The organism is Qipengyuania sp. S6317L1 (assembly GCF_023015615.1).
Lineage (GTDB): Bacteria > Pseudomonadota > Alphaproteobacteria > Sphingomonadales > Sphingomonadaceae > Erythrobacter.
In genome coordinates this window covers 1,192,145-1,307,487 of sequence record NZ_JALKAJ010000002.1, presented here as the reverse complement: position 1 = coordinate 1,307,487, position 115,343 = coordinate 1,192,145, and the positions used below count along the sequence as shown (strand labels likewise).

Here is a 115,343-nt window from a genome sequence, read left to right as displayed (position 1 = left end):
TTCCAAGACCTTCACGGTCGCGCCGACCGTCAATTTCGACAACAATGCCTCGAACCACTTTACTGTGATCGAGGTCACCGCGAGGGACCGCCCAGCGCTTCTCAACCGCCTCGCGCATTCGCTTTTCCGGTGCAACCTGATTGTCCAATCGGCCCACATTACTGCCTATGGAGAAAGCGCAGCGGATACGTTTTACGTGACCGACCTCACCGGCGGCAAGGTGACGCAGACTGACCGATTGGCGGAGATCGAGGCAATGCTGCTCGAAGCGGCGAGCGATGAACGGCAACTGGAGCTTGAACAGGCCTAGCAATCACTCCGATTGCGTTACAACGTGTTGCAAAACTTCACCGGGTCACAAAATTCGTCGCTTTCTGAGCGTTTTTCATCGGCACGGGCTTGTAAAAACCGCCGTCTGCCTAAATAGGTCCCGCAAATTGAACCTATTTGGGAGAGAAATAAATGCGTTCATTTACCTCGCTGCGTGCGTTGGCGCTTCTTGGCGCCGGCATGGTGCTTGCCCCTCAAGCTGCCTTCGCGCAAGAAACTGCCACACCCGATCAAGAAGAACAGGAGCGTACAAGCTCTCTTGATGCGATCGGCAACATCGTTGTCACCGGCACAAAAACACAAGACCCCGAGAACGTGCAGGACGTGCCTCTCGCGATTACGGCTTTCAACGCCGATACGCTCGACGCCTTCAAGGTGCGCGACGTTCAAGGTCTGACCTTCCAGGCGCCAAACGTCTCGCTCGACCAAGTCGGGACCAGCCGCGGCACCGCAAACTTCTCGATCCGTGGTCTTGGCATCAACTCGTCCATCCCCTCGATCGACCCGACTGTCGGCGTGTTCGTGGACGGGGTTTACCTCGGCATCAATGGCGGCGTCGTATTCGACATCTTCGACCTTGAAAGCGTTGAAATCCTGCGCGGACCACAAGGCGTTCTGTTCGGCCGCAACGTGACGGGCGGCGCGGTTGTCCTCAACACCAGCAGCCCGACCGAAGAGCTGAGCGGCAAGTTCCGCGTCGCTGTTGACGGACCTGTCGATGGTGGTCGTGGCGGTGAAAACTACACCGCATCAGGCGTGCTTTCGGGTCCGATCATCGAAGACACTCTGCTTTTCAAAGTGGCTGGTTATTACAACAACGACCGCGGCTACTTCAAAAACCTGTTCGACAACTCAAACTTCAGCCAGGCGGAAACCTATATCCTTCGCGGCGCTCTTGAGGCGCGGCTTGGCGACCTGACGCTGACGGGTAAGGTCGACTATTTCGATTCCAATGGCGATGGTCCAAACGGCCAGAACCGCGGTATCTTTGATCGCAACAGCTTCGATTTCGCGATCGACAATGCCGGTTTCTACGACACCGAGATCCTTACGACCTCGCTGACCGCAGAATGGGACATTGGTCCGGGCACGCTGACCAATATCTTCGGCTATCGCGATTACAGCGCGGCAACCGATGCAGATATCGATGCGACCACCGCTCCGCTGTTCCATTCGGACACGATCACCGATCAGGATCAGATTTCAAACGAACTGCGCTATGCAGTTTCGACTAGCGCGTTTGATCTGACTGTTGGTGGTTTCTACTTCGATCAGACGCTTGCCTATGACGAATCGCGTCGCATCATCAATGCGCCGCAATTCTTCGGTGGTGGCCGTCAGGATCACGAAGTGCTCGGCGTTTTTGCCAATGGCCAATTCTTCGTGACCGACGCACTTTCGATCATCGCCGGCCTTCGCTGGAGCCAGGAAACAAAAGACGCCGCAGTGACTTATGTGCGTCCGCGTCCTGAATGCTCGGTAGTTGGCGAAACCTGCCCAACGACAGGCGCCAACCCGTTCATTCCGACCGAAGGCAACGGTTTCACCGACAGCGTTCGCTTCCGCAACCTGTCACCCAAACTCGGCCTTCAGTATGAGTTCAATGACAGCCAGGTTTATGGTCACTGGACCCGTGGTTTCCGTTCGGGCGGTTACAACTTCCGCATCACGAACGTACCCGTGTTCGACCGCGCTGTTGCGGCGACCGGCACCTTGTTCTTCGACGAAGAGCAGGTCGATAACTTCGAAATCGGCGGTAAATTCCAGACCGCTGACCGCGCGCTCACACTGAACGTTGCCGGTTACGTCACCAAGATTAAGGATATGCAGCGCGAAGTGAACCTCGCTGACCCTGGCTCTGGTGTTGTACAGAACATCCTCAACACCGCGGATGCGACCATCCTCGGGGTCGAGGGCGAAGCGCAGATGCGGCTTGACGACAATCTGATCGTGACGGCCAATGTCGGCATCATCGACGCAAGCTACGACGAAGTGCTCTTCGACATTTCGAGCGATGGCGTCATCAACGATGCAGACCTTGACCTTGCCCTGCCACGTGTCCCCGAATTCACCTGGGGTGTGGGCTTCATCCACGAACTGTTCCTCGGCAACAGCGACATCGTAACCCGCGTGAACTTCCAGTATCGCGACGAGTTTGCTTACACCGACAACAACTTCGGTTTTGTTCAGGACACCAGCAACCTCGAAGCCAACATCACCTGGAACACACCAGTCGATGGCTTCAGCCTGTCGGTCTATGGCCGCAACCTGCTTGACGAAGTGCAAGTGGGCGGTGACACCCAGCTGCCATTTGGCGGTCCGTTGAGCACCGGCACGCCTCGTCCGTTTGCCGATCGCCCTGCTGGCGGCACGTTCTCGCCGCTGCAACGTGGTCGCAACGTCGGGGTTGAGGCTCTTTTCGAGTTCTAAGCTTTACTCGATAAACCAAACGCAAAAGGGGCGCTCGTCGGCAACGGCGGCGCCCTTTTTCTTTGTCTTTCGAAAGTAAATCCAGGTGCTAGTCAGCAAGGAGCAATAGGACGCTCAGCTTGTCGTCAAACCCGACGAACCCCCACTCGGTCGATCCGCCGGCGATAGGGTTCCACAGGCCGTCATAACGATTGGAGACAAGCGTCATCGTGGCGGTGTCGAACAAGCCGAAAAAGCCTTCTGCACATTCACGCGCTTGCGGCTCGCTCAGCCAGGGCTGGCTTGGGTTGGCAAGATTCTGAGTAAGCGCTTTCATCAACTCGCCCATGCCAGAGCGAGGTTCGCCTTCCGGGGCGTTCGGGTCGAGAAGCTCCCAATTGAAACCGATCTGTTTCAGGCCAAGCGTGGCGACAAGCCGGTCTGCCATCTCGCAATGGTTGCCAGTCATCGATGCGCGCGGGCCGTAAGCGAATTTGACGAGCGCGCCGCTTTCAAGGACCGGGCGCCAGCGATCTATGAAGGCTTGCGCGCCCTCACTCATCCGCGCGTACCAAACAATGCCGTGCCCACCCGCACATGGGTTGCGCCCAGTTGAACCGCGGTTTCATAATCGCCGCTCATGCCCATCGAGAGGCCCTCTACCCCGTTATCCTTCGCAAGCTTTGCGAGAAACGCAAAGAAGGGCGCTGCCTCAATATCGGAAGGCGGCAGGCACATCAGGCCGGCAACGGGAATGTCGGCGCCGCGCACTTTTTCGAGGAACTGTGGGACCTCTGCAATCGGGCACCCGCCCTTCTGCTCTTCATCCCCGATGTTGACTTGCACAAAGCACGGCACGCGCCTGCCCGTCTTTTCCATCGCTTTCGCCAGAGCCTTCAACAGGCTGGGTCGATCAAGCGAGTGGATATAATCGAACAACTCCACCGCCTCTTCCGCCTTGTTCGACTGAAGCTGTCCGATCAGGTGCAGCTCCACATCACGGTATTCTTCTCGCAATCGGGGCCACTTTCCAGCCGCTTCCTGCACCCGGTTTTCGCCAAAGACGCGGTGTCCGGCTTCCAGCAGCGGCGTGATGCATTCAGCAGGATGCGTCTTGCTGACCGCGATCAGGGTCACATCCTCGGGCTTGCGCCGCGCAGGCTTGCACATGCGGGCAATGTTGGCGCGAACACTTTCGAGTTTATCGGCTGCACTTTCCATGGGAGTGCCGCTATAGCTTGGCTGTGCGAAACTCAACTCTTCCCTTGATCTGGCTGATCTCTGACGAGCGGAATGATGACACGCTTGAGGCTTCGCTGGCCAGCCTGCCGCGACAAAGCGGGTTTATCTATCGCCACTATCACCTGCCCGGTCCGGCGCGTTGGGAGCGATTTTGCAAACTTCGCCATGCAGCGCGAGGCTTCGGTCATACGGTGATCCTTTCTGACAGCGCGATCACGGCGAAAGAATGGGGAGCGGACGGTATTTACGGGAGCCCGCGCTCGCTCTGGCCCCGGCGCGATGGCTTGCTTCACCTCGCCACCGCGCACGATATGCAAGAGCTTGGCCTTGCAAACCGGCTTGGGGCCGACGCGGTGCTTATCTCTCCGGTGTTCGCCACCAATTCCCACCCGGGAAGCGAGACGCTCGGCCCTGCGCGCTTTCGCCTGCTCGCCCGGCATTCGCTTGCACCCGTTATTGCACTTGGCGGAATGACTGCGGCGCGCGCCCGCTCGCTCCAATGGCCGCGTTGGGCCGCGATTGACGGGCTCAGCTAAACGGCCCGCAGGGCCGCAAGGGCGCCACGAATGACAGGCGCACCGCCCGCAGCAAAGCGAGGATAGCCAAATGAGCGGATGCGAATGCCGGCGCTTGAGGCCTTCCAAATAACGCTCTTGGGTTGACCGGAGTCCCGGGAGGATTCATGGTGTGTTCTCATTAATTCCCAGACAATGGAGCGCCCAATGGCGACCCGAGCAGTGAGCACCCGCAAGCCTACACAAGCAGACTGGCGCATTGGCCTTCGTCGCAGCATTCGCCGCTCGCTTCAGATGACGGGCGCCGGTGTGCTTTTGCTTGGCATGGCGTTTCTGGCGCTTGCCCTTGCCAGCTACACGCAAACCGACCCCAGCCCATCGACCGCCGCCGACCCTTCGCAGGTGAGCAACTGGATGGGAAGCTGGGGTGCATGGGCAGCGGACCGCGTGCTGTTTGCGTTTGGGCTTCCGGGCGTATTGCTCCTGCCCCTGCTTTATATTTCGGCGCGAAAATTGTGGCGCGCGGTGGAACTCGACACCGAAGAGGGAGAGCGCACCCGCTGGTGGCTTCCCACTGGGCTTTTGCTGATCGCGATGGTGCTGTTGGGCACAGTCATGGCGCTTGCCTTTGAGACATCAGCGGGATCGCTTCCGGCGCAATTGGGCGGTGTCTCGGGTTTGCTGGGTGCAGGCGCGATTGAGGCGGTGGCCTCGCGCTTTGGCGAAAGCGCATCGGGCTGGGTCACACTTGTCGCAGCGTTGCTATGCCTGGCAGGCGGCACAATCTTGTTGACCCGTATTTTCGCCATCGACTGGCGCGCGCTCATGACCCTGCCCGATTTCGTCGGAAACTCCTCTGTCGCAGGTGCAATCATGGCGCGCTTGCCCTTTGGCGGGGCGAAAGAGCCCGCACTTGCATTTGTCGATGAAGACGATGCCATCGCAGCGCCTGCGTCCAAGTCGCGTCGTCAATCCAAGGTCGAACCCAAGGACGAGCCGGCCCCGCGCCGATCGCCCGAAATCAGCGACCCGTCTGCTCCGCCCAAGCGCGCCAATCCGGCAACCAAGAAGAACCAGCGCGATATGTTCGCAAACTTCGAATTGCCGAGCCTTGATCTTCTCGCCGACGCGCCGGAGGACAACGCACCCAAGCTCGACAAGCTTGCGCTTGAACGCAACGCGCGGCTTCTCGAAAATGTGCTCGACGATTTCAACGTGAAGGGTGAAATCACCGCGGTTCGCACCGGCCCGGTGGTCACCATGTACGAATTGGAACCAGCGCCCGGCATCAAGGCGAGCCGCGTCATTGGCCTTGCCGAAGACATCGCCCGCAATATGAGCGCGATTTCCGCACGCGTGTCGCCTATTCCCGGCAAGACGGTCATGGGTATCGAGCTTCCCAACAAGGATCGCCAGATGGTGGCCCTGAAAGAACTCGCCGCCTGCGCCGACTTTGCCGATAGCAAGGGCGCGCTGCCGATCATTCTGGGCAAGGATATCGCGGGCGAGCCGATCGTCGCGGACCTTGCCGCCATGCCTCACCTGCTCGTCGCAGGGACAACCGGTTCGGGTAAATCGGTCGGCCTCAACTGTATTCTCATGTCGCTGCTCTACCGCTTCACGCCGGAGGAATGCCGCCTCATCCTGATCGATCCCAAGGTGCTCGAACTCAAAACCTACGATGATATCCCGCACCTCCTTTCGCCCGTGGTGACAGAGCCGCACAAATCGGTGCGGGCTCTCAAATGGGCGGTCGAGGAGATGGAGCGCCGGTATCGGATGATGAGCTCGATCAACTCCAGAAACCTGTCGGGCTTCAACGAAAAGGTCCGCGCCGCAGCCGCCAAGGGCAAACCGCTGGGCCGCCGTGTGCAGACCGGGTTCGACCCGGACACGGGCGAGCAGCTCTACGAAGAAGAACAGCTCGATTACGAGCCCCTGCCCCAGATCGTCCTCATCGTGGACGAGCTTGCCGACCTTATGGTCACCGTGGGCAAGGAGATCGAGATCCTGATCCAGCGCCTTTCCCAAAAATCGCGCGCGGCCGGCATCCACCTCATCATGGCAACGCAGCGACCATCGGTTGATGTCATCACCGGCGTTATCAAGGCCAACCTGCCCACCCGCATCAGCTTCAAGGTGACGAGCCGCATCGACAGCCGCACCATTCTGGGTGAGCAGGGTTCGGAACAGCTGCTTGGCAAGGGCGATATGCTCTACAAGCCTAACACCGGCGCCACGGTGCGCGTGCACGGGCCATTTGTCAGCGATGACGAGGTCGAGGCGGTGGCCGATTTCTGGCGGGCGCAAGGCGCGCCGGAATATGTCGATGCCGTCACCGAAGAGCCCGAAGATGGAGGCGGCCTCAATTTCGAGGACGATTTCACCGCATCCGACAATCCGGATGAGCGCAAATATCGCCAAGCCTGCCAGATCGTGATCGAAAACCAGAAAGCGTCCGGTTCATGGCTGCAACGTCAGATGGGCGTTGGTTACAACACGGCTGCCAAATGGATCGAGCGCATGGAGAGCGAGGGGCTGGTGGGTCCTGCCAACCACGTGGGCCGCCGCGAGATTTTCCGCGACCAAGACGGAAATCCGATCTAAAGGGCTTTATCTATGCCCGATTCCGTAACGTCGCCTGCGCTCCTAGCCTATGCCAATTGGGTGGCCCTCGCCCCGCGCGATTGGCCCGAGGATGCGCTGCATATCGCAAGGCGTTCGTTGATCGACACGGTCGCCTGCATGGTGCCGGGAGCTGCGGACAGCGCGCCATCGAAGCTTTGGCCGGTGGTGAGAAACTGGGGGAGTGGCCGTGCAACAGCGGTGGCCCAAGCGCAGACACTGTCCGCGCCCACCGCGGCCCTTTTCAACGGCGCTTGCGCCCACGCGCTCGACTTCGATGATAATTTCGACCCTGCAAAAGCCCATGCGTCGGCTGTGCTTATTCCGGCATTGCTCGCGCTGGCCGAGGCGGAAGATGCGAGCCTTGGCGATGTGTTTGACGGTTATATCGTCGGCCTGCAAATCATGGGCCTAGTGGGTCAAGCGGTGAACCCGTTTCACCGCAGCCGGGGCTGGCATGCAACCGGCACGTTGGGCGCGATTGGCGCTGCTGCCGGATGCGCGCGGCTCCTTCGTCTTGATGCGCAAAAAGCAGCCCACGCAATCTCGCTTTCCACCAGTCTAGCGGGCGGTTTTATGAGCCAGTTTGGCTCCGACACCAAGCCCATTCATGCAGGGTTCGCTGCAAGCGGCGGGGTGCAGGCTGCACTTATGGCGCAGGGCGGTGTGACCGCTGGAAGTGACACGCTCGAAGGGCCCACGGGGCTTCGCACGCTCATGGTGGGACAGGACGTCGAAGACCTCGCCGCCGCGATGCAAGGCAAGGCTGAACACGGCCAGACCATGCGGTTTGACACAGCCAGTGTGGGGGAGCCGCTGCACATCCTTGAACACGGCCTCAAGATCAAACGCTTCCCCAACTGCGGGAGCCTGCACCGCGCGCTCGACGGTGTCATCGGGTTGATGAAAGAGCACAGCGTCACAGCCGAAATGGTCGAAGGTGTGCACATTCGCGCGCCTGCCGCGCACCTGCGCAATCTGATGCACGAGAACCCGCAAACCCCCGCCGAGGCGAAGTTCAGCCTTGAATACAGTCTCGCCGCAGCACTTCATTCCGGCGATGTCGGTCTTGGCGATTACGAGCACGAAGCGATCCAGCGCGCCGAGGTGCGTGCCCTTATGCCCTTGATCACCAAGGATTACGTCGAAAAGCTCGAAAGCGAATTTCCCACACAGGTGCACATGAAACTAAAGGACGGGCGTTCGTTTGAAAGTCACCACGAAATGCCCGTGGGAAGCAAGGCGCATCCCATGTCCGATGCGCAATTGTGGCAGAAGCTTGAAACGTGTCTTGCATCGGCATGCCAATCGAAAGGGGGCTTTGCACCGGAGAGTTTGCTTGCACAGCTCACAAACCTTGACCCCACCAAGCCAGCGCGCCAATTGATGCGCTCGGTGCAATCCCAGTCCTTGTCAGCAGGTAAAAAATGACCGCCACTTCCGACCAAAGCCCTTCTGGCCAGGGGAAAGTCACCGCTCTCATCCTCGCCGCAAGCCGCGCGGGGCCACAGGACGCGGTCGCCAGGCTTCAGAATGTAAGCCACAAATGCCTCGTCGAACTCGATGGCGAAGTGATGCTTGCGCGGGTCGTGCGCGAGATTGCCGAAAGTGCCCATGCAGGCAACATCTACGTCTCGATCGAAAGCGAAGATTTGATGCGCAGCGTGCCTTATCTCGATGCGATGATGGAAGAAGGCCGCCTTAAATTCGTGCCTGCGGGCGAAAACCTGTTTGCCAGCATCGAAACCGCTGCAAACAGCATACCCGACGCCTATCCGCTGGTTGTTTCAACCGGCGACAATGCGCTTCACACCTCGGAAATGTTCGACCATTTCTGCGCCGAAACGCTTGGCTCTGGCGCTCAGGTTGCGGTCGCGATGACACCTGCATCGACCATTCTCGAAGCCTATCCGGACGGAAAACGCGCTTTCCATGAATTGAAAGACGGCGGGTGGTCGAGCTGCAATCTCTACGCCGCCACTTCCGCCGATGCGGTTGCCGCTGCCAAGGTGTTCGAGACAGGCGGCCAGTTCGGAAAGCAGCCTCGGCGCATCCTGAAAGCTTTCGGGCTTCGCTTCATGCTGATGTATAAATTCGCCCTCGCGACGATTGACGGCATGGCCGCGCATCTCGCCAAACGCTGGGGCGTTAAGGTGAAGGTGGTGCGCATGCCATTTGCCGATGCGCCGATTGATGTCGACAATCCTGGCGACTTTGCCCGCACCGAGGCGATCCTGAAGAAACGGCGCGAGGCGGACACGAAGCAGTAATTAGTCTGGTCAACTAATCCCGTCCGGGCTTGTAAATATTACACTGTTTTACTTTTAGGCATAGCCTGTCTGAATCCTATTATTTCTACTTAAGAGCCTAGTAACTAGTGCTCGGCTATAGCAAGCCCATGCAATGGGGACATTTTTTCAATCCAGTCGGCCTGGCAACTGCCTTGCTGGTTAATGGATTTCTGGCCTTTCCCGCACAGGCAAAGGCCAGCTTGGGGGGACCGGCGACTTCTGCGACGTCGCCGCAGTTTTATTTTATTCTCATCACTCTGCTTGCGATTGGCGTTATGGTGGCAGTCGCCTGGCGGCTTTGGGCGGTGCACCGTGAACGCGATGCTGTTCGCGACAAGGTCGCTGGGATGGAAGTCTCATCCGAACGCGATGCGCTCACCGGGCTTTTGAACCGCCATGTGGTTGAAGAGCGTTTCGAGACCTTGCGCGCGCAAGGGTTCGAGACTTTCGCGCTTATCGATCTCGACAATTTCAAGGCGGTCAACGACCGGCACGGTCGTGAGGTCGGTGACGAAGTGCTGGCCGCTTGCGGCCATGCGCTCAAGGGCGGCGAAGGGCGCGACTATCTGACCATCCGACATGGCGCGGAGGAATTCGTCGTCCTGCTTAGCGGGGTCGATGCCTATTACCGCGCAGAAGCCTTGCGAAAGAAACTGCCCATGAAAATTGCGCGCGCCGTTCCAGCCCTGGAGGAGCCGGTGACCGCGAGCATGGGGCTTATCGAATTTCCGGACGTGGGCTTTGAAGCGTCCAGCTTCGAAGAGCTTTATGAACGCGCCGCTCAGTTGCTTCGAAATGCCAAGGCCGCGGGCCGGGATCGCACCTGTTTTGAGCGGCTGACAATGTTAGGCGGGGAACCGGCGCCAGCCGAACAGAACAGCGCAAGCAGGGGCCACGTGGCTGCCTAAGCTGGCGCTTTTGCCAGACCGTTTGGCCTGGCGCTTTTCCAACCGGGGTGTTCGATTTTGAACAGCGCGGCGGCTCAATCGCCTTGACGAAAGGGTGCAAGCACTTCGGGCCGCACGCGAGCAAGACGTCCGCTTTCCCTGTCGAGCATCGCCCATGTGGTTTTTGCGCTCACCAACTGCTTTCCTTGCGCATCGGTAAACTCGACCACGCGCACCGACTTTGCGCCCTTGGCATCGTCCGGAATACAGGTCGTGCCCGTCGCGCTTTCGCCTTCTGCAATATTGCCGCGATAGTCGATCTCGTGGCGGATCACGACCCAGAAGTATTGTTCTTGGTGGAGCGGATCAGCGACCGCAGACCAATGCGAGGTCGCCATATCCTGTACCCACTGAACCCAGACCGAATTGTTCACATGGCCGAGCTCATCAATGTGATGAGGCTCGGCTGTGAAGGTTTTGGTGAAGCGGTGGGTCATCGAAGCTCTTCCGATAGATCAATCGTGTGCAGTCGCCAAGAAAACCCCTCGCGTCGGAAATGATAGCTATGCCCGCCATCGCTATCCGCTGGACGCGCAATGAACGCAGAATAACCTTGCCGATCAATATTCCAGCTTGATGTGGTGTCAAGGATCCGCGGCATGGAGGGGTCATCGTGTTCATCCCAACCCATTTGTCGCTTGATTTCGGGGTCAAGACCATCAGCGGCTGCAAATTGCCATTCGCCATAGGGTTCGATCACCAAAAGCCGGACCGCCTCTGGAGCGACGAGGGCGTCAAGAATGCTATCCGCTGTAAGAGGCGGAGGCAGCGCCCCGAACTCCGGTCCTGTCTGACGCTCAAATCCTTTGCGCAGGTCCTTGCGATCATACAGTTCTTTGATGCCTTGGAGGTCATCTTTTGATCTGTCGAATTGCGCAAGCGCATAATAGGGAGAGCCAAAATACCAGGTGACCCCTGCAAGCAATGCCAGCACGCTCGCAAATAATGCCAAGCTCTTTGTCTTGTGAACCATTGTGCGGCCGGTCGATTTTCTATTTTGCGCCGTCGGTCATTCCCATCTGCCAAAGGATAAAGGCGTATTCTTCGGCCGTTTCCTTCAAGGCATTCCACCGGCCCGACTGACCGCCGTGGCCTGCACCCATGTTGGTCTTCATGAGCAGCAGATTGTCATCGGTCTTGGTGTCGCGCAGCTTGGCGACCCACTTGGCAGGTTCCCAATAGGTGACGCGCGGATCGTTGAGACCGGCGGTGACCAGCATGGGCGGGTAATCCTGTGCCTTCACCTGATCGTATGGCGAATAGGAAAGGATATAGGCAAAGCTCTCTTTGCTCGTGATCGGATTGCCCCATTCCTGCCATTCGCCTGGCGTGAGCGGCAGGTCTTCGTTGAGCATGGTGTTCAGCACATCGACGAAGGGCACATGGCTCACGATTGCGCCATATTGCGCAGGGTCCTGATTGATGATCGCGCCCATCAATTCGCCGCCTGCCGAACCGCCGGAAGCTGTGACCATCCCCTCGGCGGTGTAGCCTTTGGCGATCAGTCCGCGCCCTGCATCGACGAAGTCGTTGAAAGTGTTGGTGCGCTCGAACATCTTGCCAGCCAAATACCAGCGCCGCCCCAAATCATCACCGCCTCTGATATGTGCAATGGCATAGGCAAAGCCGCGATCCACGAGCGAAAGGCGCGTGGTCGAAAAGCCCGGCGGCACGGCATAGCCATAAGCGCCGTAAGCATAGAGATGCAGCGGCCCGGGACCCTCGATGCCGGCCTTCGCGAGAATTTCCTCGCGGTCCTTGCGCATCACAATGCTGACCGGAACCATGGTGCCATCGCGCGCTTCCACTTCGACACGCTCAGTGGTGTAGAGGTCGGCGTCATAGCCGCTCGGGATTTCCTGGGTCTTCAGCGTGGTGAGCGTCTTTGCCGCCACATCGTAGTCATAGACCGTATCGGGCGTGACCATGCTTTCATAGGAAAGACGCAGCACCGTCTGGTCATATTCGGGGTTGTAGGCGAGGCCTGCATCATAGCTTGCCTCGGGAAAGCTGATCGGCTCGATCTCCAGCGGCGCGTCATAACGGCGGATCTGCACCTGATCGAGGCCGTTCAAACGCCCTTCGGTGACCAGGAAGCCTTCGAACAGCTCGAAATCGGTGAGGTAAAAATCGTTCGAGCCCGCAATGACCGTCTCCCATGTCGCAGGCGATGCAAGATCAGCTTTGGCGAGGCGAAAATTGATATGGTCGTCATTGGTCCATACCCACAGTTCGCCCTCACGGATATCGACATTGTATTCGACACCCTTTTCGCGCGGTTTGATAAGCGTCAGTTCACCGGTGGGGTTGTCGGCAGAAACAAAGCGCACCTCGCTTGTCTCATTGTCGCCGCTCGCAATGATGAGATAGTCTTTTTGTGCGCTGAGCCCTGCGCCAACGCTGAAGCTCTGGTCCTCTTCAAGGTAGAGCGTCACATCGCTTGTCGTTGGCTCGCCAATGGTGTGCAGCTTGATTTCAAGGCTGCGCCATTCTTCGGTGGAAGGCGTGTAAACCAGCCCCGTGTCATTCGCGACCCAGGTGATCCCGCCGCGCAACTCGGTAAGCTCGTCATCGAGATGGTCGCCCGTCTCCAGATCCTTGATCCGCGCGGTGTAACGCTCCGACCCGTTGGTGTCGGTCGAATAGGCTAGATAGCGCCCGTTCCGGCTGACGCTCATTGCGCCAAGGCGGAAATACTCGAGCCCTTCAGCCAGTTCGTTCTGGTCAAGGATCAGCTGCGGTTCGGCGTCCTCGGGCGCATCCACTGGTTTGCGATAGTGCTTGCGATATTGGGAGCCCTCTTCGAACTCGGACCAGTAAAGATAGTCGCCGTTGCGCTGCGGGACGGTGGAATCGTCCTCTTTGATCCGGCCACGCATTTCGGTGAAGAGCGCCTCGGTCAGATCCTTCTGCCCCGCCATCTTCGCCTCGAAATAGGCGTTTTCGGCTTTCACATAATCGAGCACGTCCTCGTCATCGATGGTGGGATAGGATTTGTCATAGAGCCAGTCATAGGGGTCTGAAATCGTGATCCCGTGATGGGTGTATGTGTGCTCGCGTTTTTCGGCGACGGGGGGAGTGGCAGCTGTGTTTTCTGGCACTGAGCGCTCATCCTTGTGTGTGTTGGCAAAGGCAGGACCCGCGGCGACTAGGGCGCAGGCCGCAGCGGATGTAAGGACTGTTCGCAGGGATTGCGACATGGGGTTCTCCAAGTGACGGCGAAGGCTTCGCTGGAAAGCGGCGGGCCTCGGGCCTATGTAGGACGCTTGTAATGAGACACCAGTGCGGAACAAGACCCCGCCGACCGAACAGGAGCCGACCCCATGCTGATGCAGACCCACGAAGCGCGCCTCAAAGCCCTGCGTGAGGAATTGAAACGGCGCAAGCTTGATGGCTTCGTCATTCCGATCTCCGATGAACATATGAGTGAATATGTGGGCGATTACGCGCAGCGCCTTAAATGGCTCACCGGCTTTGGCGGATCGGCCGGTTTTGCCTGCGTAACGCTTACCCATGCAGCGATATTCGTCGACGGGCGCTACACCGTGCAAGTGCGCGATCAGGTGGACGGCAACCTGTTCGAATATCGTTCTGTTCCCGGCGACAGCTTGAGCGATTGGCTTGGCAGCGTGTGTGAGGACGGTGCAAATATCGCTTACGATCCGTGGCTTCATACATGGGGCTGGGTTGAGGCGCAGGAAGACGCGCTTGAGGGTTCAGGGGTCACCATGGTTCCTGCCGACAGCAACCCACTCGATGCAGTATGGTCGGACCAGCCCGCCCCTTCCGACGCCGCTGCGATTATCCAGCCTGACGAATTGACCGGACGCGGCTCAGCCGAAAAACGCGCAGAGGTCGCTGACTGGTTGAGCGCAAAGGGGCTGGAAGCAACCGTCATTACCGCGCTCGATTCGATTGCATGGCTGCTCAATATCCGCGGGTCTGATGTCAGCAACACGCCCGTCGCGCTCTCCTATGTGATCGCGCATAAGGACGGAACCGCAGAGCTTTTCATCGCGCCCGAAAAAGTGACACCTGAACTGACCCAGCATTTGGGCAATGCCGTCACCATCCGCGACCGCTCCGAATTTACGAACGCATTGGGCGAATTTTCAGGCAAGCGCGTCAGCCTTGACCCCGATTATGGCGTGGTCGGCATTGCGCAAGGGTTACGGGCAGGCGGGGCCAATTTCACATTCCGCCAGGACCCAACGATCCTGCCCAAGGCGATCAAGAACCCGGTCGAGGTGCAGGGCCACCGCGATGCACAGGCCCGCGATGGCGCGGCGGTTGCGCGCTTCTTGCACTGGATGGAAGTCACCGCCCCCAAGGGCACGGTCGATGAACTGTCCGCTGCGGCGAAACTCGAAAGCTTCCGGCGCGAGGCAGGCCCATTGCGCGACCTTTCATTCCCCAGCATCTCTGCTGCCGCAGGGCACGCGGCGCTTCCCCACTACAAGGTGGACGAAGACAGCAACATCCCCGTGCCCCCCGGCTCGATCTATCTGGTGGATTCCGGCGGTCAGTATGAAGACGGCACCACCGACATCACCCGCACGATCTGGATCGACACGCCGGAAGGAAGCGCCCCGACCGCAGAAATGCGCGACCGTTTCACCCGCGTTCTCAAGGGCCACATCCAAATCGATCGCGCGGTCTTCCCGCAAGGCACAAACGGCGGCCAACTGGATGTGCTTGCGCGGCAATATCTGTGGGAAGCGGGCGTCGATTACGCCCACGGCACAGGCCACGGCGTTGGCAGTTTCCTCTCCGTCCACGAAGGGCCACAGCGCATCGCCAAGCCTTCCGGCGGACAAGCCGGCACCTCTCAGGAAATTCACGCTGGCATGATCTTCTCGAACGAACCGGGCTATTACAAGCCGGACGCTTTCGGCATCCGTATCGAGAACCTTGTCCTGACCTTAGAGCGCGAGATCGAGGGCGCAGAAGGACGCTATCTCGGCTTTGACTGCCTCACGTGGGTCCCGCTCGACCGCCGTTTGATTGACAAGGATCTTCTGACAAAAAGCGAGATCGCATGGGTCGATGACTATCACGCAAAGGTCCGCGCACTGCTCGCGCCGCAGCTTGATGGCGAGGATCTGGCATGGGTCGAGCGCGAGACGCAGCCGCTTTGAACCTAATTGCGCAAATACTGATGTTCCACTAATGTTCCACCTGTTCCGAGTCGCAATTCGCGGCTCACGGTTAAGGGAGAACGCACATGATCGGCTATGTAACACTGGGCACAAACGACTTGCCGCGCGCGGCTGGCTTTTACGACAAGGTGGCAGGCGCGATGGGTTATGGCCGCATGATGGAAGAGGGCGAGTTTATCGCCTGGGGCAGCTTTGAAGACGGCACCGCCGGCATTGCTGCGACCAAGCCGTTCGACGGCGAAGCGGCGAGCGTTGGCAATGGCACGATGGTCGCTTTGATGGTGGACAGCCCCGAAAAGGTGAAGGCGGTGTACGAGGTTGCCATGGAAAATGGCGCGAAGGACGAGGGCGAGCCGGGCCCGCGCGGCGAAGACGGCTTTTACGCCGGTTACTTCCGCGATCTCGATGGCAACAAGTTGAACGTCTTCTGCATGACGCCGCCCCAATCATGAGGAGGGCCCAATGAGCGCGCCCAAACTGGCCGAAACATTCCTTCATCTGGGGCTCGGCGCGACCGCCGTGCCCCAGCCGCCTTTTGACGGAATAGAGTGGTACGAGGGTTATGGCATGCGTCATGGCGGGGATGGCGCAGAAGGCCGCCTCGTCTCACAGCACACCTTCACCGAAAGTTGGCCCAGCTGGGAAATGCACCCCAAGGGGGAAGAGGTCGTGATCTGCACGGCCGGTGCGATGGATTTAACGCAGGAGTTTCCTGACGGAACCCGCAAGACAGTGACGCTTGGACCGGGTGAATTTGCAATCAATCCGCGCGGCGTGTGGCACATTGCCGATGTCGAAGAGAGCGCGACCGCGATCTTTATTACCGCAGGCGAAGGCACCGCGCATCGTCCGCGATAGGGGCAATTTTTGCGTTAATCTTGCAGCTGTGTGAACGCAGGCGCCTGCCTGATACAAACTGCGACAAAGTGCCAGTCCTTCGGCATACTCCTGCGACATGCATGCCCTAGAAAGGGTCTCGTGAGTTGCGGCAAAGCTCTTGAGCCAAGGGCCGGCCATCAACCCCCAACGACCCCGCGATTGCCATGCTCTTTCGGCGTCTTTGCTGCAATTCACGCTAGAAGAATAGACCTCCTGAAAGGACCCCTCATGCGTAAGTTCACACTCTCTCTCACCGCTGCCGCAACCGCTGTCGCCCTTGGCAGTGCAGGCTTCGCCTATGCCCAATCGGGCGAGCGCGGTTTTGGCAAAGCCGACACCAATGGCGATGGCGAAATCACCCTGGCAGAGGCCAAAGCGCAAGCCAGCGAACGCTTTGCCCGCATGGACGCCAATGGCGACGGCCAATTGACCCAAGATGATCGCAAGGCACGCGGCCAAGCCCGCTTTGCCGAAACCGATGCCAATGGCGATGGCGAAGTGACCGTGGCCGAAATGACTGCGGCGCGCGAAGCCCGCGCTGTTGAGCGCAAAGCCCGCTCTGCAGAGCGTCAGGCGCGTATGTTCGAACGCCTCGACACCGATGGCAGCGGCGGCCTTTCCGAGGCTGAAATGCTCGCTGGCCGTGAGGCGCGGCAGGAACGCCGGGCTGAGCGCGGCGAAATGCGACGCGGCAAAGCCGGACAGGCTGGACACCGGGGCAAACGCGGTGACCGCATGGCCCGTATGCTGCAACGCGCTGACACCAATGGCGATCAAATGATCAGCAAGGCTGAATTTGACGCAGGCGTGGAGGCCCGTTTTGCCCGGATCGACACCGACGGCAATGGCACAATCAGCCAGGCCGAACGCGAAGCGGCCAAGGCCGAGCGCAAGGAACGTCGCGAAGAGCGCCGCTCACAGCGTTCTTCACTTTAACGCCAACCAAGCCCAACGTGGTCTGGCCGTGCAGGGTCCCCCCTCTCCCTGACCCAAGCTGCCAGATCACACCACCGGCCCGGTGACGCACCCTCCCAAGAGGCTTGCGCACCGGGCCCACTCCTTTCATGCTTCCAGAACCACTATGAGCGAACCACACACCCACATTCTCCTCGTCGATGACGAAGCCAGCTTGCGCGAGCCATTGGCGGAGTATCTCGTTGGCCAGGGTTTTGCCGTGACCGAAGCGCAAAGCGCGGCCGCTGCGCGCTCAGAACTCACGAGCCTGCAACCCGATATTGTCCTTCTCGACATTATGATGCCGGGTGAGGACGGCCTTTCGCTATGCCGACACCTGGTCGAAGCGCGCGGGATCCCCGTCATTTTTCTGACCGCCAAAACAGAAGCGATGGACCGCATCATCGGGCTGGAGCTTGGTGCGGATGATTACGTTCTCAAACCCTTCGAGCCGCGCGAACTCGTCGCACGTATTCGCACCGTTCTGCGCCGGGTTGAGCGTAACGCCACCCCGACCGAGCAGATGGAAAACTGGCTTTACGAATTTGAAGGGTGGCTGCTCGATCCGCTCAAGCGCAAATTGACCGATCCCGACGGTGTCACCGTACCGATCTCAACGGCAGAATATCGCCTTTTGCGCTCCTTTCTCGATGCCCCGCGCAAGGTTCTGGACCGCGACCTCCTGCTGGACCTCGTGCAAGGGCGCGAGGCGCAATTGTTTGACCGCGCCGTCGATAATCAGGTCAGCCGCCTGCGCCGCAAGATCGAAGCTGATACAAGCGATCCGCGGCTCATTATAACGGTGCGCGGCGGCGGATACCAATTTGCCGCCAACGTCAAACGCATTCCTCCACCCCAGCAGTCCGCCATTTCGTGAGAAGGCTTCTCCCCTCAAGCCTGTTCGGGCAAGTCATGTTCAGCGTGGCGCTCGCACTTCTGGTGGCGCAGGCGATATCCGTCGCGCTTCTGGTTCGCGCCAGCGAAGACCGGCGCGAAGCGGCCGCGGTCACCACTCTCGCCTTTCGCCTGATCAATGGCGCAGAACGCGGGGTGCGGGCAGATGACAGTTTTGATCGGCGCGATGACAGACAGCGATTTCGCGACCAACGCCGCGCTTTGCGCGAAGCGGGCGGGCCGGAAGCAGAGCAATTTGCACGTGATCGCCTGCCCAGGGCGCTGCGCTACGATATCACGCAGGACCGCCCGTTGGCATCAGTCGACATGGCGATCCGCGATGATCTGACAGAACGCCTTGGCGAAGTGTTGGCGAACGAGGGAATTGTGCCCAATGCACTTTCACTCGTGATGATCGAGGCCGGGGATGATCCGCTGCTTGCGCGCATTGCCGAACGCCGCCCGCGCCTTGCTGCCAGTCAGGAATGGCGTGAACGCAAATTGCTCATCGCCAGCATTCAGCGCGAGGAAGGCGCTCAATGGGAAAGCGCGCGGCTCCTGATGCCACCGCGCGCGCAAGGGGCGCTGGGCGTGGTCGCTGTGCCAGCGCTTGTCACCTTCGCGCTGCTGCTTGTTGTCCTCTTCTTTGTGCTGAGGCGGATCACCGGCCCGCTGGCCATGCTCAGGGGCCGGGTTGAGGAATTTGCACGCGATCCGGAAAATGTCGTCGAACTGCCTGAAAAAGGCCCCAAGGACACGCGCCAATTGATCGCGGCCCACAACGCAATGGAAGCGCGCATTGCGGCTTTGCTCGATGAAAAGGACGTTATGCTGGGTGCGATCGGCCATGATCTCAAAACGCCGCTCGCCGCGCTGCGGGTGCGCATTGAAAGCGTTTCGGACGATGCACAGAGAGCAAAGATGGCAGCCTCGATCGAGGACATCACCGCAACGCTTGACGACATTCTCACTCTTGCAAGGCTGGGCCGCAAAAACGCGCTTGAAACCGAGCCGGTCGACCTTGGCGCTCTGGCAAGCGGAGTGGTCGAAGAGTTTGAGGATATGGGCGAAACCGTCACCATAACAGCGCCCCAGCGCCTCGTTGCCAATGTCCAGATCACATGGATCAAGCGCGCGCTGCGCAACCTTGTTAGCAATAGTCTGCGCTATGCAGGGCCCGCGAAAGTGTCGGTAGTGCGCGGCGAAACCCATGCGATTTTGCGGGTGGAAGACGATGGGCCGGGCATTCCCGAGGGGGAGCTTGGCGCAATGCTGGAGCCATTTGCGCGCGGCGAGGCTTCGCGCAACCGATCAACGGGGGGCGCGGGGCTGGGCCTTACTTTGGCACAGGCAATTGCCAAGGCGCATGGCGGCCAGCTTGTTCTGGCCAACCGCGCCGAGGGAAACCCCGAAAGCTCAGGACTGCGCGCCGAAATCCGCTTACCGCTCAGCAATTAACGCCTGAGCGCGCGCGATAAGCGCGATCTCCCTTTCGTCAAATCCACCCTCGTCCTCTGCGCTTTGACGCGGTGGAACGGCAGATGTGAAATAGGCGATGCCCGTCCCGCCTTGAGGGTCAAACCACAGGCCGGAGCGAAGGCCGTAAGCCTCGCCCGCATGGCCATAGCGGGTGATACCATCCTTGAAGAGCGCGTCCGCGCATGTTCGCCCCGGCGTCTCGATCGCTTGAAGATGAAGGCCGTAGCCGCAGAAAAACTCCTGCCCTTCGATCCGCGGGGCGGCGGAGGCTAACATGGCTTGAAGTGATGCTCGCGAAACAAGCCCGTCACTCTCATCCAGAAGGGCCTGTCCGATCCTTGCCAGGTCCATCATGCCGATGCGCACGCCGCCTTGCGGGCTGAAAACGCTCGCATTGGAGCCGGGCACGTAAGTTTCGAGCGAACATTCGACCTTTTGCGTGACGGGGATCGTGCAGTTGGGCGGCAGGTCGGCTGCATCATCGCGCGCGACCTCTCCTGTATCGCGGTAAAGCGTGACCGCACGCGCCGCCATTTCAGCCGAGCAACCAATCCAATTGGCACATCCTTGCACCCCCAATGGCGCAAACACCAACCGTTCGAGCAGCGCGTCAAAATGCTCGCCAATGGCTGCCTCGATCACGCTGGCGACGACAGGTGAGCCCAAATTGGAGTAGGCGAAAGGCGCCCTTCCGGGAGGGGCGTCGGCATACCAACTGGCCGGATCCCGAAGCTTGTCTTCAAGGTTTTCGCCAAGTGGTATCACATAGCCGGCGCTATCCCTCAGACCGGAACGATGCCCGAGCAGTTGCCGCAGCGTGACAGGTGTGTCGGGAAAGCCGGGGGAGCGCACCTTATGGCCGAGATATTGCGACACGTCGGCATCGAGATCGACCACACCCTCTTCAGCAAGACGCATGGTGGCAAGCGCCATGACAAGCTTGGAAATGCTGGCGATGCGCACCGGATCATTGGCTTCTACCTTGCGGCCCGTGGAACGGTCGGCGAGGCCTTCGACGATCAGCGGGGTGATGTTCTCGCTGTCAAAGGCGACCACGACCGTCGCAGGCGTTATGGGCATCGCGGGAGTTGTGGCAGTTGCGGGGCTAACGAGCTGGCGCGCCTCGCCGCTGGTTCCCGCCGCCGAACACGCGGCAAGGACAAGCATCGCGAGGCTGGCAAGCGCCCGCCTCACCGCATCAAACCACCAATGAGATTGCGCACAAATCGTCCGGCAATCGGTCCTGCAAGATCTGTTGCGAGAGAGCCTGCCGCCGAGGTTATTCCCGAAGCCACCGGATTGGCGCGCGATTTCTTGCCAAGAATGGTGGAGGCTGCAACGCCAGCGACACCGCCTGCTGCAACCTTGGCGCCGCGCGATATGGCTTTTTCCCAGATGGACGTGCTCTTGCGCGAGCGTTTGGCGACCTCTTTCTCGCCCTTTTCCTCGACCTCTTTGGCCGTTTCCACCGCATCCGCTGCCTTTTGCGCGAGGACTTCTTCGGCGCTCTCGCGGTCGACAATATTGTCATACTTGCCGTCGAACGGGCTCACCGACTGGATAATGGCGCGCTCTTTTGCAGTGACCGGACCAAGGCGAGAGCGCGGCGGTTTGATAAGCGTGCGCTGGACAATCGTGGGCGCGCCCTCTTCGTCGAGGGTCGAGACAAGCGCCTCGCCCACTTTCAGCTCAGTGATCGCCTCTTCCACATCAAGATCGGGGTTGATGCGGAAGGTTTCCGCCGCCGCCTTGATCGCGCGCTGGTCGCGTTTCGTGAAAGCGCGCAAAGCGTGCTGTACGCGGTTGCCCAATTGCCCTGCAACTTCTTCAGGGATGTCGATCGGGTTCTGGGTAACGAAATAAACGCCGACGCCTTTCGACCGGATGAGGCGCACGACCTGCTCGATTTTGTCCTGCAGGGCCTTGGGCGCGTCATCGAAAAGAAGGTGCGCTTCATCGAAGAAAAAGACGAGCGTGGGTTTCTCAGGATCGCCCACCTCGGGAAGGCTCTCGAACAATTCTGCCAAAAGCCACAGGAGGAAGGTCGCATAAAGCTTTGGCGAACGCATCAGCTGATCGGCGGCGAGCACATTAACATAGCCGCGCCCGTTTTCATCCTTCTTGAGAAAGTCGTCGATCTCAAGAGCAGGTTCGCCGAAGAAATAGTCTGCGCCCTGGGATTCAAAAGAAAGCAGTTGCCGCTGGATCGCGCCCACTGACTGCTTCGACACATTGCCATATCCTGCGCCCGAGAGTTCTTTGGCGTTCTCGTTTGCCCATTGGAGCAGGCTTTGCAGATCGCCGAAGTCAAGCAGCAGCAACCCATTGTCATCGGCATAGCGGAAGACGATCTGAAGCACGCCTTCCTGCGTGTCGTTAAGGTCGAGCAGCCGCGCAAGAAGCAGCGGGCCCATCTCGGTAATAGTGGTGCGGATCGGGTGGCCTTGTTTGCCGTAAAGGTCCCAGAAAATGACCGGATTGTCCGAATACCCATAGTCATCCATGCCAAGTTCCTTGGCACGGCCTTCAAGCTTGTCGGCATGTTTGAAGGTAGGGCTTCCGGGCATGGCAATGCCGGACAGATCGCCCTTCACATCGGCGACAAAGACCGGGACACCGTCGGCAGAAAAGCTTTCAGCGAGCCCCTGAAGCGTGACCGTCTTACCCGTGCCGGTCGCGCCCGCGACAAGCCCGTGGCGGTTTGCCCGCGACAATGCGAGGCTCTGATTTTCGCCATTTGCCCCAAGCCCAAGAAAAATATCGCTCATCGCGCGTCAAACCCTTACAAATTTTGCCTTGGCAAAACTCTGGCCGCGCAAGGCCGTGGGGTCAACCACCGCGCGTCATTGCAGGCGGACCGGCTTACAGTTGCTTACAAAATCGCGCTATCGACTTGGGGTGTGGAGCGGCCTAAAGCGGGAAGCGATGGGTCAATCGCCGCACAATGAAAGCTTCGTCCTGCTCGACGATGCCCGCGCGCCAGATGAAGGCGGCAGCGGGCCAGCCGATGCGCTGCTGTATTCGGCCCCGCGCGAAGTGTTCGTTGCCTATCACAGTGATGAAGTTGTCCCCGCTCTCGAAGCGGCAGAGGCCGCGCGGCAAAAGGGTGGCGAGCTTGCAGGGCTGATCGCTTATGAAGCGGGCCTCGCGCTTGAAGGCAGGCTTGAACCCCTGGCCGATGCGCGCACCGGTGCAAATGGCCCGCTGGTGTGGCTTGGCGTGTTCGATGAACCAGAGCGGATTGCCGCGAAGGACGTGCCCGCCTGGCTCGCCGCAAGAGCACAAGGCGAGGCGAAGCTTGGCCCGCTCGAACCTGCGCTTTCGCCTGCGGGATACAGCAGCGCCTTTGCTGCATTGCGTGAGGCGATCCATGATGGCGACATCTATCAGGCGAACCTCACCTATCCGCTGACCGGTTCTTATCGCGGCGATCCGCTCGCGCTCTACGCGCAGCTTCGCAGCTCGGCGAATGCCGGGTATGGCGGCGTGATCTACGACGGTTCACATTGGCTGTTGAGCTTCTCACCCGAACTTTTCGTGGCGCTGGACCCGCAAGGCAATGCCAAGGCAAAGCCGATGAAAGGCACCCGTCCACGCGGCAGTGACGAGGCAAGCGACAGGGCGCTTGCCGAAGAACTCAGCACCTCGGTCAAGGACCGCGCGGAAAACCTGATGATCGTCGATCTTATCCGCAATGACCTATCCCGCGTCGCTGAAGCGGGAAGCGTGCAGGTCGATGCGCCTTTCGCGATCGAGAGTTATCCAACAGTTCATCAGATGGTCTCAAGCGTTCGCGCCAGCCTTGCCGAGGGGAAATCCGCAAGCGATCTGGTGCGCGCGATGTTCCCCTGCGGCTCGATTACGGGCGCGCCCAAGATACGCGCTATGGAACTCATCCAAAGCCACGAACGCGATGCGCGCGGGGCCTATTGCGGAAGCATCGGGCGCATCGGCGCCGACGGCACGGCCGCGTTCAATGTCGCGATCCGCACCCTTCGCCTGACACCGATCGAGAACGGGCAAGGTCACGCCGTGCTTGGCGTGGGTTCAGCCATCGTCGCTGACAGCGACCCGCTTGCCGAAAGGCGCGAGTGCGAGGTCAAGGCAGGCTTTGCGCGTGGGTCCGGCGCTGGTGGTTTTGACCTGATCGAGACGATGGCTTTTGACCCTGAAACAGGCATTGCGCTTCTTGAATTGCATCTGGCGCGCATGAAAAAGAGCGCGGCCAAATTCGGTTTTGAATTCGACCGACACGCTCTGCGCAATCAGATACACGGCATGGTGTTCGAGCTTTCAGAGCCAACCAAAGTGCGGCTGGTGGTTTCAAAAAGCGGGGCGAGCGTGATCGAGACAGGGCCGATGCCCGAAAGCTTTGCGGACACAGCCAACGTGGTCGCACTGCCCTGCCCGCTTGATTCGTCGGACTGGCGGCTGGCAAACAAGACGAGCGACCGGGGCTTTTACGAAGACGCGCTTCGTGCCGCCCACGGCTTTGACGCGGTCGAGGCGATTCTTGTGCGCGAAGACGGGCTTGTGACCGAAGGAAGCTTCACCAACATCTTCGTCGAGGCCGATGGCGTGTTTCTTACCCCGCCCGCTTCGCTCGGCCTTTTGCCGGGGGTTCTTCGCGAATACCTTATCGAAAAAGGCCAGGCGCGCGAGGCGGAACTGACGCTTGATGACCTCAAGGATGGTTTTCAGCTTGGAAACGCCGTAAGGGGCCTGTTCGCAGCCAGATTGATCTAGAAAACCCGCTCGCGGTGAGCATGTTTCAAAGCTCGGGCGCGCGCACGGAGTGATATTAATGGCCCCCACAATCCTCTTCGAAGACGGCGAAGCGCTGGTGATCGACAAACCTGCGGGGCTTCCCGTTGATCGGCCAAAACGCGGGGGGCCGTGCCTCGAAGATCATCTCGATGATCTGAAGCTCGGCTTTCAGCGCCGCCCTGTTGCGGTGCACAGGCTTGATACCGACACCTCGGGTTGTCTGCTGCTTGCCCGCAATCCCAAGGCATTGAAACGCTTCAACAAGGCGTTCGAAGACCGGCTCGTGGCCAAGACTTACCTCGCAGTGATCGATTTCAAGCCCGCTGAAACCTCGGGCACGATTGCGCTGTCATTGTCAAAGATCAGCTCGGCGGAAAAAGGCTGGCGGATGATTGCAGCAAAGAAGGGCAAACCAGCGGTTTCGCATTGGGAATTGCTCGAAACCATCGGAGAGGGAGATCGCGTACGCTCGCTTATCCGTTTCCGCCCGGAAACAGGCCGCACCCACCAATTGCGCGTTCACGCTCTTCAAGGGCTCGGCGCACCACTTCTGGGCGATCCGGTCTATGGTCCGGTGAGAGGCCAGAACAAGGGCGCGCCGCGCACCATGCTCCATGCCGAAACCCTCGGGGTAGAGCGTGCGGGCAAGGATGCCATTACCGCGCACTCTCCCTTCCCCGAGGACTTTGTGCGCGCCGGGCTGACCGCTCCGCCGCCACCGATAATGCCGCCCGCAACCGAGAAGGACGATGGATAACACACTTCTCGATCGCGCTCACGCATTGGCGGAAGAAAGCTTCCTTGCAGGCTCTGGCCCCGGGGGACAAAACGCCAATAAAGTCGCGACCGAGGTGCAGCTGCGCGTCAATATCTATGCCCTGCGCCTGCCCCCTCCCGTTTTTGCACGGCTGCGCGAGGCGGCGGGGTCAAAGCTTACCGCTTCAGGTGACCTCCTCATCACCGCGCGCCAGCACCGCACGCAGGAAGCGAATCGGCAACTCGCCAGATCGCGGCTCGAGGAAATGCTTAAAGCTGCGCACCGTGCGCCAAAGAAACGCGCCAAGACCCGCGTGAACCGCGTGGGCAAGACCCAGCGATTGAAGGCGAAGAAAGCACGCGGTGAGGTCAAGGCCAAGCGGGGCAAGGTGTCGCGCTCGGATTGGTGACCCAAACGCAGCGACTCTTCTTGACTTTTCCCCGTGAATCGCCCAGAGGCGCGCGTCTGTAAGGCGGCGATCCCTAAACCAGCAATGGTAACGGTCCAGCGCCGCTGTTTGTTTTTACGGCCATTTGGCCTCATCATACCGTTTAGGAAACCGCCATGGCGAAGCCAGCAACCGTGAAAATCCGTCTCGTGTCCACCGCTGACACCGGCTTTTTCTACGTGACCAAAAAGAACCCGCGCAACATCACCGAGAAGATGACTTTCCGTAAGTACGATCCGGTTGTGCGCAAGCACGTTGAATTCAAGGAAGCCAAGATCAAGTAAGGTCTTGGGACCGTTGGATCTGAACCAATTGGTCGCTTCAAATTCATCGACAGTTCAACGCTTCACGCGTAACTGTGCGTCCATGAAAACACTCAAACTTCTTCGCCCGCGCGTTGCCATCGCAGCGCTTGCGGGCGCAGTCATGCTTGGAACCGGGCTTGGCGCCCCAACCGGCCCGTTCACCCCCGCCGAGGCGAGCGCGCAGACGCGCAGCGCGGACCTCAATCGCGCGGTCACTGCGCTGCGGTCAATCGGGACGATGAAGGCAAGCTTCGAGCAGATCGACCGCTCCGGCAATGTCGCGCGCGGGACGATGACATTGAAGCGGCCGGGCAAGATCCGCTTCGACTATGGCAAGAATGCCGACCTGCTGGTCGTCTCCAACGGCAAATCGCTTTACATGGTCGATTACGAGGTGCGCCAGGTCGAACGCTGGCCGATCAAAAACTCGCCCTTGGGCGCGCTTCTCGATCCTGAACGCGATGTGGCGCAATACGGCACTCTTGTCCCAACGGGCAGTTCCGATGTGATCAGCATCGACGTGCGCGATCCAGACCGCCCCGAGTTTGGCCGCATCAATCTTATCTTCGTGCGCAATGGAAATGCGCCCGGCGGATTGCAACTTACCCACTGGGTGGCCCTCGACGCACAGAATCACCGCACCACGGTTCGGCTGTCGTCTCACCGCTATGGAATTGCTGTTCCTGATTCGACGTTCAGCTTCGACGATCCGCGCCGCTCGTCTCGTCGGCCGGGGTGAACGTCTCACCCGCCAAAAGTTGTAATTTTGCGACAAAACTAGGTGGGCGTTCATATACGTGAAAGCCGGACAATCGTAAAAAGACTTCACAAGACGCCCGGAGGACGAGGTTTCCCCCCTGTTGTCTCTCCTCTTTAACGGGGTGTCTTGTCCAAGCGTGACGAACGCTGACTTTAAAGCCTCAGTGCCATCGCCCCCGGCACTGAGGCTTTTTTATTGCCGGTTTTTGTTTCGGTCCGGCCTTCTCTCTCCTGCCCGCTATTCCCAACCAAATCCGCTGCGAATGATGTCGTAAATGACATTTTGTTCGATCACGCCGCGCGCCTTTTGTGCGCCGGGTCCTTGAGCGTAGAGGGCAACATCCTCGCCGGCGTGCGTTTCACTGGACAAGGGGATAGTCGCCTGCTGGCGCGCGCTCACGCCCGTTTCGGGAAGAGGGCGCGGGTCCATTCCTGCGATTGCGCCCGGGCCGTTGGCATAACCAAGCGTCGTATAAGGCTTGCCATCATTCGCGGGCAGCGGCTCTTCGGTGTTGCTGATGTCGCCTGCCGGCGGCACGACCAGCCCGAGAATGTCGTTTCCGCGCCGCGGATATCCGGCGATTGTGAAAACGTGGCTGTGATCGGCGGTGACCATGATCAGGGTTTCATTGGGATCGGTGTTGTCGATTGCATGTTGGATCGCGCGGGCAAATTCGACCGTTTCTTCCAAGGCAACCCCTGCGCGCCCGTCGTGGTGTGCGTGATCGATCCGGCCCGATTCGACCATGAGGTAAAACCCGTCCGGATCGGTCTTGAGCCGCGCAATAGCCTGCGCTGTCATATCGGTGAGTGTCGGCTCTGCATTATCTGCCCCGCGTTCGGCGGTGTAGGTCATGTGGCTCTGAGAGAAAAGGCCGAGCACAGGGGCATCCATTGGCGCCTTTCCAAGCTCTTCTGCGTTTGTCACATAGCTTCCGCCCGTCCGGCTCACCCAGCTTGCGGCAAGGTTTGCAGATGGAGAGGTGCGCCGCCCATCGGCCTCGCTTCCAAAGAAATTATAGCGTCCCCCGCCAAGAGCCACATCCCAGTCAGCCTCGATGAGTTGCTGTGCGATGTCTTTGCAACCGGCCTCGTCCTGGCCGCTTTCCGGGTCGATAAAGCCTTCCCAATTGCGATCCGCGCTTCTGGCATAGACACTCGCCGGGGTTGCGTGCGTGATGCGAGCGGTTGAGACGATGCCAAGAGCAAGGCCGCGTTGCTTCACTTCTTCACCAAGCAGCGGAAGCGGGTGCGCCAGCGCATCGGCGCATGATCCGCGCGTCGCCTGTGGACCGATGCCGACAACGCCGATGCGGGTCTTGGACCCTGAATGCATGGCGGTCGCTGTGCCCGCACTATCGGGCACTTGGGCATTGGTGTTGTATGTCTTGACCAAGGCGACATTGTCGAATGTCTCGAAGGGAAGAACGTTTTCCTCCCCGCTGGCCCCGCGTTTTTGCCCGGCGTAAATGCGCGCAGCGGTGATGGTGGAGATGCCCATTCCATCGCCGATAAACAGGATCACATTCTTCGCACTCGGGGCTTCGCTCTCGGCAGGCTGCGATGCGCTAGCCACGGATGGCGCGCCCTGATCGGCGGTGCAGGCGCCAAGCGACAGGGCGCTGGCGGTGAGAAGGGCGGCAAGGTTGCGTTTCATATGCGGGTCTCCGTTTGGCAGCACTGCTATCGCCTTGAAGCATGGCGGGAAAGTGAAAGGTGGCGTTTTTGCGATCCGCATCCTAAATCCGCTCCCATGCTTAGTGTCGCCACATGGAACATCAATTCTGCGCGTTTGCGCTTGCCGATCATCGAGAGATATCTGGGCGATCATGCGCCCGATATTTTGTGCCTTCAGGAAATCAAATGTCAGGAGCATCAATTCCCGGCAGAGGCTCTGGCAAAACTTGGATATGAGCATCAGGCGGTTTGCGGGCAGAAGGGCTATCACGGCGTTGCCACCGTCAGCCGCGTGCCGATCCGCGAATATTCGCGCCACGACTGGCAGGCCAATGGCGAGGCGCGCCATGTCGGGGTTGAGGTCGTAGGCGCTGAAGTCGACGGAAAACCGGTGCGCGTCGACAATGTCTATGTTCCCGCAGGCGGCGATGAACCCGACCGCGAAAAGAACCCGAAATTCGGGCAAAAGCTCGATTTTCTGGCCCGCATGACCGATTGGGCAAAGGCGATTGAAGCGCCGACGCTGATCGTTGGCGATTTCAATATCGCTCCGATGGAAAGCGATGTCTGGAACCACAAACAGCTTCTCAAAGTGGTCAGCCACACGCCTATCGAGGTTGAAACGCTCCAGGGTTTCAAAGACGCGCATGGCTGGGTCGATCTGGGACGCGAATTCATCCGCGATCCGGACCGGTATTATTCCTGGTGGTCTTATCGCAGCAAAGATTGGCGTGTGAACGATCGCGGGCGCAGATTGGACCATATGTGGGCCTCGCCCGCGCTGGCGGCCAAGGCAACAGGGCACCGCCTGCTCGAAGATGCGCGCAATTGGGAAAAGCCTTCCGATCACATCCCGCTGGTGACAGAGTTCGATTTGTGAGCGAAGCCGAGCGCCTTGTCCCTCCCTCGCCGGAGCGGCGCGCGGCCCAGGCGGTCGATGCGCTGCGCCATGGCTGGGCGCTGGATTTTGCAGGCGGGCCGGTGCTGCTGCCGGTTGAAACCGCGATTGCAAGCGGAGCGACTTCGGGCCACCTCCTGATATCGGCTGCGCGTGCAGCGACGTTGAAGCTCATCAATCAGCTCGAGGCGGCGCGCAATGACCTGCCGCACACGCCCATTCTGATCCGTTCGGGCGAGGCGATCACGCTCGATGTTGCGCGCCCGATTGCCGATCCTTCGCTTGATCTTGGCAACCCGCTCAAAGGCCCGTTCAAGGCCGAGCCAATCGGCTGGCCTGACGAAGCGGTTGCGGCGATGGAATACGCGCGCATCGCCGGTATCCTGCCTGCCTTCATGGTCGACCCGGTCGCAGGGGGCGAGCCACATCCGCTTATCGCAAGCGACCTTGCCGCCTACACCGATGCGGGACGGCTCGACATCATCACCAGAGCGCGGCTTCCGGTGAAAGCCAATGAGGATGCCCAGATCATCGCCTTTCGCTCAACCGCGGATACGCGCGAGCATGTGGCGCTGATCATCGGCGAGCAATCGGGCGACCGCGAACCGCTGGTGCGGCTGCATTCCGAATGTCTTACCGGTGATGTTCTGGGCAGTCTCAAGTGCGATTGCGGCCCGCAACTCGATGCCGCTTTGGAAGCCATGTCCGAGCACGCCCGTAATGACGGCGGATGGGGCATCATGCTTTACATGAGGCAAGAAGGGCGCGGGATTGGCCTCATCAATAAACTGCGCGCCTACCGCTTGCAGGATCAGGGGTTCGACACGGTTGAGGCAAACGAGCGCCTTGGCCTTCCCGATGAGGCGCGCGATTTTCCCGTCGCCGCGCGAATGCTGGAGCTTATCGGTGCGAAATCCATTCGCCTTCTCACCAATAATCCGGCGAAGGTCAAAAGCCTCGAGGCGACCGGCATCCGTGTGAGCGAGCGGGTGCACCACCAGTTGCCGGACAATCCCCACAACGCGCATTATCTCGCCACCAAGCGCGACAGATCGGGGCATTTGCTCAAATGAAGGGCCCTGCAATCCCCATCACCATCCGCCCTGAAGAATCAGGCGATGAGGCGACAATCCACGCGCTCACCAAGGCTGCGTTCAAGGATATGCCCTTTAGCGAAGGAGACGAGCAGCGCGTGGTCGACGCCTTGCGCAAAGACGGTGATCTGACGCTTTCACTCGTGGCGGAAGATGAGGCACGCATTGTCGGCCATATCGCCTTTTCACCCGTCACGATCAGCGACGGCGCAATGGGCTGGTATGGCCTTGGCCCGGTCTCGGTCTGGCCCGAGCTTCACCATCAGGGCATTGGCGGAACTCTTGTCACAAGGGGCATCGCCGATATGCGCGCGCTTGGCGCGAAGGGCATCGTTCTATTGGGAAGCAATGAATACTATCCGCGCTTCGGCTTCAGGCACTTTGCGCAATTGACCTACCCCGGCCCGCCGCCCGAGTATTTTCAGGCGCTGCTTCTGGATGGCGATATGCCGAGTGGCGAAGTGACCTACGCGCCCGGGTTTTACCCCTAACGAAGCTCGTATTTCGTAAGGCCCCTTGCGAGCTTATTGCCGCTCATTACCACGCGCGAATTGGTCCAGTCGGCGAGGAACACACTCGCCCGGTTAAGCCCCGGCACGAAGCGCGCGGTGTTGTCCTTGACCACCAGACCATCGGGATCGTGAAGCAGCGTTTCTGCGCCCAGAGCGATAAAGGCGGAGTAATTCTCCTTGTCGCGGCCTTGCACGAACCAATTATTGGCAATCGTCCCTTTGCTGCCAGCGGGCAGGTCGATCATGTAGTTGGTGCCCATGCCATTCGCGTCGTCGAAGCTGTTATCCTCTAGGACGACATTGGCCGTGCGCGCTTTGACATAGTGGCCGCCGCGGCCCTTTTCAAAGCGGCTTTCCTTGACCGTCAGCGATCCATAGTTGCCGATGTAGATAGAATGTGCGCAGCCTGCGGAATGCTCGCAAGTGCCAAGCCCCGAGAAAGTCGAGCGCAGGATATAGATGCGCCCCTGCGGATTGTCGGCGGTCAGAATGCCCTGCTGAGAATTCAAAAACTTCGAATAGGCGACGTTCAGAACGCCTTTTTCCAGCCGGATGCCAGCGCCATTGCCATCGCCCACCGCCATATTGGTAAAGGTGAGCCCGCGCACTTCCGCGCCAAGCCCGCGCAAAACCAGAGCCGCCTTCCCCTCGCATGAACGGCGGTCGAAAGTGACAGTGCCATATTCGCGCGCAGCGTAAATCACCACGCCAGCCGTCTGGACCGCGCATTGGCGATAGGTGCCGGGCGCAATTTCAATCGTCCCGCGCCTGTCACCGATGGCGTTCACCGCGTCCTGGAGACTATCAAAACTGCGCCCGTTTTCCTTGATCACGAAAGCGGGTGCACTTTGCGCATTGGCAGGCGTGCCCACAAAAAGCGCTGCGCAAAGCAGCATCAGGCCAAAGGCGAACAGATGGTCGATGCGCGCAACTAGGCGTTGCCATAGAGCAGGGGCGGGAGGATTTCTAAACCGTGTCATGCCGCGCGATATACCCCAACCGGGCGCGCGCGGGGACTGCTCTCATTCATGCTGTACCGTTTCGAGCCATCGGACCTTGGACCGGTTAATCACATGATTAGCGTGTCCCGACCCGAATTGGGGCTTGGCTTACCGCCCGAGAGACCGCTACACGAATTCAGAAGATCAGGTATGGGACCGCGAGGAGGAGACCCGCAATGAAGAAACTTGCAATTGTAGCTGCCCTTGGCAGCCTTGGACTGGCCGCGTGCAACAGCGCTGATGATGCCTCGACCGAGGCGATGCCCGATACGGTTGAAATGCCCGCAGACGAGGCGCTCGAACCGGTCGCGGAAGAGCCTGTCGAAGACCCAGCGGCAATGGAGCCAGCCGATCCGGTCGATAGAGCGCCAAGCCTTGAGAGCACAGAAGCGGCAGCCGACGCCGCCGCACAGGTTGCAGCAGACGCGGCCGCCGCCGCGGAAGCCGCAGAAGCCGCCTCCGCAATTGATGTGAACAGCTTTGGCGGCGAAGACATTCCCGAAGACCCGCCGGAATAAATCATGCGAACAATCGTCTCGCTTGTCGCGGCAAGCCTGTCGCTTGCCGCCTGTGGCGGCGGTGCGCCTGACAGTGCCGGACCGGTAAGCGAGGATGAAGCGCAGGCCTTGAACAAGGCGGCCGAAATACTGGATGACCCGCGCGATGATAAACGCAGCGAGGCTCCGCAAACCGACACGACCAAAGGCGATGAGAGAGAGGGCCTTTAACCAATGAATGCACCCCAAGCAGTCGGGACCCCTGAAACGGGCGCAAACCCCGGCATGGACAGCGATGTTTTTGAACAGTTCGCCGAGCAATTGACGCGCTATGTGCGCGAGCGCCTGATCCCGGCAGAACCGCAAGTGATCGAGAACGACGCGATTCCGCCCGAGATCGTCGATGAAATGCGCGAAATGGGCCTGTTCGGCCTGACCGTGCCAGAGGAATACGGCGGCGCTGGCCTCAATATGAGCCAATATGCGCGTATCGTGAATATCATGGCCTATGCCGCGCCCGCTTATCGTTCGATCTTCTCGATCAACGTTGGCATGTTCGCAAGCGCGCTCAAGAACGGCGCGACCGAAGCGCAGCGCGAAGAGTGGTTTCCAAAGCTAGTTGAAGGCAAGATCGCCTGTTTCGGTCTGACAGAGCCGGGATCCGGCTCGGACAGTGCCGGCCTTCAAACCACCGCCCGGCCAAGCGCGGATGGCAATGGCTGGGTCCTGAACGGCACCAAACGCTACATCACCAATGCGCCGCACGCCGATGTCGGCCTTATCATGGCCCGCACCGAGAAGGAGAACCTCCCCAAGAACGCCCACGTCAGCGCGTTTCTGGTGCCGATGGACGCAAAAGGTGTCTCCACCGGATCGCCGGACAAGAAAATGGGCCAGTCGGGCAGCCATATCTCCGACATCATGCTCGATGATGTTGAGGTATCAGGCGATGCGCTTTTGGGCGGAGAGACCGGCAAGGGCTTCCGTTTTGCCATGCAGAGCCTCGATAACGGGCGCATTTCGGTGGGCGCAACGGCGGCGGGCTATGCGCGGCGCGCTCTCGACAGCGCAATCCGCTACGCCAATGAGCGCAAGGCGTTTGGCGAACCCATCGCCAACTTCCAGCTGATCCAGCAGATGCTCGCCGACAGCGAAATGGAAATCTATGCCGCCGAGGCGATGATGAAGGACGTGACCGAGCGGGCCGATCGCGGGGAGAACATTCTCGTGAAGGCGGCTGCGTTCAAAGTGTTCTCATCGGAAATGTGCGGGCGCGTGGTTGACCGCGTGGTTCAGGTCTATGGCGGTGCAGGATACCTTGCCGAATACGACGCCGAACGCTTTTATCGCGATGCGCGCATCTACCGCATTTACGAGGGCACAACGCAGATCCTCCAGCTTCAAATCGCCAAGCATATGTTGCGCGAATGGCAGGCAGCGAACGGATAACCAACCCGTCATTTCCGCGCCGCAAACGCCGGGCGCGGGAAACCAGATAACCTACATCAGGGGGTCCATGAGAAGCAGGGCCCCCGCCTTTACGGGGATCACGATTGTATAAACTCCTCAACGACCTCTCGATCATCGAAGTCTCCAGCTTCGTCGCCTCACCGACAGCGGGGCTTTACTGCGCGCAAATGGGCGCGGAGGTCATTCGCGTCGATCACAAGGCAGGCGGGCTTGATTACGACCGATATATGCTGACCAAGGAAGGCCGCTCGCTTTCGTGGGAGAATTTGAACCGCGCGAAGAAGTCGGTCGCCCTCGACCTGCGCAGTGGAGAGGGGCGCGAACTATGCGTGGAGCTGGCCGCCAAGACAGGACAGTGCATCACCAATCTGCCTGAGAAAAGCTTCCTCAGCCATGCAGCCATGCGAGCAAAACGTGATGATATGGTGAGCGTGCGGATCATGGGCTGGCACGACGGGCGCCAGGCGATGGATTTCACCGTCAATGCCGCCGCCGGCTATCCCCTTATGACGGGACCTGAAGAGTGGGACGCGCAAACCGCACCTCCGGTTAGCCAGCCACTTCCCGCATGGGATTTCATCACCGGCGCATACAGCGCCTTTGCCCTGATGACGGCCCTGCACAATCGCGCCGCCACCGGCGAGGGGTCAGAGATGCGCGTGCCTTTGGGCGATGTTGCGATTGGGACGATGGCAAATTCGGGCACCATGGCCGAAATGCTCTATCGCGGGTCCGATCGTCAGCGGTTGGGCAATGCTATCTGGGGCGCGTTCGGGCGCGATTTTCAGGCCAGTTGCGGAACCCGTTTCATGGTCGCAGCGCTTACGGCAAAACAATGGACCGGCCTTGTCGCTGCCTTCGATGTGGCCGATGAGATCGCAACGCTCGAAAAAGAGCTTGGCGTGGATTTCGATGCCGGTGACCGCCCGCGTTTCGAAAACCGCCACCGCCTCTTCGACCTCTTCCAGACGGCCGCAGACAGCTTCGACTATGACACGCTTTCAGGCCGCATGGCGGATCAGGGCTGTACCTTCGAAAAATACCGCTCGCATCACGAGGCATCGACCGATCCGGTGCTTGTCGATAACAATCCGCTGTTCGGACCATCGCCTGCAAACCCGTCGGGCTTTGACTATCCTGCCACGCGCAGCTTCGCCAATATGCCTGAGCGCGAGGCCGGAGACCCTGCGCCCGCGCCTTTCCTCGGGCAACATTCCGAAGAAGTGTTGGCCGACAGGTTGGGCCTTTCTTCCGGTGCCATCGCCAAGCTGATTGATGCTGGCACCGTTTCGCTATCCGATGAAAACGCCGATTACAGGAACCGCTAATGTCAAACCCCGTCTCCCGGCGCGCAGCCATTGTTTCGCCCCTTCGCACCCCCGTCGGCAAATTCCTCGGCGGGCTTTCCAGCCTGAATGCGGGCGAGCTTGGCGCGGTTATCCTGAAAGCACTGGTGGAGCGTTCTGGCATCGACCCGGAACGCGTCGACGATGTGGTTTTCTCCCAAGGCTACGGCAATGGAGAGGCCCCTGCGATTGGCCACTGGTCATGGCTTGCTGCTGGCCTGCCATTGGAAGTGCCCGGATACCAGCTCGACCGCCGCTGCGGCTCCGGCCTGCAAGCGGTCGCCAATGCGGCGATGATGGTTGAAACGGGTATGGCGGACGTCGTGGTCGCTGGCGGGTGCGAGAGCATGTCCAATGTCGAGCACTACACTTTGCAAGGTCGCGGGGGACAGCGCATGGGCGATATTACGCTTTATGACCGCTTGTCGCGGGGCCGACTGATGAGCCAGCCGATTGAGCGGTTTGGCGTGATAACCGGCATGATCGAGACGGCCGACAATCTTGCAAAAGATTACAACATCACCCGCGAGGAAGCGGACGCCTATGCCGTGCGCTCGCACAGACAAGCCGCAGCGGCCTGGGAAGCGGGCAAGTTTGACGACCACCTTGTCACCGTCGATGTTCCTCAACGGCGCGGCGATCCGGTGACTTTCGCGAAGGATGAAGGTTTCCGCACGGACGCCTCGATGGAAACGCTCGGCAAACTTCGCGCCATCGACGGCAAGCGCGACCCGCAAGCCATCGTTACCGCAGGCAATGCCAGCCAGCAGAACGATGCCGCCGCCGCCTGCCTTGTGGTGGCAGAAGACAAGCTCGAAGAGCTGGGCCTTACCCCATCGCTCTGGTTCGGCGGCTGGGCAGCGGCAGGGTGCGATCCATCGCGCATGGGCATCGGACCCGTGCCCGCGACCCAGAGGCTCTTCGAACGGCGCGGTTACAGCTGGGACGATATCGACCTTGTCGAATTGAACGAAGCCTTTGCCCCACAAGTCCTCGCCGTTCTCAAAGGCTGGGGCTGGAGCGATGATGATTCGCGCCGCGATATCCTCAACGTCAACGGTTCCGGCATCTCGCTGGGCCACCCGATTGGCGCAACCGGCGGGCGTATCCTTGCCGATATGGCAGCCGAAATGCACCGTAGGGGCGCGCGCTATGGCCTTGAAACCATGTGCATTGGCGGGGGCCAGGGTATCGCCGCCGTCTTTGAGCGCGCACAATGAGGACAGGACAATGAGCTTCGAGACGTGGATCGGGCGCGAGCAGGAGGCGCATGACACGCTCACCCCGCAAACGGCGGCGCAGTGGTGCGCGACCCTCGACATTCCCATGCCAGAACGCTGGATCATGCCGCAGGGGATCCATTTCGTCCTGTGCACGCCCGATGCCCCTACCTCGGCGCTTGGTGAAGACGGCCACCCTGCGCGCGATGAAAGCCCCGACAGCTTCTTCCCGCCCTTCCCCCTGCCCCGCCGTATGTGGGCCTCAAGCGATATCCGGTTCATTGCGCCCATTGCGGTGGGCGCAGTCGTCAAGCGCACCAGCCGCATCGCCTCGATAGCCGAGAAAGAGGGCGCGTCGGGCAAGCTGGCCTTTGTCAATGTCGAGCATGAAACGGTCGCGAACGGCACGCTTTCAGTGAGCGAGACACAAACGCTCGTTTACCGCGATGCCGCGGCCCCTGATGCGCCGCTCAGCCCGCCGGAGCCGGGCGATGGCGCATTTGATCCAAGCGAATGGGATGCGCACCGTCTCGTCACTCCCGATGAGCGGCTGTTGTTCCGCTATTCGGCGCTCACCTTCAACACCCACCGCATCCATTATGACGCTCCCTATGCGAGCGATGTCGAACGATATCGCGGACTTGTCGTGCACGGGCCGCTCACCGCCTCAATGCTTTTGCAGATGGCGGCAGGCGAACTTGGCGAAAACCGGCTGCGGCATTTTGCCTTCCGGGGGGTCTCGCCGGCGATTGCAGGCGATGCGCTCAACCTTGTGATGCGCAAAAGCGAGGATGGATTTGAACTCGGCGCCTTTGCCAGCGACGGGCGACAGATCACCAGGGCGAGCGCCAGCTTCTAGTCAATCGGATAAGGCTCAAGCGGCTCGATCACGCCATAGCTTTCCTCGAATGGCTCGTGCCCTAGGTCTGGAAATTCGATCGCAGGCGGCTCGATGTGCATATCGGGCAGGCGGTCGAGCAGGTCGCGGATGAGCGTCAGCCGCCCGCGCTTCTGATCGTTGAAATCAATCAGCGTCCACGGCGCATGGCGCGTGTGCGTCGCCTTCAACATCGCCTCACGCGCATCGGTATAAGCCTGGTATTTCTCGCGCGCGGCAAGGTCGACGGGCGAAAGTTTCCAACGTTTGAGCGGGTCTTCGCCGCGCTCCTTCAACCGCTCTTCCTGCCGCTCCTGATCGGTGGTCAGCCAGTATTTGAACAGCAATATGCCATCATCGGTGAGCATCTTTTCAAACGCCGGCGTCACTTCAAGAAACGCCTCAGCCTCTTCTTCCGAGCAATAGCCCATAACCCGTTCCACCCCGGCGCGGTTGTACCACGAGCGGTCGAACAGGACGATTTCGCCAGCATGGGGCAGGTGGCAGATATAACGCTGGAAATACCACTGGGTCTGCTCTTCTTCGCTCGGCTTGGAAAGCGCGACGGTGCGGCACTGGCGCGGGTTCAGCTTGTCGCGAACCGCCCTGATCGCACCGCCCTTGCCCGCCGTATCGCGCCCCTCGAAGATCACCACGATCCGCGCGCCCGTCGCCTTGGCCCAGCGCGCCATGCCGACCAGCTCCTCGGTCAGCGGCTCCAAAAATTCGCGGTATTCCTTACCCTTCAGCGCCATGTGGTGCCCCCTATTGTACTTGCAGACGCGGGCGAGTGGTATCATATGATACTATATGGCTACGCCCGAAAACACGTCGCATCACACTGACACCGATTTCACCGCACTTCCAGAGCTGGGGGATGAGGTGTTCACCGCCCCGCTCGCGCGGCCTGAGCACGTGGGCGAGGATTGGGTCGAACCTGCGCAAACCAACTACACTTCCGAAGACCATAGCGTGTGGAACGCCCTCTTCGCGCGCCAGATGGAAGTGCTGCCCGGTCGCGCGGCGAGTGCGTTTATGGCTGGGCTTGATAAATTGGACCTGTCGCGCGGCGGCATCCCCGAATTTGGCGAATTGTCGGAAGAACTGGACAAGCTGACGGGGTGGAGCGTCATTCCTGTGCCGATGCTGATCCCCGATCACGTATTTTTCTGGCACCTTGCCAACCGCCGCTTTCCGGCCGGCAATTTTATCCGCACGCGCGAGACATTTGACTATATTCAGGAGCCCGACGTCTTCCACGACGTGTTCGGCCATGTGCCGATGCTTACCGATCCGGTCTTTGCCGATTATATGCAGGAGTATGGCCGCGCCGGGTGGAAGGCGATGCGCTACAACCGGCTGAAGGCTTTGGGCGCGCTTTACTGGTACACGGTCGAATTCGGTCTGATCGAAGAGGCGGAAGGAATTCGAGCCTATGGCGCGGGCATCCTTTCAGGGCCAACAGAGGCGAAATTTGCGGTCGAGGCGCAAAGCCCCAACCGCATCATGCTCAATGTCGACCGCGTGATGCGCACCGATTACGTGATCAGCGATCTGCAGCCGACCTACTTCGTGATCGAGAGTTTTGACGATCTTTATCGCCAGACGGTGGAGCGCGATTTTGACCGGCTATACCGTAATCTTGCGCCCGGCTTCACCTATGCCAATTCGGCGGTGATCGACGTCGATAATGTCGTGAACCGCGGGACACAGGAATATCACCTTCGCGGGGGCAATGGCTCGGGCGCTGCCCCGATTTAAACGTCGCGTGTTACGAAGGCGTAGTAACCGACGATTGCTGGCAGTGTCGCCCCCACTGCTGCGCCAAATCCCAGCCAGCTGAGCGACCCCAGAACGGTCCCGCTGTTGCCGACGAGTCCCGCCACAAGGCTGGTCAGCATGGCGATGAGGATCATGCGCAGCACCGCGCCCGGAGCATCCAGCCGCAAGATGATGGAGCCAAGCCAGCCGAGCAACGCGCCAATGTTGATGAGAATAATCAGTGCCATGATTAGAAGAAATAGAGCAGCCCTGCGCCCATAGCCACCCGGTAGATGACAAAAACCAGCATGGAGGCGCGTTTGAGGAAGTTCATCAGGAAATACATGGTGGCAAAGGCTGAAAGGAACGTCAGCACCCCTGCGATAAGCGCATCGATTGCAAGCGCCATGCCTGCCTCGAATATCTCGGGCACGATCAGCACGCCCGCACCGGCGACAGCCGGGATCGACAAGAGGAAGGAGAAGCGCGCGGCCTCGACCCGCTTGTAACCGAGGAAGCGCGCCGCGGTCATGGTGACGCCCGAACGCGATGTGCCGGGAATAATTGCCAGCGCCTGAGCAATGCCGACGATCAGCCCGTCGCGCCAACTCATATCCTCGAACGCCTTGACCTCCCGGCCCACCGTGTCTGCAAGACCCAGAAGGATACCGTAGAAGATAAGGTTGAAGGCGATGAGATCGGTGAACCGGATCGAGCTCATCAGATCATCATCGACTATGGTAATGTTGAACCAAGTTTCGGCGATGGAATTGAACGCCCCGAGCTTAATCGCGAGCCCAAAGGCAACCGCCGGAATAGTGCCCAGCACGATCCACCAGAACAATTTGCGTTCAGCGGGCGCATTGGGGGCCGATGTGCCCACCCCAATGCTCGCAAATCCGCCGCGCGCCAGCACCAGCACGTCCTTGAAAAAGTAGACGATGATCGCAAGCAGCGAGCCCACGTGCACCGCCACATCAATCAGCGGGCCCTGATCCTGAAAGTCGGTGAAGACCGAGATCAGAATAAGGTGTCCCGACGATGAAATCGGCAGAAATTCGGTGATGCCCTGCACCACAGCGATAATAAGAAGCTGCAAAAACGACATAGGCCCAACTCCATGAATGAAGCCGGGCCCATGTCAATTTCAAAGACGCAAAACGTCCGCGTTTTTTACCAGATCTTCACGCGCTTTTCCGGCGGAAGATAGAGTTCGTGCTCTTCGGTGACGTTAAACGCTTCGTACCACGCGTCATTGTGACGCACGGCATTGTTCAGGCGGAATTCGCCGGGAGGGTGGTTTGCGGTCATCACGCGGTTGCGCAAGCTCTCCTCACGCTCCATCCCGCGCCAGATCTGCGCAAAGCCAAGGAAGAAGCGTTGATCGCCGGTAAGGCCGTCGATCACTGGCGCCTCTTCGCCGTTCAGCGAGAGTTTGTAGGCGCGGTAGGCCATTTGCAGGCCGACCACATCGCCCAGCGTCTCACCCATGGATTGGCCGGGGCGAAGGCACTCGGGACCGTTTGACCCCTCGACAGGGCAGTAGGCTTTGATGAATTCGCCCATCTGGTCGGTGAAGGCGACGAAACCCTCGCGATCTTCGGGTTGCCACCAATTGCGCAAAGTGCCCGAGGCATCGAATTGCGAGCCCTGGTCGTCATAACCGTGTCCGATCTCGTGCCCGATCACAGCGCCAATGCCGCCATAATTGACCGCCGGATCAGCGCTCGCGTTGAAGAATGGCGGTTGCAGGATCGCAGCGGGGAATACGATGCGGTTGGTGAGCGGCGAGTAATACGCATTCACCGTTTGCGGCGTCATGCCCCATTCGGTCGGATCGACCTTCTCATCGAGGCGCGAGCGCATCTCTGCATCCCACCACGATGCCACCGAAAACGCATTGGCGAGCGGGTTGTCGGCGGTGATTTCCATGCCGTCATAGGTCTTGAACTCGTCCGGATAGCCGATCATCGGCACAAAACCATTCAACTTGGCGCGCGCCTCTTCGATGGTTGCCTCGGTCATCCATTCATTGCGGTCGAGCGCCTCGTTCATCGACTTGGTGAGGTTGGCAACGAGCTCGTCCATGCGCGCCTTGCTTTCTGGCGGGAAATACTCCGCCACATAAAGCGCGCCCAATTGCTCACCGATGGCGCTTTCGACCGCGCCGATCGCGCGTTTCCAGCGTTCCTGCTGCTCTTCCTGCCCGTTGATCGCGCGGCCATATAGGTCGAAGCTTGCGTCATCCAGATCGCTCGACAGAACGGCTGCGTATTCGTTGAGCATCGATTTTGCCATATAGGCCTTGATCGTTGCCAGCGGGGTTTCGCTGATGAGCTGCATCATGGCCGGCAAGCCGCCGCCGATCATGTCAAGCTGCGCCTCGGTAAGGCCCAGCGTCTCGATCTCTTCGTCCGTCGGAGGAAGCTGGCGGGCGAGGTAACGGCTCTGGCCTGCAAGCTGCGATGCCTCAAGAACGCCTGCAATCGGGAAGTCGCCTGCCATTTCGCTGAGTTCTTCCGGGGTCAGCACATTATAGGTGAGCTGCGGCATACGAAGAACAGGGCGCGACCATTCGAGTTCGGCCACTTTCTTTTCAAACGCATACACCGCTTGCGCTGCACCGGCTGCATCACCGTAGCCTGCTGCATCGAACATGGTGGTGAGGAAGGCTTTGTATTTCTCGCGGATCTCGAGATTGCTCTCAGAATCGACAAGGTAATAGTCGCGGTCCGGAAGCCCCATGCCATCAAAGCCGATGCCGACCACATAGTCGGTCGGATTGCGCGCATCGATGGTGACGTTTGCGCTCACCAATGACGGAAAGCCGGGCTGTGCCGATACGCGCATCAGGGCATCAAGGTCCGAGGCGCCGAAAATCTGCGACAGGTAAGGCTGCACCGGTGCAAGGCCGCTCGCATTAATCGCATCGACATCCATGTAGGAGGCATAGGCATCGACGATGCGGCGGGCCTGTGTGCCGGGCGCCGGATCAGAGGCGACGAGCCCCTCCACCAGGGATTTCACATCCTGCGTCGCGCCTTCGCGCAGCATGTCGAATGCACCATAACGCTGGCGGTCGGCCGGAATTTCGTTGGCGGCAATCCACATGCCGTTGACATAGGCGTTGAAGTCATCGCCCGGTTCGACACTTGCGTCGATTGTGCCGAGCCCTACACCCCAGTCACCGAAATCCATTGTCGGTGCGGTCGCTTCGCTGCCGGTTTCGGCGTGATCGTCGAGATGGTCTGTGAGGCCATGTGGCTGGTGCTGGCCGTGGTCGTGGTGGCTGTCTTGTGCCAACGCGCCCGTCGACAGCGCGAGGGCGGCGGTTCCTGCAAGGAGAAACTTGGTGGTGCGGATCATACAATGGGTCCCCGATTGAAATGGTTTGAGACGTTGCTCTGCATGCTGGCCTAGCGCAGTCGCGCAAACAAGGTTGCAATTTGTCGCCTGAAGGGCGCTGTTCGTCGAAACGAGCGCTTTTTTCGCGCCCGCGCTGCTGGCTGGATCAGGCCGCTTCGGTGGCCGCAAATTGCAGCTTGGCAAGCCGGGCATACAGGCCGCCGCCCGCTGAAAGCTCGGCGTGTGTGCCTTGCTCCACCGCCTCGCCTTCGCTGAGCACGATGATGCGGTCGGCCGCGCGCACGGTGGCAAGACGGTGCGCAATTACCAGAGTGGTGCGGTCCTTCATCAGCTCATCGAGCGCGGATTGCACCAATTGTTCGCTTTCAGCATCCAATGCACTCGTCGCCTCGTCGAGGAGCAGGATCGGCGCATCACGAAGGAGCGCGCGGGCGATTGCCACACGCTGGCGCTGACCGCCGGACAATTGCGTGCCGCCTTCGCCCAGATAGGTGTCGAGCCCCTGGGGAAGCGCTCGCAAGAATTGTTCGGCATTGGCCGCACGCGCAGCTTCCCAGATTTCTTCGTCCGACGCATTCCAGCGCCCGTAGCGCAGGTTGTCGCGGGCGTTGGCGCTGAACAAAACGCCCTCTTGCGGGACAAAGGCGATGCGTTCGCGAATGTCGGCGGGGTCCGCCTTGGGCAGGGGCACGCCGTCCAGGCGAATGGTGCCTTCTTGCGGGTCATAAAAACGCTCGACCAGCTGAAAGATCGTTGATTTGCCTGCACCCGATGGACCAACGATGGCGATGGTTTCGCCCGGCTCGATCTCAAGGTTAAAATTCTTGAGCGCGGTTTCCTCGGGCCTTGCAGGATAGCGGAAGCTGACATTTCTGAAGGAAAGCGAACCGCGCGCGGGGCTGGGCAATTGTTCAGGGCGCGCCGGACGGGCAATCTCGGGCTCTGTTTCAAGCAGTTCTGCCAACCGGCTCGCCGCGCCCGCGCCGCGAAGAAGGTCGCCATAAACTTCGGTAAGAGCGCCAAATGCACCAGCCACCAACATCGCACCCACGAGAAACGCAAGCAGCGTGCCCGAGGTGATATCACCAACAGCCACCGCAGCAGCGCCGCGCCAGAGTAGGAACACGATTGAGCCGAACAGCGCAAAAATGATGATAGAAGTCATGATCGCGCGCAAAACGATCCTTTTGCGCGCCGTGTTGAAGGTGTTCTCCACCGCTTCGCCGAAACGGCCCGTCTCGCGGTTTTCCTGACCGAAGCTTTGAACCACCTTCATCGCAGAGAGCACTTCGGTGACCATCGCGCCCACGTCCGCCACGCGGTCCTGGCTGTCGCGCGAAATCGACCGGATGCGCCGCCCGAACACGACAATCGGCAAGACCATCACAGGGATCCCAACCACCAGCCAGATGGTGAAATTCGGCAGCAGATAAAACAGGTAAATCGTGCCCCCGATGCCGAGGAAAACATTGCGCAGGGCGACCGAGACCGTCGTGCCCACGACCGTTTCGATGATCGCCGTGTCCGATGTCATCCGGCTCGAAATTTCCTTGGGCGAGTTTTCTTCATAGAAAGCAGGCGACAACCGCATCAGATTGCGGTGCACCTTGGCGCGGATGTCAGCGACGACGCGTTCCCCGATCCAGCTGACGAAATAGAACCGCGCCGCTGTGCCCAGCGCGATCACCACCACGATCAGCCCGAGATACCGGAACCAGCGCGCGATTTCGACTTCGCCCTGCCCTGCGCCAAACCCGCGGTCCACGATCAGCTGCACCGCCGCGGGTATGGCGAGCGTCCCCGCCGCAGTTACCGTGAGGGCGATCAGGGCAAAGATAACCTCGCGCGGATATTTCGCCGCCTCGCGAAACACCATCCTCAATGGCGCGAGCGAGCGCGACTTTGGCGCATCCTCGTTCAGGTCATCCGACTGCGAGACAGGCGGCGCGCCTGGCTGAGTGCCCGGCTGAGTGCCTGGCCGCGTGGAGGCATCCCCACCCGCGTCGATCACCTTTCCATCTTTGGATTGAAAGTCTTTGGCTTGCCCACTCATATTGGCTTTCACCTAGTCGCGAACGCCACAAATTACACCTGCAAATGCCACAAAAATTGCCCAAAGTGCCCATTTCAGCCGATTGTGCATTGCACAATTTGCTCTCATCGCCCACATTGAACACGAAAATCGCGCCGCGTATGGGGGCCGCGCGCCCAGATAAAGAACGGGGCTGACATGCTTTACAAATCCTATGAACTCCAGCGCAGCTGGCTCAATTCAGTGAGCACCGTTGCCTCGCTGAGCGCAGAATTGCTGAGCAATCCCTCCAATCCCTGGAGCAAGACCTCCATCGGAGCGATGACGGCCAATGCCTTCGATGTGCTCGCACATTCGACCGCGTCTTATGGAAAGCCCGCTTTCGGCATCACCGAGATTGATGTCGAAGGCACGACCTATCCGGTGATCGAAGCGACAGTCATCAATCGCCCGTTTGGCGATTTGAAGCGTTTCCGCCTCGACGGAGTGGACGATGACCGGCCCAAGATGCTGATCGTTGCACCGATGAGCGGCCACTACGCCACCCTGCTTCGCGGCACGGTAGAGCGGATGCTGCAAAAGTTCGAGGTGTACATCACCGATTGGGCCGATGCGAAAACCGTGCCCATGCACGAAGGGTCGTTCGACCTTGATGATTACATCGACTATCTGATGGAATTTCTTGAGTATATCGAGCAACTCAATCCCGGCCAGCGTCCGCATATGCTTGCCGTATGCCAACCATCCGTGCCCGCCTTTGCGGCGACCGCGCTTTTGAACCAGCACAAATCGCCAGCCGCTCCTGCGACGCTGACCATGATGGGCGGGCCGATCGATACGCGTGAAAGCCCCACCACGGTCAACGACCACGCGATGAACCGCCCGATCGAATGGTTCCGCAATTCGGTGATTGCCACCGTCCCGATGCAATATCGCGGCGCGGGCCGTAAGGTTTATCCCGGCTTCATGCAGCTTTCTGCCTTTATGAGCATGAACCTGCAAAACCACATGATGAGCCATTACGAGATGTTCAAACACCTCACCACGGGCGATGATGCATCCGCGCAGGCGACCAAGGATTTCTACGACGAATACCGCGCGGTGTGCGATATGACCGCCGAATTCTATCTCCAGACGGTCGAGGAAGTGTTCCAGAAACACTCGATCCCCAATGGCACCTTCCGCCACAAGGGCGAGATTGTCGACCTGCACCAGATCACACAGACCGCTTTGCTCGCAATCGAAGGCGAGCGCGACGATATCTCCGGGCTTGGCCAGACCAAGGCGGCCTTGAAGCTTGCAGATCGCCTCAGCGACGACAAGAAACGCTATTACATGGCGGAAGGCGCGGGCCACTATGGCATCTTCAACGGCAGCCGCTGGCGCACCAAGGTCGCGCCGGTGGTCGAGGAATTTGTCGCGGCGCATTCGTAATGGCGATTTTCGATGACAATCGCTTTTGCAAACGCTTCGGCCTCACCACGCCGATTGCGCTTGCTCCTATGGCGTTTGCAAGCGGATCGGAGCTGACCGCTGCCTGTGCCAGAGCGGGCGCGCTCGGGCTGCTCGGCGGTGGTTATGGCGATGCGCAGTGGACCGCGCGCGAATACTCCATCGCATCGCAGATGCTTTCGGCTGACAATCAAGCGCACGCACGACTGGGCTGCGGGTTCATCACCTGGCGCATGGCAGAAAACCGCGAGGCGCTCGATCTTCTGCTTGAGCGGGAGCAGGCGCCCGCTGCGCTGATGCTTTCCTTTGGCGATCCCACTCCGTTTGCCAAAGACATCACCGATCGCGGCATACCCCTGATCTGCCAGATCCAGTCGATGGATCAGCTTCCCCAGGCCGTGGATGCAGGCGCCAGCGTCATTGTCGCACAAGGCGTCGAAGGCGGCGGGCACGGGTATAGCGCAAATGAAGGGCGCAGCACCTTTACCTTCGTGCCCGAAATTGCCGACTGGCTTTCGCAAAATGCGCCCGAGGTGATGCTGCTGGCTGCTGGCGGTGTCGCCGATGGCCGGGGGCTTGCCGCCGCGCTGATGCTGGGCGCTGACGGTGTGCTGCTGGGCTCACGGCTTTGGGCGACCAGAGAATCGCTCGCCGCGGATCAGGCTATCGAAGCGGCCGTGCAGGCAAGCGGCGACGATACGGCGCGATCACTCGTGTTCGATGTCCTGCGTGAGAAACAATGGCCGCCAGAATACCACGCGCGCTGTCTTCGCAATGCAATCCACCGCGCATGGGAAGATCGTTTCGACGAACTCAAGCAGGCTCCCGAAGACGCGCGCGCCGCCTATCGCGAAGGCGTCGAAACCCACGATTACTCGCGCGCTCATGTGACGGTTGGCCAGGGCGTCGGTCTTATCAACAGCAATGCGAAGGCCGAAGATATCATCGCCGAAATCGACGCAGAGGCGCGTGCGCTTTTGCGATGATGGTTACCCGGCCTTAACCATACCGCCAAATCCCAAGGTAAAACCTAGGGGTTATCCCCATGGCTGCAATCAAGATTGAGTCATGGGGGCAAGAATGATCCGGATTTCCAAAGCTGTCTTTGTAGCCGCAGCCTTTTGTATGGGCAGCGGCGCGCTTGCCGAAAACTCGGGCTGGAGCATTTCGGAAGCGGATGGACAGGTCTCTGTCATTCGCGGGGACAAATCGCTTTATGGTGCACGCGGGACCGCGCTTGAAGTGGGAGATGTCGTCAAAACAAGCGGGGCGGCCAATGCGGTTCTGGTGCGCGGCGATGAATTCGTTGTCGTGGAATCGGGCAAGGCGGTGCGGATCAAACCGGCCGAGGATCAGGGCATGGTCGGCCAGATGGTCGAGTTTGTGACCGGCCTTCTTGCCCCGCGCGATGACAAGACGCGGCTCAACCGTCCGATGCAGGCGGCTGTGGTCAAAGGGCTTGATGGCGATATGATCGCAGGCAGCGCCCGCCCTGATCGCGGCGAGGAAAAGCCCGAAGGCTGATCCAGCCTAGGCCGCTTTCCTTTTCGCTTTGGGTTTCTTGGCCTTGTGCGCGGCAGGCGTCACCTGCAACCGGTTCCACAGGTCGAGCGCGGCAACTTTGTATCCTTCGGCGAGGGTCGGATAGTTGAAGCTGTTCTCGACGAAGTAGTCGATTGTCCCGCCAAGGTTCAAAACCGCCTGTCCGATATGGACCAGCTCGCTGGCGCCCTCACCCACGACGTGCACACCGATAAGCTTGCGCGTTTCGCGGTGACAGATGAGCTTCAGGATACCCGCCTCAAGCCCCATGATGTGCCCGCGCGATGTCTCCTTGAACCGCGCAATACCGCATTCATAAGGGATGCCCGCTTTACGCGCATCATCCTCCGTCATACCGACGCTGGAAAGTTCGGGCACGGCATAAACGCCATAGGGCGGCTTTTGATCGTCAGCCGCGATTGCATCGCCAAAAGCATGGCACGCAACCGCGCGGCCCTGCTCCATCGAGGTCGACGCAAGGCTGGGGAAGCCGATCACATCGCCGGCGGCGTAGATATGCGGGACGGACGTTTGGAAGGTGGTGCGGTCCACCTCGAGCCGTCCGCGCGCCTCGGGTTTCACGTCGAGCCCGGCGGCTTCGAGGTTGAGGCCTGAAGTCGATCCCTCGCGCCCCGCAGCAAACAGCACCATCTTCGAGCCGATGAGCCGTCCGTCGGCAAGCTGGCAGATGGGATCGCCGCTCTCGCTGAAATGGACATGGGAAAGCGAGCATCCCAGCCGCAGGTTCATGCCGCGCTCGCGCATGGACTGCACGAGGTGATCGACGATTTCCCGGTCCATGAAGGGCAGCAATTGCTCGTTGGGTTCGATCAGCGTCACCGGAATATCGAGCGCGCTGAAGATCGTCGCATATTCAAGCCCGATCACGCCCCCGCCCACGACCGTCAGGCTCGATGGCATTTGCGGCTGGAGGATGAAGCTGTCGCTGTCGAAAACATTGGTGGAGTTGAACGGGATGTGCGCGGGGCGGTAGGGCCGTGTGCCCACCGAGATGAGAATCTTCTCGCCCTCGATCACCTCCTCCACCTGCGACCCGCCAATCTCGCGCACAATCGCGATTTCGTGTGCGCTCTTGAAAATCCCATGCCCGGTAATGGTCTGCACTCCGTTGCGCGCAAACTGGTGTTCGAGCACAGCGACTTCATAATCGAAGGTCTTGCCGATGCGTTGATCGAGGTCATCGGAGCAAATGGTCGAGCGGGTGCGATACCCTTGCCCGTAGAACGCGCGCTCGCGCCAGCCTGAAAGGTTCAATGCCGTCTCGCGCAGGGTTTTGGAGGGGATCGTGCCTGTGTGAACCGACACCCCGCCGACCTTGGCCCGCTCGTCGACCACCACCACCGATTTGCCTAGCTTCGCCGCCTGAATGGCCGCGCGTCGCCCGGCAGGACCGGCCCCGAGAACAATGAAATCGTAACGCGCCATGTGACCTCCAATACAAGGTCGAAAACGGTCGCGAGCGCGGTGAATTAACCCTCGGGTATTTGCTTAGGACTGCGGAAGAACAGGCGGCTTATGACGCGCTTTGCCATCCACAAAAGGCCGATGACGATGATCAGCAGCACCGCCGCCACTCCCGCAGCGGCAACGGGGTATTCATAGGCAAACCATAACAATCCGACGGTCGCGACATCCTCTGCGGTGGAGACAGCGACATTGCTGACCGGTTCGGGCGAAGTGTTCACGACGGCGCGCGCCGATGCCTTGCCTCCGTGGGCAAGGAAACTGGCCCCGCCACCAAGAAGAAACGCGATGACCTGGGTCGCAGGGTCTGACGGGTCGACAATCGCCAGCGCCAGAAGCGCGCCGCCGACAGGCCGCACCAGCGTGTGCACCGTGTCCCACGCGCTATCGAGCCACATGACCTTGTCGGCAAGGAACTCCGCGAGCGCTCCGACCGCGGCGATGCCCATGACCCACGGGTTTTCAAGAACGCCAAGGCTGGCGAGATGTTCGGGCACAGGCAGCGCCTCCAACCGCATGGCGAGGCCGGTGGCAAAGATGCACAGATAGAGGCGCCAGCCCGACAAAAGGCTCACGCTTCCTGCGATCCCGATGATTTCGATAATCCCCATAGGCCATCAAGATGCGCCAGTGCGTCTTCACTGGCAAGCCCTGTGGCTTCATCGCGCCCGCCCGCTGCCGTTCGTCATGGAACGATGATGCCGACTTCTTGTTGGTCAGGAGAATCGTATGAATAAAAAGAGGAAGGCACCCATGCCAAAATTTGCAACCCGCGACGGAACGAACATCCGCTACAAGGAACTGGGCGAAGGTCGCCCCATCATCCTTATTCACGGCTGGCCCTTATCGGGCGATAGCTGGGATCCGGTGATGATGGAGCTTGCCGATAACGGCATGCGCGCGATCGCTTATGACCGTCGCGGTTTCGGCCGGTCCGATCACGCTTCTGACGGTTACGATTACGATACTTTCAGCGATGATCTGGCGGATCTGATCGATCACTTGGGGCTGACCGAAAATATCGGCCTCGCCGGATTTTCGATGGGTGGCGGAGAGATCGCGCGCTATATGAGCCGGCATGGCGCAAAGGGCGTAAGCGCCGCCGCTCTCATCAGCTCGGTTGTGCCTTATATGTTGAAGACCGACGACAATCCCGATGGTGTCCCGGACGAGACGTTTCAGGAAATGACCAAGGGCATGACAGGCGATTTCCGCGCTTTCTTCACTGATTTCTTCAAGGATTTCTATGGTGTCGGTGGTCCCGGTACGCAAGTGAGCGAGGAAGAACGACATTGGGCATGGCTGACCGCAATGAAGAGCGCGCAATATGCGACGCTCAAATCCGCCGCAGCCTTCGCCTACACCGATTTCAGGCCCGACCTTAAGCACATCAACGTGCCAACGCTCGTCATCCACGGGACCGAAGATAAAACGGTGCCGATCGAGGCCACGGGTCGCCAGGTGGCAGAGAAAGTCGAGAGCGCCACGCTGATCGAATACGAGAACGAGCCGCACGCGGTGTTCGCGACCGTCACCGACCGGCTTGCAGCGGACCTGGTCGAGTTCTTCCAGAAGAACTGATTTCTTCAGGCGTTAGAAAAGAAAAGGCGCGCGGCGGGATACCCCTGCCGCGCGCCTTTTTTATTGTTTCAAGCTGGTAGAGCTTAGAAGACCTCGAAGAGGCCCGCTGCGCCCATGCCGCCGCCGACACACATGGTAACGACAACATATTTCGCGCCGCGACGCTTGCCTTCGATAAGAGCGTGGCCGGTGCAACGTGCGCCGGTCATGCCGTATGGGTGACCGATCGAGATCGAGCCGCCGTTGACGTTGAGAATGTCATTGTCGATGCCGAGCTTGTCGCGGCAGTAAAGAACCTGCACGGCAAACGCTTCGTTCAGTTCCCAAAGGCCGATGTCGTCCATCTTGAGGCCGGTTTGCTTGAGAAGCTTTGGAATGGCGAAAACAGGACCGATGCCCATTTCGTCAGGCTCTGTGCCCGCAACCGCCATGCCGACATAACGGCCAAGCGGCTGAAGACCTTTTTGTTCGGCGAGCTTGGCTTCCATCAGGACGCTGGCCGAAGAACCGTCGGAAAGCTGCGAGGCGTTACCTGCGGTGATCGTCTTGTCCGGACCCATCACAGGCTGGAGCGACTGGAGGCCTTCCAGAGTGGTCGAAGGACGGTTGCCTTCATCCTTGGTGATGGTGGTTTCGACCTGGCTGATCTCGCCGGTTTCCTTGTCTTTCACCATCATGGTGGTGGTGACAGGCACGATTTCGTCGTCGAACTTGCCCGCTTCCTGACCTGCGGCAGTGCGCTGTTGCGATTGCAGAGCGTATTCGTCCATCGCATCGCGGCTGACGTTGTAACGCGCAGCGACCGTCTCGGCGGTGCCGAGCATGGGCATGTACACATCCTTGTGCATCGCGATCAGCGAGGGGTCTGGCGCAACGCGCATCTCGGGGGTTTGAACCATCGAGATCGAATCCTGACCACCGCCAACGACAACGTCCATGTTGTCGACGATGATCTGCTTGGCAGCCGTTGCGATAGCCATGAGGCCCGATGAACACTGGCGGTCGATGGTTTGTGCAGCCACGGTGACCGGCGCGCCACCGCGAAGGGCGACCTGACGACCGATGTTGCCTGCTTGCGTGCCTTGCGTGAGGACTGCGCCCCACACCACATCGTCGACTTCGCCGCCTTCGATGCCGGCGCGCTCAACAGCGGCCTTGTAAGAGAACGAACCAAGCGTTGCGCCCGGAGTTGCGTTAAAGCCGCCTTTGTATGCGCGCCCGATGGGGGTTCTGGCGGTTGAGACGATGACTGCGTCACGTGACATATTGAGGGTGTCCTTTTCTTAAGGTCGGCCCCCGCAACGGGCGGGGACGTTTTGATACCTGATGAAATTGAAGGGGAGGTCCCCGTCTTGCGCGGGGACTCACCGAAAGGCTTAAACGAACAGCATGGTGATCCATTCGCAGATCAGGGCAGGCTTGTCCTCGCCCTCGATCTCGATCGTGATTTCGGCGGTTTGCTGCCACTGACCGGGGCGCTTTTCGACCATTTCGAGAAGCTTCCAGTGGCCGCGAATACGCTTGCCTACGCGAACCGGCGCGATGAAGCGGGTTTTGTTGCCGCCATAGTTCACGCCCATCTTCACGCCTTCGATCTTCGGCGTGTCGCTGTTCGCACCAAGGTAGGGGATCATCGACAGGGTCATGAAGCCGTGAACGATGGTGCCGCCGAACGGGGTCATCTTGGCTTTTTCTTCGTCGATATGGATGAACTGGTGGTCGCCGGTTGCATCGGCGAACATGTTCACTTTCTCCTGGGTCATCTCGACCCATTCCGAAGTGCCGATGTTTTCGCCAACCTTGGCGGCCAGATCTTGTGGTGTGGTCATGTGCTGGGCTCCCTTCCCAAGACGCGGCGCACCGATGAGACACGCTCGCGTGGTTTACGTTTACGTTAAGTTGGGAGCCTAATGACAGGCGCGCGGGCCAAACGCAACGATAAAGCGCCCGAACGGGTAAGCGGTGCGAGGCGCTTTACACCGTGCCGTTACGGCATCGCCAAATCCGGGCCAGAGTTGGTTGCTGCCGCGCGGCGGGATGCGCCCTTGTTCGGGCGTCTTGCCACGCGATCGGCAACCAGAAAACGCTTCGCCGAGTCGAGCCGCTGCACATAGGAATAAAGCCCGATCTGCAGGCCGACGATCATCAACATCACCGGTTGATAGCCGATCCCCTGGAAGGTCGCGCCCACCAGATAGATCAGGCTTCCGATCTGAAGGGCGGCGGCGAGCGGCGATATCCACGCCTCGCTCTCATCGGTCTTGCCCTTCCAGCGGCGGTAGGTTTTTTCCATCTGCCACACGCCGAGACCATGCAGCAGCAGCCACAGGATGAGGCCGGGATAACCCTGCTCGCCCAGAAGCTCGAAGAAGGAAGAGTGGAACGCGCGGCCTTCGTCAGTGATCTCGCGATATTCGGTGGTCGTAGTGTTGCCATCCTCATTCGTGGTGCGCACCGGCATGGTGTAGGTGAACGAATTGGAGCGATAGCTGTCGAACCCGCCGCCAAGCGGTTTGTTTGCCGCATAATCGAGCGTCCACGCCCACACCTGCATCCGGGTCGAGGCGCTTTCGTCCCCGCCGGGCTGGGCTATGGTGGCCATGCGGTCATAATAACTTTGCGGCAAAAACGGCAGCGCCATCAGCGCAAGCACAGGCGCTGCTGCAATGAACATAAGCCGCCTTTCGGTGTAGCGCAGGAGGAACACGCCAAGCGCTGCGATACATAACAGGCCCGTACGCGCCTCTGTCCCGATGGGGATCATCAGGCAGGCAAAGCACAGCGCCCCGGCAAACACGGTGACGGTCCAATGCGGCTTGATGATCGTGCCAAAGCGGGTGAACCACATGATCACCGGGATAAGCCCGATTGCAACCGTTGCGAGCGTCGAGCTTTCGTAGATCCCGCTGTTGTCCTTCACGAAGAATTTGAGAGAGCCATAGCCGCCCCCGCCCAGCACCGTCTTCATACCGGTCGAGATCACGATCATGCCCACGGTCAGCACCATCGTCAGAGCCAGCGCTTCGATCCTCTCTCTTGTGGTGATCGTGAACGGCAGGAAGATCGCGAACACCATCGCCTTCCACACCCAGTCCCATTTGGTCGCCGCTTCCTCCGGGAAATCGGCAAATTGCAGCGTGATGAAACACCAGATCAGAAGCGCCAGAATCAGGCCCTGACGCAGCGAAAAGCGCGCGCCCTCTTTCTTGTCGAACATGATCCAGCCGACAAAAGCTGCGCCAAAAGCGATGAGGGAGACAGGCACGCTTTGAATGATGCCATAGCCGATGTTCTGGGGGGCCAGAATGTCGATATAGACATAGAGCAGCACCCAGAAATACGGCCGCTTGAAGCCGAGCGCCAGGATGAAGCCGATGAAGGCGAGGAAGACGAAATCGATCATCGGCGCGCTTTGCCGTCCTGCGCCGAATCGCGATGCGGCTCGGAAGGTTTGCGCGAATTGCGCCGCTCGGCCTTATTAGGGTGGCTGGTCTTGGCTGCTTGCTCAAGATCGCTGATCGCCGGATCGGTATCGAGACTGTCGCGCGTCACCAGCCGCACAAATGCGAGCACGAGCAGGCCATGCCCTAAAGCGAGAGCGAAATAGTCAATCATTGCCTGGTGCCTTACGCGAAGGCGGTTGACGGTGCGTTAAGCACAATCGGGTAAACCGCATTCCCATGACACGGATTTTGCACGTTCTCGATCATTCGCTCCCGCTGCACAGCGGTTACACCTTCCGCACGCGCGCCATTTTGAAGGCGCAGGAAGCCGCAGGCGTCGAGGTGCGCGGCATTACCTCGCAGCGGCATAATAACGAGGCGGACTGGTCCGAGACGATGGAAGTTTTCGACGGACTTACCTTTCACCGCACGCCCGGCACACCCAGCGGACCTGCCGGGGTGAGCGAATTTCGCGAGATGGCGGCGCTGATGGACGCGATCCTCGAGCTTGCAGAAGAATGGCGCCCCGATGTGATCCACGCGCATTCGCCTGCGCTGTGCGGAGGCGGTGCCATGCGGGCGGCGCGAAAGCTCGGCGTGCCGTTTGTCTATGAAATCCGCGCCTTCTGGGAAGATGCCGCCGTCGGCAATCTGACGGGAACCGAAGGGTCGCTCAAATACCGTCTCACCCGCAGCCTCGAGACACAGATCGCCAAGGCCGCTGACGCGGTGTTCACGATCTGCAACGGCCTTCGCGATGATTTGATCGGGCGCGGTATTCCCGGCGGCAAGATCGGGGTGATGCCCAATGGCGTCGACCTTACCCTGTTCGGCGAGCCTCAGCCGCGCGACGCAGCCCTCGCCGCCGAGCTTGGCATTGAGCCGGGCACGCCCGTCATCGGCTACATCGGCAGCTTTTACGATTACGAAGGCGTCGATGATCTTATCGCCGCCATGCCGCACTTGCGCGAAAAACAGCCCGGCGCGCGCCTCCTTCTCGTCGGCGCAGGGCCGATGGACGAAAAGTGGCGCCGCCTTGCCTCGGCGTTGCCCGAACCCGATGTCGTCACCTTCACAGGCCGCGTCCCCCATACCGAGGTTGAGCGGTATTATTCGCTGATCGATGTGCTTGCCTACCCGCGCAAACATTCGCGCCTCACCGACCTTGTGACACCGCTCAAACCATTGGAAGCGATGGCACAGCAGCGCCTTGTCGCTGCATCAAACGTCGGCGGGCACCGCGAGCTTGTCACCAATGGCGATACGGGCTTCCTGTTCGAGCCGGATAATCCGGCGGCCTGCGCGAACGCGCTCCACGAACTCTTCACCCGGCGCGAGGAATGGGATGCGATCCGCAAACGCGGGCCTGATCACGTCAAAACGCACCACGATTGGCACGAAAATGCCCAACGTTATCTTAGTGTTTACCATATCCTTCTAGCTCAAACCTTAAGCGCCTCCCCGTCCCGCGGGGAAAGGCGCGAACAGGGGTTATCGGCCTGAAGCGTGGTTCGACGCTGGAACGGTCCAATGAAGGCATAAAAGCGCAATGCAATCGAGCAAGCACATCGGGACTATCGTGAGAAACCACGCAAAGGCTGTCGAGAACGGCAAGGCCTCGGCCCGCCCGCGCAAGGCCAAGACGTCGGCTTCGTCATTTTCCACCGTGCCTAGACACCGCGCCTTTGTGCCCATGGTGACGATCTGGGCCGGTGTGTTCATGGCGCTTATCATGGCAGTGATGCCCGAATATGCGATTGCGCGCAGCTCTGCTCTGACCGGTATTTATCTGCCCCTGATTGCGGTGCGGATAATCCTTGCAATCGGTGTTGGCTGTGCTGGCGCTCTGCTTGGCTATATCGTGTCGAGCGCGCTTGCGAATTACGTCAAGAAGAATGACGTCGACAACGGCCTTGTCAGCAAGGCGTTTCGCTCTCGCGATCTTGAACCGATCAACCCGGTCGTGGAACTGGGCAGCGAAAGCCTCGATGCGCCAATCCTCGAAGAATTTGAAGAACCCGCGCTCGAAACTGCCGAAAGCGCACCGCGCGATGAAGCTGAGAGCGAGATTGAAAGCAGCGATGATGGTGCCGACAACGGGGCCGGATGGGCTTTCACCCGCAAGCATTTCAAGCATGCACTGATCGAATCATGCGAGGGTGCGACGTGCGAACCCGCGACGTGCGAACCCGCGACGTGCGAACCCGCACCGGGCGAGGAACCGGTCCAGCCACAAGACGTGCAGACACAGGTCAACGAAACCGCCGATGCAGAGTTTGCCTCGCTCAGCGCAGAACAAATCAACGCGCCGCGAAGGCCGGTAACCCAGATGCGCGATGCGCTCGATCTTGCCGGTTTCTCTTCGCTGCCCGAAGATCCGCAAGAAGCGCAAACCCCTCGCGAGGAAGCGGCAACCGACATTCCGGCACCAGCTCCCACGACAGGTCTGGAAGCTTTGCGCCAGAAGCCGGCAGAAGACCTCAGCCTTGTCGAGATGGTCGAACGCTTTGCCGCCGCGCTGCATGATCGCCAGACGCAGGAACGCGCCCGCTTTGAAAGGGGCCAGAAAAACCGCGAGGCGGCGCTCGCCGACGCGCTCAAGGCCCTTACCCTTTTCACCGAAAACGGGTTCGATCAGGGCCAAGCCCCAAGTCGTAACGCAACCCCTGTCTCTGAGCACATCGACCCGACCGAGGACGAACTGCGCAGCGCCCTTACCCGTTTGCAGGGCCTTCGCGGGGCCGCTTGAATAGGCGAAAAGCTGTGAGAAGGCGCGTATTTTGCAACCGCACTTGCGCAAAACAATTATAAATTGAGCCTCCGTGAAATAAAATTTCACTGTTCGCGGTTGCAATATCGATATTCCATCTGCAATAGGGATGCGAGACGGATACATCGCCCACGGGCGTGCGTATCTGCTTGACCTCGCCACTGCCTCGCGCACAACGCGCACAACGCCAAGAGCGGTGGCATCTGACAGATTGGAACTCGCTATGGGATACCCCGATTCCCAGGGTCTCTATGACCCGGTAAATGAACATGACGCCTGCGGAGTAGGCATGGTCGCCCACATCAAGGGTGAGAAAAGTCATGCCATTATCGAGCAGGCGCTCCAGATTCTGGAACGGATCGACCACCGCGGCGCGGTCGGCGCTGACCCGCTGCTGGGCGATGGTGCGGGCCTGCTTATGCAGATTCCCGATCCGATCTATCGAAAGTGGGCGGGCAAGCACGATGTGAACCTGCCGCAGCCCGGCGAATACGGCGTTGCGATGTGTTTCATGCCGCAGGACGAGGCGGCGCGCTCCTTTGTCACTGAACAGTTTGAAAAGTTTACCGCCAAAGAAGGTCAGGTCTTCCTTGGCTGGCGCGATGTGCCGACAACGATGGATGGCCTTGGCAAGGCAGTGATCGATTCGATGCCTGTCATCCAGCAAGCGATCATCGGCAAAGGCGCAAATTGCGAAGATCAGGACGCCTTCGAGCGCAAGCTGATCGTCATCCGCAAGCAGGTGCAAAACCCGCTCGCGAAACTGGCAGAAAAGCACGACCTTCCCGGCCTTACCGACCTGTATGTGCCGAGCTTTTCCAGCCGCACGATCGTGTACAAGGGCCTTCTGCTGTGTGAGCAGGTGCGCAGCTTCTACGACGATCTGCGCGATCCGGATTGCGTTTCGGCGCTTGGTCTTGTGCACCAGCGTTTCTCGACCAACACCTTCCCCAGCTGGCGTCTGGCCCATCCTTTCCGAATGATCGCCCACAATGGTGAAATCAACACCAATCGCGGCAATGTGAACTGGATGAATGCGCGCCGTCGCACGATGGAAAGCGATCTTCTCGGGCCGGACCTCGACAAGATGTGGCCGATCATCCCGCACGGGCAATCGGACACGGCATGCCTTGATAACGCTCTGGAATTGCTGCTCGCGGGCGGATATTCGCTCGCCCATGCGATGATGATGCTGATCCCGGAAGCCTGGGCCAAGAACACCCAGATGGACCCGGCCCGCCGCGCATTTTACGAATATCACGCTGCGTTGATGGAGCCGTGGGACGGCCCGGCGGCGGTATGCTTTACCGATGGTCGCCAGATCGGCGCGACCCTCGACCGCAACGGCCTTCGCCCGGCGCGTTTCTGCGTCACCAAGGACGACATCGTGTGTCTCGCCTCGGAAAGCGGCGTTTTGCCCTTTGCCGAAGAAGACATCACCCGCAAATGGCGGTTGCAGCCGGGCAAGATGCTGCTCATCGACCTTGAAGAAGGGCGCATCGTCGAGGACGAAGAGCTCAAGGCCGACCTCGCCAATGCAGAGCCGTATTCGGACTGGCTCAAGCAAGCGCAATACAAGCTTGCCGATATCAAGGAAATCGAGCCTGAGCTTTCCGAAGTTCCGGTAGCGGACACGACCTTGCTGCAACGCCAGCAGGCGTTTGGATACACTCAGGAAGATGTAAGCAAATTCCTTGAGCCAATGGCGGTAAATGGTGACGATCCCATCGGGTCGATGGGCACCGATACGCCAATTGCCGTGCTGTCGAACAAGGCGCGGCTGCTTTACGATTACTTCAAGCAGAACTTTGCGCAAGTTACCAACCCGCCGATCGATCCGATCCGTGAAGAACTTGTGATGAGCCTTTTGTCGATGATCGGCCCGCGCCCGAACCTGCTTGGCCGCGATGCCGGTACGCACAAGCGTCTGGAAGTCGAACAGCCCATCCTCACCAATGATGACCTTGCAAAAATCCGCTCGGTCGAGGCGGTGCTTGATGGCGCATTCCGTTGCACAACGGTCGACATGACCTGGGATGCCAGCACCGGGGCCGAGGGCCTCGAGATGGCGATCAAGGAAATGTGCTGGGCCGCAACCGAGGCGGTGCTGCAGGACCAGAATATCCTAGTGCTTTCCGACCGCGCGCAAAGCGAGGACCGCATCCCCATGCCAGCGCTTCTGGCAACCGCGGCGGTGCACCACCACCTCGTGCGTCAGGGTCTTCGCATGCAGACCGGTCTTGTCGTCGAAACCGGCGAAGCGCGCGAAGTGCACCATTTCTGCGTGCTCGCAGGCTACGGCGCAGAGGCGATCAACCCTTATGTCGCCTTCGAAACGCTCGAAGACATTCGCGTCCGGAAACACTCCGAGCTGTCCGCCGACGAAGTCCAGCAAAACTACATCAAGGCGGTCGGCAAAGGCATCCGCAAGGTCATGTCCAAAATGGGCATCTCGACCTATCAATCCTATTGCGGCGCGCAGATTTTTGACGCTGTCGGCCTTTCCTCCGAATTCATCGCCAAATATTTCACCGGCACCGCGACCACCATCGAAGGCGTCGGCCTTGAACAGGTGGCCGAAGAGAGCATTCGCCGTCACGCGCAAGCTTATGGCGACAATCCGCTCTACAAGGGGATGCTCGATGTGGGCGGGATCTACCAATACCGTCTGCGCGGCGAAGAACACGCATGGACGCCCGAAAACGTCGCGCAATTGCAGCACGCCGTGCGCGGTAACGATTGGTCGAATTACGAAGAATTCGCAAAGAGCGTAAACGATCAGAACGAGCGTTTGCTCTCGATCCGCGGCCTCATGGAATTTAAAAAAGCGCAAGAACCGCTCGACATTGATGAGGTTGAACCCGCGGCTGAAATCGTCAAACGCTTTTCAACCGGCGCGATGAGCTTCGGCTCGATCAGTCACGAAGCGCACTCGACACTCGCCATTGCGATGAACCGCATCGGCGGGCGTTCGAACACCGGCGAAGGGGGCGAGGAACCGTTCCGTTTCAAACCGATGGATAATGGCGACTCCATGCGCAGCCGCATCAAGCAGGTGGCCTCGGGCCGCTTTGGTGTGACGGCGGAATATCTCGCCAATTCCGACGACATCCAGATCAAGATGGCGCAAGGAGCGAAACCGGGCGAAGGCGGTCAGCTGCCCGGTCACAAGGTCGACAAGCGCATTGGCGCGGTGCGTCACTCGACACCGGGCGTGGGCCTCATCTCCCCGCCGCCGCACCACGACATCTATTCGATCGAAGACCTCGCTCAGCTGATCCACGACCTCAAGAACGTGCAGCCATCGGCGCGCATTTCGGTCAAGCTTGTGTCCGAAGTGGGCGTTGGCACGGTTGCCGCTGGCGTATCGAAATCCAAGGCCGATCACCTCACGATTTCGGGCTATGACGGGGGCACGGGCGCATCGCCTCTGACCTCGCTCACGCACGCGGGCTCCCCATGGGAAATCGGCCTTGCCGAGACACAGCAAACGCTGCTTCTCAACGATTTGCGCAGCCGCATTGCGGTGCAGGTCGATGGCGGGCTTCGCACAGGGCGCGATGTTGCCATCGGTGCGCTTCTGGGCGCGGACGAGTTCGGCTTTGCCACCGCGCCTCTGATCGCGGCTGGCTGTATCATGATGCGCAAATGCCACCTCAACACCTGCCCCGTGGGCGTCGCGACACAGGACCCTGTGCTGCGCGCGCGCTTCACCGGACAGCCTGAGCACGTGGTCAACTACATGTTCTTCGTCGCCGAGGAATTGCGCGCGATCATGGCCGAAATGGGCTTCCGCACGGTTGATGAAATGGTGGGCCGGGTCGACCGTCTCGACATGACCCGCATGCACCGCCATTGGAAGGCGCAAGGGATCAATCTGGACCGCCTGCTGTTTGCTCCTGCTCTTGAAGAGGGCGCATCGCTCAACCACACCCAGGTGCAGGACCACGGCCTTGCCGCCGCGCTCGACAACCACTTCATCACCGACGCGCGCGAGGCGATTGATACAAAATCGCCGGTCGAGCTCAATTACGAGATCCGCAACGTCAACCGGACCGCTGGCACCATGCTTTCGGGCGAAATTGCCAAGCTGCACGGGCACGAAGGGCTTCCGGTCGATACCATCCGGATCAATCTGACCGGGGTTGCCGGGCAAAGCTTTGGCGCATGGCTTGCCCATGGTGTGACACTCGACCTTGTCGGCGATGCCAATGACTATGTCGGCAAGGGCCTGTCGGGCGGTCGCATTGTCGTTCGTCCACCTGAAAACGCCCCGCGCGCGGCCAATGAAAACATCATCGTTGGCAACACCGTGCTCTATGGCGCGATTTCGGGCGAAGCATACTTCTCCGGCGTTGGCGGAGAGCGTTTCGCGGTTCGCAACTCGGGCGCGATTGCCGTTGTCGAGGGCACAGGCGATCACACCTGCGAATACATGACCGGCGGCGTTGTCGTCGTGCTCGGCAAGACGGGCCGCAACTTTGCTGCAGGAATGAGCGGCGGTGTCGCCTATGTCTATGATGCGGACGGCAATTTCTCCGACCTTGTCAATCACGCACAGGTCGAGCTTGAGCCGCTCTCATCCGAAGCGGACGAGGACGAGGGGACGGGCCGTCCAAGCCAGCGCACCCGCAGCGTCAATGACCTTGGTATGGGCGATATGCTGCGTCACGATGCAGAGCGTCTTCGCATCCTGATCGAACGTCACCAGCTTCACACCGGCAGCAAGGTCGCCTCCGATCTTCTGGCCGACTGGGACAATGCGCTGACCAAATTCGTGAAGGTCATGCCAACCGATTACAAACGCGCCCTCGAAGCGCTTGAGGCAGAACGCCTCGAGGCGACAAGCGTGGCAGCGGAATAAGGGTAAGACAGATGGGTAAAGACACAGGCTTCCTTGAACTCGACCGCCGCGAGCGCGATTATATCGATCCGGCAGAGCGGCTTAAGAACTATCGCGAATTCGTGGTTCAGCCCGATGACGAGACGCTGAAAAGCCAGGCCTCGCGCTGTATGGATTGCGGCATTCCGTATTGTCACAACGGGTGTCCGGTGAACAACATGATCCCGGACTGGAACCACCTCGTTTACGAAAACGACTGGAAGAACGCGCTCGACGTCCTGCATTCAACCAATAATTTCCCCGAATTTACGGGCCGCATCTGCCCTGCTCCGTGTGAGGCATCGTGCACGCTCAACATCGTTGACCAGCCGGTTACGATCAAGTCGATCGAATGTGCGATCATCGACCGGGGATGGAAAGAAGGCTGGGTCACGCCGCAGATCCCGGAAAAGAAGACCGGCAAATCGGTTGCCGTGGTGGGTTCAGGCCCCGCTGGTATGGCGGCTGCGCAGCAATTGGCGCGCGCTGGCCACTCCGTGACGCTGTTCGAAAAGAATGACCGGATCGGCGGGCTGCTTCGCTACGGTATTCCTGATTTCAAGATGGAAAAGCACCTCATCAACCGGCGCTGTCAGCAGATGGAAGCCGAAGGGGTGTCTTTCAAAACCAGCAAGGAAGTGGGCGTCGATATCTCGTTCCAGTCCTTGCAGGAAAACTTCGACGCGGTCGTCCTTTCCGGCGGCGCAGAGAATGCGCGTGCGCTCGATATTCCGGGTGCAGAATTGAACGGCGTGCGCCTCGCGATGGAATTCCTGACACAGCAGAACAAGCGCAATGCAGGCGATGAGGAAAGCCGTGCGGCCCCTCGCGGAACCCTGAAAGCCACGGGCAAGCACGTCATCGTCATTGGTGGCGGTGATACCGGTTCCGACTGTGTTGGCACATCCAACCGTCAGGGCGCGGCCTCCGTGACCCAGCTTGAAATCATGCCCAAGCCTCCTGAAAAAGAGGACAAGGCGATGACCTGGCCCAACTGGCCGCTCAAACTGCGCACTTCGTCGAGCCACGAAGAGGGGGCGAACCGCGACTGGGCCGTCCTTACCAAACGGGTGGTCGGCGATGGCGAGAAAGTCACCGGCCTTGAGTGCGTGCGCGTTGAATGGGTCAAGGACGAAAACGGCCAGCACCAGATGCGCGAGATCGTGGGCAGCGAATTCACCCTTCAGGCCGACCTGATCTTCCTTGCCATGGGCTTTGTCGGGCCGATCAAGGCTGGGCTCCTCGATCAGGCTGGCGTCGAATTGACCGATCGCGGCAATGTGTCGGCCGATACGCAAAGCTACGCCACGAACATCGAGAATGTCTTTGCCTGCGGTGACATGCGCCGGGGGCAGAGCCTTGTGGTGTGGGCAATTCGCGAAGGCCGCCAATGCGCACGTGCTGTTGATGAGGCGCTGATGGGCGCAAGTGAACTTCCGCGCTAATCCCGCTATAGTTATTTTGCCCTAGTACACAAAAGACACTTAAATCCTGAAATAGGACCCAATTGCGAAAGCCAGCTTGATTTCATCTATACTATTGCTTCATCCCTTTCATTTCATGGGGAAATAAAGGCGCACGCAAGATGCGTCTATTGGGAATGGGAAGAGTATCTGGATGGATATCGGCCGTCATTGCGCAGGCGTGGCGCGCGGCATCGCTGCGCTTTGTATTGGACTTGCTGCGACCGGTGCGCTCGCGCAATCGGACACCTCGTCGTCGGGACCCGCCCCTGCGATTGAAAACGATGAACCTGCGGTTGTCCTGGCGGCGCCCGGCACCGCCCCTTCCGGCCCCGATGATTTCGAAGTCGAGGTGCTCGCCTCGCAATTCCTCGAAGCCCCCGTCTCCGGTGATGCGCGCAAAGTCGTGCAGTACGGGGGCCGCGTGGACGGCTATTTCAGAATGCGCGCTTCGGCGCTTGGCGGCTCGCCCAACCTTTCCTTGAAAGTGCGCCCGGAATATCGCTGGGGCGAGGATACGATTGGCGAAATTGGCCTTATTCCCAACAACTCCCTGATGTTCCGGCCCGGCGACCGCGGCAGGTTCGATGTCAGCGCAAGCCTTGAATACCAATGGGATAGCGGGGCCGCGCTTGAAGTGGGCAAGCTCAACCTGCTCGAACAGACCCGAAAAATCCCGATTATTCAAAGCAATGGCCACATCGGCTTTCAGAACATCGGTTTCGTCCTTCCTCCGTCGGGTATCGCGCCCAACACGGTGACGGGGGCGATGCTCAACGTCCCCACCAAGAAGGTGATTTACCGGTTGTGGGTGTTCGACGTCGCTTCGCAATACCAGCGCAGCGGGCTGGAAGACCCGTTCGAAAACGGCGCGATGTTTCTCGCCGGCGCGACATTCATGCCAACGGTCGGCGGCAAACCGGGTTTCTACACCGCCGTTCTTTTGGGCTCCAACCGCGACGATTTTGCCCGCGACATCCTGCCCGCCGCGCTCACACCGCCTGCGAACGGATCATTCGGTGATGAAAGCGGCGAACTTGCGGTGCAGCTGTCCGGCTATCAATTCATCGAAACCTACCCCGAGGCGCCTGGCAAGGGATGGGGCATCATGGCGCGGTTTCAGGCATCGGCAGGCGACCCGACCTTCCTTGATTATTCCGGCTATCTCGGAGTTTCAGGAAACCCGCGTTTCCGCCCGCAAGACCGCTTTGGCATCGCAGCCTTCAGCTATTCGCTCACCAATGAGCTGGCCGATGATATCGCCTTTCGTCTGGGGATCGAGGACGAAGTCGGCCTCGAGGCGTTCTACACCTATCAGTTCCACAAGCAGTTCGGGATCAGCGCGAATGTCCAGATCGTCGACAGCGCGGTCGAAGCGCGGTCGACCGGCGTGATTGTGGGCGCACGGCTGACGAGCCAGTTTTGAGGCGAATCGCCCGCCTTCTCGCGGCGCTTTTGCTAGCCTTTCCGGTCGCTGCCGCTGCGCGGGAAACCTCTAAGGACACGGAGCAGATGGCTGGCGAACAATCGCCCTTTGTGGGCCGCTATGACGGCAGCAGTTTCGAAACGGCAATGGGCATGGTTGTCCGCCCGGACGGAACCTTTCAATGGGGCATTTCGGTCGGCTCGCTCGACCTGCGGGCAAAGGGCACATGGCGCGAAAATGGCGACTTCATCGTCTTTGAAAGCGATCCAAAGCCCGTCTCCCCCGAGTTCATCTGGAAAGGCACCCAGCCGCGCGCGCAAGACGGGCCTTTCCTACGCGTCGTCTGGGCAGGCAGCGGCAGACCCTTTGACTATGCCGATGTGCGCGGGCTGTGCGCCAATGGCGAGCTTATCCGCTCATCGGTCAGCGATCAGGGCTGGTCGCCGCAAGAGACGTGCGACAGGCCAGCGACGATCCAGCTGTTCATGGAGAGCTATCAAGTGCTCTCGCCCGTTTTCGAGCTTTCAGGCGAGCATGCGATTGCATCAGATGAAACCGTCACCTTTGAATTTCACCGCAACGATCTGGGCCTGCTCGATTTCGACGGCGTTACTGCGCGGTTGGAGGACGGGACGCTTCGCATGGAAAGCCCCGTTGGCGCGATGACATTGCGCAAGGTGGAAACGCCTGCCGGGTAAAGCCCGCAGCGCGCCATTGGCACGACCCTACTGGCCCCGCCCGCGTTCCTGAACGCCTTTGCGCACCGATTCGACCTGTTCGGGGGCGACCTTGGAATTGGCCGCCGACGAGCGTTCGGCCTCGATCGCCATGCCTTCGCCAAAACTCACCGCAAAACCATCGTCGATCAGCCTTTTATAGCTTTGCACAAAACCGGTATCGATGCCGGCCACATCTTCGGCCAGTTTGAGCGCGGTCGGCAGCAGGTCTTCTGGTTCCACCACGTGATTGACAAGACCCCATTGCAGCGCGGTTTCAGCGCCGAGGAAGTTACCCGTAAAGGCAAGCTCCTTGGCACGGCCAATCCCGATCATGCGTGACAGTTTCTGCGACAGCCCCCACCCCGGCACGATCCCGACGCGCGCATGGGTGTCGGCAAAACGCGCATTGGTCGCCGCGATCAGGAAGTCGCAGGCCAGTGCCACTTCGAACCCGCCGGTGATAGCCACTCCGTTGACAGCGCCAATGACCGGCTTGCGGCACACCTCGATCGCTTTGACCGGATTGTTCGCCGGGTTCACATCGTTGGCCGCGCCAAGCGCGCCTTCCTCGCTGCCGAGTTCTTTCAGATCAAGACCCGCGGTAAACGCGCGCGTTCCGGCTCCTGTCAAAACCACCGCGTGCACCGTGTCGTCCCTGTCTGCGGCGCGCATGACCTCGTAAAGGCGGAGGCGCAGCGCCTTATTGATCGCGTTCATCGCCTCGGGCCGGTTCAGCGTGACGAGGGCAATCTTGTCGCGCACCTCGTAAAGGACGGTTTGCGCGGGGTCTGTCTGTGTCATAATGCCCAGTCTATAGCTTTACAGCCCTGCGCCTCAAGGAAGGCATTGGTCTGGCTGAACGGCTTGGATCCAAAAAAGCCACGGTGCGCGGAAAGTGGCGATGGGTGCGGGGATTTGATGATGCAGTGGTGCTGGCCGGCGCCAAGCCCCCTCACCCGGCCCGCTTTTTTCGCGGCATGGCTGCCCCACAGGATAAAGACGCTTGGGAGCCCCTGCTCCACCACCGCCGCAACGCACGCGTCGGTGATCGCATCCCAGCCGCGCCCGGCATGGCTGCCCGCCTGCCCCTCTTCGACCGTGAGCGTGTTGTTCAACAAAAGCACGCCCTGCCGTGCCCAAGGCGTGAGATTGCCCGTTTGCGGGCGCGCAATTCCAAGGTCATTCTCCAGTTCCTTGAAGATATTGACCAGCGACGGGGGCTGTTTCACCGCGTCCTGCACCGAAAAGCTGAGGCCGTGGGCCTGCCCTGCCCCGTGATAGGGGTCCTGTCCGAGGATCACCACGCGCACATCGGGAAGGGGCGTTGCTTCCAATGCGGCGAGCCTTTGCCCGCGCGGCGGAAAAATCGTCTTGCCCGCCGCCTCCTGTGCCACCAGCCACCCGCCAAGTTTGCGCGCCTCGGGCGTGCCAAGCGCGGGTTCGAGCGCCGCGCGCCAGCTTTCAGGGATGTGATCGCTTGTCATCGGGCCCATGCTACACAAGGGAAGGCACCCGATGCGAGCCGGTGAAATCGCTCTATCCCCCTCTTTAAGGCGCCCTCTTTCCCTTGCCTGCAATGTGGCGTAATGGCGTTGCCCATATGGCTGTATATTTTCATGAAGAAGACCTGCCCGATGGCGTGCTTGAGGGCACAAGCGACCTTGCGGTCGATACCGAGACCATGGGGCTTATCACTCACCGCGACAGGCTGTGCGTGGTGCAAATCTCCGATGGTTCGGGCGATGAGCACCTTGTGCGCTTTTCGCCGGGCAGCGACTATGAAGCGCCGAATCTCACGCGCATTCTCGCCGACCCGAACCGGGTGAAGCTTTACCACTTTGGCCGCTTCGATCTGGCTGCAATCCAGTATTACCTCGGCGTTGAAGCGGGGCCGGTTTTCTGCACCAAGATCGCAAGCAAGCTGGTGCGCACCTACACCGATCGCCATGGGCTTAAGAACCTCACCGATGAACTGCTGAACGAAAGCATGTCCAAGCAACAGCAGTCCTCCGACTGGGGCGGGCCCGACCTGAACGAAGCGCAGCGCGATTATGCTGCGTCCGATGTGCGTTTCCTCCACCGTCTGCGCGATGAATTGGTGGTGCGCCTCAAGCGCGAAGGCCGCATGGAAATCGCCCAGGCGTGTTTCGACTTTCTGCCAACGCGCGCCGCGCTCGATATCGCTGGCTGGGACGGGCGCGACATATTCAGCCACAATGAAGGTTTCTACCGCTAAAGCGGCCCGACCATGGTCATCAAACGCCGCATCGAAACCAACCGCGCGAAGGAACTGCGCAACAAGCGACAGGACTTCGCTGCACCCGGCGGCAGCCACGACAAGCTTGTTGCCTTCCTTGCGCGCGCGCTTCCGATGGGTGTGGGGGTCATTGCCGCCTTTATGGTTGTCACGCCCCTGTCGCCGCGCGGCGAGGTGAGCTTCCTGCTCGACCGCAACACCGTTGCGGTGATCGACGAACGGCTCAGCGTCGATAATGCGATGTATCGGGGCCGCGACAATATGGGCCGCCCCTTCTCGATTACTGCAGGCGAAGCGGTCCAACGTTCCAGCGCGGAAGGCAAGGTGCGCATGGATGATCTGCTCGCCCAGCTGCTGCTGGAGGATGGCCCGGCGCAACTCTCGGCCGTTGGCGGGGTCTATGACATCGACAGCGATGTGGTCGACGTCGAAGGAACCATGCGCGTGCGCACCGCCGATGGCTATGCAATCCAGGCGAGCGGGGTTCAGTTCAATCTGGAAACGCGCACGATGACCGGCTCTGACGGCGTTGAAGGTGCGGTGCCGATGGGCACATTTTCCGCCAATTCCATGCGCGGCGATCTCGACGCGCGCACGATCTCGCTTGATGGCAAAGCCCGGCTCACTATGGTGCCAGGCAAGCTCAACAGCGTCGGCACACTCGGACAAAGGATGCCATAAATGGCCCGCAGATTTCCATCACACCTTGGCAAGATCGCCCTTGGCTGGGCAGCGGGCGGCGCTGTCATGGGGGGCGTGATGGCGCTTGGCATGAACGCGAGCGCGCAGGCCATTGCCTCACACAACACCAATGCACCGGTGTCGTTTGATGCGGGCAGCATCGATTTCGACGACCGCGCCAACCGTGTCGTCCTGAGCGGCAATGTCGTTGTCAATCAGGCAGGGCTCAGCGTGCGCTCCAACCGGATGCTGGCAAGCTACACCGACGACGGCTCTCTGGATGTTCAACGCATCACCGCCAATGGCGGCGTGGTCGTGACCCGCGCGAATGAACGCGCAAGCGGCGATGTCGCGGTCTATGACTTTGGCAAGCGTATCATCACCATGGCGGGCAACGTATCGCTCAGCCGGGGCGCGGATACCTTGCGCGGAGAGCGTCTGGTGATCAATCTTGCGACAGGATTGTCGAGCGTCGACGGCCGCGCATCAGGCGGCATCGTAACAGAGCCCGGCGCAGATGGCCGGGTCACCGGCACGTTCAACGTCAGGGGTGAATGAAGGATAGACGCAAGGACGGTTCCAAAGGAACCGCAAGGCCAAGTGGCCGCCCGCAGCGTGTCCGCAAGGAGCGCAGCGAATGCAGGACGTCTAGCGAGGACGCGCGCCCGGATGGGCGTGCGCAAAACTAATACGCGTTATCGTGCCGCAGCACGAGCAGTGTCTTGAACACGATCTCGATATCGCGCCTCAACGACCAGCCAGCGATATACTCAAGGTCCGATTGAAGGCGGTCGGTGAGATCGCTTTCCTTTTCCGTCGCACCGCGGTGTCCGCGCACTTGCGCCAGACCCGTCAGCCCCGGTTTAAGGCAATGACGCCTCCAGTATTGCGCGTCGACTTCCCAGAAAAACTTGTTGTTCGCCCGGCTCCCCAGAGCATGCGGACGCGGACCGACAATCGACATATCGCCCTTGAGCACATTTATCAGCTGCGGCAGCTCGTCGATGCTAGTCTTGCGGATGAACGCGCCAATGCGGGTGATCCGGTCATCCTCGCGCCCCGTCGAACGCGCGCCCTCGGCATCGTTCTTGTCGACCTTCATCGAACGGAATTTGAACATGTTGAAGAAGGTGTTGCCCCGGCCCATGCGGCGCTGAACAAAGAAGACGGGGCCGCCATCCTCAAGCTTGATGAGCATGGCCACAAGCAGCAACAGCGGTGACAGCACCAGCAGAGCAGCACCAACAATCGCTGTATCGAACAGGCGTTTGGAAATGCGCGAGCGCAGCTTGAGCGGGCCGTTGGATACGATCAGAGTCGTGCGATCCTGCGCGTCGTAGTGGTGAACGCCCATAGCGCCCAGATCATGCGCAGGCTGGCTCACGATCTCGCCATGCACACCGGCCGATTTCAGCAGGAACGCCCAATGCTCGCGCCGTTCTCGCGGGGTGCTGACCACGACCTTGTCCTGGTTCTGCAACAGCTTGCCCAGACGGTCGAACATGAAGGGATCGTGGCTGGTGGGATCGAGCGCATAGTCGCTGGCCGCAATCGTCTCGCCCCGCTCGGTGGCAAAGCTTGGTCCGCCATCGTCGATCACCAGTTCGTTGGTGGTGCGCCCGTTCCAGAAACGGTCGATGAAGATCATCAGGACCCGCCGGAAGGCGACAATGGCAATGGCCGACAGGATCAGGCCCAACGTCACGGAAACACGCGAAAACTCGGCGTTGGACTTGGTGTAAAAGGCGAGAAAATTGATCAGAGCGGTTGATACCAGCAGCGCGGTCAAAGCGCGCTTTGATGCGAAGATCCAATCGCCCAGCGCCTTTCCGCCGTAGCTTCCATTGTAAAGCGCGATGGTAAAGAAGACCGGCAGCAAGGTCTGCGCCGCCAGCATGTTATTGGCCGAGGCCCAGACACCAAGGTAAATGAGGCTGGCAGACGCAAAGGCGAGATGCAGAAGCGCAGCATCGATCACCATCATCACGGCAAAGCTGCGCAAACGCCGCTTTTCCAGCGACGGCGCGATTGGCCTTGCTATCTTCTCGGATTGGGCCGCATCAGGGAGCAGCCCGGTCTGTTCATTCATGCCTTAACGCCTAACCCGTAGATACCCTTAGCGTATGATTACTAGGGAACCTTTACTGGATTCTACGTAAAAGGGAATTTTTTGCAGGTGCGAAAAGTCACACCTGTCACAAAATGTTACCGCTTGGCCGCAAATCTTGCGATCTGGGTGAGGTCCTGGGCGAGCAGCAATTCTGCGGACTGACTGTTGGAAAGCAGGGTTTGATGCAGGGCGGTGAGACGCGGGATGAGGCGATCGAGCTTGGCCTGTGACCAGCGGCCAAGTTGTTGGCGAATCTCGCGTTCTTCCTTCCAGAAGATGCCGAGCTGCGCCTTTTCCCCTTTGCCCAGCGAATCGAAATTCCCGCGCGCACCCAGCTTTGCGGTGATCTGCGTCAATTGGCCCGCACGCCGTTCAAGCGCCAGAAGAAGCCCGACAGGATTGATCCCGAGCTCCTTCATCCGTTTGAGTTCACCCGGCAATTTGCCAAGTTCACCGGAAAGCACCGCGTTAACCAGAGGCGCAAAACCGTCATCCTCTGTCGGAGCGCCGATTTCAGCGAGATCATCAGGGGTCGCGTTTTTCGGGGTCTGGCTGGACGCGTCGAGATAAAGCGCGAGCTTGTCGACCTCGGATTGCGCAAGCCGCACATCAAGGCTTGCCGCGCGCGCGATCCGTTCGGCCAGATCGCCGCCCAGCCGCAATCCCGCAGCATCCGCCATCGCCCGCACCGCCCCTGCAACACTGGGAAGATCGGGCGGATAGAACATGGTGACGAGCGCATCGGGCCGCTTTTCGAGCAGTTTGGCGGTGCGCGATTTGTCGGTGGCCGAGGTCGCGACGATCAACACCGGCGCGGCATCGCCTGCGCCCGCATCGCCCGTTTCGATCAGGGCCTTTAACGCATCGTGCGCCTCATCGCCGCTCACGCGCGCAAAGATATGGCGCTTGTCTCCGAAGAGCGAGCCCGAGCGCGCTTCGTCGCCGAGAAGTGCGGGATCACGTTTGAGATCGCCGCCCGACAGCTCGATCCTTTCGCCTGCATCGGGGAGCGAGGCGATGATCTTGCTGGCAGCGGCAGAAGCGCCCGCTTCGTCGGGTCCGCAAAAGAAGAAGATCGAAGCCTGGCTCGCGGCGCGCGGCACGCCTCTTGCAAATTCGCCGTGCTTAGCCTTCATCGGCCTTCACTCTGCGCCAGCGCGCTCACGCTCGCGCAGCGTCAGCGCCACGCGCGTGACCATGCGGCTCGCGACTTCCTCGGCCAGATTTTCAAGCGCGCGCTGTTCGGCGGCGATGGTGGCGTATTCGCTGGAGACAACGTCGATCCCCGCATCAGAGCCTGCGGTGGCATCGAGCAGGATCTGTCCGGTCGAAATGTCCACCAATTGATAGCGCGAGCGCAGGATGCGCAATTCGCGGCTGATCGTGTCATCGTTGAGCACGCCCAGCGCTTCGAGATCATCATCGAGCCGCACATCGAGGCGATAGCGAAAACCGCCCTGATCGCCCGCTGCGCCCAGACGATCACGCAAGGCGTTGCGTACGAGCCAGCCATCGCGGCCCGGAATGGCGGGCACGTCAATCGCGGCAAGCCCTTGTGCGACCGGGCTCGACGCGCCGCCTGCATACATGGGCTGAAGCCCGCACGCAGAAAGAGGCACGCAAAGAGCCAGAGCCATCAAGGTGGTGCGAAGTGTCATCAGGTGACGATATTAACCAGCCTGTCGGGGACGACAATAACTTTGCGAATTTCTGCACCGTCCAATGACCGCTGCACCTTCTCGGATGCGAGCGCCATGGCTTCGAGATCCTCTTTGGATGCGCCCTTGGGCGCGGTCAGCGTGTCGCGCAGCTTGCCCTTGTGCTGAACCGCGATGGTGACCTCGTCCTCGACCAGCATGGCTTCGTCATGCGCGGGCCATGCGGCGTCTGCGATGAGGGTGTCAGCGCCCATCTTCGCGTGCGCCTCTTCGGCCAGATGCGGCATCATCGGGCTGACCATATGGAGCAGCGCGCGGATCGCGAAATTGCGGCTCTCGCTCGGCTTTGCCTTTTCAGCAGCGCCAGTGAGTTCGTAAATGCGCGCGACCGCTTTGTTGAAGCTCAGTGCTTCGATGTCTTCGGCCACCGCAACGATAGTCTGGTGCGCACGGCGGGCGAGGGCTTTGTCTTCACCGGTGGCGGTTTCATCGAGCTGATCGAACAGGCGCCACAGGCGTTGGACAAAGCGATAGCAACCCTCGATCCCCGCCTCGGACCACGGAAGGTCGCGTTCGGGCGGCGAGTCTGAAAGCATGAACCAGCGCACTGCGTCGGCGCCATAGTCGCGGATGATGTTGTCAGGGTCGACAACGTTCTTCTTCGACTTCGACATCTTGATAACGCGGCCAGCGGTGACGGGTTGACCGCCTTCGACGGTCACCCAATCTGCGCCATCCTTGCGCACTTCGTCAGGGCTGAGCCAGCTGCCATCGCCAAGGCTGTAGGTTTCGTGCGTCACCATGCCTTGCGTAAACAGCGAGGCAAAAGGTTCTTTCACATCAAACTTGCCGATGTGGGCCAGCGCCCGTGTCCAGAAGCGTGCGTAGAGCAGGTGGAGGATCGCGTGCTCGATCCCGCCGATGTAATGCTCGACCGGCATCCACTTGGCGATCTCCTCTGCATCGAACGGCTTGTCCGATGGCTGCGAGGCAAAGCGCAGGAAATACCATGAGGAGTTGGTGAAGGTGTCGAGCGTGTCGGTTTCGCGCTGCGCCTCGCCGCCGCATTCGGGGCAGGACGTGTGCTTCCAAGTCGCGTGGCGCTCAAGCGGGTTGCCCGGCGTTTCAAAGTCGACATCCTCGGGCAGCTTCACGGGAAGCTGGTCCTTGGGAACAGGCACAATCCCGCATGTATCACAGTGGATGAAGGGAATGGGCGTGCCCCAATAACGCTGGCGCGAAATGCCCCAATCGCGCAGGCGCCAGACGGTCGTGCCCTCTCCCCAGCCGCCGTCTTCGGCGCGGCTGATGACCTCGGCTTTGGCGTGTTCGACGCTAAGGCCGTTGAGAAAGTCGGAATTGACGATCACGCCATCGCCTGCTTCCGCTTCTTCGCCCATCGGCGCGCTGGCGCTGTCCAGATCCCTGGCCACCACGCGGGTGATCGGGAGGTCATATTTCGTGGCGAATTCAAAATCGCGCTGGTCGTGACCTGGAACGCCCATAACCGCGCCCGTGCCGTAATCCATCAACACGAAGTTCGCGATGAAGACTGGCATGGGCTCACCCGTGAAGGGATGCCTGGCGGTGATGTCGGTGCGATAGCCGAGCTTTTCCGCCGTCTCTAGCGCAGCCGCCGTGGTGCCGCCCTTTTTGCACTCGTCGATGAAGGCAGCGACTTCGGGGTCGTCTTTCAGACCTTGCGCAATCGGGTGATCGGCAGCAACCGCGACAAAGCTTGCGCCGAAAATCGTATCGGGCCGCGTGGTGTAAACCGGCAATGTCTCGCCATTGGAAAGGTCAAAGCTGAATTCGAGGCCGGAGGATTTGCCGATCCAGTTTTCCTGCATCACCCTGACCTTCTCGGGCCAGTCCTTGAGATCGCCCAGCCCACCCAGCAGGTCTTCGGCAAAATCGGTGATCTTCAAAAACCACTGGTCAAGCTTGCGCTTTTCGACCTCTGCGCCCGAACGCCAGCCCTTGCCGTCGATCACCTGCTCATTGGCGAGCACGGTCATATCGACCGGGTCCCAGTTCACCTCGGACGATTTGCGATACACAAGGCCCGCTGCATACATATCGATGAAAAGCGCCTGTTCATGGCCATAATATTCAGGGTCGCAGGTCGCGAATTCGCGGGTCCAGTCGAGCGCAAACCCTATGCGCTTCAATTGCGCTTTCATCGCCTCGATATTGGCATAGGTCCATTTGCCGGGGTGGACCTTCTTTTCCATTGCCGCGTTTTCCGCCGGCATACCAAAAGCGTCCCAGCCCATCGGGTGGAGGACCTCGAACCCGCGCATCTTCTTGTACCGCGCCAGCACGTCGCCCATGGTGTAGTTGCGCACGTGGCCCATGTGGATGCGCCCCGATGGATAGGGAAACATCTCCAGCACGTAGGACTTGGGTTTATCGCTGTTCGAATCGGCGGTGAAGGTGCCCGCCTTGTCCCAGGCCGCCTGCCAGCGCGCATCCGCTGATGATGGATCGAATCGTGTATCGGTCATGGTTTCTCGCTAGCGCCGTTCAAGACGAGTGCAAGTGTCAAGGCGCGAAGAGAGCCGCGTGGTGCGGCCCCCTGCTTCACTCTTGTTGACACGAAAGGTCCGGCAGGGACCGAAAAAGGGCTCAGTTCCCCGCGAGCGCTTTACGACGAAGGTCGCGCGCTCTGGTGAGGATGATGTCCTCAAGCTTTTGCACGGTCGCGGCCTGTACCGGCGCATCGACCCAGCCACCGCCTTGCGCAACCTGACGGCTCGCCGAAACACGCAAGGCATCGGCGCGAAGGTCCTGGTCAAGGATCGTCACCGTTACCTTCACCCGCTCATTGGGGTTCGATGGATTGGCGTACCAGTCGGTCACGATCACGCCGCCGTCGCTATCCGCCGATGCCATTGGCGCAAAAGACAGCGTTTCAAGCGCGCCGCGCCAAAGATAGGCGTTCACGCCAATCGTGTTGATCTGTGCTGCAGCAAGCTCGGTGCGGGGACGCTCGGACCCTCCGCAAGCGGCAAGGGTAGCCAAGGCAGCTGCGCTGATGGCAAATTTTGTGGCGGTTGAAATGGGTGCGCGTGTCACAGCGTTTGTCTGTCCCTCTAGTCCTGAATGACCCTGCTCTATAGCGAGCACAGGCCTTGCGGCAAGCGCACTTTCGCATATGCGCCCACCTAATCTTGCGCCGGCCCGACTAATAACGGCGCCCTTTACGCCACCTGAATTTGCAAAAAAGCAGAGCCCGGACAGACCCTGCACAGGGCGAAGCTGTGTGTTACGCGCAACAGGTTCAGCCTTAAGACAAGGCAGGTCCAAGGATTCGATTGCGTAGGGTGCAATTGTCAACTTATCAGTTGTTGTCATCAATCTAACGATCTTCGGAGTCGTCAAAGCTGTCCAGGCAATCTGCTCAGCAGGCGTTCACCTAAAGGTTTCTAGAGAGATGGCGAGAAACCGCACCACATTGGGGTAAAAACGCTTTTGTGGTATATGCGGTGTCTCGAAACGGCAAAGAAGCGAGTCGAAACAGACACGTAAGTAAAGGCGCAAGGCAGAGGCAGTGGCAAACGACCGGATCATTTCAGGCAAGGCAAAAGGCGATGCAAAGCGCGCCTCTTGGACTGTGCCAGGCTGGTCCGGGCTGGCTCTCGCGGCGGCTTTGTCCTTCGCGCTTCCCTCGGCAGGTATGGCCGTGGCCAGCCTGTCCGATAGCGACGAAGCGGGCGCACCGGCTTTCGAACTTTTCACCCCGACATCGGTTGATCCTGATCTTGCGGCACGCGTCGCTGAAAAAGCACGCGCGCGCGGTATCCGTTTCACCCCGCTTGGCACAGACATCACCCGCGAAAGCGATCGCACGGTAACGGTTGCGGTTCGCATTGATGACGACGTGGCCAAGGCGATTTCGGTCCGCTCCGCTATTGATAGCGCTCCGGGCACCGGCAAGCAGATCGCTGGCGTTCAAACCAGCCGGTTCAATCTTGGCACGTCGCGCGGCTATCAAACCTTTGCCCGCGCGCAAGCGACCACCACGCCTTCCGGCCGCGCTGCTCCTGTGAACGAGCTGCGCACGATGGGCATGCCTGACCTTGCCGATTTTGCCCCCGCACAGCCAACCGCGAATGAAAAGCCAAGCCGGCTTCAACCCCGGATCGAGCTTGAGGGTGAGCGCGTCGCTGGCCGTTCTGCCAACACGCTTGATGCCGTGGCTGCACAAACCGTCGATCTGGGTGGCAGCTTCAGCCTTTCGCGCAAAGTGGACGTGACCGCCGGTGTGCGCCTTTCACAGGAACGCGACCGTCTCGACCGCCTCGACCCGCTCACCAATTCGGTGAAGGATAGTCAGGCGGTTTACGTGGGCACGCAAATCCGCTTCTAAAGCGGCCTCCACGCACCTCCCCCGCACACATTCAGAAACAAAGCATTGGTATGCACAGCCGCGTGAAAGCGCAGGTTTTTGTTGCCTGACGCTACGGCATGGCTACTCTCCTTCTTCATAAAGAATTGAGGGGAATGTAATGAGCAGAGTTGCCATCGTCACAGGCGGAACGCGGGGTATTGGCGAGGCGATCTGCCAGCGCCTCAAACGTCAGGGCCACACAGTCATCGCCAATTACGGCGGAAATGATGAGGCCGCGGCCCGCTTCACGCAAGAAACCGGCATTCCCTCCTACAAATGGGACGTGGGCGATCACGAAGCCTGCATCGAAGGGTGCGCGCAGGTCGCGGCCGATCACGGCGAAGTTGATATCGTCGTCAACAATGCCGGCATCACCCGCGATGGCACCTTGCACAAAATGAGCTTCGAGGATTGGAACGACGTGATGCGCGTCAACCTTGGCGGGTGCTTCAACATGGCCAAGGCGACCTTCCCCGGCATGCGCGAGCGGCAATGGGGGCGCATCGTCAACATCGGCTCGATCAACGGTCAGGCGGGCCAATATGGTCAGGTGAACTATGCCGCTGCCAAATCGGGCATCCACGGCTTTACCAAGGCGCTGGCGCAGGAAGGCGCGAAATTCGGCGTCACCGTCAATGCGATTGCGCCCGGTTACATCGACACCGACATGGTTGCCGCCGTCCCGGACCAGGTGTTGGAGAAGATTGTCGCCGGCATCCCCGTGGGCCGCCTTGGCCAGGCTGAGGAGATCGCACGCGGGGTTGCCTTCCTCACTTCCGACAATGGCGCGTTTATGACCGGCTCGACGATGAGCATTAACGGCGGCCAGCATATGTATTAGGCTGCCGCGCCCGGACGGCGCAACTTTGGGGGGACACTATGGAAATCAAGACTTACAATCCGACCGATTGGCTCACGCATTTCGGCCTTAATCACGCGGTCGAGGTTCGGGGCGGTGAGCGCACGCTCTATCTTTCCGGCCAGACCGCAAGCGATGCCGAGGGCGCGCCGCTGCATCCCGGCGATCTGGTGGCGCAGTTCAAGGCGGCCTGGGGCGAGCTTGTCAAAGCGTTGGAGGCGGCAGGGATGACGCCCGCCAATCTGGTGCGCATGAACATCTATGTGCTCGATGTTCCTGCCTTCATGGAAGCGGCAGAGGAAATCGTGCCGGTCTATGCCGGCTCGGGCGCGCAGATCTGCGCAACGCTTCTGGGTGTGAAAGAGCTTTACGACCCTGACATTCTGATCGAGCTTGAAGGGACCGCGGTCGCCTGATCCCCTGTTGGCGTGGGCATTTATAGCATTGGGTATAAGTGATTATACTTGGCCCTGCGGCGATGACCTCCCGCGATGAATGGTGCCGCGCAGGCGGTGGCCTCCTTGGGAATTTAGGACTTCCTTAACCCTCTTGCTCTATTCTTGATTAATACAGGTTACGAAAGTTTGAACGCCTTGGCAGCGCCTCGCGCTCGCAGGCCACAAGTGACTTTCGCAGACTTTAACGAGGAGCGAGCATGGTGGAACAGTCGAGCTCAGAAAGTGCCAAGCCGGTTGTCGCAGACACAGGCTATGACCCCTCGCGGCGTCAATCGCATCGCGCCAGTCTCATGCTGCGGCGGGCAAAGCTGGTGTGTCAAAGCGGCGAATACCTCACGCTGATCCGTGATGTTTCGGAAAACGGCATCGGCCTTGGCTTCCTTCACGATGTACCGCCGGAAAAGCGCACCATCCTCCAGCTTGCCAACGGCATGACCTATCCGGTGGAGCGTATGTGGGCACAGTCGCGTCAGGCGGGATACCGCTTTGGCTGCACGATCACACTGGATGAATTCCTGCGCGAAGAAACCCCTCACCCTGTTCGTCCCTTGCGCCTCAATATGGATGGCATTGTGCGCGTTCAGGACGGACGCGCGGTCATGGATGCACAGCTGCTCGATCTCTCGTGCGAAGGGGCAAAAATCGAAGCCAGCGATGAAATCCGCACGCGCGGTCTGATCAGTTTCGAGCTTCCCGGAATGTCTCCGCGCCTTGCGCAGGTGCGCTGGAACGTGGGCGAACAATACGGCCTTCAGTTCCAGCACCCGCTCGATACCGAGGAGCTGGCCCAATGCGCGATGCGCCTGCAACCCTTTGGCGATATGAAGAAAAGCCGCTTTGCCAAGCTGCTCGCAAAAGCACGCGCGGCTTGAGCCTCACCCATCGGATTGCGGGTTTCCTGAAACAAAGGGTGTTGTAGGACGTTTGGTGACAAACGGACTGACAAAGCGATGCCCCACGACCTTCCCCCTGCCCACAAAAGCGCGATCATCGAAATGGCTTTGAGCGATCATATGCCGTTCGCCGTGATCGAGGCCGAGTTTGGCTTGAAGGAGAGCGAGGTCAAGGAGCTGATGCGCGACAATCTGAAACCCGGAAGCTACCGCGCATGGCGAAAGCGGGTGCGCACCTTTTCAGACCGGCGCGAGCATTACAAATGAGCCCTGCCGGCCATGGCCCTGTCCCCTATCACCCGCCGGTGAAACGCTCGATTGCAATCGAGGGGCACAGGACAAGTATCAGCTTGGAACCAGTGTTCTGGGATATGCTCAAGGATGCAGCCGATGGGGCGCAAATGCCGGTAAGCGCGCTCGTCGCCCAAATCGACGCAGAGCGCATCCAGTCCGACACCCCGCCGGGCCTGGCGAGCGCTATTCGCGTGTGGTTGGTGGCGCAGCAGCGCGCCAATTCAGCCTGACCCCTGCAACCAAACCGCTTTGGCTTGGGTCTCGCCGAAAATTGTGAGGGCGGGCGACCCGGCGCGCAGCGACCTTATGGGGTCGTGAGCACCGGAAGCGCGCGCACTCGCCATTTGCAGGCCAACACAAGGCGAAGCCCTGCCTAGTGGCGGGAACCTAGTCGTCCACTCTTTGAATATCAGCGCCGAGCAGTTGGAGCTTCTCCTCCAATCGCTCATACCCGCGATCAAGGTGGTAGATGCGGCGCACCGTCGTCTCACCCTCTGCCGCAAGCGCTGCGATAATCAGGCTCATCGAGGCGCGCAGGTCGGTTGCCATCACCTCTGCGCCGGTGAGGTCCGCTGGACCTTTCACGATTGCCGTGCGGCCTTCGGTGGCGATATTGGCGCCCATGCGCGAGAGTTCGGGCACGTGCATGAAGCGGTTTTCAAAGATCGTCTCTTTAAGAACGCTTGTCCCTTCGGCCTTGCACAAAAGGCTCATCAACTGCGCCTGCATATCGGTGGCAAGCCCTGGGAACGGCGCGGTCGTCAGATCAACTGGCTTCAATGCGCCGTTGGATTTGACCGTCACGCCTTTTGCATCCTCTTCGATGTGGAGCCCGATGCTCTGGAGCGCGTGGAGGGTCGAGGCCATGTCATGCGCGCTCGCCCCTTCCAAACGCACGTCGCCCCCGGTGATCGCCGCCGCGCAGGCGTAGGAGCCCGCTTCGATCCGGTCGGGCATCACGCGGTAGGTCGCGCCGTGCAATCGCTTGACCCCGTGGATGGTAAGGTCGCTCGATCCGATCCCCTCGATCTCCGCGCCCATCGCGACCAGCAGATTGCACAGATCGACAATCTCGGGCTCCCGCGCGGCGTTGAACAGGCGGGACGTCCCGTTTGCAAGGACCGCTGTCATAAGCGCGTTCTCGGTCGCGCCAACGGACACGACAGGAAAATCGAAATCGCCGCCCGGAAGCCCGCCATCGGGCGCGGTGGCTTTGACGTAGCCGGCGGCAAGTTCGATCTCTGCGCCGAACGCTTCCAATGCCTTGAGGTGCAGGTCGATCGGCCGGTTCCCGATCGCGCAGCCGCCCGGCATCGATACCGTCGCCTCGCCCATGCGCGCGAGCATGGGGCCAAGCACGAGGATCGAGGCGCGCATCTTGCGCACGAGGTCGTAAGGCGCGACGGTCGAGGTTATGCGCCCTGCCTGATAGGTCACAACGCGGCCGAAATCTTCGGGACGATTGTTGCCCTGAATGCTCACGCTCACGCCGAACTGGCCCATCAGGTGCTGGAACCCGTCAATATCAGCAAGGCGCGGCAAATTGCGCAAGGTCAGCGGCTCTTCGGTCAAAAGCGCGCATGGGATAAGCGTCAGTGCCGCGTTCTTCGCGCCTGAAACCGGAATAGTGCCCGAGAGGCGATTGCCGCCTTTGATGATCAATTTGTCCATGCCGCTTCCCTTAACCTGAAATCGAGCCTTAACGAAAGCTCGCTATCGCGCAACTGAACAAGCAGGTGCCATCCGCAGCATTGACGTTGGGACGCGCAGGCGGCACGGATTGGACCAGACCTATTTTCACCGAGGAAACGCCTTTCCCATGAGCCAGAAACCCATTCGCAAAGCTGTCTTTCCTGTCGCCGGGCTCGGCACCCGCTTCCTGCCCGCGACCAAGGCGATCCCGAAGGAATTGCTTCCCATCGTCGACCGTCCGCTGATCCAGTATGCAGTGGACGAAGCGCGCGAGGCGGGGATCGAGCAGATGATCTTCGTGACCGGACGGGGCAAGACGGCAATCGTCGAGCATTTCGATGTCGCCTATGAACTCGAAGACACGATGAGCGCGCGCGGCAAGGACATGGACGTTTTGGAGCCGACCCGCGCCACGCCGGGCGACATCATCACCGTGCGCCAGCAAGTGCCCTTGGGCCTTGGCCACGCGATCTGGTGCGCGCGCGCTATCGTCGGCGATGAACCCTTTGCGATCTTCCTCCCCGATGAGCTGATGATCGGCAGACAAGGCGGGACCGGCTGCATGAAACAGATGGTCGATGCCTATGAAGAGGTCGGCGGCAACCTTATCAGCGTGCTCGAAGTGCCGATGGAGGAAGTCTCCAGCTATGGCGTGATTGCGCCGGGCGCCGAAAAAGGCGCTTTGACCGAGGTCACCGGCCTTGTCGAAAAGCCCCCTGTGGCCGAGGCTCCCTCGAACAAGATCGTCTCAGGCCGCTACATCCTGCAACCCGAAGTCATGCGCACATTGGAGACGCAGGAAAAAGGCGCAGGCGGCGAGATCCAGCTCACCGATGCGATGGCCAAGATGATCGGCGACCAGCCCTTCCACGCGGTGACCTTCGACGGCAATCGCTATGACTGCGGCAGCAAGCTGGGCTTCGTCGAGGCGACATTGGCACTGGCGCTGGAGCGCGATGACATGGGTGCTGATGTAAGGGCGATGGCGCAGAGGCTGTTAAAATAAAAATACGTCACCCCGGACTTGATCCGGGGTGACGGTTGTTTCTAGGGTTTACTCGGCCGCTTCGCCTTCATCTTTGCCGTGGCGTTCTTCGGCCTCTTCGACTTGTTCTGCGACATCGCTCATGATCTCGGCGAGCGATTTGTCTGCAGGCCGATCATTGGCAGGAGCGACTTCCGCCGCTGCACCTTGGGCAAGGCTGCCAAGCGATGACCCATCAAGGCCAAGCTCTTTCATCAGCCCGTCGAGGACCGGAGCCTGAGCGCGGTAGGCGAGCGCTGCGGAAACCGCGTCACTTGCCAAGTTTCCCGAGCCGCCTCCGGAGCCGTTGGCGCCAGGCGCGCCGGAAGAACCGCCGCCATTGTTGGTAAGCCCGTCGACCTGAACGATCTTGATCGAATCGATGGCCTCCATCGGCTTGGCGCTTTCACGGATGACTTCCGGCAGCACCTTGAGAAGAGCCAGCTTCGTTTGCAGGCTGATCTGATCCATCGAAAGGATGTTCGCCGCCTCGTTGACCGCCTGTTGACCAGCGGCCTCAACTTCAAAGCGCACACGGTCCGCTTCGGCGCGAAGGATTTCAGCATCCGCCTGACCCTTGGCTTCGAGACGTGAGGCCTCTGCGCGGTTGGTCGCTGCGTCTTTCTCCGCTTCCGCCTCGACCTTGATCGAAATCGCGTCACGCTCGGCTTGCTTGGTCGCTTCGATCAGTTCGATTTTCTTGCTCCGCTCGGCAATCTCGCTCTCACGCGACGTCACAACCTGCTCTTCCGCTGCCACGGCCAAAGCCCTTGCGGCATCAGCCTCGGCCTTGGCCTGGCTTTCCTCGCGCGACTTGTTCTGGACCTCGATCTGCTGCTCCTGACGGGCGATTTCGAGGGCGCGTTGCTGGTCGATGCGAGCTTCTTCAACGAGACGGTCGGCCTCGATCTGCTGCGCATCGACCTGCTTTTTGGCCTCAATCCTGGCCGCATCGGCTTCGCGCTGGCGCTCTGCCTGTTCGCGCGCGATTTCCGACATTTGCGAGGCGCGCCGCACTTCGACTTCGCGCTCCTGGCCAAGCCGGGCATACTCGGTGTCACGGCTGATCTCGAAGCTTCGCTGATCCGCTTCAAGGTTCTTCGTCTCCATCTGGACGCGGGTGTCCTGCTCGATATCGTTGCGCAGCTTCTTGCGCGCCTCGATCTGTTCGGTGAGCTTGGTCAGACCCTCGGCGTCAAACGCGTTGTTGGCGTTGAAGTGCTCGATGCTTGTCTGGTCGAGACCGGTGAGCGAGACCGATTCCAGTTCCAGACCGTTCATCGCAAGGTCGTTCGAGGACACTTGCTGCACCTTTTGCACAAAGTCGGCGCGCTGTTCGTGCAACTCGTTCATGCTCATTCCAGCCGCCACAGACCGCAGCGCGTCGACGAATTTGCCTTCGACAAGGTCTTTGAGCATTTCGGGCTGCATCGTGCGTTGGCCAAGCGTTTGCGCCGCCATCGCAATTGCGCCTGCATCAGGGCGAACGCGGACGTAAAACTCCGCCTTCACGTCGATCCGCAAGCGGTCGAGCGTGATAAGCGCCTCGCCATCACGGCGCACCACGCTGAGCACCAGCGTGTTCATATTGACCGGCATGGTTTCGTGGAAGACGGGCAGCACAAGCGCGCCCCCGTTCATTACGACTTTCTCACCGCCGACACCGGTTCGCACAAAGGCGATTTCTTTCGATGCGCGCTTGTAGAGCGAGGTGAGCACGATGAAGATGACGAGCAGGACCACAAAGGCCAGGCCAATCCAAATCGCGATTTCAAGTAAGCTTTCCATATTCCCTCCATTGCATTTGTCTTTGCGCTTTTGGCGGTCGGCTGTGCGTGGACGCTGCCGCTGAGCGCGTGATCAGGTTTTGTTGATGACCGCGTTAGTTCAGGACCGTTAATTCAGGGTCATCAGTTCAGGGCCATCAATTCAGGGCCAACATCGGATTTTCATATTGCACGCCGTAAAACGTCTCCCCCTCGCGGCGCACAAGCATGACGGTTTCGCCCTGTTTAAGCGTCGTTTCCGGATCGTTTGGCTCAACCATGACAAAGTGTGGCTGGCCGTGGGCATCGATCACTTTGGCGCGCGCGGGCGATCCTGCGCTCGCCTCGCCGATCTGTATTTCAGCATCGCGTCGAAGGAGGCTTCCCAATCCGACCGCGCTGGTTTCATCTTGCGGCAGGATGCGCGCCAATGGCCGTGTGAGCGCGCCCGTCACCGGAAGCGCAGCCGCCCCCGCCCCAATTGCGGCCAGCCAGCCGGGCAAGGGTGCGCCGAGCGTTCCGATCAAAGTCTGCTGAATTGCAACGCCGATGCCTGCAAAAGCGAACAACAGCACCGCGAGCCAGACCAGAAAGGGCACATGGCCGAACCCCAGAAGGGCCAACGCCGAGTTGATAAGGCCGCCGCCCTGAACATCCAGATCAGCGTCCAGGTCGACATCGAGATCGGCGTCGGCACCGTCGAAAATGTCGCCCATACCGATAAGCTGCGCGAGGGCGATAAAGATCAGCAATATCGCCGCCCCGGCAAAAGGCAGATTGTGGGCTTCTAGCAATGTCATAAACTCACCTCCTTTCATAAAGGGAGGCGGTCTTCACGAACATTGATCTCGTAAAAACGCCTCCACCTTCACAAAAAGCGGCGCGCGTCCAATTGCATCCCGTGAATGTGGTATTAACAGATGTTGTTGGAAAAAGACAGCAAAATCGGTAATGTTGTTTCAATAATTCGTATAGTGATTAGATATTGCGCATCACACCTTGAATTGTTGCAAATCCTTCACCATATATGAAGCTTACTTACGGCGTGTTTGGCCGATATTTCCTACACGGTGTCTTGGCCGGCCTGGTTCATTGATTGGTTGAAGCCCTGCGCCACGAAGGTGTTTCATCAACTAAACCCGCTTCAACCAAGCCGCCTTTCAAGCGGGCGTTATCCGCAATGGCAGCGTCTTCAGTCCACCGACAAAGGTGCTGTTTGACCGCTTCGCCTCGCCAGCAGGCGCGACTTTCTCGACCCGGTCCAGCAGCGCCTCGAACAATATGCGCATTTCCAGCCGCGCAAGGTGCAGGCCAAGGCACTGGTGCGCCCCTGCGCCAAAGGCAAGGTGGCGATTGGGAGAGCGGGCGGCATCGAATTTACGCGGGTTCTCGAACTGAGCAGGATCGTGATTGGCCGCAACATAGTTGATCATCATCCAGTCGCCCGCCTTTATCTCTTGCCCGCCCACTTCAACGTCCTCGGCCGCCGTGCGCATGAAATGCTGCACAGGAGAGGTCCAGCGGATTGCCTCTTCGACAATGCCGGGAAGGAGCGAACGGTCCGCTTTGACCCGCGCCCACTGCTCCGGATCATTGGCAAGCGCCATCATTGCCCCTGCGGTCGATGCGCTGGTGGTGTCGTGCCCGGCGGTCGCGACGATGATGTAATAACCCGCCAGATCGCGCGGCGGCAGCGGCTTTCCATCGACGAGCGCATTGGCAATGACGCTTGCCACATCGTCGGTGGGGTTGGCGCGGCGATCATCGGCCAGAGCGGTGAAGTAGTCTTCAAAACTCTTCACCGCGCCCGACACCAGCTGGAGCACTTGTTCGGGGCTCATATTCTCCATGCCCGTGCCCGAAAGGTCAGCATCCTGCCCGCCGAACATCTGCTGCGTGAGCATCATCATGCGCGGCTCGTCTTCTTCCGGCACGCCAAGGATCTGCATCACGACGTGCAAGGGATAGGGGCCGGAAACCTCTTTGACGAAGTCCACTTCGGGCCCTGCTTCGATCATCCGGTCCACCGTGCGATGCGCAAGGTTGCGGATCTCGGCTTCGATCTTTGCCAGATTGCGCGGCATGAACCAGTCCATGGTGAGCTTGCGATACTTGGGGTGGATTGGCGCATCGAACACCACGAGGCTGTCGACCAGCATGTCAGAGCCGGTCGCCGCCTGCGAGAAAGCGGTGGCCTCGCGCGTTGCGAAAACCACGGGTTTGGGGTTGTTGAGGAAGGCCCGATTGTCCTTCGAGATGCGCATCACGTCTTCGTACCTTGTGATGAGCCAGAAGGGTTCGAAACTGTCATCCTCGGCAACGACTTTCGCCACCGGCATTTCTTCGCGAAGACGGTCGAACACGTCGAGAATGCCGTGCCATTCGCCATAGCTGGTCGGTGCGATGATCTGGCGGGCGGTCTCTTCGGGAAGAACTGCTGGCGCGCTCATGATTTACGCTTCCGCCTTGGCAGCATATTCATCGCGCAATTCGCGTTTGTAGAGCTTGCCGTTGGCCTCGCGAGGCAAATCGGGGCGGAAGTCGAACTGCTTGGGCATTTTGATGCGCGCAAGGTTCGGCGCAAGGAAATCGCGAAGCTCAGCCTCAAACGCATCGCCCGCATCGGCCATGTCGATCGGTTGGACAACAGCCACCACCTTCTCTCCAAGCTCCGGGCACGGGGCTCCGATAACGGCTGCGTCCATCACCTTGTCGTGCGTAACCAGCAGGTTCTCAATCTCCTGCGGGTAGATATTGACCCCGCCAGAGATGATCATGTGGCTCTTGCGATCGGTGAGGAAGAGGTAGCCCGCCTCATTCACATGGCCGATATCGCCCAGGGTCATCCAGCCCTTCGCGTGCATCGCTTCTTTCGTTTTCTCGGGGTCCTTGTGATAGCTCGGCAGAAGATCGTTTTCGAAATAGATGAGGCCATCGGTGCCAGCGGGAACCTCTTCGCCATCGGCTCCGCAAATGTGCAGCTTGCCATAGATCGGAACGCCGACGGTTCCGGGGTGTTCGAGCCATTGCTCGGACTTGACCAGAGTCATGCCGATGCCTTCGGATCCGGCGTAATATTCATTGATGATCGGCCCCCACCATTTGATCATCTCCTGTTTGATCGGAACAGGGCAAGGGGCAGCTGCGTGAAGCGCGCGCTGGTGGCTCGACAGGTTGTAGCGTGAGCGCACCTCTTGATCGAGCTTGAGGAAGCGCACGAAATGGGTCGGCACCCATTGGCTGTCGGTGATCTTGTATTTCTCGATAGCGGCAAGCGCATCTTCGGGATCAAACTTCTCCATCACCACAACCGTGCCGCCCAAGCGATGCGCGGTTGATGCCCAGCCAATGGGGGCCGCGTGATAAAGCGGCGCGGGCGAGAGATAGACCATCGACCCGTCTGCAGGCATCCCTGCGCCCATGGTGGCCAAACCCATCAGTGGGACCGGCGCCTGAATATCCTGTTCCGCTGGCGGCGCGGGGCGCACGCCCTTGGGGCGCCCCGTCGTGCCCGATGAATACAGCATCACCTGACCCGGGCTCGTCACCGGGATGGCGTCCGCTGAATAATCTTGCAGGACCGCGCCAAAATCATCGTCGCCGCCGCTGTCTGCGACCAGAATCTCGAGATCGGGAAGCTCGGCCCTGATACCCTCGACGACATCGGCATAGGCGGTCGAGGTGATGAGCAGCTTCGCCTCTGAATCGCGCAGGATATAAGAGATCTCCGGCGCAGTCAGGCGGGTCGACACCGGCACCAACATTGCCCCGCATCGCTGTGACCCCCAGATGAGAGTGAAATACTCGATCCGGTTTTCAAGCAAGACGCCAAAAGCATCTCCGCCTTCAAAGCCGCGGTCACGAAGCAGCTGAGCAAAGCGATTGGAGGCTTCATCCATTTGCTTGAATGTGATCTGCTCACCGCTGCCTGCCATTATGACGGCAGGATGGTCGGGACGCGCCGCCGCGTGGGCGATCGGGTGCATGCTCATTTCTCTCTCCATCGCAGTCGCTGACCGGTCCCAGGTGTGACTGGGGCCGCGCGAACAGTCTCTTCTAGCAACCTAACGCAAGCGTCGTGCTGCTCAAGCGATTTGTGAGATAAACTCAATTTGGAAGGAGAGCCCCCTTGCAGGAGAAATGAGCACCACCGTGACTCACGGAAACAAGAAAAAAGGCGGCGGGAAAACCCGCCGCCCATATCGGACACCCTCTCCAATGTCCGACCCGCTTCCAGGCGGGTATTTCATGTGCCGCTTACTAAGCGGCGGAAACTCGTTCGCGAGACTTACTGCCCACCAGCACCGGCCCGGCGCCGTCCAGCGATCATTTCGATGCGCTCTTCAGCAGGTTTAACGTCTTCGCGTTTCGCCACCATATAGTGAATTGGATCAACTGCAACCCCATTCACGCGCACCTCATAATGCAGGTGCGGGCCGGTGGACCATCCGGTGGAACCAACATAGCCGATCACATCGCCTTTTTCGACGCGGTCACCCGGCGCAACCGCAAGGCGCGAAAGATGCGCATAGCGCGTTTCGAGGTCAGCGCCGTGATCGAGCTTGATGTAAAGACCATAACCGCGGCCCCAACGGGCAAGATCAACGATGGCATCAGCCGTCGCATATACCGGAGTGCCTGTTGGCGCGGCGAGATCGACACCTTTGTGCATGCGGCGTCCGCCGCGAACCGGATGGTTGCGATACCCGAAGCTGCTGCTCATCCGCGCGCCGTTTACAGGGGTCAGCGACGGAACCGAAACGGTCGGACGCTCAACCACAACTGGCGGGGTGTCGATGGACGAACTCAAGCTGTCGAGCGAGGTCCAGCTGGCGAACAGTTCGCGAAAACGCTCATCACCGTTAGCGAGCGTTTCAGCCTGAGCTTCGCGCACAGGAGCGGTCATATCTGCGGCGGTGTTTGCGGAAGAATTGGCGTGTGCACTTGGCGCGATCAGTAGAGTTATCGCACCGCAAAAAGCGGTGGCGGCTTTTGAAACGTTTCGCAACGAAGCGTACATAATGACCCGGTCCTATCTGACGCAACCCACGCCAATAAAATTTGGAACCACTGCTTTTCTTATTCGTATGAAGGGTGCGAAGCCCCGCTTGGAGTGGTCCACAAATGTAAAGCAGATGTCTGCCTTGAATTCGATAGCTAAGGGTTATCGGGCCGATTCGTTAAAGAGCAACATCTTCGTAGAAGTCGCGCGATAAACCGGCTGCAAGACGCGCTGAGTCGTTGAATGGTGGCTTAACTGGCCCCCTGAAATGCCTGCGAACGAGGGATTTCCAAGCCTCGGCGGGGTCTTCACCCGATTCTTGCGCGACCTTCAAAAAGTGTTTGGTGCCGAATCCGACATGCCGAATTTCATCGTCAAGGATGCGCGCCAATATCTTTGCGCCATGCTCATCACCGGCAGCCTTGACCCGCTCAAGCGTGGCGGGCGTAACATCGAGCCCACGCGCCTCGAGCACCATCGGGACGACCGCCAAGCGTGCAGCGACGTCATTGCGCGTTTCGTGCGCTGCCTCCCACAATCCCGCATGGGCCGGAAGCGCGCCATAATGGCTTCCAAGACTCTCCAATTTGCGCGCAAGCAGGGCGTGGTGCATCGCTTCGTCGGCTGCGACGTAAAGAAAGTCGGAGACAAACTCCTCGCCCATTTCGGCGCCAAATCGCCCGGCCATGTCGAGCGCCAAGTCAATCGCGACAAATTCGATATGGGCAAGGCTGTGCCATAAGGCGATGCGCGCCCGCTCTGACCCGAACTTGCCGCGCTTTGGCATTTTGTTGGGTGGCAGCAACTCCGGTTCGTCGGGCCACGCCGGCTGATCGGGCATCGGTTCATCAAACACGAATGCGAGCTCGCCCTTGCGCCACCGCCGCGCCACACCGCGGGTCGCAAAGCACTTGGCACGGGGGTCGCCTGTCAGGAGCGCCGCGCGAATGGCAGAGGAAACCGACTGCATCGCGCTTTAGAGTGCTCTTGCCGCTGCAAGCACCTCTTCGGCGTGGCCTTTCACTTTCACCTTGTTCCAGACCTGCGCAATCTTGCCGTCCGCATCGACGAGATAGGTTGTGCGCACCATGCCCATGAAAGTTTTGCCGTACATCTTCTTCTCGGTCCAAATGCCCAGAGCATCGGAAAGCCCGTTCTCTTCGGCATCTGTCGCAAGAGGCGTTTTCAGATCGTGCTTTGCAATAAAGTTCTGGTGCTTCTTCGCGCTGTCTTTGGATACGCCGAGAAGCTCTACGCCCGCTGCGTCGAATTCGCCCTTGAGCGCGGTGAAATCCTTTGCCTCAGTCGTGCAGCCAGGCGTGTTGTCTTTTGGATAGAAGAACAGCACCAGCTTCTTGCCCGCATAATCTGAGGGTTTCACCGTGCCGCCATCGGGGGTCTCCATCGCGATATCGGGAAGCGCGTCGCCGGGGCCTGCAAAATCGGTCATGGGTTCAAATCTCCAAACTCTGTTCAAAATTCATCGCCCAATGCCGGACCACACATGCGCGCGCATCGGCGACATTGGACAAAAGCTCAGCGTAGCTAGAGCACCCGCACGAGCGCGCAAGGACATTCGCTGCGGCAGGAGGCGGCTCTTGGCGATCAGGGGCAAGCAGCCGGCTTGCGACCAGTACGTCGGTTAAAAGATCATAGGCTGGCCAAAGTTCCCGTTCGAGCAGGCCCAGTTCAATCAGAGCAGGAATTGCTTCGGCAAAATCGGGTGAGAGCATCTTCGGGTTTTCGCCGCCAAGCTTCGACGCATCGCGCAGCTGGATAAAGTGGACGAGAAACTCCACGTCAATAAGCCCGCCCCGCAATAGCTTGACGTCAAGCTCGCCCTTGGGGGGCTTATGCTCGGCCATGTCGCCGCGCATCTTGAGTACATCACCACGCAAAACCGCCGGATCACGCGATTTGCATTGAGTTTGAACAATTACCTGTTCGACTTTGGCGCGCGCTTCGTCTGATCCGGCCAGAACGCGCGCCCGGTTGAGCGCCATATGTTCCCAGGTCCAGGCGCTGGATTTTTGATATTTGGCAAAAGCGTCAATCGAAACCGCAAGAGGCCCCTGATTGCCCTGCGGCCTTAGCCTCGTATCGACCTCGTATAACGCACCTTGAGCGGTCGGCACGCTGAGCGCTGCGTTCACGCGGGTCGCCAGACGATTGTAGTATAGCGTGGCGCCAAGCGGTCGCTCTCCGTCCGATTCGGCCCCGTATTCACCTTCGAACAGGTAAATCATATCGAGGTCGGACGCTGGCGAGAGCGCGCCGCCTCCAAGCCGTCCAAGGCCCAGCACCATCAGTTCGCTATCATCTATTCGGCCATGCGTGCGGGCAAATTCTTCCTGCGCGGCCTCAACCGCAGCAGTGATCGCCGCCTCCGCTACATGGGAAAGCGCCGATGCGATACGTGATGGTTTATGCTCGGCTTCAAGCAGGCTGATTTCCAAGGTGAAGCGCGCCTCGGAAACAATTTGCCGGATGCAATCGAGCTTTGCTTCGTAGTCATCGCGCTCTGGCCTTTCGCGAAGCTGCTCAAGCGTATGCGCATATGTGTTTTCAAAATCGATCGGCTGCCGCTCCAAAAGCACATCGAGCGTTTCAGGGCGGCGAGCGAGCGTATTCGCAATCCTCGAAGAGAGGGTCAGCGCATTGACGAGGCGCTCGATCATTTCAGGCTGGGCAGTGAGCAATCGAAACAGCTCGATCGCGCTCTGAGTGCGCTCGATGATGGATTGGAACCGGTTGACCGCGTGTTCCGGATCATCGCTATGCGCAATGGCATCAAGAAGCTGCGGCAGGAGACGATCAAACGCTTCAAGCGCCTGCGGACTTCTGATCGAAGAGTAGCGCCCATCGCGCCAGTCTTCGATCCTCTGGGCCAATGCCCTTGCGTCGTCAAAGCCCATGTGGTCCAGGGTTCGGGCGCGGATTTCCGGCTTTGGCTGGGGATAGGGTGCAGGCGACCCCTGCCCGATCAACTCATCATAAATGGCGCCGGTCTGCGCAGTGAGCCGGGTCAGTTCATCCACCAATTCAGCGCCATCCGCCATGCCGTCAAGCCGCGCCACGCGGTCCAATGCCTCTCCCGGCGGCAGGCTATGGGTCTGGCGGTCCTCGACCATCTGCAGCCGGTGCTCAACCATCCTCAAGCGGTCATAGCCTTCGCCTAGAATTCGCGCATGTTCCGGATCTATCCGCTCTGCTTCGGCCAGTGCGTCCAACGCCGCACGCGTGCCACGAAGGCGCAAGGAGGGATCGCGGCCACCGTGGATCAGCTGATGGGTCTGCGCAAAAAATTCGATTTCGCGAATGCCGCCGCGCCCCTTCTTGACGTCATAGCCGGGGCCGGGAGTGTCGGAACCTTCATTGTCGGCGCGGATGCGCTGGGTGAGAGCGCGGATCTCTTCGATCGCGCCAAAGTCGAGCTTTTGACGCCAGATGAATGGCGCGATCTCGGCGAGAAATGCCTCTCCTTTTGCGGTGTCGCCGGCCGCGGCGCGCGCGCGGATGAAGGCGGCACGTTCCCACGCGAGTGCCTGGCCCTGATAGTGCGTGAGAGCGGAGGAAACGGACACCGCTGGCGGGCTGATTTCGCTGGCCGGGCGAAGTCGCAAATCGACCCGCAGGACATATCCTTCAGCGGTATTTTCGGACAAAAGATTGACGATGCGCCGGGCGTACCGCTGCGCTGCCTCTCCCGCTTCGTCCTTTTCGCGGCGCGGCAGCGTCTTGGGATCGTAAAGCAGAATGGGGTCAATATCGGACGAATAATTGAGCTCGCGCGCGCCTTGCTTGCCAAGCGCCAGAGCGATCATGCCGTCGGTGCAATTGTCGCCTGTGCGGTCCATAATCGCTGCGCGAATGGCCTTATCGAGCGCGTGATCGGCAAATTCGCTCAGCTCCTGCATCACCCGGTCAAGGGAGAAAGCCCCCGCCAAATCGCCAATTGCAAGTGCGGTGGCGAGCCCCAGACGGTGACGGCGAAGCGCGATGCCAGCATCCTCATGCTCGCCGCGTGCGCGCGCCCATTGGAGCGCCCCTTCGCCATCGCCTGCGGCAAGCAGCGCCTCAAGTTCTGGCTGGCGATCGAGGGCGCGACACAAAAACGGCGCAAACGCACGCGCGCGCTCCAATGCGTTTGTCCAATCCGCCTCACCTGTCTTCGCCATACCCTCCACTTGGCGAAGCGGCTTGCAGGGCGCAAGGCCATCTGTAAGGAGGCGCGCACGAATTTGGCTCAAGTGCGATTGCCGGGAGTGAAGTGTGAACGCTGTGAGGATGCCGCCTGAGTGGGCTCCGCAAGACTGGATCTGGATCGGCTTTCCGCATCTGGCCGAGGAATGGCCAGGCTATCTGGATGTAGCGCAAGAGCAGATCGCGGCCTTCGCAAGCGCCGTAGCCGAGAGCGGGCAGCAAGTGCGTCTGCTCGTGAGCGATGAAGCGAACGAGGCGCGGGCCCGTTCTCTGGCAAGCGAGGCGGTGACGCTGCAACCGCGCGTTTATGGTGACGTCTGGCTACGCGATACGGGCCCTCTGGTAGTAGAGGGCTCTGATGGGCAGATTGCCGTGCGCTTTGCCTTCAATGGCTGGGGTGAGAAATACCTTATGCCCGGCGATCAGACTATCGGAGAGGCTCTTGCCCGCGATGCAGGGCTCGATGTCATGTCCTCCACCATGATCCTTGAAGGAGGGGCCGTCGATGGTGATGGCACCGGGCTTGCCGCGACGACCGAGCAATGCCTTTTGAACCCCAATCGAAACCCTCATTTGAGGCGCGAACAAATCGAGGCGGAGCTTGAGCAGATGCTGGGCTTTGATCGTTTCTTGTGGCTGGGCGACGGGCTCATCAACGATCACACCGATGGCCATGTCGACAATCTTGCGCGTTTTGTCGGCCCGGGCCGTTTGGTGGTGCCTGAGGCCACCGGCAGCGATGATCCCAATGCAGGCATTTATGCCGATGCAAAGGCGCGCGCTCAGGACTTTGGCGTGGATGTGATCACCATCCCGTCACCCGGCCTGATTACCCGTGATGGTGCGATTGAACCGGCAAGCTATGTCAACTTTGCGATCACGACACATCTCGTGGTCGTTCCGACATTTGGCTCGGCCCATGATGACGCAGGCGTGGAGGCGATCGCAGCGCTTTTCCCGGACCGCGAGACGATAGGTCTTCCTGCTGGCGCCGTCCTGGCCGGCGGAGGCGGATTTCACTGTGCGAGCCAGCAAATGCCCTCATTCAAAGCGTCAAATTAACGCTTCGTTAGCAATTTGGGGCAATTGTGCCGGGCTATGGCTCATGCAATTGCCCTTTCCCGCAGCACCTATGATGTTTTGCGTCTTCGTCAGAGCGAAGCGCTCAGCAGCGTGATCGTTCTTGGCTGCGCGGCTGCGCTGATCCTCGCAGGCCAACCGCTCCCACTTTGATTGCAGGCCGCCTCAAAGCAATTTGACCAGCGCGGCAAGGGCTGCGGCTCCTAGAACCACGCCGACACACGCCCGCCAGACGGGATCGCTGACCTTGCCAAAAGCGAGGCTGCCCACCCAATTCCCCAGCATCACGAGCGGAAATAGCGCAACGCCCAATATGACGATGCGCCATTCAAGTACGCCGATCGCCGCACCCGAACCAATTCCCGCCATCGCCGCGAGGCCAAATATGCCGATCATCGATGCCTTGGCGGTGACGCGCGGAATGTCGCGGCCCACGTAATAGGGCACCACGGGCGGGCCTGGCATGGCAGCGAAGCCTGTAAGCACACCGGCAGAAAGCCCCACCGCCCCAGTCGCAAGCGGTCCCGGCTGTGCGGCACCGCGCTTGGGCAGAAGGATCGCGAAAAAGGCCGAAAGCGCGATGAGCGCGATCAGAAGCCGCGCAAGGTTTTGCGGGGTTGCATCGAGCAGCATCAGCCCCGGAGCCGTTGCCAGCACCACAAGCGCGCCGATCACAAAGGCGCTCCTTTCCGCCTCGCGAAGGATCATGCGGATTTCCGTAAGGGCCAGAAGCCCCGCCATGATGTTGATCGCCAGAACCGCCTGAACGGGGGTCAGGGCAAGCGCGAGTATCGGCACCAGCAGGATGCCAAAGCCAAAGCCGGTCAGCCCACGAATAAAGGCTGCGCCCAAAGTGGCAGCCACCGCAACCGCGATTTGAACCGCACTGAACCCGGCAAGAAATTCCCCAGCGGAGAAGTCCAAACCTTAAGCCTTCAGATCGGGCGCGCTCGCCGCATCGGTGAGCATCGCAATCGCTTCATCCAGCGGCAGGACCTTCTGATCCTTCTCGCCCAATGTGCGGATTGCGACGGTGCCCTCCTCTTCCTCGCGTTTACCCACGATCAGAAGATGCGGGACTTTCGCAAGGGAGTGCTCGCGGATCTTGTAGTTGATCTTCTCATTGCGAAGATCGCTAGAGGCGCGAATGCCCGCGGCTTCGAGCTTCGCAAGCACGTTGCTCGCATAGCCATCCACGTCCGAGACAATCGGCGCAACCACGGCCTGTGTCGGCGCAAGCCACACCGGCAGGCGACCGGCAAAGTGCTCGATCAGGATGCCGATAAAGCGTTCGTAAGACCCAAAGATTGCACGGTGGAGCATCACGGGGCGGTGCTTCTCACCATCCTCGCCGATATAGGTCGCATCAAGGCGATCGGGCAGCACGCGGTCCGACTGGATCGTGCCCACCTGCCAGGTCCGGCCAATCGCATCGGTGAGGTGCCATTCCAGCTTTGGCGCATAGAACGCACCTTCGCCGGGAAGCTCTTCCCATTCGAGGCCATTGGCGGTGAGCGCATCGCGCAATTCCTGCTCTGCCTTGTCCCAATCCGCATCCGATCCAAAGCGTTGTTCGGGTCGAAGGGCGAGCTTGATCTTATAATCAAAGCCAAAGTCGCGGTAGACGCTGTCGGCAAGCGTGATGAAGGCTTGCACCTCTTCGACCACCTGTTCCTCGGTGCAGAAGATATGCGCATCGTCCTGAGTAAACTGACGCACACGCATCAGGCCGTGGAGCGCGCCGTGCGGTTCGTTGCGGTGACAGCAGCCCATCTCGCCCAGACGGATCGGCAGGTCGCGGTAGGACGTGATCCCCTGTTTAAACACCAGAACGTGCGCAGGGCAGTTCATCGGCTTTAGCGCCATCCACTCCGCGTCCTTGGAGACGATGTCGCCCTCATCCTCGGTGTTCGGCACTTCGTCCGGGATCACGAACATATTCTCGCGGTACTTGCCCCAGTGGCCAGACTGCTCCCATTGGCGCGCATCCATCACTTGCGGGGTCTTGATCTCGCGGTAGCCGGACCCGTCCATCTTGCGGCGCATATAGGCCTCAAGCTCGCGCCAAATGCGATAGCCTTTGGGGTGCCAGAACACGCTTCCATGCGCTTCTTCCTGAAGGTGGAAGAGATCCATCTCGCGGCCAAGCTTGCGGTGATCGCGAAGCTGCGCTTCTTCGAGGCGGTGAAGGTGCGCTTTCAGCTGCTTTTTATTGAGCCATGCGGTGCCGTAGATGCGCGTCAATTGCGCATTCTTCTGGTCGCCGCGCCAGTAAGCGCCGGCGGTGCGCATCAGCTTGAAGGCTTGCGGATCGAGTTTACCGGTCGAGGCCAAGTGCGGCCCCCGGCACATATCGAGCCATGCGCCCTCGCTGCCGGGTTCACCCGACCAATAGACGGTGAGGTCTTCGCCTTCTGGCAGTTCCTTCGCCCACTCGGCCTTGAAGGTCTCGCCCTCGGCTTGCCATTTTGCGATGAGGTCATCGCGCGACCACACTTCGCGCACCAGAGGCTTGTCCGCCTTGATGATCTCGCGCATCTTCTCTTCGATCACGGGAAGGTCCTCAAGGCCGAAAGGCTCGCGGCTTTCAGGCGCCATTACGTCGTAATAGAAGCCATCATCGGTCGCAGGGCCGAAGGTGATCTGCGTGCCCGGCCACAAGGCTTGCACCGCTTCGGCAAGGACGTGGGCAAAGTCGTGGCGCACCAGTTCCAGCGCGTCCTCTTCGTCTTTCGCGGTGATCAGGGCAAGCTGGGCGTCGCCATCAAACGGGCGGCCAATATCGCGCACTTCACCGTCCACCCGCGCCGCCAGCGCCGCTTTCGCAAGGCCGGGACCAATCGCGGCCGCCACATCATAGGGCGTCGCGCCGGGCTCCATCTCGCGCACTGAGCCGTCGGGAAGGCTGATCTTCAAAAGTTCGGTCATCGTCAATTCCGTGTCGTTTGGCGCGCTTTAGGGCATGAAGTCGCGCGCGCAAAGAGCGGTGTTCGGGTTTGAACCGATTTGAGGGAAGACACCGCGCCGCCCTCAAACCGGGCGGCGGTATCGCTGGCTCAGACCAACAGCAACCGCCCCCGGCTATCCGTGGGTGTTGTGGTTGTGGTCGTGGTGAGCAGAAGTGCCATGCCGGTTCAGATAGGGCGGTTACGTTAACAAGTCACCCCTTTGGTTGATGAAACACTCTCGCACAGGGAAATGTCGGTTTCCATAATGGAAAGCACGCTTGACAAATGGCCGACTCGATGTCAAACACCCTTTCCATAGACGAAAGGATACTTGACCATGACCACCGTTCAAAAAGCCATGCTGTGGGCCGCTGCGATCCTTGTCGCTGCCTATTCTTCCACCGAAATGGGGTTCAGCACCGAAGCCAGCTTTGGCCTCACCATGGGGCTCGTGGGCGCGGCCTGGGCATCGATCGAGACGGGTCGCCGCCGTTCGCGCGCCAAGGCCTGCAATTAATGGGCAGCCCCAAAAATCCTGCGGTCAAACGATACATCGTGCGGGTGGCGACGCTCATGACGCTCTATCTGGTGGTTTTGTTCACGGCCAAATGGACGTTTGAAAACGCGCAGGTCGAGGGGCCGCTTGCCTATGCGCTTGCCATTGCGCCCGCGCTGCCGCTGATCGGGGTGTTCTGGGCAGTCATGCGCTATCTCACCGAGGAGAGCGACGAATATCTGAGGATGCTGGTCGTGCGCCAATGCCTGTTCGCGACCGGCTTTTGCCTGACCATCGTCACCATCTGGCAGTGGCTGCAGAACTTCGATCTTGCCCCCGCGAGTAACGGCGGCTTTGGCGCTGCGTTTTTCTGGTTCATCGGCCTTGGATTTGGCGCGCTTTATAACAAGCTCACGCTTGGCGACTGGGGGAACCTCTGGTGAAGAACCGCCTTAAAGTTCTGCGCGCGATGCGTGACTGGAGCCAGGCCGATCTGGCCGACCGCCTCGGCGTCTCGCGCCAGAGCGTCAATGCGATTGAAAAGGGCCGCTATGACCCATCGCTCCCGCTGGCCTTTGCGATTGCCGATGTGTTTGAACTGACGATTGAAGAGATTTTCGAAAGAGACGCATAAGGCGAGGCAGGCGAGCCGTCGCAGATGCACCTTGCCCCACCAAACCCAAACAAAAAGGGGCGACACGCTGGTGCCGCCCCTTGTTCGTTATCTGTGTTTGCGTGAGCTCTTACGATGCCCCCACTACGAAACTCCTGCCGGAACTGGCTGCGCTGCAATCGCTGCTGCGCCATTAGGGCGGGTTTGCGCCGGATCGACGTCGGCTTGCTCGTTTGCTGTCTTGGCTTCGGACTTCGACGCCTTGCGCTTGTCATACATCCGCTTGGCGACATAGCCGCCTGCGCCCATGACGATCATAGCCGGAATGCTCACCCGGCTGATCACAAACGGGACAGCGGCCCCGATCATGGCGCCGGTCGTGCTGTTCGACCCCGTCACTTTCTTCGCGATAGTACTGCCGATCTTGGCTCCGATAATCTTGTTAAGCATTTCGTGTCTCCTTTGCCTAACCTACAATGGAAACACGCAATTGGTTCCATTATCCGCCCAGTCGCCGCTCGCCTTTCAGGGTGGTAAGAGACTTTGTTCCGACAAGCTGAGCCGAACGGCTCTTCGTGCTGGCGGTAAAGCGCCATTCGCTGGTTGCGGCCTGCGGCGTCATTTCGATCACCATATACCCGCGCTGCGATGTGTCGGCCCATTTCAATTCCTTATTCGCGCCGACCAGCGCCCCTTCGAGGACCGCGGGCGGAACAGAGGAAAGGTAGCTTTCAAATCCGGGCGAGCTGACCGAGGAAGTGCCGAACTCAACACCCACGCTCGCGCCTTCGTGCGCCAGGTCAAATGCCCAGGCATTGTGCGTGTCACCGGCGAGCACGACGAGGTTGGCATTGGCTTTTTGTGCAGCTTCAAACACGCGGGCGCGCGCTGCGGGATAGCCATCCCAGGCATCCATGTTGAGCGGAACGCCCGCCTCTGCCGCCATGGCTGCCGCGGTAAGGCGCGCTCTGGCAAAGTCAGGCACATCATCGCCGAGCAAGCCCGCAATCCCTTTTGGCGCGGAGAGTTTCCCGATCAACACCTGCTGGACCAGAACCTGCCATGTGGCGCCGCGCGCGGTTGATTTGCCAAGTTCTCTTGCGAGCCATGCCTCTTGCGCAGGGCCGAGCAATTGGCGGTCCGGGTTGATGTATTCGCTGGTCCGGAATTCGGTGAGAGCTTCGACCATCGCCTCGGGGCTATCCTTGCCAGCGATAATGCCGCCATGGCTGAATTGTTCATCGCGCCCCTCAAGCCGGGTGTCGATCCGCATCAAGGTTGCCAGATCCCCCACATCGTAAGCGGCATACGGCTCATCCGACACCGGCATCCATTCGCGATAGACGCGCTTGGCAATCGCCTTGCGCACTTCCCAGTCGCCCTCGGTTTCGGGCTGGTGGTTCTGCGCGCCGTCCTTGTAACTGTCATTGGTGCTTTCGTGATCGTCCCACACCGCGATCATGGGCAGCACCTGATGAAGCCGCTGCAAATCGGGGTCAGCGCGGTAGGAGGCATAGCGCAGGCGATAATCGGCAAGCGCGACAATCTCCGTGCCCGGAGCAACGCTGCGCTCGGGATGGCGCTGATCCTTGGAAGGATAGGTGTCGCCGCCGTATTCGTAGATATAATCGCCAAGATGCACCGCGATATCGACATCGTTTGCCTCGGCTGCGTGAGCATAGGCGTTGAAATAGCCAAAGCCGAAATTGGCGCAGGAGAAAACCGCCATGCGAAATCTGGGGGTCGGGCCGGTGGGCAATGTGCGCGTGCGGCCGATCGGCGAGGTCGCGCCAGAAGGTGCGGCAAAACGATAGAAATACCAGCGGTCAGGCGAGAGGCCCGAAGCGGTGGCCTTGGCGCAATAGTCACGGCCAGCAGACGCTTCGACCTCGCCGCTTGCCACGAGATCGGTAAAGTCCTGCGTTTCGCTTACCTGCCATTGGAGAGTGGTTGCCTCATCCCCGACAAAGCGCGTCCACAAAAGCACGCTGTTTGCGCCCGGTTCACCGCTCGCAACGCTGTGGGTGAAGCCTTTGCCATGGCTGTGCGCGACCGAAGGCGTCGCGGCAGCTGCGGCCGAAGCCCCGGCGAGGGCGAAAATACCGCGGCGGGTGACCGCTGGCGATACCGGGTGCGTTGCGGCGGGTGAGCCGCCTGATCTTGATGGTTTGGTCATAGTGGCTCTCTCCTGTGCTGATCTTACGGGTCAGCTTTATGACAACACTTGCACCAAGTGTGCTTGTGTGGGCAAGAAAAGCGCCATGAGCGAAATACGATTTCACGAAATGGGCGATGGGAGGCGGATCGCCTTTCGCCACCATGAAGGTGCAGGCCCCACCCTCGTTTTCCTCCCCGGCTATATGTCCGATATGGCAGGCGGCAAGGCGACAGCGATCTTTGACGCGGCCATGGCCCGGGGGCGCTCGTGTCTCCTGCTCGATTATTCGGGCTGCGGGGCAAGTTCGGGCGACTTTGCCGATGGCAAATTGTCGCGCTGGCGCGACGAAGTCATGGCGCTGATCGACGCTTACGTCGAAGGGCGCGTGCTGATGGTCGGCTCGTCGATGGGCGGGTGGCTGATGCTGCTCGTGGGCGAGGCATTGGGCGAGAGGCTCGCTGGCGTCATCGGCATCGCCTCGGCCCCCGATTTCACCGTCTGGGGCTTTGGCGAAGACAAGCGCGACAAGCTGATCGCAGGCGAAGTTGTGCTTGAAGAGAACCCCTATGGTCCCGAACCAACGCCCACGTATCCCGGCTTTTACGCCGATGCGCAGGAGCATTTGCGGTTATTGAGCGAGATCGGGATTGATGCCCCTGTCCGCCTCCTTCACGGACAGCGCGATGACGACGTGCCCTGGGCGATTTCGATCAAACTCGCCGCGGCGCTTCGTTCGGACGATGTACAGGTGACCCTTGTTAAGGACGGCGACCACCGCCTCTCGCGCGAGGCTGACATCGCTCAGCTTCTGGCGCAGGTGGACAGCTTTTACTGACGGAAAAACAAACCCTTGGACTTGATCTCCCCCATCCTGCTTTCGCTTGCCCTTCAGGTCGGCCCCAACCCGCATATCGGCAATGACATGGGCCCGCCGGACGAGTTGGTGAACCGCCCTGAACGCAACCCGCGCGACAATCCGCTTGAACGCGGGGTCGAGGACAATCCCGACACGGTGTGGCTTGCCAAATGCCTTGCGTTCCTGCCCGGCGAGGCCGCGCGCGCGCACACTTTGGCGCAGGTTCGCCGCAATGAAACCTTTGGCCGCCAGCGCATCCTTGCCAACCATTGTCTTGGCCTTGCTGCAACCGAGCTTGGCCTGTGGGGCGATGCGCGAGCTGCCTTTGCCGCGGCGCGAGACGAGGTCCCCGATGACGAACCGCGCACCAAGGCGCGCTTTGGCGCGATGGCAGGCAATGCCGCTGTTGCCGATAGCGACCCCGAAGGCGCGCTGGCGATCCTCACCACCGCCAAAGCCCACGCCAAGGCCTCCGCGTCGGCGCCCATGCAGGCTATCGTTGCAAGCGATCTTGCGCGGGTTCTGGTGACGCTCGAACGGCCTGAAGAGGCGCTCGCCGAGCTTGAGCTGTCGGCGCAGTTGGCGCCCGGGGAAGCCGCCACATGGCTGCTCAAGGCGACCCTGTTGCGCAGGCTCGAACGTCTGGACGAAGCGCAGGCCGCGATCGAACAGGCCAGCGAACTTGCTGCCGTGAACGCCGATATGAGCGCGCCCATCGGGCTTGAGGCGGGCGTGATCGCCGTGCTGTCGGGCCGCGAGGATGCGGCTCGGACAAGCTGGCAATCGGTGATCGACACCGCTCCCCAATCTCCGGAGGCCTTGACCGCGCAAGGCTATCTGGCGCAGCTTGAACCTGCTTGAAGGAGGCCAAATGACTGACTTTTCAGTGCTCGACCTTGTCCCGGTGCGCCAAGGCGGAACCGTGGCCGAAGCGCTCGGCAATGCGACCCGGCTTGCCGCCCATGCAGAGGCGATCGGGTGCAAACGTTTCTGGGTTGCCGAACATCACACCATGGAAGGCATTGCGGGGGGCGCAACATCGGTGGTGCTCGCGCACATCGGCAATGCGACAAACACCATCCGCATCGGCTCCGGCGGCATCATGCTGCCCAATCACACCCCGTTCCAGATCGCCGAACAATTCGGCACGCTCGACGCGCTTTTCCCGGGCCGCATTGACCTGGGGCTTGGCCGCGCGCCCGGCGCAGGGCCCGAATTGCAGCGCGCACTTCGCAAGGATCTGCACAAGGCGTCTGAATATTTCCCGCAGGACGTGGTTGAGTTGCGCGCGCTTCTGACAGGCGATGTCGATCTGCCCATCACCGCAACGCCCGGCCTTGGCTCCAATGTCGAGTTCTGGATGCTCGGCTCCAGCCTGTTTGGCGCGCAGCTCGCCGCACGGCTCGGCATGCCCTACGCCTTTGCCGCGCACTTTGCGCCCGACCACCTCGACAGCGCGCTCGAAGTCTATCGCCGCGACTTTCAGCCTTCGGACGCGCTCGAAAAACCGCACGTCATGGTCGCGATGAACGTCTTTGCCGCCGACACCGACGAAAACGCGCAAACCCTCGCCTCCAGCCAGCAGCAAAGCTTCGTCGCGCTGCGCTCGGGCACTCCGGGCAAGCTGAAGCCGCCGATCGAGGATTACACCGCGACCCTTCCCGCCCCGCACCGCGCCATGCTTTCCCATCTGGAACAGGCCGCAGCCGTGGGAACCCCTGCCAAGGTCGCCGATACAATCGAGGCGTTTATCAAGCGCACGGGCGCGGATGAGATTATCCTGTGCGGCGCAACCTATGATCCGGCGGCGCGTCTTCGCTCGCTCGAACTCACCCTCGAGGCCTGTCAAACGGTCGCCGCCTGACCATCATCTGGCTGGCACGCCCGCGCAAGGCGATTACCCTTGCAAGTGCAAGTGACAGACCTGTATTAGCGAGCATCATAGAAAAAGCGCGGCGAAAGATAATTTCAACGAGTCCGCCGGCGCTGATCGAGCTTGAGAGAGGAGCCGCTCGACCATGAGTGCAACTAGCGATCTTTCACCCGCCAAAGCCAAAGCCTTGCGCAAGGCCCTCGCCGAAGAGCTGGCCGCATCGACCCTCTGGGGCGAGAACGGCCTTGCCGAAGAGGCGGTCGAAAGCGTGGCGAGTTTCCTCCTCGAAGCAGCGCAGCAGCGCCGCCCTTCGCGCTCTGCCCTGACGCACGAATCCGATACGGCCGAGCGGCGTTTTCGCATTGCGATCATCAACGACGATATGCCGTTCCTGGTCGATTCCATCGCCGCGACATTCACCGCGCAAGGGCTTGGTATCGAGCAATTGCTCCACCCTATCATCCCCATTGCGCGCGATGACGACGGCCTCATCACAGCGATTGGTGAGGGCGCACAGGATGCGAGCAAGGAATCGCTCATCTACATCGAAACGCGGCGCGTCGATGCGCGCCAGCGCAAGGCGCTTCTCGCTGCCCTTCGCCAGACACTCGGCGATGTGCGCGCAAGCGTTACGGATTGGCCAAAGCTTCTTGGTGCGATGCAGGAAAGCGCCGGGCTGCTTGGCGCAAGCGACAGCGGGCAGCTGCTCGAATGGCTGGAAAGCGGTATGCTGACCCAGCTTGGCCACGTGGTCCGCAGCCGTTCGGGCGAAGTAAGCAACGCGCTGGGCATTTGCCGCAAGAGCGCGGGCGCAATCCTTGCCGATGCCTCTTACGAGCGCGCCTTTGAATATTTCGAAAGCGGCAAGACCACGCGCGATCTGCTGGCGGTCAAGGCCAACCAACATTCCAACGTCCACCGCCGCGTGCCGCTTGATGTATTCCTCGTACCGGTTCGAGAGGGCAAGAAAGTCACCGCGCTGAACGTTCATGCAGGCGTATGGACAAGCGCGGCGCTGGCCGCCCCGCCCTCCAGCGTGCCAGTGCTGCACGACACGCTGGCGCATATGACGAACAGCATGGGGTTCGACCCGGAAGGCCACGCCGGTAAAGGGCTGGCGCATGCTTTCACCGCGCTTCCGAACGATCTGCTTGTATCGTTTGAGCGCGAAGATGTCGCCCGCCTTGTAAAGGCGATGATGAGCCTTGGCGACCGACCTCGCCCGCGCGTCGTGCTGGTCAAATCGCCGCTCGCGCGCCACGTCTTTGCCTTTGTCTGGTTGCCGCGCGACAATCTGTCGACACAGGTGCGCCTGCAAATTCAGGAACTCCTCACCGGATCGACCGGCCTCGATATGCTCAGCTGGAGCATCGACATGGACCAGAGCCCGGTTGCGCGGCTGCAATTCCTGCTCGATTCGCGTTCGATCGCCAAAATGCCCGATGCAAAAGCCATCGAAGCGCAATTGGCAGAGCTGCTCAGGGGCTGGGGCGAAGCGGTCGAAAACGAGCTTGCCAAAACGCACGAAGGCTCGCGCGTGGCGGCCATCACTCAACGCTATGCCGAAGGTTTCCCTGCCGGATACCGCCTGCGTTATGGTCCCGGCGAAGCCGCGCTCGACATCGCGCAAATCCACGCCATCGCCAGCAGCGACACGCCCGAGGCGCGCAGCTGCCGTATCTACAAACTCGACAATGACACGCGCGGCGATCTGCGGCTCAAGATTTATCACGTAAGCGGGCGCGTCGCGCTTTCCGATGCTGTCCCGGTGCTCGAAAACTTCGGTTTTCGCGTGCTGTCAGAGGTTCCAACGCGCCTCGATGAAGCGCGGCTTGGTACGATCCACGAATACACGCTGGTCGCGCCAGAAGGCGCCGATCTTCCGGCGCTCTTGGACCGGGCCGAAGCGATTGAGAGCGCGATTGCCGAAGTGCTCAATGGCCAATCGGAAAACGATCCGTTCAACCGGCTCGTCGTGACCAACGCGCTGAGCGCACACCAGACCGTGTGGCTGCGCGCGATTTATCGCTACCTGCGCCAGACGGGGATCAATTTCACCATCTATCCGGTGGTCGATGCGCTTGAGCGGGCGGCCGATGTGACAGCGGCGATGATCGCCCTTTTCGCCAGCCGGCATGACCCCGATTTCGACGTCGGTTCCAGCGAGTCGCGCGAGGCCGCAATCGAGGCGGCGCACAGCCAGTTCCAGCGCGGGCTTGGCAAAGTGTCCGCGATCAATGACGACCGGCTTTTGCGCCTCTACCGCGCGGTGATCGACGCAACGCTTCGCACCAATGCCTTTGCCCCTGCCGCCGAAGAAGCCTTGGCCTTCAAGATCCAGTCGGACGCTATTCCCGGCCTGCCAAAGCCCGTGCCGTGGCGCGAGATTTTCGTCTATTCAAGGCGGGTCGAGGGGATTCACCTTCGCTCGGGCGCAGTGGCGCGCGGCGGGCTTCGCTGGTCGGACAGGCGCGATGATTACCGCACCGAAGTTCTGGGCCTGATGAAAGCGCAAAAGGTAAAGAACGCCGTGATCGTGCCGTCGGGCGCAAAAGGCGGTTTCTATCCCAAGGAGCTTCCCTCCCCTGCGGTTGACCGCGATGCGTGGTTCAACGAGGGGCGCGAAAGCTACAAGGTCTTTATCCGCACGCTTTTGTCGGTCACCGACAACATCGTGAACGGCAAGGTCGTCCACCCCAAGGGCGTGCGCGTGCACGATGGCGAAGACCCCTATTTCGTGGTTGCCGCCGACAAAGGCACCGCCACCTTCTCCGACACTGCCAACGGGATCGCTGAGGAGGCCGGCTTCTGGCTCGACGATGCTTTTGCAAGCGGCGGTTCGAACGGATACGATCACAAGGCAATGGGCATCACCGCCAAGGGCGCCTGGGTCAGCGTTCAGCGTCACTTCCTCGAGCAAGGCGTCGACGTTCAAAAAGACACCATTCGCGTTGCGGGCTGCGGCGATATGTCGGGCGATGTGTTTGGCAACGGGATGCTTTTGTCAAAAGCCATCCAGCTTGTCGCCGCATTCGACCACCGCAATATCTTCATCGACCCCAACCCCGATCCGGCCAAAAGCTGGAAAGAGCGAAAGCGCCTGTTCGATCTCCCGCGCTCCAGCTGGGAAGATTACGATGCCAAGCTGATCTCGAAGGGCGGCGGGATTTATTCGCGAAGCTCGAAAAGCATCAAGCTGACGAAGACCGCGCAGGATATGCTGGGCCTCGACACCCAGGAAATCGGGCCCGACGCGCTGATCTCCGCTATTCTGAGAGCACAGGTTGACCTGTTGTGGTTCGGCGGGATCGGCACCTACATCAAGGCGCCGAGCGAGAACCACGTCGAGGTGGGTGATCCGGGCAATGATCGCCTGCGCGTCGATGCAGACGAGGTGGGCGCCAAAGTCATTGGCGAAGGCGCGAACCTTGGCATTACGCAGGCAGGGCGGATCGCCTTTGCGCTTAACGGTGGACGCATCAACACCGACTTCATCGACAATTCGGCGGGCGTGGATTGTTCGGACAATGAAGTGAACATCAAGATCGCCCTTGCCGCGGCCACCCGCGACGGCTCGCTTACCACCAAGGCGCGCAACACGCTGCTTGCGAAGATGACCGATGAGGTGGGCGAAATCGTGCTTGAGGACAATCGCCTGCAAGCCCTCGCGCTTTCCATCGCAGAGGCCGGCGGAGCGGGATCGGCTGCCTCTTACGCCCGCCTGATCGAACAATTGGAAGGCATGAACGCGCTTGATCGCCGGACCGAAGGGCTTGGCACAGGCGAAACCTATCTGAGGCGCGCGGCAGATGGAAAAGGGTTTACCCGGCCAGAGCTTGCGGTGCTCCTGTCCTCGTGCAAGCTTGCACTGCAAGATGCAATCGAGGCGAGCGGGCTTCCCGATGATCCGGTGCTGGAAAGCAATCTTATCGCGATGTTCCCCGAACCGATGCAGGACAAGTTTGTTTCCTATATCCGCGACCACCAATTGCGGCGCGAACTGGTGGCGACCGACCTTGCCAACCGCATCGTCAACCGCCTCGGGCTAATCCATGCCTTTGAATTGCCAGAGGAAGAGGGCGTCTCGCTAAGCGATGTCGCGGCCGCCTTTGTGGTGGTGGAGCGGCTCTTTGACCTGAAGCAATTGTGGGCTGACATTGATGCAGCGCCGATGGCGGAAACGGCGCGCATCACCTTGCTCGACCGTTTGGCAGCAGCGGTGGGCAATCTCATGTCGGACGTGCTGCGCAGCACAGGTGGCCGGATCGAGGCAGGCGAAATGGTCGAAACATTGCAGCCGGGCGTAAGCATCCTTCGCGAGCAGCGCGCAGACCTCTTGCAAGGCAGCAGTCTCGACCATTCCGAGGCCCTGCGCGCCGAATTTGCCGCGAGTGGAGCGCCCGGTGATCTGGCAGGCCGCGTGGCTGACCTGTTCGATTTCGATGGCTCTGTGGGCATTGCCAATCTCGCGCTCCAGACCACGATTGCCCCGGCAACGCTGACCCATGCCTTTGCCGATATCGGCACGCGCATCGGGATCGACTGGGCGCAAGGGGTGGCTGCACATATGTCGCCTTCGGACGTGTGGGAACGCCTTCTCGTCGATGGGCTCGCGCGCGATTTCCAGCATATGCGGATCGAATTCCTGCGCCGCCTGACCTCGCGAAAGGCAGGCAGGGACGACCCGCAGGCTGCCATTGCGAAATGGGCTGAGGCCAATGCGCCTGCGATCACCCAGTTCCGCTCCATGCTCGACCGGGCGAAAAATACGCCACCTGTCGCGCCTGCGGCGCTCGCGCAGATTGCGGCCCAGGCGCGCAATCTTCTGGAACGCTAGCGCGCATCGGGCTGCCCATTTGTCTAGGCGCTTGTGACTTGACGAGGGTGGCCTTTTTGGGTGATGCGCCTCGCCATGAGTGATGCAGCAGCTTCTTCCGGCTCGGCCGATGTCGTAATCGTAGGCACCGGGCACGGCGCGGCGCAGGCGGCCATTGCCCTGCGGCAACAGGGTCATGAGGGCTCGATCATGATGATCGGGCGCGAGAAGCTTGCCCCTTATGAACGCCCGCCTTTGTCCAAGGAATATCTTGCCGGCGACAAGACGTTCGAGCGCATCATGATCCGCCCGGAAAAATTCTGGGCCGACAAGGGCGTCGAGCTTCGCCTTGGTTCGGGCGTCACGGAAATCGACTGGATGCGTCACGAGCTGACGCTCTCCGACGGCTCGCACGTGGGTTATCGCAAGCTCATCTGGGCAGGCGGCGCAGACCCGCGCCGGCTCAGCATCCCGGGCGCAAACCTCAAAGGCATTTTCTACGTCCGCAACAAATCCGATGCCGATGGCATGATGACAGCGCTTGAGGCAGGGGCAAAGCGCGCGGTCGTCATCGGCGGGGGCTATATCGGACTGGAAGCAGCCGCCGTGCTTCGCAAAATGGGTTGCGAGGTCACCGTCGTCGAAATGCAGGACCGCCTGCTGGCGCGCGTGGCCGGGCGCCCTGTCTCGGAATTCTACGCCGAAGAACACACCCGCCAGGGCGTCGACATTCGCCTGTCCCAAGGGGTGAGCGAGATTGTTGGCGATGATGAAGACGTGACCGGCGTCCTCCTCGACAATGGCGAAACCCTGCCAGCAGACATGGTGATCGTCGGGATCGGCATTATCCCCGCAGTCGCGCCTCTCATCGCAGCGGGCGCAGCGGGATCGAACGGTGTCGACGTGGATGTTTTCTGCCGCACGACACTCGACGATGTTTTTGCCATTGGCGATTGCGCTGCTCACGCCAACCCATACGCCGACAGCGCCGTCATCCGGCTGGAATCGGTGCAGAACGCCAATGACATGGCGAACACCGTGGCAAAGGCGATGGCAGGCGAGAAACAGCCCTACAAGGCGCTGCCGTGGTTCTGGTCGAACCAGTATGATCTCAAACTCCAGACCGCCGGCCTCAACACCGGCTACGATGCAACCGTGCTTCGCGGCGACCCTGCAACGCGCAAGTTCACCGTCGTTTACATGAAGGAAGGGCGGCCCATCGCCTTCGACTGCGTCGGCACGATGAAGGACTATGTGCAGGCGCGCAAACTCCTCGAAAGCGAACCGGGCAAGATCGACCCCGAGCTTCTCGCCGACACCGACGTTCCGATCAAAGAGATGATGTGAGAGCGTCTTGGGGGTAAAGCCAAACGATGGTCAGCCCATGCTTTCAGGGCTTAAGGTCATTGACCTCACCAGCGTCGTTTTCGGCCCCTACGCGACACAAATCCTCGCCGATTACGGAGCCGAGGTCACCAAGATCGAAGCGCCGGGCGGTGACGTTTATCGCCACGGGGCAAAGCCAGCCAAGACGCCGGGCATGGGTCCGGGTTTCATCGCACTCAATCGTGGCAAGAAGTCGGTCGTGCTCGACCTTAAACAGGCAGGTGATGTGGAGCGCCTCAAGGGCCTTCTCAAAGACGCCGACGTCTTCATCCACAATGTGCGCGACGAGGCGATTGGACGGCTCGGCTTTGGCTATGAGGCGGTAAAGGCGCTCAACCCGCAAATCATCTACGTTCACTGCGTCGGCTTTGGCTCTGGCGGACCCTATGCCGGGCTTCAGGCCTATGATGACGTCATTCAGGCAGCGACCGGCACGACGTCACTTCTGCCGCGCGTCGATGGGGACAGGCGACCGCGTTATCTTCCCTCGCTGATCGCTGACAAGGTCGCGGGGCTTCACGCCACCTATGCGACGATGGCCGCGATCACCCACCGCCTTCGCACAGGGCGCGGCCAGCACATCGAAGTGCCGATGTTCGAAGCCTTCACCAGTTTTATGATGAAGGAGCATCTGGACGGCAAAACCTTCGACCCGCCCAATGGCGATGCCGCCTATGGCCGCCAGGTCGACCCCGACCGCCAGCCGTTTGAAACGAAGGACGGTTGGATCAGCATCGTCCCCTATATCCCGCAGCACTTTCCGCTGGTGATCGGCCTTCTGGGCGATGAAGAGATGGCGGGCGAAGACCGATGGAGCGACGTTCGCGCTATCCTGGCAGCAGGCCCCGAGCTTTACGCCCGCATCGCGGAGTTGGCGAAGGAGAAGACCACGAGCGAATGCGTCGAGATCCTTCGGGCGGCCAATATCCCGTGTATGCCCGCGGTCGATTTGAATGATGTAATCGACGATACCCACCTTCGCGAAACCGGCTTCTTCGAACGCTCGGAGCACCCAAGCGAAGGCGCAGTGTTCCAGATGCGCGATCCCAACCGGTTCAGCGATTGGGAGCAGGGCGCGCTCGGCCACGCACCGCTCCCCGGCGAGCACAACGAAGACTAGGCGAGCTGCGCCTTCGCCCACGCCGCCGCATCGGCGACCACCGGGTCGGGGTCATGGGTCAGCGGCTCGATTTGATCGAGCAGGCCTGCCTCCCCGCTATTGCCCGCTGCATAAAGGCAGTTTCTTACAAAACGATCCCGCCCGATCCGCTTGATCGGCGAGCCTGAAAACAGTCGCCGGAAGCCTGCATCATCAAGCGCGAGAAGCTCTGCCAGACGTGGCGCGGTCAGCTCGGCGCGGGGCAGAAATTCGCTCGCGGTGTAGGCTTCGCTTGCAAACTTGTTCCACGGACACACCGCCAGGCAATCATCACAGCCATAGATGCGGTTGCCCAAAGGCTTCCTGAATTCCTCGGCAATCGGGCCCTTGTGCTCAATCGTGAGATAGGAAATGCAGCGGCGCGCATCGAGCGTATAGGGGCCGGGAAAAGCATCGGTGGGGCAGCTATCGAGGCACGCGCGGCACGTCCCGCACTGATCGCGGTGGGGCTGCGACGTCTCGAGCTCTAGTGTCGTGTAGATCGCTCCCAGAAACAGCCAGCTGCCGTGCTCCCCGCTCACCAGATTGGTGTGCTTGCCCTGCCAGCCGATCCCGGACGCCTCGCCAAGTGGTTTTTCCATTACAGGCGCCGTATCGACGAAGACCTTCAGCTCGCTGTCCGGCTCGTGCTCGACCAACCAGCGTGCGAGCGCCTTCAGCCGCTTCTTCACGACGTCATGATAGTCGCGCCCTTGCGCATAGACCGAGATGCGAGCCCGCTCGCCCTCCTCGTCCAAGGCCATCGGATCGAGCGCGGGCGCATAGCTCATGCCCAGCGCGATAACCGACTTTGCCTCCGGCCAGAGCCCCTGCGGGGATCGGCGGTGGTGGAGACGGTTTTCCATCCACTCCATCGAACCGTGACGCCCCTCGCCCAGCCATTCCTCAAGCCTTTGAGTGCGCAGCGGATCTTCGGCGGCAGTGGTAAAACCGACGCTCGCAAAACCCAGCGCGCGGGCCTTCTCTTCGATCTTTCGGGTGATGGCCTGAGAACCGGTAAGTGTTGCGCGCTCGTTAACCATGCTTGGGGTCGCTCCCGTTCAGTTTCAGCCGTTAACTCACGCTGTGATGTACATGCAGGTAGATGATCCAATGACGCCAGACAATGGCCGTCCGCTTCATACAGTGGCCCCCTCCGACAACCGCCCCCTCGCCATCGAAGCGCGCGGGCTTGTGAAAAGCTTTGACGGCACGAAAGCAGTCGACGGGGTGGACCTTTCAGTGCCCGAAGGCGCGATTTACGGCGTGCTCGGTCCCAATGGCGCAGGCAAGACGACGACCTTGCGCATGCTGCTTGGCATTATCGACCCTGACGAAGGCGTGCGCATGGTGTTTGGCCATGACCGCCCGCACGATATTGGCCGGTTGATCGGCTACTTGCCCGAAGAACGCGGGCTTTATCCGGCGATGAAATCCATCGAGGCGATAGCCTTTATGGGCGCGCTGCGCGGGCTGCCTTTGAAAGAAGGGCGCAAGCGCGGCATGGAACTGCTTGAGCGGCACGACCTTGCGCACGCGGCAAACCGCACCATCCGCCAGCTTTCCAAAGGCATGGCGCAGACGGTGCAATTGCTCGGCACGCTGGTTCACCGCCCGCGCCTTGTGGTGCTTGATGAGCCGTTTTCAGGCCTTGATGCGATCAACCAGGGCAAGCTTGAGGGCATGATCCGCAATCTGGCCGAGGACGGGGTGACGGTGATCTTTTCAACCCACGTCATCCACCATGCAGAGCGTCTGTGCGAAGGCGTAGCCATCATCGCCGGAGGCAAGGTCCCCTATGCGGGCAGCGTTGAAACCGCGCGCGACCGTATTCCGGCACAGGTACGGCTTGAAACGCGCGCCCGCGAGGGTGGCTGGACCTCGGCTCTTCCCGAAGAAACTCGGCGCGAGGGCGACTTTTTCTACTTCCCGCTTCCCGAAACAGGGGTTGAGCCGCTGCTCAAGACGCTGATCGAAGGGGATGCTGGCATTCTCTCGCTCTCGATCGAGCGCGCTGGCCTTCACGATGCCTTTGTCGCCATCGCGGGCGAGGCGGCTGCGCGCCAGCTTGAGGCCGACAATCAGGAGCACGGCAAATGAGCCACGACATCTCCCGCCTCTCCCGGCTCGAAGCCGCATGGGTCATCGCCCGGCGCGACTTTATCGCCGTGCTTTTCAGCCGCGCGTTCCTGTTCTTTCTCATCGGCCCACTTTTCCCCGTCATAGTCGGCGGGCTTGCGGGTAGCATTGGCGGGCAGGTTTCGCGCGAGGCCGTGACGCTCGAAGTGGGTCTTGCGATGAGCGCCCAAGACAACGACGCCATGATCGCGGCAAGCGAGCGGATCGGCCCGCAACTGCGCGGCGCCATTCCCGTCATGCGCGAAGTGACCGAGGCGACGGGCGATCCCGCTTTTGACGCGCGCGCCTTCATGGAAGAACGCCGCGGGAACTACGCAGCAATCGTCACCGGCACGCTCCAGTCGCCCGAAGTGGTTGGCACGGGGCCGCAGGTCGATCGCTGGACCGGCCCTGTCCGCCTGATGGCCGCCGATGCGCTTGCCGCGACCCCGCTTGTCTTCCCAAGCTCGACCAAGACCACCGTCGCTTCGAGCGCGGCGTCCGAACGCACCAACCGCATCCGCACTGCGCAAGCGGCGCAAATGGTCATGTTCCTCCTAACCATGCTGCTTGCTGGCATGGTGCTGTCCAACCTTGCAGAGGAAAAGGGCAATAAGGTCATCGAAATCCTCGCCGCCGCCATCCCGATGGACGCGGTGTTCATGGGCAAGCTTTTCGCCATGCTCGGTGTATCTTTCGTCGGCATTGCCGTTTGGGGAACGATTGGCTGGGGCTTCTGGGCGATTGCGGAGGATGCGATTGTCACCGTTACGCAAACCAATTTCCGCGAGCTTCCAGGGCCCGCGGTGGGCTGGGGCATGTTCCTGACGCTTGGCGTGCTCTATTTCTCGATGGCCTATCTCTTGCTCGGCGCGCTCTTCCTCACCATTGGCGCCATGGCGAGCACGGTGCGCGAGGTGCAGACGCTCTCGATGCCGGTGACCATGATGCAGCTTATGGTGTTCTTTGTCGCTGCATACACCATCACCCAACCCGGCTCGGCGCTGGAAATGGCTGCCATCGCCTTTCCGCTGTCCTCGCCCTTTGCGATGCTGGCGCGCGCGGCGCTCGACGAGGCTGTGTGGCTCCACGTCGCAGCCCTAGCCTGGCAGGCGGTCTGGGTGATCCTCCTCGTCAAGGGCGGCTCGCTGCTGTTCCGCAAGCGCGTGATGAAATCAGGCGGTGCAGGCATGAAGAAGCGCCGCTGGTCCTTCGGCCGGAAAGCCTCGCAAGCTGCATAGGGGTTTGTCGGCCACTTCAGTGGCGGATTAAAACCCATATTGACATTGCTGTCAGTTAAGGCAGGATACGCAGTGAGGGGAGAGTGTGATCGCAAGAGTCGCACCTCCAGGAGGAGAGAGACATGGCTACTTTAGCACCCCAACGTCCCGAAGTGCGCACTTCGCCAACCGCCTACAAGGCGCTTACGGAGTATTTTGAAAAGCACCCCGAAGATAAGCCGAAGCATCCTCACAAATGGGACTTGAGCCGGTCTGACATTTATTACGAAGACAAGTGGCAGCCCATCGTCGCCGAAATGCAGGCCGCCGGCCCGTTGCATTATATCGATGATAGCCCCTTTGGCCCCTATTGGTCGGTCGTCGGGCACAAGGCGATCCAGCATATCGAGGCGCTGCCCGAAACCTTCTCCTCAAGTTGGGAACATGGCGGGATCACCATCCTCGAACGCTTGAGCGAGGACGAAGCGGCCGCCTCTGGCGCCGATACGCGCGATCTGCCGATGTTTATCGCGATGGACCGCCCGCAACACACCGGCCAACGCCGCACGGTTGCCCCCAAATTCACCCCGTCCGGCATGACCGAGATGGAGCCGCAAATCCGCAAGCGCACTGGCGAACTTCTCGATTCGCTACCGCGCGGCGAAGTCTTCGACTGGGTCGACAAGGTCTCGATCGAACTCACCACCGGTATGCTCGCCATCCTGTTCGGCTTCCCGTGGGACGACCGCCGCCTGCTCACCTTCTGGTCCGACTGGTCGGGCGATACCGAGCTTGCGACCGTGCGCGAACTCGACACGGTGCGCTGGGAAATCCTTCAGGAAATGGCATCCTATTTCCAATCGCTCTGGCTTGAGCGGACACAGGACACAGAACCGGGCAACGACCTTATCAGCATGATGATCCACTCAGAGGCGATGAACCAGATGCGCCCTGAAGAATTCATGGGCAATCTCGTCCTGCTGATCGTTGGCGGCAATGATACCACCCGCAATTCGATGAGCGGATTTGTTCACGCGCTCGACAAATTCCCCGATCAGCGCAAAATCTTTGAACAAGACCCCAGCGTTATTCCCAACGCGGTTCAGGAAATGCTGCGGATGCAGACCCCGCTTGCGCATATGCGCCGCACCTGCACCGAAGACACCGAGGTGTTCGGAAAAACCATCAAGAAGGGCGAGAAAGTCGTCCTGTGGTATCTTGCGGCCAATCACGAAGAAGAAATCTTCCCCAATCCGCACCAGCTCGACCTTCGCCGTGAAAACGCCAAGCGGCACATCGCCTTTGGCTATGGCATCCACCGCTGTGTCGGTGCGCGTCTCGCTGAACTGCAATTGCGGGTGCTTCTGGAAGAAATGCACAAGCGCCGGATGCGCGTGCATGTCGCAGGCGACGTAGAGCGCGTGCGCGCAAACTTCGTCCACGGCTTCCGCAAGCTTGAGGTGGAAATCACCGAATTTTGATCCCGTTCATGCGCACCATGTAACCTTTCGGGCCTCCGATACGTATCTCGTCCATATAGAACGAGTGATTTTGAGAGGCACACATATGCCAGCAATGGATCAAAACCGTCCGGCCTTCCTGGGCCGCCGTAAATTCCTCGGGACCAGCGCCCTCGGAGCCAGCGCCATTGTCGCGGCTCTCCCGCTGTTTGGCGCGTGCGGTTCCGATGTTCAGGCGCGCACCGCCAAGGGCAATTTTCGCGTCACCAAAACAGAGGCGCAATGGCGCCGCCAGCTGACGCGCTCGGAATATTATGTCCTTCGCGATGAAGGGACCGAGCGCGCCTATTCCTCGCCCTTGGACAAAGAGAAACGGCGCGGCACTTTCGTATGCGCCGGATGCGGCAACAAGCTGTATTCAAGCGCGCATAAATACGACAGTGGCACAGGCTGGCCAAGCTTCTGGCAGCCAATCGATAACGGCGCCGTCGGCACGGCAACCGATTACAAAATCGGGATCCCTCGCACCGAAGTGCACTGCGCGGATTGCGGTGGGCATTTGGGACATATCTTTGGCGATGGCCCCCGCCCAACCGGCAAACGCCACTGCATTAACG

The 115,343-nt window shown here is 60.2% G+C and carries 104 protein-coding genes (2 of these 104 running past the window's edge); 63 read left to right on the top strand and 41 right to left on the bottom strand.

Translation table 11 applies throughout. The features are described 5' to 3' along the window. Together MWU38_RS07650 and MWU38_RS07645 are read left to right on the top strand one after the other, a co-directional pair. On the top strand, positions 1-310 hold the 3' end of the coding sequence (locus tag MWU38_RS07650; RefSeq protein WP_247271211.1) for a [protein-PII] uridylyltransferase. It extends 2,465 nt beyond the left edge of the window; the window shows 310 of its 2,775 coding nt (coding positions 2,466-2,775); its start codon lies off the left edge, out of view; its stop codon occupies positions 308-310. A gap of 152 nt (positions 311-462) precedes the next feature. Beyond that, positions 463-2,760 carry a TonB-dependent receptor gene (locus MWU38_RS07645; RefSeq protein WP_247271210.1) on the top strand — a complete coding sequence of 766 codons (2,298 nt, stop codon included), beginning with the start codon at positions 463-465 and terminating at the stop codon, positions 2,758-2,760. A gap of 88 nt (positions 2,761-2,848) precedes the next feature. Here the strand turns inward: MWU38_RS07645 and MWU38_RS07640 are convergent, their stop codons facing one another. Beyond that, positions 2,849-3,301, bottom strand: coding sequence for a hypothetical protein (locus MWU38_RS07640; RefSeq protein ID WP_247271209.1), 453 nt, complete (start codon positions 3,299-3,301; stop codon positions 2,849-2,851). After that, positions 3,298-3,960 carry a YggS family pyridoxal phosphate-dependent enzyme gene (locus MWU38_RS07635; RefSeq protein WP_247271208.1) on the bottom strand — a complete coding sequence of 221 codons (663 nt, stop codon included), beginning with the start codon at positions 3,958-3,960 and terminating at the stop codon, positions 3,298-3,300. The genes MWU38_RS07640 and MWU38_RS07635 overlap by 4 nt, the downstream gene beginning before the upstream one ends. 23 nt (positions 3,961-3,983) lie before the next feature. Between MWU38_RS07635 and MWU38_RS07630 the strand changes: the two genes are divergently transcribed. From MWU38_RS07630 to MWU38_RS07610, 5 genes are all read left to right on the top strand, one after another. Then, positions 3,984-4,517, top strand: a complete 534-nt coding sequence (locus MWU38_RS07630) for a thiamine phosphate synthase (RefSeq protein ID WP_247271207.1) — start codon at positions 3,984-3,986, stop codon at positions 4,515-4,517. Positions 4,518-4,703: 186 nt separating this feature from the next. Beyond that, positions 4,704-7,103: a DNA translocase FtsK 4TM domain-containing protein gene (locus MWU38_RS07625; protein WP_247271206.1), complete on the top strand. Its 2,400-nt coding sequence runs from the start codon at positions 4,704-4,706 to the stop codon at positions 7,101-7,103. 12 nt (positions 7,104-7,115) lie between these two features. Beyond that, positions 7,116-8,552 carry an MmgE/PrpD family protein gene (locus MWU38_RS07620; protein WP_247271205.1) on the top strand — a complete coding sequence of 479 codons (1,437 nt, stop codon included), beginning with the start codon at positions 7,116-7,118 and terminating at the stop codon, positions 8,550-8,552. Beyond that, a complete protein-coding gene (locus tag MWU38_RS07615; protein WP_247271204.1) occupies positions 8,549-9,391 on the top strand; it encodes a nucleotidyltransferase family protein in 843 nt (280 codons plus the stop codon). Before MWU38_RS07620 ends, MWU38_RS07615 begins: the two co-directional genes overlap by 4 nt. 296 nt (positions 9,392-9,687) lie before the next feature. Continuing rightward, positions 9,688-10,320, top strand: a complete 633-nt coding sequence (locus MWU38_RS07610; protein WP_247271203.1) for a GGDEF domain-containing protein — start codon at positions 9,688-9,690, stop codon at positions 10,318-10,320. A 74-nt stretch (positions 10,321-10,394) separates the two neighbouring features. On the opposite strand, the gene MWU38_RS07605 is transcribed toward MWU38_RS07610, so the two are convergent. From MWU38_RS07605 to MWU38_RS07595, 3 genes are read right to left on the bottom strand one after another with little or no spacing between them, the layout of a single operon-like run. Next, entirely contained in the window at positions 10,395-10,796 is a 402-nt protein-coding gene (locus MWU38_RS07605; protein WP_247271202.1) for an acyl-CoA thioesterase, read from the bottom strand. Beyond that, positions 10,793-11,311 carry a DUF2939 domain-containing protein gene (locus tag MWU38_RS07600; RefSeq protein WP_247271201.1) on the bottom strand — a complete coding sequence of 173 codons (519 nt, stop codon included), beginning with the start codon at positions 11,309-11,311 and terminating at the stop codon, positions 10,793-10,795. The genes MWU38_RS07605 and MWU38_RS07600 overlap by 4 nt, the downstream gene beginning before the upstream one ends. A 40-nt stretch (positions 11,312-11,351) precedes the next feature. Next, on the bottom strand, positions 11,352-13,460 hold the full coding sequence (locus MWU38_RS07595; protein ID WP_247271200.1) for a S9 family peptidase: 2,109 nt from the start codon (positions 13,458-13,460) through the stop codon (positions 11,352-11,354). 222 nt (positions 13,461-13,682) lie between these two features. Here MWU38_RS07595 and MWU38_RS07590 point away from each other — a divergent pair, with 222 nt between their 5' ends. The 6 genes from MWU38_RS07590 (at position 13,683) to MWU38_RS07565 (ending at position 19,703) form a co-directional block, all read left to right on the top strand. Next, positions 13,683-15,497 (top strand): aminopeptidase P family protein, encoded by a 1,815-nt coding sequence (locus tag MWU38_RS07590; protein WP_247271199.1) that lies wholly within the window; start codon positions 13,683-13,685, stop codon positions 15,495-15,497. Between the two features lie 86 nt (positions 15,498-15,583). After that, positions 15,584-15,970, top strand: coding sequence for a VOC family protein (locus MWU38_RS07585; RefSeq protein ID WP_247271198.1), 387 nt, complete (start codon positions 15,584-15,586; stop codon positions 15,968-15,970). A gap of 10 nt (positions 15,971-15,980) precedes the next feature. After that, positions 15,981-16,376 (top strand): cupin domain-containing protein, encoded by a 396-nt coding sequence (locus MWU38_RS07580; RefSeq protein WP_247271197.1) that lies wholly within the window; start codon positions 15,981-15,983, stop codon positions 16,374-16,376. Between the two features lie 249 nt (positions 16,377-16,625). Beyond that, the gene (locus tag MWU38_RS07575; protein ID WP_247271196.1) at positions 16,626-17,333 is read left to right on the top strand and encodes a hypothetical protein; all 708 of its coding nucleotides are present in this window, start codon (positions 16,626-16,628) and stop codon (positions 17,331-17,333) included. A gap of 145 nt (positions 17,334-17,478) precedes the next feature. Next, entirely contained in the window at positions 17,479-18,228 is a 750-nt protein-coding gene (locus MWU38_RS07570; protein WP_247271195.1) for a response regulator transcription factor, read from the top strand. Next, on the top strand, positions 18,225-19,703 hold the full coding sequence (locus MWU38_RS07565; protein WP_247271194.1) for an ATP-binding protein: 1,479 nt from the start codon (positions 18,225-18,227) through the stop codon (positions 19,701-19,703). The genes MWU38_RS07570 and MWU38_RS07565 overlap by 4 nt, the downstream gene beginning before the upstream one ends. Here MWU38_RS07565 and MWU38_RS07560 read toward each other — a convergent pair. Both MWU38_RS07560 and MWU38_RS07555 read right to left on the bottom strand, forming a co-directional pair. Then, on the bottom strand, positions 19,686-20,891 hold the full coding sequence (locus tag MWU38_RS07560) for a serine hydrolase (RefSeq protein ID WP_247271193.1): 1,206 nt from the start codon (positions 20,889-20,891) through the stop codon (positions 19,686-19,688). The two genes, MWU38_RS07565 and MWU38_RS07560, sit on opposite strands and share 18 nt — an antisense overlap. 23 nt (positions 20,892-20,914) lie before the next feature. Further along, complete coding sequence (locus MWU38_RS07555; protein ID WP_247271192.1) at positions 20,915-22,492, bottom strand: helicase HerA-like domain-containing protein; 1,578 nt, start codon at positions 22,490-22,492, stop codon at positions 20,915-20,917. 157 nt (positions 22,493-22,649) lie between these two features. Here MWU38_RS07555 and pabB point away from each other — a divergent pair, with 157 nt between their 5' ends. The 5 genes from pabB (at position 22,650) to MWU38_RS07530 (ending at position 26,740) form a co-directional block, all read left to right on the top strand. Further along, a complete protein-coding gene (pabB, locus tag MWU38_RS07550) occupies positions 22,650-24,470 on the top strand; it encodes an aminodeoxychorismate synthase component I (RefSeq protein WP_247271191.1) in 1,821 nt (606 codons plus the stop codon). Between the two features lie 58 nt (positions 24,471-24,528). Beyond that, entirely contained in the window at positions 24,529-25,248 is a 720-nt protein-coding gene (locus MWU38_RS07545) for an RNA pseudouridine synthase (RefSeq protein WP_247271190.1), read from the top strand. Next, positions 25,241-25,657, top strand: coding sequence for an alternative ribosome rescue aminoacyl-tRNA hydrolase ArfB (gene arfB / locus MWU38_RS07540; RefSeq protein WP_247271189.1), 417 nt, complete (start codon positions 25,241-25,243; stop codon positions 25,655-25,657). The genes MWU38_RS07545 and arfB overlap by 8 nt, the downstream gene beginning before the upstream one ends. A gap of 155 nt (positions 25,658-25,812) precedes the next feature. After that, entirely contained in the window at positions 25,813-25,980 is a 168-nt protein-coding gene (rpmG, locus tag MWU38_RS07535) for a 50S ribosomal protein L33 (protein ID WP_034961594.1), read from the top strand. A gap of 82 nt (positions 25,981-26,062) precedes the next feature. After that, positions 26,063-26,740: an outer membrane lipoprotein carrier protein LolA gene (locus tag MWU38_RS07530; RefSeq protein ID WP_247271188.1), complete on the top strand. Its 678-nt coding sequence runs from the start codon at positions 26,063-26,065 to the stop codon at positions 26,738-26,740. Between the two features lie 258 nt (positions 26,741-26,998). Here the strand turns inward: MWU38_RS07530 and MWU38_RS07525 are convergent, their stop codons facing one another. Further along, positions 26,999-28,417 (bottom strand): alkaline phosphatase, encoded by a 1,419-nt coding sequence (locus MWU38_RS07525; protein ID WP_247271187.1) that lies wholly within the window; start codon positions 28,415-28,417, stop codon positions 26,999-27,001. Positions 28,418-28,513: 96 nt separating this feature from the next. Here MWU38_RS07525 and MWU38_RS07520 point away from each other — a divergent pair, with 96 nt between their 5' ends. Genes MWU38_RS07520 through MWU38_RS07510 form a run of 3 tightly spaced genes read left to right on the top strand, consistent with a single transcriptional unit; the run spans position 28,514 to position 30,920 of the window. Beyond that, on the top strand, positions 28,514-29,317 hold the full coding sequence (locus tag MWU38_RS07520) for an exodeoxyribonuclease III (protein ID WP_247271186.1): 804 nt from the start codon (positions 28,514-28,516) through the stop codon (positions 29,315-29,317). Then, positions 29,314-30,408, top strand: a complete 1,095-nt coding sequence (gene ribA / locus MWU38_RS07515; RefSeq protein WP_247271185.1) for a GTP cyclohydrolase II — start codon at positions 29,314-29,316, stop codon at positions 30,406-30,408. The genes MWU38_RS07520 and ribA overlap by 4 nt, the downstream gene beginning before the upstream one ends. Beyond that, the gene (locus MWU38_RS07510) at positions 30,405-30,920 is read left to right on the top strand and encodes an N-acetyltransferase (RefSeq protein ID WP_247271184.1); all 516 of its coding nucleotides are present in this window, start codon (positions 30,405-30,407) and stop codon (positions 30,918-30,920) included. The genes ribA and MWU38_RS07510 overlap by 4 nt, the downstream gene beginning before the upstream one ends. Here MWU38_RS07510 and MWU38_RS07505 read toward each other — a convergent pair. Continuing rightward, positions 30,917-31,921, bottom strand: coding sequence for a right-handed parallel beta-helix repeat-containing protein (locus MWU38_RS07505; protein ID WP_247271183.1), 1,005 nt, complete (start codon positions 31,919-31,921; stop codon positions 30,917-30,919). The two genes, MWU38_RS07510 and MWU38_RS07505, sit on opposite strands and share 4 nt — an antisense overlap. 197 nt (positions 31,922-32,118) lie before the next feature. On the opposite strand from MWU38_RS07505, the gene MWU38_RS07500 reads away from it, so the two are divergent. From MWU38_RS07500 to MWU38_RS07475, 6 genes are all read left to right on the top strand, one after another. Further along, positions 32,119-32,460, top strand: a complete 342-nt coding sequence (locus MWU38_RS07500; RefSeq protein ID WP_247271182.1) for a hypothetical protein — start codon at positions 32,119-32,121, stop codon at positions 32,458-32,460. A 3-nt stretch (positions 32,461-32,463) separates the two neighbouring features. After that, positions 32,464-32,670: a hypothetical protein gene (locus tag MWU38_RS07495; RefSeq protein WP_247271181.1), complete on the top strand. Its 207-nt coding sequence runs from the start codon at positions 32,464-32,466 to the stop codon at positions 32,668-32,670. Positions 32,671-32,673: 3 nt separating this feature from the next. After that, a complete protein-coding gene (locus tag MWU38_RS07490) occupies positions 32,674-33,888 on the top strand; it encodes an acyl-CoA dehydrogenase family protein (protein WP_247271180.1) in 1,215 nt (404 codons plus the stop codon). A gap of 104 nt (positions 33,889-33,992) precedes the next feature. After that, complete coding sequence (locus tag MWU38_RS07485; protein ID WP_247271179.1) at positions 33,993-35,237, top strand: CoA transferase; 1,245 nt, start codon at positions 33,993-33,995, stop codon at positions 35,235-35,237. Next, on the top strand, positions 35,237-36,475 hold the full coding sequence (locus tag MWU38_RS07480) for an acetyl-CoA C-acetyltransferase (protein WP_247271178.1): 1,239 nt from the start codon (positions 35,237-35,239) through the stop codon (positions 36,473-36,475). Before MWU38_RS07485 ends, MWU38_RS07480 begins: the two co-directional genes overlap by 1 nt. Positions 36,476-36,485: 10 nt before the next feature. After that, entirely contained in the window at positions 36,486-37,334 is an 849-nt protein-coding gene (locus MWU38_RS07475; RefSeq protein ID WP_247271177.1) for a MaoC family dehydratase N-terminal domain-containing protein, read from the top strand. Here the strand turns inward: MWU38_RS07475 and ppk2 are convergent. Further along, positions 37,331-38,107, bottom strand: coding sequence for a polyphosphate kinase 2 (gene ppk2, locus MWU38_RS07470; RefSeq protein WP_247271176.1), 777 nt, complete (start codon positions 38,105-38,107; stop codon positions 37,331-37,333). The two genes, MWU38_RS07475 and ppk2, sit on opposite strands and share 4 nt — an antisense overlap. A 55-nt stretch (positions 38,108-38,162) precedes the next feature. On the opposite strand from ppk2, the gene phhA reads away from it, so the two are divergent. Then, positions 38,163-39,113, top strand: coding sequence for a phenylalanine 4-monooxygenase (phhA, locus tag MWU38_RS07465; protein WP_247271175.1), 951 nt, complete (start codon positions 38,163-38,165; stop codon positions 39,111-39,113). On the opposite strand, the gene MWU38_RS07460 is transcribed toward phhA, so the two are convergent. The 4 genes from MWU38_RS07460 to MWU38_RS07445 all read right to left on the bottom strand — a co-directional run bounded on the left by MWU38_RS07460 (position 39,110) and on the right by MWU38_RS07445 (position 44,355). Continuing rightward, positions 39,110-39,361 carry a hypothetical protein gene (locus MWU38_RS07460; RefSeq protein WP_247271174.1) on the bottom strand — a complete coding sequence of 84 codons (252 nt, stop codon included), beginning with the start codon at positions 39,359-39,361 and terminating at the stop codon, positions 39,110-39,112. The genes phhA and MWU38_RS07460 overlap by 4 nt on opposite strands. Positions 39,362-39,363: 2 nt before the next feature. Beyond that, the gene (locus MWU38_RS07455; protein WP_247271173.1) at positions 39,364-40,221 is read right to left on the bottom strand and encodes an undecaprenyl-diphosphate phosphatase; all 858 of its coding nucleotides are present in this window, start codon (positions 40,219-40,221) and stop codon (positions 39,364-39,366) included. Between the two features lie 65 nt (positions 40,222-40,286). Then, a complete protein-coding gene (locus MWU38_RS07450) occupies positions 40,287-42,479 on the bottom strand; it encodes a M13 family metallopeptidase (RefSeq protein ID WP_247271172.1) in 2,193 nt (730 codons plus the stop codon). A gap of 145 nt (positions 42,480-42,624) precedes the next feature. After that, positions 42,625-44,355: an ABC transporter transmembrane domain-containing protein gene (locus MWU38_RS07445; protein WP_247271268.1), complete on the bottom strand. Its 1,731-nt coding sequence runs from the start codon at positions 44,353-44,355 to the stop codon at positions 42,625-42,627. Positions 44,356-44,709: 354 nt separating this feature from the next. Between MWU38_RS07445 and phaZ the strand changes: the two genes are divergently transcribed. The 3 genes from phaZ to MWU38_RS07430 all read left to right on the top strand — a co-directional run bounded on the left by phaZ (position 44,710) and on the right by MWU38_RS07430 (position 47,487). Continuing rightward, a complete protein-coding gene (gene phaZ / locus MWU38_RS07440; protein WP_247271171.1) occupies positions 44,710-45,945 on the top strand; it encodes a polyhydroxyalkanoate depolymerase in 1,236 nt (411 codons plus the stop codon). Next, a complete protein-coding gene (locus tag MWU38_RS07435) occupies positions 45,945-46,949 on the top strand; it encodes a nitronate monooxygenase (protein ID WP_247271170.1) in 1,005 nt (334 codons plus the stop codon). Before phaZ ends, MWU38_RS07435 begins: the two co-directional genes overlap by 1 nt. Positions 46,950-47,043: 94 nt before the next feature. Continuing rightward, on the top strand, positions 47,044-47,487 hold the full coding sequence (locus tag MWU38_RS07430) for a hypothetical protein (protein WP_247271169.1): 444 nt from the start codon (positions 47,044-47,046) through the stop codon (positions 47,485-47,487). A gap of 6 nt (positions 47,488-47,493) precedes the next feature. Here the strand turns inward: MWU38_RS07430 and sthA are convergent, their stop codons facing one another. After that, a complete protein-coding gene (gene sthA, locus MWU38_RS07425; protein WP_247271168.1) occupies positions 47,494-48,951 on the bottom strand; it encodes a Si-specific NAD(P)(+) transhydrogenase in 1,458 nt (485 codons plus the stop codon). Between the two features lie 44 nt (positions 48,952-48,995). Beyond that, positions 48,996-49,601: a DUF4126 domain-containing protein gene (locus tag MWU38_RS07420; RefSeq protein ID WP_247271167.1), complete on the bottom strand. Its 606-nt coding sequence runs from the start codon at positions 49,599-49,601 to the stop codon at positions 48,996-48,998. A gap of 142 nt (positions 49,602-49,743) precedes the next feature. On the opposite strand from MWU38_RS07420, the gene MWU38_RS07415 reads away from it, so the two are divergent. Further along, positions 49,744-50,571, top strand: coding sequence for an alpha/beta hydrolase (locus tag MWU38_RS07415; protein ID WP_247271166.1), 828 nt, complete (start codon positions 49,744-49,746; stop codon positions 50,569-50,571). An 83-nt stretch (positions 50,572-50,654) separates the two neighbouring features. Here the strand turns inward: MWU38_RS07415 and MWU38_RS07410 are convergent, their stop codons facing one another. The 4 genes from MWU38_RS07410 to MWU38_RS07395 all read right to left on the bottom strand — a co-directional run bounded on the left by MWU38_RS07410 (position 50,655) and on the right by MWU38_RS07395 (position 54,186). Beyond that, positions 50,655-51,836: an acetyl-CoA C-acyltransferase gene (locus MWU38_RS07410; RefSeq protein ID WP_247271165.1), complete on the bottom strand. Its 1,182-nt coding sequence runs from the start codon at positions 51,834-51,836 to the stop codon at positions 50,655-50,657. A gap of 111 nt (positions 51,837-51,947) precedes the next feature. Further along, positions 51,948-52,400 (bottom strand): MaoC family dehydratase, encoded by a 453-nt coding sequence (locus MWU38_RS07405; protein ID WP_247271164.1) that lies wholly within the window; start codon positions 52,398-52,400, stop codon positions 51,948-51,950. 158 nt (positions 52,401-52,558) lie between these two features. Continuing rightward, entirely contained in the window at positions 52,559-53,974 is a 1,416-nt protein-coding gene (locus tag MWU38_RS07400; protein WP_247271163.1) for a putative O-glycosylation ligase, exosortase A system-associated, read from the bottom strand. Then, a complete protein-coding gene (locus MWU38_RS07395; protein ID WP_247271162.1) occupies positions 53,971-54,186 on the bottom strand; it encodes a hypothetical protein in 216 nt (71 codons plus the stop codon). Before MWU38_RS07395 ends, MWU38_RS07400 begins: the two co-directional genes overlap by 4 nt. A 65-nt stretch (positions 54,187-54,251) precedes the next feature. Between MWU38_RS07395 and MWU38_RS07390 the strand changes: the two genes are divergently transcribed. The 6 genes from MWU38_RS07390 to MWU38_RS07365 all read left to right on the top strand — a co-directional run bounded on the left by MWU38_RS07390 (position 54,252) and on the right by MWU38_RS07365 (position 65,253). Continuing rightward, a complete protein-coding gene (locus MWU38_RS07390) occupies positions 54,252-55,517 on the top strand; it encodes a TIGR04063 family PEP-CTERM/XrtA system glycosyltransferase (protein WP_247271161.1) in 1,266 nt (421 codons plus the stop codon). A 46-nt stretch (positions 55,518-55,563) separates the two neighbouring features. Continuing rightward, the gene (locus tag MWU38_RS07385) at positions 55,564-56,763 is read left to right on the top strand and encodes a hypothetical protein (protein ID WP_247271160.1); all 1,200 of its coding nucleotides are present in this window, start codon (positions 55,564-55,566) and stop codon (positions 56,761-56,763) included. 244 nt (positions 56,764-57,007) lie between these two features. Then, on the top strand, positions 57,008-61,648 hold the full coding sequence (gene gltB / locus MWU38_RS07380; protein ID WP_247271267.1) for a glutamate synthase large subunit: 4,641 nt from the start codon (positions 57,008-57,010) through the stop codon (positions 61,646-61,648). Positions 61,649-61,659: 11 nt separating this feature from the next. After that, positions 61,660-63,111, top strand: coding sequence for a glutamate synthase subunit beta (locus MWU38_RS07375; RefSeq protein WP_247271159.1), 1,452 nt, complete (start codon positions 61,660-61,662; stop codon positions 63,109-63,111). Between the two features lie 172 nt (positions 63,112-63,283). Further along, a complete protein-coding gene (locus tag MWU38_RS07370; protein WP_247271158.1) occupies positions 63,284-64,555 on the top strand; it encodes a carbohydrate porin in 1,272 nt (423 codons plus the stop codon). 86 nt (positions 64,556-64,641) lie between these two features. Further along, a complete protein-coding gene (locus MWU38_RS07365; RefSeq protein ID WP_247271157.1) occupies positions 64,642-65,253 on the top strand; it encodes a hypothetical protein in 612 nt (203 codons plus the stop codon). Between the two features lie 27 nt (positions 65,254-65,280). Here the strand turns inward: MWU38_RS07365 and MWU38_RS07360 are convergent, their stop codons facing one another. Then, positions 65,281-66,075, bottom strand: coding sequence for an enoyl-CoA hydratase (locus MWU38_RS07360; RefSeq protein WP_247271156.1), 795 nt, complete (start codon positions 66,073-66,075; stop codon positions 65,281-65,283). Beyond that, positions 66,072-66,758, bottom strand: a complete 687-nt coding sequence (gene ung / locus MWU38_RS07355) for a uracil-DNA glycosylase (protein WP_247271155.1) — start codon at positions 66,756-66,758, stop codon at positions 66,072-66,074. The genes MWU38_RS07360 and ung overlap by 4 nt, the downstream gene beginning before the upstream one ends. A 116-nt stretch (positions 66,759-66,874) precedes the next feature. Between ung and MWU38_RS07350 the strand changes: the two genes are divergently transcribed. Genes MWU38_RS07350 through MWU38_RS07340 form a run of 3 tightly spaced genes read left to right on the top strand, consistent with a single transcriptional unit; the run spans position 66,875 to position 68,770 of the window. After that, positions 66,875-67,510, top strand: a complete 636-nt coding sequence (locus MWU38_RS07350) for a ribonuclease D (protein ID WP_247271154.1) — start codon at positions 66,875-66,877, stop codon at positions 67,508-67,510. Positions 67,511-67,522: 12 nt separating this feature from the next. Then, complete coding sequence (gene lptC, locus MWU38_RS07345; RefSeq protein ID WP_247271153.1) at positions 67,523-68,212, top strand: LPS export ABC transporter periplasmic protein LptC; 690 nt, start codon at positions 67,523-67,525, stop codon at positions 68,210-68,212. Continuing rightward, positions 68,213-68,770, top strand: a complete 558-nt coding sequence (locus MWU38_RS07340; RefSeq protein ID WP_247271152.1) for an LptA/OstA family protein — start codon at positions 68,213-68,215, stop codon at positions 68,768-68,770. A 127-nt stretch (positions 68,771-68,897) separates the two neighbouring features. Here the strand turns inward: MWU38_RS07340 and MWU38_RS07335 are convergent, their stop codons facing one another. The 5 genes from MWU38_RS07335 to MWU38_RS07315 all read right to left on the bottom strand — a co-directional run bounded on the left by MWU38_RS07335 (position 68,898) and on the right by MWU38_RS07315 (position 75,043). Next, complete coding sequence (locus tag MWU38_RS07335; RefSeq protein WP_247271151.1) at positions 68,898-70,301, bottom strand: exopolysaccharide biosynthesis polyprenyl glycosylphosphotransferase; 1,404 nt, start codon at positions 70,299-70,301, stop codon at positions 68,898-68,900. 116 nt (positions 70,302-70,417) lie between these two features. After that, a complete protein-coding gene (holA, locus tag MWU38_RS07330; RefSeq protein WP_247271150.1) occupies positions 70,418-71,458 on the bottom strand; it encodes a DNA polymerase III subunit delta in 1,041 nt (346 codons plus the stop codon). 6 nt (positions 71,459-71,464) lie between these two features. After that, positions 71,465-71,980, bottom strand: a complete 516-nt coding sequence (lptE, locus tag MWU38_RS07325) for an LPS assembly lipoprotein LptE (protein WP_247271149.1) — start codon at positions 71,978-71,980, stop codon at positions 71,465-71,467. Continuing rightward, positions 71,980-74,487 (bottom strand): leucine--tRNA ligase, encoded by a 2,508-nt coding sequence (gene leuS, locus MWU38_RS07320; protein ID WP_247271148.1) that lies wholly within the window; start codon positions 74,485-74,487, stop codon positions 71,980-71,982. Before leuS ends, lptE begins: the two co-directional genes overlap by 1 nt. A gap of 121 nt (positions 74,488-74,608) precedes the next feature. Continuing rightward, entirely contained in the window at positions 74,609-75,043 is a 435-nt protein-coding gene (locus MWU38_RS07315; protein WP_247271266.1) for a DUF3576 domain-containing protein, read from the bottom strand. Positions 75,044-75,533: 490 nt separating this feature from the next. On the opposite strand from MWU38_RS07315, the gene MWU38_RS07310 reads away from it, so the two are divergent. The 6 genes from MWU38_RS07310 (at position 75,534) to MWU38_RS07285 (ending at position 79,107) form a co-directional block, all read left to right on the top strand. Next, positions 75,534-76,352 carry a hypothetical protein gene (locus MWU38_RS07310; protein ID WP_247271147.1) on the top strand — a complete coding sequence of 273 codons (819 nt, stop codon included), beginning with the start codon at positions 75,534-75,536 and terminating at the stop codon, positions 76,350-76,352. A gap of 139 nt (positions 76,353-76,491) precedes the next feature. Then, the gene (gene phbB, locus MWU38_RS07305; protein WP_247271146.1) at positions 76,492-77,214 is read left to right on the top strand and encodes an acetoacetyl-CoA reductase; all 723 of its coding nucleotides are present in this window, start codon (positions 76,492-76,494) and stop codon (positions 77,212-77,214) included. A 38-nt stretch (positions 77,215-77,252) separates the two neighbouring features. Next, positions 77,253-77,648, top strand: coding sequence for a RidA family protein (locus tag MWU38_RS07300; protein ID WP_247271145.1), 396 nt, complete (start codon positions 77,253-77,255; stop codon positions 77,646-77,648). Positions 77,649-77,887: 239 nt separating this feature from the next. Next, the gene (locus MWU38_RS07295; RefSeq protein ID WP_247271144.1) at positions 77,888-78,562 is read left to right on the top strand and encodes a PilZ domain-containing protein; all 675 of its coding nucleotides are present in this window, start codon (positions 77,888-77,890) and stop codon (positions 78,560-78,562) included. 78 nt (positions 78,563-78,640) lie between these two features. After that, positions 78,641-78,850 carry a TIGR03643 family protein gene (locus MWU38_RS07290; protein WP_247271143.1) on the top strand — a complete coding sequence of 70 codons (210 nt, stop codon included), beginning with the start codon at positions 78,641-78,643 and terminating at the stop codon, positions 78,848-78,850. Further along, entirely contained in the window at positions 78,847-79,107 is a 261-nt protein-coding gene (locus tag MWU38_RS07285; RefSeq protein ID WP_247271142.1) for a ribbon-helix-helix domain-containing protein, read from the top strand. The genes MWU38_RS07290 and MWU38_RS07285 overlap by 4 nt, the downstream gene beginning before the upstream one ends. A 157-nt stretch (positions 79,108-79,264) precedes the next feature. On the opposite strand, the gene murA is transcribed toward MWU38_RS07285, so the two are convergent. Further along, positions 79,265-80,548, bottom strand: coding sequence for a UDP-N-acetylglucosamine 1-carboxyvinyltransferase (murA, locus tag MWU38_RS07280; protein WP_247271141.1), 1,284 nt, complete (start codon positions 80,546-80,548; stop codon positions 79,265-79,267). Positions 80,549-80,696: 148 nt separating this feature from the next. Between murA and MWU38_RS07275 the strand changes: the two genes are divergently transcribed. After that, entirely contained in the window at positions 80,697-81,575 is an 879-nt protein-coding gene (locus MWU38_RS07275; RefSeq protein ID WP_247271140.1) for a UTP--glucose-1-phosphate uridylyltransferase, read from the top strand. Between the two features lie 48 nt (positions 81,576-81,623). Here the strand turns inward: MWU38_RS07275 and MWU38_RS07270 are convergent, their stop codons facing one another. The 8 genes from MWU38_RS07270 to glnE all read right to left on the bottom strand — a co-directional run bounded on the left by MWU38_RS07270 (position 81,624) and on the right by glnE (position 92,539). Further along, a complete protein-coding gene (locus MWU38_RS07270) occupies positions 81,624-83,381 on the bottom strand; it encodes a flotillin domain-containing protein (RefSeq protein WP_247271139.1) in 1,758 nt (585 codons plus the stop codon). 136 nt (positions 83,382-83,517) lie between these two features. Then, the gene (locus MWU38_RS07265; RefSeq protein ID WP_247271138.1) at positions 83,518-84,159 is read right to left on the bottom strand and encodes an OB-fold-containig protein; all 642 of its coding nucleotides are present in this window, start codon (positions 84,157-84,159) and stop codon (positions 83,518-83,520) included. Between the two features lie 360 nt (positions 84,160-84,519). After that, entirely contained in the window at positions 84,520-85,809 is a 1,290-nt protein-coding gene (locus tag MWU38_RS07260; RefSeq protein WP_247271137.1) for a cytochrome P450, read from the bottom strand. A gap of 3 nt (positions 85,810-85,812) precedes the next feature. Then, a complete protein-coding gene (locus MWU38_RS07255) occupies positions 85,813-87,345 on the bottom strand; it encodes an acyl-CoA synthetase (RefSeq protein ID WP_247271265.1) in 1,533 nt (510 codons plus the stop codon). Positions 87,346-87,647: 302 nt separating this feature from the next. Then, complete coding sequence (locus MWU38_RS07250) at positions 87,648-88,265, bottom strand: M23 family metallopeptidase (RefSeq protein ID WP_247271136.1); 618 nt, start codon at positions 88,263-88,265, stop codon at positions 87,648-87,650. 274 nt (positions 88,266-88,539) lie between these two features. Continuing rightward, a complete protein-coding gene (locus tag MWU38_RS07245; RefSeq protein ID WP_247271135.1) occupies positions 88,540-89,331 on the bottom strand; it encodes a ferritin-like domain-containing protein in 792 nt (263 codons plus the stop codon). A 6-nt stretch (positions 89,332-89,337) separates the two neighbouring features. After that, entirely contained in the window at positions 89,338-89,811 is a 474-nt protein-coding gene (locus MWU38_RS07240) for a peroxiredoxin (protein ID WP_247271134.1), read from the bottom strand. Positions 89,812-89,815: 4 nt separating this feature from the next. Then, complete coding sequence (glnE, locus tag MWU38_RS07235) at positions 89,816-92,539, bottom strand: bifunctional [glutamate--ammonia ligase]-adenylyl-L-tyrosine phosphorylase/[glutamate--ammonia-ligase] adenylyltransferase (protein ID WP_247271133.1); 2,724 nt, start codon at positions 92,537-92,539, stop codon at positions 89,816-89,818. 109 nt (positions 92,540-92,648) lie between these two features. Here glnE and MWU38_RS07230 point away from each other — a divergent pair, with 109 nt between their 5' ends. Next, positions 92,649-93,626, top strand: coding sequence for an agmatine deiminase family protein (locus MWU38_RS07230; protein ID WP_247271264.1), 978 nt, complete (start codon positions 92,649-92,651; stop codon positions 93,624-93,626). Positions 93,627-93,662: 36 nt separating this feature from the next. Beyond that, positions 93,663-93,797 carry a hypothetical protein gene (locus MWU38_RS14915; RefSeq protein ID WP_281494565.1) on the top strand — a complete coding sequence of 45 codons (135 nt, stop codon included), beginning with the start codon at positions 93,663-93,665 and terminating at the stop codon, positions 93,795-93,797. A 12-nt stretch (positions 93,798-93,809) separates the two neighbouring features. Here MWU38_RS14915 and MWU38_RS07225 read toward each other — a convergent pair whose 3' ends face one another. Beyond that, positions 93,810-94,568, bottom strand: a complete 759-nt coding sequence (locus MWU38_RS07225) for a sulfite exporter TauE/SafE family protein (protein WP_247271132.1) — start codon at positions 94,566-94,568, stop codon at positions 93,810-93,812. Positions 94,569-94,571: 3 nt separating this feature from the next. Next, complete coding sequence (thrS, locus tag MWU38_RS07220) at positions 94,572-96,572, bottom strand: threonine--tRNA ligase (RefSeq protein ID WP_247271131.1); 2,001 nt, start codon at positions 96,570-96,572, stop codon at positions 94,572-94,574. Between the two features lie 357 nt (positions 96,573-96,929). On the opposite strand from thrS, the gene MWU38_RS07215 reads away from it, so the two are divergent. The 3 genes from MWU38_RS07215 to MWU38_RS07205 are packed head-to-tail and all read left to right on the top strand — an operon-like array spanning position 96,930 to position 97,722. Continuing rightward, positions 96,930-97,109, top strand: a complete 180-nt coding sequence (locus MWU38_RS07215) for a hypothetical protein (protein WP_247271130.1) — start codon at positions 96,930-96,932, stop codon at positions 97,107-97,109. Further along, positions 97,109-97,531 (top strand): hypothetical protein, encoded by a 423-nt coding sequence (locus tag MWU38_RS07210; protein ID WP_247271129.1) that lies wholly within the window; start codon positions 97,109-97,111, stop codon positions 97,529-97,531. The genes MWU38_RS07215 and MWU38_RS07210 overlap by 1 nt, the downstream gene beginning before the upstream one ends. Then, positions 97,528-97,722 carry a helix-turn-helix transcriptional regulator gene (locus tag MWU38_RS07205; RefSeq protein WP_247271128.1) on the top strand — a complete coding sequence of 65 codons (195 nt, stop codon included), beginning with the start codon at positions 97,528-97,530 and terminating at the stop codon, positions 97,720-97,722. Before MWU38_RS07210 ends, MWU38_RS07205 begins: the two co-directional genes overlap by 4 nt. A 123-nt stretch (positions 97,723-97,845) precedes the next feature. Here MWU38_RS07205 and MWU38_RS07200 read toward each other — a convergent pair whose 3' ends face one another. Both MWU38_RS07200 and MWU38_RS07195 read right to left on the bottom strand, forming a co-directional pair. After that, positions 97,846-98,151: a hypothetical protein gene (locus MWU38_RS07200; protein WP_247271127.1), complete on the bottom strand. Its 306-nt coding sequence runs from the start codon at positions 98,149-98,151 to the stop codon at positions 97,846-97,848. A gap of 49 nt (positions 98,152-98,200) precedes the next feature. After that, on the bottom strand, positions 98,201-99,877 hold the full coding sequence (locus MWU38_RS07195) for an alkaline phosphatase D family protein (protein WP_247271126.1): 1,677 nt from the start codon (positions 99,875-99,877) through the stop codon (positions 98,201-98,203). An 85-nt stretch (positions 99,878-99,962) separates the two neighbouring features. Between MWU38_RS07195 and MWU38_RS07190 the strand changes: the two genes are divergently transcribed. The 6 genes from MWU38_RS07190 to MWU38_RS07165 all read left to right on the top strand — a co-directional run bounded on the left by MWU38_RS07190 (position 99,963) and on the right by MWU38_RS07165 (position 109,910). Then, positions 99,963-100,694 carry an alpha/beta hydrolase gene (locus MWU38_RS07190; protein WP_247271125.1) on the top strand — a complete coding sequence of 244 codons (732 nt, stop codon included), beginning with the start codon at positions 99,963-99,965 and terminating at the stop codon, positions 100,692-100,694. Positions 100,695-100,709: 15 nt separating this feature from the next. Then, on the top strand, positions 100,710-101,576 hold the full coding sequence (locus MWU38_RS07185; RefSeq protein WP_247271124.1) for a hypothetical protein: 867 nt from the start codon (positions 100,710-100,712) through the stop codon (positions 101,574-101,576). Between the two features lie 10 nt (positions 101,577-101,586). Next, the gene (locus MWU38_RS07180) at positions 101,587-102,579 is read left to right on the top strand and encodes an LLM class flavin-dependent oxidoreductase (protein WP_247271123.1); all 993 of its coding nucleotides are present in this window, start codon (positions 101,587-101,589) and stop codon (positions 102,577-102,579) included. A 154-nt stretch (positions 102,580-102,733) separates the two neighbouring features. After that, positions 102,734-107,425 (top strand): NAD-glutamate dehydrogenase domain-containing protein, encoded by a 4,692-nt coding sequence (locus MWU38_RS07175; RefSeq protein WP_247271122.1) that lies wholly within the window; start codon positions 102,734-102,736, stop codon positions 107,423-107,425. A 75-nt stretch (positions 107,426-107,500) separates the two neighbouring features. After that, complete coding sequence (locus MWU38_RS07170; protein ID WP_247271121.1) at positions 107,501-108,751, top strand: FAD-dependent oxidoreductase; 1,251 nt, start codon at positions 107,501-107,503, stop codon at positions 108,749-108,751. 37 nt (positions 108,752-108,788) lie between these two features. Continuing rightward, entirely contained in the window at positions 108,789-109,910 is a 1,122-nt protein-coding gene (locus MWU38_RS07165) for a CoA transferase (RefSeq protein ID WP_247271120.1), read from the top strand. Here the strand turns inward: MWU38_RS07165 and queG are convergent. Continuing rightward, entirely contained in the window at positions 109,907-110,971 is a 1,065-nt protein-coding gene (queG, locus tag MWU38_RS07160; RefSeq protein ID WP_247271119.1) for a tRNA epoxyqueuosine(34) reductase QueG, read from the bottom strand. The genes MWU38_RS07165 and queG overlap by 4 nt on opposite strands. A gap of 70 nt (positions 110,972-111,041) precedes the next feature. On the opposite strand from queG, the gene MWU38_RS07155 reads away from it, so the two are divergent. From MWU38_RS07155 to msrB, 4 genes are all read left to right on the top strand, one after another. Then, on the top strand, positions 111,042-112,028 hold the full coding sequence (locus tag MWU38_RS07155; protein WP_247271263.1) for an ATP-binding cassette domain-containing protein: 987 nt from the start codon (positions 111,042-111,044) through the stop codon (positions 112,026-112,028). Then, complete coding sequence (locus MWU38_RS07150) at positions 112,025-113,287, top strand: ABC transporter permease (protein WP_247271118.1); 1,263 nt, start codon at positions 112,025-112,027, stop codon at positions 113,285-113,287. Before MWU38_RS07155 ends, MWU38_RS07150 begins: the two co-directional genes overlap by 4 nt. Before the next feature lie 122 nt (positions 113,288-113,409). Then, positions 113,410-114,747 carry a cytochrome P450 gene (locus MWU38_RS07145; RefSeq protein ID WP_247271117.1) on the top strand — a complete coding sequence of 446 codons (1,338 nt, stop codon included), beginning with the start codon at positions 113,410-113,412 and terminating at the stop codon, positions 114,745-114,747. Between the two features lie 85 nt (positions 114,748-114,832). Beyond that, positions 114,833-115,343 carry the 5' portion of a peptide-methionine (R)-S-oxide reductase MsrB gene (gene msrB, locus MWU38_RS07140; RefSeq protein ID WP_247271116.1) on the top strand. The gene runs 29 nt beyond the window's last position, so 511 of the gene's 540 nt are visible here — the first part of the coding sequence; its start codon is at positions 114,833-114,835; its stop codon lies off the right edge, out of view.

Bases quoted from the DNA above. Each gene is read 5' to 3' on its own strand.
- MWU38_RS07645 (WP_247271210.1), top strand. From the start codon at position 463: ATGCGTTCATTTACCTCGCTGCGTGCGTTGGCGCTTCTTGGCGCCGGC.
- MWU38_RS07640 (WP_247271209.1), bottom strand. From the start codon at position 3,301: ATGAGTGAGGGCGCGCAAGCCTTCATAGATCGCTGGCGCCCGGTCCTT.
- MWU38_RS07635 (WP_247271208.1), bottom strand. From the start codon at position 3,960: ATGGAAAGTGCAGCCGATAAACTCGAAAGTGTTCGCGCCAACATTGCC.
- MWU38_RS07625 (WP_247271206.1), top strand. From the start codon at position 4,704: ATGGCGACCCGAGCAGTGAGCACCCGCAAGCCTACACAAGCAGACTGG.
- MWU38_RS07620 (WP_247271205.1), top strand. From the start codon at position 7,116: ATGCCCGATTCCGTAACGTCGCCTGCGCTCCTAGCCTATGCCAATTGG.
- MWU38_RS07615 (WP_247271204.1), top strand. From the start codon at position 8,549: ATGACCGCCACTTCCGACCAAAGCCCTTCTGGCCAGGGGAAAGTCACC.
- MWU38_RS07610 (WP_247271203.1), top strand. From the start codon at position 9,688: ATGGTGGCAGTCGCCTGGCGGCTTTGGGCGGTGCACCGTGAACGCGAT.
- MWU38_RS07605 (WP_247271202.1), bottom strand. From the start codon at position 10,796: ATGACCCACCGCTTCACCAAAACCTTCACAGCCGAGCCTCATCACATT.
- MWU38_RS07590 (WP_247271199.1), top strand. From the start codon at position 13,683: ATGCTGATGCAGACCCACGAAGCGCGCCTCAAAGCCCTGCGTGAGGAA.
- MWU38_RS07585 (WP_247271198.1), top strand. From the start codon at position 15,584: ATGATCGGCTATGTAACACTGGGCACAAACGACTTGCCGCGCGCGGCT.
- MWU38_RS07580 (WP_247271197.1), top strand. From the start codon at position 15,981: ATGAGCGCGCCCAAACTGGCCGAAACATTCCTTCATCTGGGGCTCGGC.
- MWU38_RS07575 (WP_247271196.1), top strand. From the start codon at position 16,626: ATGCGTAAGTTCACACTCTCTCTCACCGCTGCCGCAACCGCTGTCGCC.
- MWU38_RS07570 (WP_247271195.1), top strand. From the start codon at position 17,479: ATGAGCGAACCACACACCCACATTCTCCTCGTCGATGACGAAGCCAGC.
- MWU38_RS07560 (WP_247271193.1), bottom strand. From the start codon at position 20,891: ATGCTTGTCCTTGCCGCGTGTTCGGCGGCGGGAACCAGCGGCGAGGCG.
- MWU38_RS07555 (WP_247271192.1), bottom strand. From the start codon at position 22,492: ATGAGCGATATTTTTCTTGGGCTTGGGGCAAATGGCGAAAATCAGAGC.
- pabB (WP_247271191.1), top strand. From the start codon at position 22,650: ATGGGTCAATCGCCGCACAATGAAAGCTTCGTCCTGCTCGACGATGCC.
- MWU38_RS07545 (WP_247271190.1), top strand. From the start codon at position 24,529: ATGGCCCCCACAATCCTCTTCGAAGACGGCGAAGCGCTGGTGATCGAC.
- arfB (WP_247271189.1), top strand. From the start codon at position 25,241: ATGGATAACACACTTCTCGATCGCGCTCACGCATTGGCGGAAGAAAGC.
- rpmG (WP_034961594.1), top strand. From the start codon at position 25,813: ATGGCGAAGCCAGCAACCGTGAAAATCCGTCTCGTGTCCACCGCTGAC.
- MWU38_RS07530 (WP_247271188.1), top strand. From the start codon at position 26,063: ATGAAAACACTCAAACTTCTTCGCCCGCGCGTTGCCATCGCAGCGCTT.
- MWU38_RS07525 (WP_247271187.1), bottom strand. From the start codon at position 28,417: ATGAAACGCAACCTTGCCGCCCTTCTCACCGCCAGCGCCCTGTCGCTT.
- MWU38_RS07520 (WP_247271186.1), top strand. From the start codon at position 28,514: ATGCTTAGTGTCGCCACATGGAACATCAATTCTGCGCGTTTGCGCTTG.
- MWU38_RS07510 (WP_247271184.1), top strand. From the start codon at position 30,405: ATGAAGGGCCCTGCAATCCCCATCACCATCCGCCCTGAAGAATCAGGC.
- MWU38_RS07505 (WP_247271183.1), bottom strand. From the start codon at position 31,921: ATGACACGGTTTAGAAATCCTCCCGCCCCTGCTCTATGGCAACGCCTA.
- MWU38_RS07500 (WP_247271182.1), top strand. From the start codon at position 32,119: ATGAAGAAACTTGCAATTGTAGCTGCCCTTGGCAGCCTTGGACTGGCC.
- MWU38_RS07495 (WP_247271181.1), top strand. From the start codon at position 32,464: ATGCGAACAATCGTCTCGCTTGTCGCGGCAAGCCTGTCGCTTGCCGCC.
- MWU38_RS07490 (WP_247271180.1), top strand. From the start codon at position 32,674: ATGAATGCACCCCAAGCAGTCGGGACCCCTGAAACGGGCGCAAACCCC.
- MWU38_RS07480 (WP_247271178.1), top strand. From the start codon at position 35,237: ATGTCAAACCCCGTCTCCCGGCGCGCAGCCATTGTTTCGCCCCTTCGC.
- MWU38_RS07475 (WP_247271177.1), top strand. From the start codon at position 36,486: ATGAGCTTCGAGACGTGGATCGGGCGCGAGCAGGAGGCGCATGACACG.
- ppk2 (WP_247271176.1), bottom strand. From the start codon at position 38,107: ATGGCGCTGAAGGGTAAGGAATACCGCGAATTTTTGGAGCCGCTGACC.
- phhA (WP_247271175.1), top strand. From the start codon at position 38,163: ATGGCTACGCCCGAAAACACGTCGCATCACACTGACACCGATTTCACC.
- MWU38_RS07460 (WP_247271174.1), bottom strand. From the start codon at position 39,361: ATGGCACTGATTATTCTCATCAACATTGGCGCGTTGCTCGGCTGGCTT.
- MWU38_RS07455 (WP_247271173.1), bottom strand. From the start codon at position 40,221: ATGTCGTTTTTGCAGCTTCTTATTATCGCTGTGGTGCAGGGCATCACC.
- MWU38_RS07450 (WP_247271172.1), bottom strand. From the start codon at position 42,479: ATGATCCGCACCACCAAGTTTCTCCTTGCAGGAACCGCCGCCCTCGCG.
- MWU38_RS07445 (WP_247271268.1), bottom strand. From the start codon at position 44,355: ATGGTGTTTCGCGAGGCGGCGAAATATCCGCGCGAGGTTATCTTTGCC.
- phaZ (WP_247271171.1), top strand. From the start codon at position 44,710: ATGCTTTACAAATCCTATGAACTCCAGCGCAGCTGGCTCAATTCAGTG.
- MWU38_RS07435 (WP_247271170.1), top strand. From the start codon at position 45,945: ATGGCGATTTTCGATGACAATCGCTTTTGCAAACGCTTCGGCCTCACC.
- MWU38_RS07430 (WP_247271169.1), top strand. From the start codon at position 47,044: ATGATCCGGATTTCCAAAGCTGTCTTTGTAGCCGCAGCCTTTTGTATG.
- sthA (WP_247271168.1), bottom strand. From the start codon at position 48,951: ATGGCGCGTTACGATTTCATTGTTCTCGGGGCCGGTCCTGCCGGGCGA.
- MWU38_RS07420 (WP_247271167.1), bottom strand. From the start codon at position 49,601: ATGGGGATTATCGAAATCATCGGGATCGCAGGAAGCGTGAGCCTTTTG.
- MWU38_RS07415 (WP_247271166.1), top strand. From the start codon at position 49,744: ATGCCAAAATTTGCAACCCGCGACGGAACGAACATCCGCTACAAGGAA.
- MWU38_RS07410 (WP_247271165.1), bottom strand. From the start codon at position 51,836: ATGTCACGTGACGCAGTCATCGTCTCAACCGCCAGAACCCCCATCGGG.
- MWU38_RS07405 (WP_247271164.1), bottom strand. From the start codon at position 52,400: ATGACCACACCACAAGATCTGGCCGCCAAGGTTGGCGAAAACATCGGC.
- MWU38_RS07400 (WP_247271163.1), bottom strand. From the start codon at position 53,974: ATGATCGATTTCGTCTTCCTCGCCTTCATCGGCTTCATCCTGGCGCTC.
- MWU38_RS07395 (WP_247271162.1), bottom strand. From the start codon at position 54,186: ATGATTGACTATTTCGCTCTCGCTTTAGGGCATGGCCTGCTCGTGCTC.
- MWU38_RS07390 (WP_247271161.1), top strand. From the start codon at position 54,252: ATGACACGGATTTTGCACGTTCTCGATCATTCGCTCCCGCTGCACAGC.
- MWU38_RS07385 (WP_247271160.1), top strand. From the start codon at position 55,564: ATGCAATCGAGCAAGCACATCGGGACTATCGTGAGAAACCACGCAAAG.
- gltB (WP_247271267.1), top strand. From the start codon at position 57,008: ATGGGATACCCCGATTCCCAGGGTCTCTATGACCCGGTAAATGAACAT.
- MWU38_RS07375 (WP_247271159.1), top strand. From the start codon at position 61,660: ATGGGTAAAGACACAGGCTTCCTTGAACTCGACCGCCGCGAGCGCGAT.
- MWU38_RS07370 (WP_247271158.1), top strand. From the start codon at position 63,284: ATGGATATCGGCCGTCATTGCGCAGGCGTGGCGCGCGGCATCGCTGCG.
- MWU38_RS07365 (WP_247271157.1), top strand. From the start codon at position 64,642: ATGGCTGGCGAACAATCGCCCTTTGTGGGCCGCTATGACGGCAGCAGT.
- MWU38_RS07360 (WP_247271156.1), bottom strand. From the start codon at position 66,075: ATGACACAGACAGACCCCGCGCAAACCGTCCTTTACGAGGTGCGCGAC.
- ung (WP_247271155.1), bottom strand. From the start codon at position 66,758: ATGACAAGCGATCACATCCCTGAAAGCTGGCGCGCGGCGCTCGAACCC.
- MWU38_RS07350 (WP_247271154.1), top strand. From the start codon at position 66,875: ATGGCTGTATATTTTCATGAAGAAGACCTGCCCGATGGCGTGCTTGAG.
- lptC (WP_247271153.1), top strand. From the start codon at position 67,523: ATGGTCATCAAACGCCGCATCGAAACCAACCGCGCGAAGGAACTGCGC.
- MWU38_RS07340 (WP_247271152.1), top strand. From the start codon at position 68,213: ATGGCCCGCAGATTTCCATCACACCTTGGCAAGATCGCCCTTGGCTGG.
- MWU38_RS07335 (WP_247271151.1), bottom strand. From the start codon at position 70,301: ATGAATGAACAGACCGGGCTGCTCCCTGATGCGGCCCAATCCGAGAAG.
- holA (WP_247271150.1), bottom strand. From the start codon at position 71,458: ATGAAGGCTAAGCACGGCGAATTTGCAAGAGGCGTGCCGCGCGCCGCG.
- lptE (WP_247271149.1), bottom strand. From the start codon at position 71,980: ATGACACTTCGCACCACCTTGATGGCTCTGGCTCTTTGCGTGCCTCTT.
- leuS (WP_247271148.1), bottom strand. From the start codon at position 74,487: ATGACCGATACACGATTCGATCCATCATCAGCGGATGCGCGCTGGCAG.
- phbB (WP_247271146.1), top strand. From the start codon at position 76,492: ATGAGCAGAGTTGCCATCGTCACAGGCGGAACGCGGGGTATTGGCGAG.
- MWU38_RS07300 (WP_247271145.1), top strand. From the start codon at position 77,253: ATGGAAATCAAGACTTACAATCCGACCGATTGGCTCACGCATTTCGGC.
- MWU38_RS07295 (WP_247271144.1), top strand. From the start codon at position 77,888: ATGGTGGAACAGTCGAGCTCAGAAAGTGCCAAGCCGGTTGTCGCAGAC.
- MWU38_RS07290 (WP_247271143.1), top strand. From the start codon at position 78,641: ATGCCCCACGACCTTCCCCCTGCCCACAAAAGCGCGATCATCGAAATG.
- MWU38_RS07285 (WP_247271142.1), top strand. From the start codon at position 78,847: ATGAGCCCTGCCGGCCATGGCCCTGTCCCCTATCACCCGCCGGTGAAA.
- murA (WP_247271141.1), bottom strand. From the start codon at position 80,548: ATGGACAAATTGATCATCAAAGGCGGCAATCGCCTCTCGGGCACTATT.
- MWU38_RS07275 (WP_247271140.1), top strand. From the start codon at position 80,697: ATGAGCCAGAAACCCATTCGCAAAGCTGTCTTTCCTGTCGCCGGGCTC.
- MWU38_RS07270 (WP_247271139.1), bottom strand. From the start codon at position 83,381: ATGGAAAGCTTACTTGAAATCGCGATTTGGATTGGCCTGGCCTTTGTG.
- MWU38_RS07265 (WP_247271138.1), bottom strand. From the start codon at position 84,159: ATGACATTGCTAGAAGCCCACAATCTGCCTTTTGCCGGGGCGGCGATA.
- MWU38_RS07260 (WP_247271137.1), bottom strand. From the start codon at position 85,809: ATGAGCGCGCCAGCAGTTCTTCCCGAAGAGACCGCCCGCCAGATCATC.
- MWU38_RS07255 (WP_247271265.1), bottom strand. From the start codon at position 87,345: ATGCACCCGATCGCCCACGCGGCGGCGCGTCCCGACCATCCTGCCGTC.
- MWU38_RS07250 (WP_247271136.1), bottom strand. From the start codon at position 88,265: ATGACCGCTCCTGTGCGCGAAGCTCAGGCTGAAACGCTCGCTAACGGT.
- MWU38_RS07245 (WP_247271135.1), bottom strand. From the start codon at position 89,331: ATGCAGTCGGTTTCCTCTGCCATTCGCGCGGCGCTCCTGACAGGCGAC.
- MWU38_RS07240 (WP_247271134.1), bottom strand. From the start codon at position 89,811: ATGACCGATTTTGCAGGCCCCGGCGACGCGCTTCCCGATATCGCGATG.
- glnE (WP_247271133.1), bottom strand. From the start codon at position 92,539: ATGGCGAAGACAGGTGAGGCGGATTGGACAAACGCATTGGAGCGCGCG.
- MWU38_RS07230 (WP_247271264.1), top strand. From the start codon at position 92,649: ATGCCGCCTGAGTGGGCTCCGCAAGACTGGATCTGGATCGGCTTTCCG.
- MWU38_RS14915 (WP_281494565.1), top strand. From the start codon at position 93,663: ATGGCTCATGCAATTGCCCTTTCCCGCAGCACCTATGATGTTTTGCGT.
- thrS (WP_247271131.1), bottom strand. From the start codon at position 96,572: ATGACCGAACTTTTGAAGATCAGCCTTCCCGACGGCTCAGTGCGCGAG.
- MWU38_RS07215 (WP_247271130.1), top strand. From the start codon at position 96,930: ATGACCACCGTTCAAAAAGCCATGCTGTGGGCCGCTGCGATCCTTGTC.
- MWU38_RS07210 (WP_247271129.1), top strand. From the start codon at position 97,109: ATGGGCAGCCCCAAAAATCCTGCGGTCAAACGATACATCGTGCGGGTG.
- MWU38_RS07200 (WP_247271127.1), bottom strand. From the start codon at position 98,151: ATGCTTAACAAGATTATCGGAGCCAAGATCGGCAGTACTATCGCGAAG.
- MWU38_RS07195 (WP_247271126.1), bottom strand. From the start codon at position 99,877: ATGACCAAACCATCAAGATCAGGCGGCTCACCCGCCGCAACGCACCCG.
- MWU38_RS07190 (WP_247271125.1), top strand. From the start codon at position 99,963: ATGAGCGAAATACGATTTCACGAAATGGGCGATGGGAGGCGGATCGCC.
- MWU38_RS07180 (WP_247271123.1), top strand. From the start codon at position 101,587: ATGACTGACTTTTCAGTGCTCGACCTTGTCCCGGTGCGCCAAGGCGGA.
- MWU38_RS07175 (WP_247271122.1), top strand. From the start codon at position 102,734: ATGAGTGCAACTAGCGATCTTTCACCCGCCAAAGCCAAAGCCTTGCGC.
- MWU38_RS07170 (WP_247271121.1), top strand. From the start codon at position 107,501: ATGAGTGATGCAGCAGCTTCTTCCGGCTCGGCCGATGTCGTAATCGTA.
- MWU38_RS07165 (WP_247271120.1), top strand. From the start codon at position 108,789: ATGCTTTCAGGGCTTAAGGTCATTGACCTCACCAGCGTCGTTTTCGGC.
- queG (WP_247271119.1), bottom strand. From the start codon at position 110,971: ATGGTTAACGAGCGCGCAACACTTACCGGTTCTCAGGCCATCACCCGA.
- MWU38_RS07155 (WP_247271263.1), top strand. From the start codon at position 111,042: ATGACGCCAGACAATGGCCGTCCGCTTCATACAGTGGCCCCCTCCGAC.
- MWU38_RS07150 (WP_247271118.1), top strand. From the start codon at position 112,025: ATGAGCCACGACATCTCCCGCCTCTCCCGGCTCGAAGCCGCATGGGTC.
- MWU38_RS07145 (WP_247271117.1), top strand. From the start codon at position 113,410: ATGGCTACTTTAGCACCCCAACGTCCCGAAGTGCGCACTTCGCCAACC.